This is a genomic window from Collimonas arenae, assembly GCF_000786695.1.
Lineage (GTDB): Bacteria > Pseudomonadota > Gammaproteobacteria > Burkholderiales > Burkholderiaceae_D > Collimonas > Collimonas arenae_A.
In genome coordinates this window covers 4,376,413-4,491,459 of record NZ_CP009962.1, presented here as the reverse complement: position 1 = coordinate 4,491,459, position 115,047 = coordinate 4,376,413, and the positions used below count along the sequence as shown (strand labels likewise).

Below are 115,047 nucleotides of genomic sequence, written 5' to 3'. Positions count from 1 at the left end.
AGAGACACTTCGCTCCATCGATCAAGCAAGGTACACAGCATGACTACCGCCAACAGCATCAAGCCCCGCCAGCTCCTCCTCGATATGTACCAGGCCGCGGTCGACGCCGTCAGCGCCTCAAAATGCCTGCCTGAATACCTGGCCAAGATCCCTGCGCCGTCCGGCAAAGGCCGCACGCTGGTGATTGGTGCAGGCAAAGGTGCGGCGGCCATGGCAAAGACCGTGGAAGATCACTGGCAAGGCGAGATCTCCGGGCTGGTGGTGACGCGTTACGGCCACGGCGCTGATTGCAAGCGCATCGAGGTGGTGGAAGCGTCGCATCCGGTGCCGGACGAAGCCGGCCGCCAGGCCGCTGCGCGCATGCTGGAAATGGTCAAGGGTTTGACTGCCGACGATCTCGTGCTGTGTCTGATTTCCGGTGGCGGCTCGGCTTTGCTGGCTTTGCCGGCAGCCGGCATTACACTGGAACAGAAGCAAGCGATCAACAAAGCGCTGCTCAGAAGCGGCGCCAATATTTTTGAAATGAATTGCGTGCGCAAGCACCTGTCGGCCATCAAAGGCGGCCGGCTGGCGTTGGCTTGCGCACCGGCGCGGGTCGTGACGCTGATGATTTCCGATATCCCGGGCGATGACCCGGGCATCATTGCCAGCGGCCCGACTTTGGCCGATCCGACCACCTGCGCTGACGCTTTGGCGGTTCTGCGTAAATACAATATCGAAACGCCTGAAGCCATCCTCAAGCATCTTGAATCCGGCAAGGATGAAACCGCCAAGCCGGGCGATCCGCGTCTGGAACGCAACCAGCATTATGTGATTGCGACTGCGCAAGATGCCCTGGATGCCGCAGCAGCGACAGTGGTTGCTGCCGGTCTGACGCCCTATATCCTGTCCGACGAGATGGAAGGAGAAGCGCGCGATATCGGCCTGGCGCATGCTGCGCTGGCGCGGCAGATTACCCGTCGCGGGCAACCGTTCAGCAAGCCGTGCGTGGTGATTTCGGGCGGCGAGACCACCGTCACCGTGCGTGGCAAGGGACGCGGCGGCCGCAATGCAGAATTCCTGTTGAGCCTGGCGACGGCGCTGGACGGCTTCCCGGATATCCACGCGATTGCTTGCGATACCGACGGCATCGACGGTTCCGAAGACAACGCCGGCGCTATTTATCAACCTGATTCCATGCGCAGGGCAGCGGAACTGGGACTGCGCGCCCGCGCCATGCTCGACAATAACGATGGCTACGGTTTCTTCAGTGCGCTTGGCGATCTGGTGGTCAGCGGGCCAACACGCACCAATGTCAATGATTTCCGCGCGATCCTGATTCTCTGACAACACGGCACTCAGTCAGCTTCCCTCAATATTAAAAAACCTGCGTCGACCATCATCCAAGGTCGGCGCGGCATGTCCCTTATCGCCTTGCAACTTGTCGATCATCTAAAGAAAGCACATCATGCGCCGCCAACGTAAAGCAAAAATTGTCGCCACGCTCGGTCCTGCCAGCGCCGACCAGAGCACTATCCAGGCCTTGTTTGAAGCAGGCGCCGACGTCTTCCGTTTTAACTTCAGCCACGGCAGCCATGCCGATCACCAGCAGCGCTACGACATCGTGCGCGCGGTGGAAAAAGCGGTGGGTCGGCCAATCGCCATCCTGGCCGATCTGCAAGGTCCGAAGCTGCGCATCGGCCAGTTTGCCGATGGCAAGATCGAACTGCAAGCTGGGCAGGAATTCACGCTCGACCGCGATGCCACGCCAGGTAATAACCAGCGTGTTTTCCTGCCGCATCCGGAACTGTTTGAAGTGATCGCCGGCGGCCAGGCTTTGCTGCTGGATGACGGCAAGGTCAGGCTGGAAGTACAGTCTTGCGATGGCCAGTCGATTCGCACGCGGGTGGTCAACAGCGGCACCTTGTCGGACCGCAAAGGCGTCAACGTTCCGGATGCGGTTTTGCCGATTCCGGCGCTGACTGAAAAAGATAAACGCGACCTGAAATTCGCCCTGGAACTGGGCGTCGACTGGATTGCGCTGTCTTTCGTGCAACGGCCGGAAGATGTGTTGGAAGCGCGCGCCCTGATCGGCGACCGCGCCAGTATTTTGTCGAAGCTGGAAAAGCCGGCTGCGCTGGAACAGCTGGACGCTATCGTACAGGTCTCCGACGCCATCATGGTGGCGCGCGGCGATCTTGGCGTCGAGTTGCCGCCGGAACGCGTGCCCGGTGTGCAAAAACGCATCCTGCGTGTCTGCCGCCAGCATGGCAAGCCGATCGTGATCGCTACCCAGATGCTGGAGTCGATGATCACTTCGCCGGTGCCGACCCGCGCCGAGGCATCCGATGTCGCCAGCGCCATCTATGACGGCGCCGATGCCGTGATGCTGTCCGCTGAATCTGCCAGCGGCGCTTACCCGATCCCGGCAGTGGCGATCATGGACCGTATCATCACCGAAGTTGAACGCGACCCGCTGTACCAGAACATGCTGGACGCGCAGCACGAAACGCCGCTGCCAAACCGTGGCGACGCCATCTGCTCGGCTTTGCGCGACGTTACTCGCATCATCGGCGCCAAGGTCACCGTGACGTACACCAGTTCCGGCCACACCAGTTTGCGCGCAGCGCGTGAGCGGCCGATGGCGCCGATTCTCAGCATCACGCCCAAGCTGGCGACCGCACGCCGCCTGGCGTTGGTATGGGGAGTGCATTCAACCATTAGCGAGCAAGTCCACAATGAAAGCGAAATGGTGACGGCCGCTTGCCAGACGGCGTTCAAGGAAGGTTTTGCCAAGGTCGGCGACCAGATCGCGATTACCGCCGGCATGCCGTTCGGCCAGCCAGGCAGCACCAATTTGCTGCGTTTGGCAGAAATCTGGGCGCAATAAACGCAGGCCGTAGCTTGCCTAAGGAAATTCCTGGCCAAGAAAAAATCCCCCATGCGCAAGCAAGCATCGGGGATTTTTTTGTGACGGGCTTAGCCTGGTTCTTGTATCGCCTGGTCGCTTACAAGCTGGAACGACGGCGCCAGTTCCGACAACTGCAATGCAAATTGCTCGTCCAGTTTTTTTGCCCGATTGAATAGGAGCGGCCGGAAAGCCGCAGCGTCATTTCCAGTAACAAAGAAAGCAATGCAGTTATGGCTGTCGCTGGTCTTGCACCACCAGATACGCCAGTCGGATGCCGCCAGCGCCTGGCCGATGGCGGAGGTCAGCGAGACAGGACGATCCCACAGATTGGAAACCAGTACGCCGCCGGGAGCAAGGTTGCGCAGGCAAGCTGCGTAGAATTCGCTGCTGCTGAGCTCCTCTGCCGGGCCATCGGCGGAGAAGCCGTCCAGCATGATAACGTCAGCAATATTTCCTTTTTGCGCCTGCATATAGACGGCGGCATCGGCATGAATCACTCGAAAGCGCTGGTCGTCGGCGGGAATCATGAAGGTATCGCGCAAGGCAATGACGGCAGCGTCTAGCTCCAGTACCGTGATGTGCGCGGATGGAAAATGACGATAGCAATATTTAGCGAGCGAACCGCCGCCTAATCCGATCAGCAGGATACGTTCGGGAGCAGCGTGGAACAGCAAGAAACCCATCATGGCCCGGGTGTAACTCAGCAGCAGCTTGTCCGGCGCCGAAATCAACATCGCGCTTTGCACGTACTTATGGTCGAAATGCAACGTACGCATATCGCCATGGTCGAACGCAAAAGGCTGGCCACCGCTTTGCTGGAGGATTAATTCGAAGGGGCTGGCCTTTGTCATGATGCGTATTGAGTGCTGTCTGCTGAAGTGCGGTTTCACACCAGCACGTGGCGCACTTGCGTGAAATACTGAAAAATCTGCTCTTCTACCTGTGGGTCGATCATGACTACAGGCCGTTTGCCGTTGGGGCATGCCAGCTTGGGCGTGGTGCCGAACAGGCGGCAGACCAGCGGCCGTTCTTCGTAGACCTGGCACCCGTCCGCGCCCAGATGCGGACAGCTTAGCGCCGCCAGCGCGGCCTCCTGCTCTGCTGCACTCTTGCGCGGCAACCGCGCCATTTCCGTCGTCGATGTCAGTACCGGACCGCAGCAGTCATGGCATCCAGGTACGCAGGCAAACGTTGGGATTTGCTTCCTGAAAAACTTGATGACCTGGGTATCTCTGTTCATGGTCTTGCCATTATCATCGACCGTATTGCCGGAGATGGCATCGATTCTTGCGCGAGGAATGATTCATCAGATGCTTCCTTCTTTCCCGGATCAGGCAGGCTGCATGTCATGCAATTTTTGGTTCAGTGGAGCGGGCCGGCATGGAGCCCAACAGGGTTCTCATTATACACATCGGAAAAACACCGGATCCGGGCCAGCTCGCGCGTATTCACAATGACTGGAACGGCTCTTTAATGAGGCTAAATATATAAAAAAAGCGGTTCAATCCTGAACCGCCTTCGGCACTCCAATACATCATATTTGCTGTTGTCAGGCAGAAAATCCACCGTCGATACTCAAGCTGGCGCCAGTGATATAACCCGCTTCCGGGCTCACCAGGTAAGCCACAAAGCCGGCGATTTCCTCATCCTTGCCATAGCGGCCGAGCGGCATTATGGCTTTCAACGATTCGGCGAAATCACCATTGGCCGGATTCATGTCAGTGTCGACCGGGCCAGGTTGCACATTGTTGATGGTGATGCCGCGCGGACCGAGATCGCGCGCCAGGCCCTTGGTCAAACCAACGAGCGCAGACTTACTCATGGCGTAAGGGCCACCACCGGCAAACGGCACGCGATCGGCATTGGTGCTGCCGATGTTGATGATGCGGCCGCCTTCTGTCATATAGCGTGCTGCTTCCTGGCTGGCGACGAAAACGCTGCGAACATTGATTGCCAGCGTGCGGTCGAAATCTTCCAGGCTGAAATCTGCCAGCGGCGCAATCGCCAGGACGCCCGCGTTATTGACCAGGATATCGAGTCGTCCGAAGGTAGCGACAGTTTTGTCGATGGCCGCCTTGATTGCTGCGGCATCGGCGCTGTCGGCCTTGATCGCCAGTGCATGGCCACCAGCCGCTTCGATGTCCTTGACCACTTGTGCGGCGCGTTCGTCCGAGCTCACATAACTGAAAGCGACGGCGGCGCCGTGCCTGGCCAGGCGTTTGGCAATGGCGGCGCCGATACCGCGTGAACCGCCTTGGATGAAAGCTACTTTGTTGTCCAGTACGATTGTTTGATTGTTTGTCATGATATTTCTCCGTGTTGTTAAGGCGCTGGCCGAAGTGGCAAGCGCCGGGTTGACAGCCACAGTATCGGACGATCATTATGGTGTTACTAGTCCATAATCTGCATATTCAGTTGATACTAAAGGTTTAATATGGAAACCATGATCGGCATGCAATGCTTTGTCCGCAGCGCTGAAGCCGGCAGTTTTTCCGAGGCGGCGCGGCGGCTTGGCATGACATCGGCGGCGGTCGGCAAGAACGTAGCGCGGCTGGAGGCAGGGCTGGGCGTGCGCCTGTTCCAGCGCAGCACGCGCAGCCTGACCTTGACCGAGGCCGGAGAAAGTTTTTTGCATGAGGTGCGGGATGGTCTTGTGTCTATCCAGGCCGCGGTCGATAATTTGTCCAGCGCCGGAGGCCAGCCGGCCGGCGTGCTCAAGGTCAGCATGGGTACCGGCTTTGGCCGTGCCTACATGGTGCCGCTGCTGGCGCCGTTCCTGGCGAAGTATCCGGCCATCTCGCCGGACTGGCATTTTGATAATCGCCAGGTCGATCTTATCGCACAAGGTTTCGATGCCGCCATCGGCGGCGGCTTCGAATTGCCGCCCGGCGTGGTGGCGCGCAACCTCGGTCCGGCGCACCGGATACTGGTCGCGGCGCCAGATTATTTCAACGACAAGAAGGCGCCGAAGTCGCCAGCCGACCTGGACGCCTTCGACGGCATCTTCATTCGTTCACCGCAGACTGGACGAGTGCGCCCGTGGCCCTTGCGCAACCGCGCCAATGAGCAGGCGCCGATAACCTTGCGCATGCGTATGACGATGAGCGATCCGGAAGCCGCTTGCGAAAGCGCGCAGATGGGGCTGGGAATTGCCTTGATCAGCGTGCCGAACGCCTTGCCGTTTCTGCACGATAAGCGACTGGTGCGGGTGCTGTCGGACTGGTATGTCGATGGAGGTACTTTGTCGATCTACTTTGCCGCGCAAAAACTTCTTCCTGCCAAAACCAGGGTGTTCGTCGACTATGTCGTGGAGCATTTCCGCGCACAGCATCTGGCGCAGCAGTTTTCAGCGATCTAAATTTTTATTTAATTACTGGAGCATTTTTTAAAGAAAATCTTCAATTAATGTGGATAATCGGGAAAATCTTACAACTCGTCAATCGACTGCATATAAGCCATGAGGAAAGCACTGCTCAAGCACTTTGCCGGCAAAGCAAAACTACCGGGCTCAAGTACGGCGCTCTGTCTTGCTTTATTCTTGCCGGTCGTGTCCTGTGCTGTACACGCAGAAAATCCAGCGACGCAATGCCGCTATATAAATTTCGCTACCTTTCCAGTTAAGTTCATAGATCGGCATGTCGCTATTGACGGTAGCCTGAACGGCAGCGCCACCACGATGATGATTGATAGCGGTTCGCAACGCACCCAAATCACGCGTCAGGAAGCAGAAAAGCTGGGGTTAACGCTCAGCCATTCAAATTCCTACAGCATCGGCACGGGCGGTGAGTCGGTGTTATACACAACGCGGCTTGATGATTTTTCATTTGGCAAGCTGGCTTGGCAACGGGTACATCTGGGCGTTCTCTGGGACTTGGATAAATCCTTGAATTATGGCGCACTGATCGGTGCGGACATTCTGTTCCACCAGGATGTCGAGCTGGCGATGGGGAACCGGCAAATCAAGTTTTTTGAGCCGAACGCCTGTGACCAGTCATTTCTGGCATATTGGGATGAGAATGCATTGAGCACGCCGATGCACGCGATGTCCTCGGACGATTTGCGCCAGGTGATTACGGTGGAAGTCAACGGCCAGAAAATGCGCGCGCTGATAGACACCGGGGCCTCCACGTCAGTCATTGATCTCGCAGCGGCGGCGCGCGCCGGGATCACCCCGCAGTCGCCTGAAGTCGTGGCATTGGGTAGCGGTGCCGGCATTGGAAAACACCGGTCGCAAATGTGGCAAGCCCGGTTTCAAAGCTTTTCCATAGGTGAGGAAAAAATCGATCATCCGACGATCAGCATCATGGATATTTACGGTGCGGCGCGGGCGGATTCAAATCATGTCGCAGCAACCGACACCATGCTCTATGATCAACCTGAGATGCTGCTTGGCGCGGACTTTTTACGCGCTCATCGCCTGCTGTTTGCCCTGAGCCAGAAGCGCCTTTATTTTTCCTATCTCGGTGGACAGGTATTCGGCACAAGCCATCAGTTGCAAGTTTCGGAGCAAACTGCTTCACACTGAGAGCGTGAGCTTCGGGATACCGTTACAGGACGGGAATAAGGTATTCCCATCCTGTCTTTCAGTGGCTTAGTGTGCAGCCTCAGCCAGCGACAACGCCAGCTTGTTGTGACGCTCCAGCACGTTACCCAGGTCCACCGTAGTGAACTGGCCGTTACGGACTACCACGCGGCCATTGATGATGCTGTAGGCAACGTCCGCAGGTGTGCAGAACACCAGCGCCGCCACCGGATCGTGCCAGCCGCCGGCGAAGCCGACTTTGTTCAGATCGAACAGCACCAGATCGGCCGACATACCTGGCTTCAAGGCGCCGATGTCGTCGCGGTTGAGCACCTTGGCGCCACCTAGCGTCGCCAGCTCCAGCGCTTGCCGTGCCGTCATCGCATCGGGACCGAAACCGACCCGTTGCAGCAGCATGGCTTGCCGTACTTCACCCAGCATGTGGGCGCCGTCGTTGGAAGCGGAACCGTCGACGCCGATGCCGACCGGCACGCCGGCATCGACCATCTTGCGGATCGGTGCAATACCCGAAGCCAGCCGCATGTTAGAGCAAGGGCAGTGGGCGATGCCGGTGCCGGTGCGGGCGAACATGTAGATGCCCTCGTCGTCGAGCTGGACGCAATGCGCGTGCCAGACATCGTGGCCAACCCAGCCGCAATCTTCCGCGTATTCAGCCGGCGTCATGTTGAACTTCTCGCGGCTGTAGGCAATGTCGTTGGCGTTTTCCGCCAGATGGGTGTGCAGCGAGACGCCGTGTTGGCGCGCCAGCACCGCCGATTCTCGCATCAGGTCGCGCGATACCGAGAACGGCGAGCAGGGTGCAACCACGATACGTTGCATCGAGTGGCGACTGCTGTCGTGATAGGTTTCGATCAGGCGTTGCGTATCCTGCAGGATCACCTTTTCATCTTCCACCACGCGGTCTGGCGGCAAACCGCCTTTTGACTGGCCGACGCTCATCGAGCCACGGGCAGCATGGAAGCGCATGCCGATCTGCTGCGCCGCTTCGATGCTGTCATCAAGCTTGCAGCCGTTCGGATAGATATACAGGTGATCGCTGCTGGTGGTGCAGCCGGACATGATCAGCTCCGCCATCGCGGTCAGGGTCGAGACCTGGATCATCTCCGGCGTCAGGTTGGCCCAGATCGGATACAGGTTGGTCAGCCAGTTGAACAGCTCGCCGTTTTGCGCCGCCGGTATCACCCGGGTCAGGCTTTGATACATGTGGTGATGGGTATTCACCAATCCCGGAATGACAACATGATTGCCGGCGTCGATGACTTCGTCGGCAGTCTGCGGCAGGTCGGCGCTGTTGCCGACCTGTTCGATCACGTTGTCGCGGATAAAGACCGCACCTCCGGCAATTTCGCGGCGGGCGTCATCCATGGTGACAACCACGCGCGCATTTTTTATCAATAGAGTTTTAGACATGGCAATTAACCAACAAAATAACTGATGCTACGCAGAGCCTGCCGCTTCTTTTCAATGCAGTACTGACGGTAGTTAATCAGGGTCAGAGTAATTTACGACGATACGGCTGTCGTAAAAAAACTCTGACCCCACTTAACTACGCCTGGTGTTGAATTGGCGAAAAACCTCGGCGTGTAATATCAGTAGGTAAATACGCTGGTTCAAGATTTTGGTTTGAAGCGGCGTAGGAAATCCAGCAAGATTTGCGCCGATACTTCGGCATCGTCAGCAGTCATTGTTTCCAATGGATTGTGACTGATGCCACCGTTGCCGCAACGCGTGAACAGCATTGCGACATCAGTTATTTTGGCGATGGTCATGGCATCATGACCCGCGCCGGAAGCGAGTTTGAACGGTTTTACGCCAGCCCGTTCGGTGGCGGCGGACAACTGGTCCATCAGCCAGGAAGCACAAGGCGCAGCCGGGGCCGACACCATTTTTTCGACATTGGCTTCGATGCAGCGGCGTTCGCAGACCGCTTCGATATGACGCAGCACGTCTTCCACTGCCGCATCGCGCACGACATCGTCCTCGGCGCGAATATCTAGCGAGAACACGCATGCACCCGGAATCACATTGGTTGAACCGTTCGGCACCTGCAGCTGGCCAACCGTGCCCACCAGCGATGCCTGCTGATCCTGCGCGCAGCGTTGTTCCACGTAGAGCACGATTTCGGCGGCTGCCGCGGCGGCGTCCTTGCGCATCGACATCGGCGTAGTTCCGGAATGGCTGGCGACGCCTTTCAGTTGCACCATGTAGCGGCAACTGCCGGCGATCGAGGTAACGATGCCGACCGGCAGGTCACGATGCAGCAGCACCGGCCCCTGTTCAATATGTACTTCAACATAGCCCAGCAAGTCAGCCGGATTACGAGCAATGGCAGGAATCGCTGCAGGATCGTGGCCGGCTTTCAGCAAGGCATCGCGCATGCTGATGCCGTCGCGGTCAAGCGTGTTCAGCAACTCCATATTGAACTGGCCGATGATTGCATTACTACCCAGGAAAGTACTCTTGAAGCGTACGCCTTCTTCTTCGGAGAAACCGACGATTTCAAAATGGAAGGGCAGCTTCTCGCCACGTTCATGCAAATGCTTGACGATGGCGATCGGCAGCAAGATGCCTTCGCGGCCATCGTATTTCCCGCCGTTGCGCACCGTGTCGTAGTGCGAGCCCGTCATCAGCGTTTTTGCCGATGGGTTGTCGGACAGATAGCGCCCCACCACGTTGCCGGCTGCATCGATCTCGGCTTGCATGCCGGCTTCGCGCATCCAGCCGGCTATTTGCGTGGCCGTGCGGCGGTGCGCGTCAGTCATGTAGGCGCAGGTCAGGCCGTTGTCGTCGTCGCTCCAGGCGCCGATCTGTTCAGCCCAATGCATGATGGTCTTGCCCAGCTCGGGCGAATAGCCGAGCAGGTCGTTGGTGCGCATCTCGGCGATACGGCCGATCTGGCGCAAGGCCTCTCCCAGTTCATCGTCGAACTGGTTCTTCAGGCGGCGGCTGAAGGTGGCGATGATGGCCTGGCGCGACAAGCCCTGGCCGTCGGCGCCCTTGACGGCGAGGATGAAAGGGAAACCGAATTTCTTGTTGTAGTCGGCATTGAGTTTTTGCAGCGTGGCGAATTCTTCAGCGCTGCAAAGATTGAGGCCAGCCTTAGCTTGCTCGCCGGTCGATTCAACCGTCAGCTCGCCCGCGATGGCTGCCTTGCCGGCCAACTCCGGGTGGGCACGGATCAGGCCAAGCTGTTCTTCTCGGGTAGCGCTGCTGACAGTCGCCTGCATCGCCAGCTTGAGTGCGGTGATGTTGGCGAATGGCCGCTGGGAGGCTGCGCGTTCAGGGATCCATGGCGAATGCTCGTAGATGCCGTGCAAGGTCGCGACGAAGGCTTGCGCATCGGCGCTGTTCAATTGTTCTAGTGTTGTCATTTATTTCATCCGCGGGTCTTGCCCGCTTCCTCGGTTACTTCAAAACAGTTTACTCGCAGCTTGGGTTGCCGGTATTGTCCTGGGTGAACCCAGGCTGCGTTTTCTTGCGTTTAGTGATCGGAGCTTTGCGCCGCCGCCATTGCATGCGCACGGCTGTCTTCGCTGGAACCTTTACCGTTGAAAAACAGGTTCAGCAAGACCGCCATGCTGGAAGCGAGCAGAATGCCGCTGTGCAAAATGGTCGACAGGAAAACCGGCATCTTGTCGAAGAAGCTTGGCGCCACGATCGGAATCATGCCTGCGCCGAAGCTGACGGCGACGATGAACAGGTTATTGCGGTTGCGCTGGAAGTCCACGCCCGACAAGATCTTGATGCCGGTGGCGGCCACCATACCGAACATCACGATGCCGGCGCCGCCCAGTACAAACTGCGGGATCGAGGCGGCGACGTGCGCCATTTTCGGAAACAGGCCGAACAGCATCAGGATCACGCCGGCGGCGGCGCAGACGAAGCGGCTACGTACGCCGGTGACGCCGACCAGGCCGATATTCTGTGAGAACGAGGTGTACGGGAAGGTATTGAAGATGCCGCCGATTACGCTGCCGAGACCATCGACGCGCAAGCCGCGCGCCAGGGTTTTGTCATCGACTTTCTTGCCGACGATTTCACCCAGGGCGATAAACATCCCAGTCGATTCGATCATGGTGACGATCATCACCAGGCACATGCTGATAATCGAGCCGATGTCGAATTTTGGCCAGCCGTAGTGGAAAGGCCGGATGAAGGCGAACCATTCGGCGTCGCCGAGGCCATAGAAGCTGATTTTTCCCATCGCCATGGCGATGACGAAGCCGATCACCATGCCGGTCAGCACCGAGATGTTGGCGATGAAGCCTTTCACATATTTGGTGATCAGCAGGATCGATACCAGCACGATCAGCGCAATGCCAAGGCTGGTGGGGGAGCCGTAATCCGGATTGGGCATCTTGACGAAGACGCCGTCGACCAGTTGGCCGATCACAGGCTGGCCGCCGGCCGCCCAGTTGATGCCAACGCCCATGAGGGAAATACCGATGACGCTGATCACCGTGCCGGTCACCACTGGCGGAAAGAAGCGCATCAGACGACTCATGTAGGGCGCTGCCAGGACGCAGAAGATGCCGGAGACAATCACAGCCCCGTAGATATGGACGATCGTCAGTTGCGGGTTGCCTGCCATCGCCACCATTGGCCCGACGGCGGCGAAGGTGACGCCCATCATGACTGGCATCTTGATACCGAATTTCCAGAAACCAAGGCATTGGATCAGCGTAACCAAACCGCAGCAAAACAGGTCGGCGCTGATCAGGAAGGCGATGTCGCTTTTTGCCAGGTTGAGGGCGCCGCCGATGATCAGGGGCACCGCGATCGCGCCGGCATACATCACCAGCACGTGCTGCAGGCCGAGCGCGGCCAGTTTACCTACGGGAAGTCTTTCATCTACCGGATCTGTACTGCTGTTCATCGTATGTCTCCTAGGCGCTATTTATGATTTTAGTGCTGGCAGCGGTATCCATACGGTCTTTTAACTTCCTGCCTGACCGGCTCGATCCGCTACAGCCTTCACAAGTCACCTGCGAGTTGAACAGGGCTCGTGCGCTTCGATACTACTTTGCCCGAGACTCCACGATATATAGCTTGCCTGATAGTTGATTTATGTATTTGGATATATGGCGAAAATGCGTTGCGATAGAGAATTTCGTTGTTTTTTTTACTTCTCCAGCAGCGCCTTGGCGGCAATCCCGATCTGTTCTCGCAGCCATTTATGCTCGGTGGCCTGGTGCACCCGCTCGTGCCACAGTTGGTAAAAACGCATCGGCGGAAACTTGATCGGCAGCGCAAAACTTTTCAATGACAGCGTCTTTTCATAGAAGCGCGCGAACTGGCGGCCGGTGGTCAGCACCAGGTCGGTTTGCGCCACCATATAGGGCAGCATGCCGAAATAGGCCGATTCCACCACCACATTACGGTTCAGGTTCTGACTGTCGAGAAAGGAATCGATGATGCCGTGATATCCAGGCAGCACCTGCCACGGCGCTACATGCGGCAGCGACAGATAGTCCTCCACCGTCATCTGGTCAGGCCCGGTGCGTTTGGCGTAGGCGCTGTCGGCGCGCATCAGGCAGACGATGGGGTCGTCGAACAGTTTCGACAGGTGCAGGTGGGGCGGCGGTTCATCCCAGTTGGCGATCACCAGGTCGAGATCGCCATCGGACAGCAGCCTGACGTAGTCGGTTTCCGGACCCAGCGCATGGATCACGATGCGGCTCTTGGGCGATTCGCGGCGCAGGCGGGCCACTACTTCCAGGAAGAACGGCGTATTCATGTAATCTGGCGCGGCGATATGAAAGGTACGCGCTTCGGCTTGCGGCACGAAAGGGGTCTTTTGCACGAACAGGCGTTCGGTTTCTTCGAGAATGCGTTTGGCAGGCTTGAGCAGGCTTTCGCCGTGCTGGGTCGGCACCATGCCGCGGGCGCCGCGCACCAGCAGGGGATCGCCGGTGAGCTCGCGCAGCTTGCGCAGCGAGGCCGAGATCGATGGTTGCGGCTGGTTCAGTTTAAGCGCTACGCGCGAGACGTTTTTCTCGCACAGCAGCAGATACAGGATGCGTATCAGGTGTATATCCAGGTGGTCGGGCAGCTTAGCCATGGTGTCTCCTACTATTGTTTTGTTGTTGATATTTATTGATTTAATATTTGAGGACCTACACAAAGTTCCTCCAGCGGCGTTATGCCTCCTTGCCGTGCAGCTGCACTGTCTGCGTCGGCATGCCTTGCTGGAGAAACTTTGTGCAAGTCCAATATCTATTGGCTTGAGCATTAGGCTTATATTATTTTGCTTATAGTGATTGGAGCCCTTGCAGTTCATTTTGGTATATGGATATGCGTATGTCAAATATATCTATAAATCCATGTTTTAAAATCACAATACGTTTATCTTGCGTGAATCTGCCACGCTTTTATCTCAGGGGTGGCAGGGAGAAAATGAATGTGGGTCGTAGCGGAGCTGGTGTAATAACAACGCTTATATAAAGTTCGCGGCCATATTGGAGTAATCACTCCGTCGTTTGCAGAGCCCGCGGTGGCAGACGAGCAATAGAATGTTGGGGAAGACATGGATGCAATGTTGGTAGCGTATGGGGTCGACTGGCTCAATCTGTTGGTGCGTTGGTTGCACTTGATTACGGGGATCGCCTGGATCGGCGCATCCTTCTATTTCGTCTGGCTCGATAATTCGATCCGTCCTCCGAAGCCGGGCTCCGATCTGGCCAAGAAAGGCGTGTCTGGAGAGCTGTGGGCAGTCCACGGCGGTGGTTTCTACAATCCGCAAAAATATCTGGTGGCGCCGGCAGAATTGCCGGACGACCTGCATTGGTTCAAATGGGAAGCCTATGCCACCTGGCTGTCCGGTTTCGCCATGCTGTTCATCGTTTACTACTTCAATGCTTCGGCAATGATGATCAACAAGGATGTGGCCGACCTCAGCAACTGGCAAGCCATCGGCGTCGGCCTCGGCACCCTGGTGATCGGATGGACCGTCTACGACTTGCTGTGCCGTTCGCCGCTGGGCAAACGCGACGGCCTGCTTGGCATCATCATGTACCTGTTCATCGTTGCCGCCGCTTTTGTGCTGACGCATCTGCTGAGTGGCCGCGCCGCCTACATCCATGTCGGCGCCATGATCGGCACCATGATGGTGGGTAACGTGTTGATGGTGATCATCCCGGGCCAGCGCAAGCTGGTGGAAGCGATGCGCGTCGGTAAATCGCCGGATCCAATCTACGGCAAAAAGGCCAAGCAACGCAGCGTGCACAACAACTATTTCACGCTGCCTGTGTTGTTCATCATGATCAGCAACCACTACGGCATGACCTACAGCCATCCGTACAACTGGCTGATCCTGGCGGCGATCATTGCTGCCGGCGCGTTGATTCGTCACTTCTTCAATTTGCGTCACGCCGGCCGCGTTTCAATCGGTTATCCGATTGCCGGCGTAGCCTTGCTGCTGGCGGTAGCCATTGCAATTGCACCGAGCCCGATCAAGCCAGTGGCGCCGGTTGCCAAGCTGGATTCTCCGGTTGCAGCAGGTACAACCGGTGCAGTTGCTGCGGCAACTGCGGCGCCGGCAGCCGACATGGCGCATATCCAGGAAATCATCGGCCAGCGTTGCGCTACCTGCCATTCGGCGCAACCGACACAGCCTGGCTTTGCCACTGCACCGGCTGGCATCATGCTGCAAACGCCTGACCTGATCCGTCAGCACGCCGACAAGATCTATCAGCAGGCAGTGCAGTTGAAGGCTATGCCACTGGCGAACATGACGCACATCACTGACGACGAACGCGCCTTGATCGGCGCCTGGTATACCGCCGGCGCCAAGTAAGCCGCCGCGCCCGATATCATCGTCCAGCCCCAACGCAGGAAGCCGGTTGAGCAATAGCCGCAACGCTCAATCGGCTTTTGCCTGCGGCGCTTATTCAGCACATTAAAAAATTTGGAGTTCCCATGCCTCAAACCATCACCATCGACGGTTTCAACCTGACTGCACAGCAAGTAGTCGAGGTCGCCCGCGCTCCGCACCTGCCGGTGACGCTAGCCGAGTCGTCGCGCGCCGCCCTGAAAGAAAGCCGCGACTATATTGAATCGACCTGGATGCACGACGAAGCGCCGATGATGTACAGCTTCAACACCGGCGTCGGCCTGTTGAAAGACACTCGCATCAAGGTCGAGCATATCGAATTGTTCCAGACGCAACTGATCAAGGCCCATTGCGCCGGTATCGGCGAGCCGTTCTCGGAAGAAGTCAGCCGCGCCACCATGCTGCTGCGCGCCAACGCCTTCGCCAGCAATTATTCGGCGCCGCGGGTGGAAGTGGTCGACCGTCTGCTGGCCTTCCTGAACGCCGGCATCCATCCGATCATGCCGCAAAAGGGGTCGGTTGGCGCCTCCGGCGACCTGGCGCCTTTGTCCTATCTGGCTGCCGCGATTGCCGGTTTCGATGAAGCCGAAGTCATGTACCAAGGCCAACGCATGAGCGCGCCTGAGGCGATCACCAAGGCCGGCGTCGGTCCGGTCAAGTTCGATCTCAAGGCCAAGGATGCATCGGCCCTGATCAATGGCTGTACCGCGTCGCTGGCGGTGGCTGTGCTGGTAGCGCACGATTCGCGCAACCTGCTGAGCGATGCCTGTTTGTCGCTGGGCCTGACGCTGGAAGCGATGCGCGCTGAAATGGCCGCCTTCGACCACCGTATCCAGCAAGCCCGTCCGCATGCCGGCCAGATCAAGACTGCCGCCATCATCCGCAAGCTGCTCTCCGGTTCGACCCGCACCACGCATGAAGCGCGCGCGGTGCAGTTTCCGGAAGAATCGCGCCGTACCGATATCCCGTACAGTTCGCGCATCCAGGACGTGTATTCGCTGCGCTGCTCGCCGCAAGTCTACGGCCCGGTGTTCGATGCGCTTGATTACATCGACAACATCGTCGACAAGGAAATCAACTCGGCGACCGACAATCCGCTGATCTTTGACAAAGAAGGCGGCGGCTTTGAAATCATCTCCGGCGGTAACTTCCACGGCCAGTACCTGGCGCAGGCGATGGATCTGCTGGCGATGGCGATCACCGACCTCGGCAGCATTTGCGAACGGCGCATCGCCCGCCTGATCGACCCGACCTTGTCATGGGGCTTGCCACGCAACCTGATGAGCGGCGTGCGCGGCGTCAACACCGGTTATCCGGTGGTGCAATGTTCGATGAGTTCGCTGGTGATGGAAAACCGCACCCTATGCATGCCGGGCAGCGTCGACAGCATTCCGGCCAAGGGCAACAGCGAAGACCACGTCTCCAACTCGACCTGGTGCGCACGCAAGGCGGCCACTGTGGTGGCCAACACGCAGTACATCATCGGCGTGGAAATGCTGCTGGCAGCGCAGGCGCTGACCATGACGGAAGATCTGCTGCCGGGCTTTGTACTGGGCGAAGGCACGCAGGCGGCCTATCAGGAAATCCGCAGCCAGATTCCGGCTTGCCTGGATGGCGACCGCTGGTTCCACAACGATATCGCGGTGGCGCAATCGTTCGTGGTCAGCGGTTCGGTGCGTGCAGCCGTGGTCAAGAAGATCGGCGAGTTTGCCTGATTTTGATTCAGCTTCATGCGAATAAAAAAGGAGCCACGCTATTGTGGCTCCTTTTTTTATGTGGCAAGGCGATGCAAACTCAGTCCGACCAGAGCTTGCCTGCGGTGGCCCAGTTCTCCCGTTTCACTTCCTCGATGATGATGTCCACTGATTCCGGCCCGCAATCCAGCGTCTGGCAGGTGACTTCTGTGACAGCCTTGACGAAGGCGCGCTTTTGCTCGACAGTGCGGCCTTCAAAAATTTGCACGTTAAATGTAGGCATGTAAGTCCTTTCGATAGGAGTTGATCAATGTTGATAGCTGGGATCGATGGCGTTCAGTTTGCGTAATAGTGCCGGCCATTCCAACAATCCTTCCGGGCTGCCGTCGCCAAGCAACTGGTCACGTGTCTTGCGGCAGATTTCCTGGGAGGGCATGGTCAGGCGGCCGCGGCCGGAATTCATCTTGAGTTGTATTTCACAGGCCTTGTCCAGCGTATCCATCAGCACATACGCTTCGGCGATGGTGCGGCCGCAGACCAGGCTACCGTGATTGCGCAACAGCATGGCAGGCAGTTGGCCGAGCCGCTCGATCATGCGGTGTTGCTCGGTAGGCGTGAGCGCCAGGCCTTCATAGTCGTGGTACGCAATTTGTTCATAAAAACGTAGTGCGTGCTGCGAGAGCGGTAGCAGGCCATCTGCCTGAATCCCGATCGCTACCGCATGCGTATTATGCAAATGCATGACGCACATCGCATCTGCGCGCGCCGCGTGGACCGCGCCATGGATTGCAAAACCGCTGACATTGACCTGGTAAGGCGAGTCGCCGACGATATTGCCGCGGGCATCGATCTTGACCAGGTTGGATGCGCAGACTTCATCGAAACGATAGCCAAACGGATTCAGCAGGAAATGTCCCGGTTCACCGGGAACCGAAGCTGAAATGTGGGTATAGATCAGGTCATCCCATTGCTTCAAGGCACACAGGCGATAGCAAGCCGCCAGATCTTTGCGCACTTGCCATTCTGGGCTGCTGATGGGGGAGGGGGTTGCGTTCATGGAAATCCAGATGGTAAAACGCGCGCCGATCAATTGAATGATCGGCGCGCATTGTGATGACGCGACTACAGTATCAGTTTTTCAGAAACTTAGAAACGGTGACGGATACCCAGCGCAACGCTGCTGCCGACGGTCTGGTCGGTGATTTTGTCGTACATGTATACCGCATACAGATCGGTGCGCTTCGACAGGTTGTAGTCGTAGCCCAGCGAAGCCGTATCGCGCTTCAGTGATTCGCCGACTGCTGCGCCGCTGCGCTTGGTATCGGCCCACGATGCCAGGATTGCGCCTTGGCCGAGCGGGATGCTGGTGCCGAGCTGGAAGGTCTTGTCCTTCAAGTCGATATCATGCGAGGTTTGATCGTAGGTAGCGAACAGTTTGGCGATAGTAAAGTCGTAAGTTGCGCCCAGGAACCAGCTCGACTGGCGTGCCGCAACCATGCCGCTTGGCAGCGGGATGTTGGTCGCTGGCTGGACGTTGCCCGGCGACAGTTCCAAAGGATTGTTGACCTGCACCCGTTGATAGTAGGCCGTCAATGCCAGCGGACCATGGAAATACAAGATGTTCGCGCCAATATTGTTTTTACCGGTATTGCCGGCGACTTCACCGAACTGGTAATGGAAATTGGCTTTCAGGCCGGAGAAATCCGGCGTCGTATAGATGATTTCATTGCTCCAGCCGGTATCGCCCGCCACCGAATTGGTCCAGCCGGAGGCGTTGAACCAAGGCACATCCATGTGCAGGATCAGCGGTGACAGCTTGAACGAATCGCCGAACGGGTTGAACAGGATCGACGGCAGGAAGTTCGGTGCCAGGTCGCGGCCCAGCGAAATCGCACCGAAGCTGCCGACCAAGCCGACGTTAGCGTCGCGCGAGAACATTGTTTCGTTGCCGTCGAAGCGGCCGGTGGCGCCGGTGTTGGAACGGAAGAACGAAGTCAGGTTGAATTTGGCAGAGAGTCCGCCGCCGAGATCTTCGGTGCCTTTGAAGCCGATCCATGAGGTAGTCATGCCGCCGCTGTCGACCACGCTGGTGCGTGCTGAGTCACCGCTGTACTTCAGCGAGCCGACATACGTGTCGACCAGGCCGGTTACCTGGACCGACGTCTGGGCCATCGCTGGCAGTGCAATCGTGGCGCCGAGGGCGGCAACGAGTTGCAGTTTTCTTAATTTGTTTTTAGCTGGGTACATCCCTGTCTCCTGATTTTTATAAACGGTCGATAAAATTTTGGATCTGTTCATTTGAAACAACACACGTCTGTGTTTTGGCTACGTTCCGTGGTACCGCCACGGCGGGTGGGAAAACGTTTGCTGCGGTTAAGCTGAAAACGGGTGAGTGGTGCGCCAATGGTTGGCGATATCGATGCGGCGCGTGACCCAGACTTGGCCGTGGGCCTGCACATAATCGAGAAAACGCGCCAGCGCCGCCGCGCGTCCGGGCCTGCCGACCAGGCGGCAGTGCAGGCCGATCGATAGCATTTTCGGCTGGTTCAAGCCATGTGGATCGCCTTCGCGATAGAGCACGTCGAAAGCGTCTTTCAGGTAATCGTAGAACTGGGTGCCGGAGTTGAAGCCTTGCATGGCGGCGAAGCGCATGTCGTTGGTATCCAGGGTATAGGGCACGATCAGTTGCGGCTTGGTTTCTGTTTTGCCGTTGTCATACCGGACGCTGACTTGTTCCCAGAACGGCAGGTCGTCGCCGTAATGATCGGCGTCGTAGCTGAAACCGCCGTGTTCCATCACCAGGCGGCGGGTATTCGGCGAATCGCGGCCGGTATACCAGCCGAGCGGGGCGCTGCCGGTCAATTCCTTGATGACGCTGACGGCTTCGGCGATATGGGCGCGTTCGGTGGCTTCGTCGACATTCTGGTAACTGATCCAGCGCAGGCCGTGGCAGGCGATTTCATGGCCAAGTTCTTGAAAAGCGGCGGTCGCTTCCGGGTTGCGCTGTAGCGCGCGTGCAACACCGAACACGGTCAGCGGCAGGCGGCGCTCTTCAAACATGCGCAATAAGCGCCAGACGCCGGCGCGCGAGCCGTATTCGTAGAGCGATTCCATGCTCATATGGCGTGCCGGAAAACTCTGGGCGCCAATGATTTCAGAGAGGAAGGTTTCCGAGCCGGCGTCGCCGTCCAGTACGCAGTTTTCGCTGCCTTCTTCATAGTTAAGAACGAACTGCAAAGCGACCCGGGCCTTGTTCGGCCATTGCGGATGGGGCGGAGTGCGGCCATAGCCGGTCATGTCGCGCGGATACTGTGGATCAGTGTTGGTAGTCATAGCTTGGCCTGGAGATATTGGATTTGTCTGAATTATGTGTGCTGCAGCCATGATTAATATATGCCGGATAATATATTGACCTGCACCCTGCGGTATATCATTTGATCGATACTCATTTTCAACTAATCGATATAGGGAACTGTCATGGGAAACGCCGTTGGGAAATTAAGCACGCACGTTTTGGATATTACCCAGGGCAAGCCGGGCGCAGGTGTCAAAATTGCATTGTATTCAGTCAGCGCCGCCGGTCGCAGTCTGTTGAAGAGCGCAGTGACCAACCAGGATGGCCGGGTTGACGCGCCTTTGCTGCAAGGTGAAGAGATGCAGGTCGGACAATATGAGCTGGTATTTTCGGCTGGCGATTATTTCGCTTCGCAAGGAATTGACCTGCCCACCCCGCGTTTTGTTGATCGCGTCACGCTGGCTTTTGGCATTGCCCATGCCGACCAGAACTATCATGTGCCGCTGGTGGTATCACCTTGGTCGTATTCCACCTATCGTGGCAGCTAAATGTTCGGCGATACTTGCCGGACGATTTCGTTGCGGTGGGTAGTGCAGGCATAGTTGCAGAGCGTAAACACGCAAAATGGGCGAAGGTCATTCATGACGTATTCCCCATTTGCTGGAACTCGCCTTGTATCGTCAAATAACCACATCTGTAAGATCAATCCGCCCTCCTCACAAGCTTTGTGCTAAACTCTGTCTCAACATTTTTTGATAAATGGCGAGACCGGTTGCCGTAAAGTTATAGCAGCGCGCCGCACCGCCGGGATCAAAATCTAAGGAACGAGCGGTGCACCAGAAATGCTGCCGTCTTATTCAAGTCTTATTGTCCCCGCCCTCATTAATCCTCCTCTAACGGGCGCTGGACAGCAGTATCAACAGCTTTTCTTTGACCAGGTATCAGGCACACTCATGACGCCTGCCGTTGAACATAAGCTCTGCGAAATTTTTAATAAAATTTAAATAAGCTACGTCGTACATGAATACTATTGAGGCCAAGAAAGTCCTCGAAACTGCATTGCTCTGTGCTCACGAGCCGCTGTCGCTTAACGACTTGAAAAAGTTGTATGTGCGCAATGGCGAAGACATCGGCGACGATGAGGGCGAAATCAATGCAGATACGATCAGGTCGATGCTCGAGGAATTGCGTACGGATTGGTCGGACAAGGGCATCGAAGTAGTCGCCCTGTCGACCGGATGGCGCTTTCAGAGCCGCCCGGAGATGAAGATCTATCTGGAGCGCCTGAATCCGGAAAAGCCGCAGAGATATTCACGTGCAACCATGGAAACCCTGGCGATTATTGCTTACCGTCAGCCGGTAACCCGTGGCGACATCGAGGAAATTCGTGGCGTCACGGTCAATTCGCAGACCGTGAAAATGCTGGAAGAACGTGGCTGGATTGAGGCCATCGGCCATCGCGATGTGCCGGGCCGGCCAGCATTGTTCGCCACCACGCGGCAGTTCCTGGACGATCTCGGGCTGACCTCGCTGGATCAGTTGCCGCCGCTGCAGCAAGTTGCCAGAAATGACATGCAAGAAGGCAATCTGCTGGAATTGCAGGCATTGGAAGCGGATCTGGAGGCCAGCATGGAAGCCCGGGCAGCACTGGAGGCGGCCGCGGCAAAGGAAGAAACTGACGTAGAACTGCAAACCGAACTGGCTGAGCCAGTGCATATGGCGGCTGAAAACGCTTCGGATGCAGAACAGATTGCAGAACCAATGACGGAAGATAGTGTCGATGCAGGCATCGGCGCACCTGAAGTCATGACGGAAAATGCAACGGAAACGGCTGAAGAAGCAGTTCAGCCGCAGGAAACAACCGTTGCATCGAATGAAACCCACACCAACGACCAAGCGTCCGAATCGGATGATGAAGCCACGCCAGGTCGGCATAACCAACACCTGAATAATGAACCCACCTAGTTCCAATGAAGCACCGGTCGTCGACGTGACAGCCGCCACCGAATCGAAGCCGGCGAAAAAGCCGAGAGCGCGCAAGGCCGCGACGGTCGCCGCTGACGCTGCTACGGCCCCGGCTGCGGAGACTTCGTCTGCTGATATTGCCGAGCCGGTCAAACGTGCTCCGCGCGCACCGCGCAAGAAAGCAGTCGTGGCGGTCGACGAGGGCAGTGCTGCATCGGAAGTTGCGCATGTTGCTGCGGTTGCACCGGAAGCTGTAGCTGCGGTCAAGCCGAAAGCCGCGCCACGCAAGAAGGCGCCTGCTGTTGTGGCCGAGCCGGTCGCCAGCGTTGAGGCAGTTGCGCAGGTAGCGCCAGTCGCTGATGCGGCGCCATTCGTGAATGTGATCAATGTAGAAACAACGCCGCGTGAGCGGCCAGCCAAACGTGGCGTTCGTGGTCCGCGCGCTTTGCGTAGCAACCGCGCCGCCCAGCGCGCCCAGGAGTCGTCTGTCGCCGCGGATGCTGTGGTCGAGACTGGCAATCTGGCTGCAGTTGAAGGTCAGCCGGTAGCGTCGCAAAATGCTGACAGTCCCGTCGGTGAAGTGCGTCAGCCACGTGGCGATCGTAACAATAACAATGGCCGTAACGGCGACCGCGGCACCGACCGCAATTCGCGCGACCGCCAGCAAAAGGGCAAGAAGCCGCAAGCGCAGAATGGCAAACCGGGCCAGCAAGGTCAACGTAATGGCAAACCAGGATCGCGTACCGGCGACGCCGATGAAGTGTTTTCGTTTGTTACCTCCGAGTCGTTCGATACGCTGGTCACGACTGAAGACGCAAACGATCGTCGCCATGCTGCACAAAAGAACGTCCGGCGCGACCTGACCGCCGAGGATGACGCACCCAAGCTGCATAAGGTGTTGGCAGAGGTCGGCCTGGGTTCGCGGCGCGATATGGAAGAATTGATTATCGCTGGCCGTGTTTCGGTCAACAGCGAGCCGGCCCATATCGGCCAGCGCATCTTGCCGACCGATCAGATTCGGATCAACGGTAAGTTGCTGCAGCGTAAAGTCAGCAAGCGTCCTCCGCGCGTACTGGTGTATCACAAGCCAGCCGGTGAAATCGTCAGCCACAACGACCCTGATGGCCGTCCATCGGTGTTTGACCGTTTACCTAATATGAAGGCGGCCAAGTGGCTGGCTGTCGGACGTCTGGACTTCAATACCGAAGGTTTGCTGTTGTTTACAACCTCGGGCGACCTGGCTAACCGTCTGATGCACCCGCGCTATGGCATCGACCGCGAATACGCGGTACGAACCCTGGGTGAGCTGGAGCAGGGCATGCGCCAGAAACTGTTGGCCGGCGTTGAGCTGGAAGACGGCGTTGCGCAGTTTACTAAGATTGCCGATGGCGGCGGTGAAGGTATCAACAAGTGGTATCGCGTGGTGATCGGGGAAGGTCGTAACCGTGAAGTGCGCCGCATGTTCGAAGCGATCGGTCTGACTGTATCGCGTCTGATCCGCACCCGTTACGGCGCCATGACCTTGCCACGGGGCCTCAAACGCGGTCGTTGGGAAGAGCTGGATGAGAATGCAGTGCGCGACATGATGGCAGCGCATGGTCTGGATAAGCCTGCCGGCCAGAGTGCAGGCGGCAGCAAGGGGCGTCCCGATTTCAACAGGGATCGTCAACCTAACGGCAATCGCGCAGATAGTGCGCCGCAAGGCCCTGCAGGTTATCGCGATCAAGGCGGATTTGGCCAATCGCGCGGCAACCAAGGGCGTGGCCAAGGTGGCGGCCAAGGTCGTCCGCAAGGCGGTGGCCAGCCGCGTAGCCGGCAGCCGGATCCGCTGCAAACTGCATTGGGCTTTCCGGATGCCGGGCAGCAACGGCGCAATGGTGGCGGCAGCGGTTTTGCCCGTCCGTCACGCCCTAACAAGGCGGCTGGCGGACCAACCGGCGGCGGACACTACGGCGCCCAAGGCGGACCACGTCGCCGTCCGCGCGGCTAATTGACGTTGCGGTCTGGAGCGGTGTTTGGCCGCTCCGGATGAGATGAAAAAAAGTAAGTGGAAGTGTTGCAATTATGGTCAATTAACCGCCCTTTGACGGGCGATTGTCAATAAATGCAAACTTCCCGCATTGCGGTACATAGCTCAATCGTTTATAATTTACAAGTTAACAGAAGTCATTAACGAGAAAAGGCGGAGAAAAAGCGAAGAAAATACGAGAGTTAATCTCGGATTAATTCGTAATCGCTCTCGTGAAACTGCTTGAAATGACAAACGATAAGAAGATGGGCAGATGCCCATTTTTTTTTTTGCTTTTCGTTTTTTGCGGTTTTTTGACGTTGTACTTACGATTTTGGCGTACCAGTGTTGCGTACATACATCAGGCCTATAGTTATATTTTATTAGGGAGTTGCTTTGCAGTTACTGAAGCTAATTGAAACGACCGTGGTTGGCATGGACTACGAGCTGGTCGAGTTGGAAATCGCCGCGCGTGGTCTGCTGCGCGTTTTCATCGACTTGACGTCGGAAAATGCCGGACCAGGAGGCCAGATCACGGTAGAAGATTGCGAAAAAGTAACGCATCAACTGTTGCACGTGCTGACTGTGGAAAACGTCGTGTACGAGCGACTGGAAGTTTCATCGCCAGGCCTGGATCGGCCGCTGAAGAAACTGGCTGACTATGTGCGTTTTGCAGGCAAGGAAGCAATTGTTAAGCTGCGCGTGGCGATGCCGGGCGCCGCGCATCGCAAGTCATTTCAAGGCGTCCTGGGTGAACCGGACGGCGAGAATTTGAAAATCGAATTTGAAACAAAAGATGGGTCGGCGGTGTTGGATTTCACGCTCGCTGACGTAGACAAGGCACACTTGGTGCCGCAAGTGGATTTTAGGAGTCGCAAAGCATGAGTCGCGAAATTTTATTGTTGGTCGATGCGCTCGCGCATGAAAAAAACGTCGATCGTGATGTGGTATTCGGTGCGCTCGAACACGCACTTGGACAGGCAACCAAGAAGCGCTACGAAGGTGACGTCGATATTCGCGTCACGATTGACCGCGAAACCGGTGAATTCGAATCCTTCCGTCGCTGGCACGTCGTGCCGGATGAAGCTGGCCTGCAACTGCCGGACCAGGAAATCCTGTTGTTCGAAGCCAAGGAACAGATTGACGACGTAGAAGTCGACGACCACATCGAAGAACCGATTGAATCGGTCGACTTCGGCCGCCGCTTCGCGCAAGACACCAAGCAAGTCGTGCTGCAACGGATCCGTGATGCTGAACGCGAACAGATCCTGGCCGACTTCCTGGAGCGCGGCGACTCATTGGTCACAGGCACCATCAAACGGATGGAACGCGGCGATGCGATCGTTGAATCGGGCAAGATCGAAGCACGCTTGCCGCGCGACCAGACGATTCCTAAGGAAAACCTGCGGATCGGCGACCGTGTCCGCGCCTTTATCCTGCGTATCGACCGCAATGCACGCGGCCCGCAAGTGATTCTGTCGCGCACCGCGCCGGAATTCATCATGAAGCTGTTCGAACTGGAAGTGCCGGAAATCGAACAAGGCTCGCTGGAAATCAAGTCGGCTGCACGTGACCCTGGCGTTCGCGCCAAGATTGCCGTGTTTACAGCAGACAAGCGCATCGATCCTATTGGTACCTGCGTCGGCATGCGTGGTTCGCGCGTGCAGGCCGTGACTGGCGAACTCGGTGGCGAACGTGTCGATATCGTGCTGTGGTCGGAAGATCCGGCGCAATTCGTCATCGGCGCATTGGCTCCTGCGAACGTTTCTTCGATCATGGTTGACGAAGAAAAGCACGCAATGGATGTCGTGGTGGACGAAGAAAACCTGGCTATTGCAATTGGTCGCGGCGGTCAGAACGTACGCCTGGCGGCAGAACTGACCGGCTGGCAGATCAACATCATGACGGCAGAAGAATCGGCCGATAAGTCGGCGGTGGAAACTGCGGCGATCCGTACCCTGTTCATGGAAAAGCTGGATGTTGACCAGGAAGTCGCCGACATCCTGGTAGAAGAAGGTTTCGCCAGCCTGGAAGAAATCGCCTACGTGCCGATTACTGAAATGCTGGAAATCGATTCGTTTGACGAAGATACCGTGAACGAACTGCGCAATCGCGCGCGGGACGCGTTGGTAACCGAAGCGATTGCCTCGGAAGAAGGACTGGAAGGCATGGAAGATGCCCTGGTCAACTTCGAGGGCATGGACCGGGTTACCGCCGGCAAGCTGGGTTTGGCGGGAGTCAAGACATTGACTGCGTTCGCTGCCCTGGCGTATGACGAATTTGGCGCGATCCTGGCTTTGCCAGCTGACCGTGCGCGTCATTTGATTGAAGAAGAGTTTAAAGATGTGACCGACGATGAGATGAAACTCATCGATGCCAAGTACGATGATCATGCCAAGGCCCTGCAAGCCAAGGCATGGAATACAGCGGAAGCCAAGTGATCGAGTGATCCGAGAGGTTCCGTATCGTCTGCCGCGCCACATAGAAAAAGAGGACTGAATGGCGAGTAACAATGTAGCCCAATTTGCCACCGAGCTGAAAATGCCAGCGGATTTACTGCTGACACAATTGCAATCGGCTGGCGTCCAGAAAAATTCGACTGACGACGCCTTGTCGAAAGAAGACAAGGATCGTTTGCTGGAACATCTGCGCCGTTCGCACGGCGCGGTGCCTGATAGCGAAAAGAAGAAAATCACGCTGACCCGCAAGGAAACCACCGAGATCAAGCAGGCTGACGCCACAGGCAAGTCGCGTACGATCCAGGTTGAAGTGCGCAAGAAGCGTACTTTCGTCAAACGTGACGAACCGGTTGCCGAAGTAGCGGCAGCACCGGCTGTGCCTGCCGCACCGGTGATCGACGAAGCTGAACAAGCTCGCCGGATCGAGGAAGCACGCCGTCAAGCTGAATTGATTGCTCGCCAGGAAGCAGAATTGATCGAGAAGCAAGAGCGTCTGGCCAAGTTGGAAGCGGAGAAAGAAGCGCAAGCCAAGGCTGCGCAAAAAGCTGAAAACGATGCCAAGAAAGCAGAACTCGAAGCCAAGAAGGCGGCTGCTGAAGCGCCTGCACCGGTTGCCGCAGCGCCTGGCGCCGCCGCTCCGGTCAAGCAGGAAGATCCTGCCGCAGAAGAAAAGAAACGTCTGGCCAGCGAAGAAGCCAAGCAGAAAGTTGCGCAAGCCGCCAAGGAAGCTGCTGAGAAATCGGCTGCTACCGAACGTGCTCGCAAGGCTGTGCAAGATGAAGTTGCGCAAATCAAGGCGATGATGAATGCGCCGCGCAGAGTCATCAAGGCGCCTGAGCCGGTTGCTCCTGCAGCAGCACCGGCCAAGACCGCCGAAGGTACATTGCACAAGCCAGCGGACAAAAAGCCGGGCGAGAAGAAAGACGACAAAAAAGTGGTGGTCGACAAGAAATCGATCAAATCCGCTAACGTATCTTCGACCTGGCAAGACGACGCCGCCAAAAAGCGTGGCCTCGGCATCAAGACCCGCGGCAATACCGGCGGTGGCCGTGACGGCTGGCGTGGTGGTCCTAAGGGCCGTCGCGGTTCGCATAACGACGATCACGAAAGTAATTTCCAGGCGCCGACAGAGGCAGTCGTCAAGGATGTTTATATCCCTGAAACCATTACTGTCGCCGAGCTGGCGCACAAGATGTCGGTCAAGGCTTCCGAGGTCATCAAGCATTTGATGAAACTGGGCCAGATGGTCACCATCAACCAGGTGCTGGACCAGGAAACTTCGATGATTCTGGTCGAAGAAATGGGCCACACCGCACATGCTGCCAAGCTGGACGATCCTGAAGCATTGCTGATCGATGGCGAAGAGCATGCCGACGCCGAAATGCTGCCGCGCGCACCGGTGGTCACCGTCATGGGTCACGTTGACCATGGTAAGACCTCGCTGCTGGATTACATCCGTCGCGCCAAGGTTGCTTCCGGCGAAGCCGGCGGCATTACCCAGCACATCGGTGCCTATCACGTAGAAACGCCGCGTGGCATGATCACCTTCCTCGACACCCCGGGCCATGAAGCGTTTACCGCGATGCGTGCCCGTGGCGCCAAGGCGACCGATATCGTGATTCTGGTGGTTGCTGCCGACGACGGTGTGATGCCGCAAACGAAGGAAGCGATCGCCCACGCGAAAGCAGCCGGCGTACCGCTGGTGGTAGCGATCAACAAGATCGACAAACCGGGTGGCAATCTGGACCGCGTCAAGCAAGAACTGATCGCAGAACAAGTTGTGCCTGAAGAATACGGTGGTGAATCGCCATTCGTGCCGGTATCGGCCAAGACTGGTGAAGGCATCGACAACTTGCTGGAGCAAGTTCTGCTGCAAGCCGAAGTATTGGAACTGAAGGCACCGGTTGCTGCACCAGCCCGTGGCTTGGTGGTAGAAGCGCGTCTGGACAAGGGCCGTGGTCCGGTTGCAACGATTCTGGTGCAATCCGGCACCTTGAAGCGCGGTGACGTGGTGCTGGCTGGTTCGGCTTATGGCCGTGTTCGTGCGATGCTGGATGAAAACGGCAAGGCGATTGCTGAAGCCGGCCCATCGATTCCGGTCGAAATCCAGGGCCTGACAGAAGTGCCGGTCGCCGGCGAAGAAGTCATGGTAATGGCAGACGAGCGTAAGGCGCGTGAAATCGGTCAATTCCGTCAAGGTAAGTACCGTGACGTCAAACTGGCCAAGCAGCAAGCCGCGAAGCTGGAAAACATGTTCGACCAGATGGCCGAAGGCGAGGTCAAGAACCTGCCGATGATCATCAAGACCGACGTGCAGGGTTCGCAAGAAGCGCTGGTCCAGTCGTTGCAGAAACTGTCGACCAGCGAAGTCCGGGTCCAGGTGGTGCACGCCGGCGTCGGCGGCATCAGCGAGTCGGACGTCAACCTGGCAGTCGCTTCGAAGGCCGTGATTATCGGCTTCAACGCCCGCGCCGATGCATCGGCACGCAAGCTGGCGGAAGCCAACGGCGTCGACATCCGTTACTACAACATCATTTACGATGCTGTGGATGAGATCAAGGCAGCGATGTCCGGTATGTTGTCGCCAGAGAAGCGCGAACAGAACCTGGGTCTGGTCGAGATTCGCCAGGTCCTGCTGGTTAGCAAGGTCGGTGCGATTGCCGGTTGCTATGTGCTCGAAGGTTTGGTCAAGCGTGGCGCGTCGGTCCGTCTGCTGCGCGACAACGTCGTGTTGTGGACAGGCGAGCTGGATTCGCTGAAACGCTTCAAGGATGACGTCAAGGAAGTCCGTTCCGGCTTTGAATGCGGTCTGACGCTGAAGAACTTCAACGATATCAAAGAAGGCGATCACCTCGAAATCTTTGAAGTAGAAGAAATCGCGCGTACTCTGTAACAGGCAAAGCAAGCGCACGCCGGTCAGGTGCGCAGGGCAGGAAAATCGGGCCTACAAGCCCGATTTTCATTTTGCGATGGCAGCTCTGTAAATTTACTGCGCGGCCCTGTGCCTGACCTGTGATGCTCACTGTACTTTCGTACAGCTGCGCTTCTCGGTCAGGCACAGAACCAAGTCAGCGTAGCTGAGGCTGCGGTTTCCAGAGCTGCTTGCAAGCCAGGTAAGTTTTTGTGGTTCTGTGGTTCTTTTGTGAAAGACAAGGCGTGTAGAAACGCCGAATAAACGTATGGCTAAACATAGTAAATCCATCCCCGGCCGCGGTCTGCGCGTTGCAGACCAGATCCAGAAGGACTTGTCCGAGATTATCGTTTTCGAATTGAAAGACCCGCGGGTCGGCATGATCACGATCACCGAAGTGCAGGTCACGCCGGATTACGCCCATGCCAAGGTGTTTTTCACGATGTTGAACGACGACCTGGAAGCGATTGCGAATACCGTCAAGGGCTTGACCCAGGCTGCCGGTTTCCTGCGCAACCAGCTGGGTCGCCGCCTGTCTATCCACACCTTGCCTGCCTTGCATTTCATTCATGACAATTCGACCGCCCGTGGCGTTGAAATGTCGCGCTTGATCGATCTGGCGAATGCCACGCGCTCCAAGGACGACGGCCAGGAATAAGCGAGAGTCTGTCCAGGTTTGATTGGCAGTCCTTGTTGTAAATTTGATGCGGCTTGCTGGTAACGGCAGGCCGTTTCTGCTTTTCTTCACCTTTTTTTGTATTCGCTACCATGGCATCACGTCCACCCAAAAGAATCCGTGTCCCGCTCAATGGCGTATTGCTGTTGGATAAGCCTGTCGGCTTTTCCAGTAACGACGCGCTGATCAAGGCCAAAGGCTTGCTGAATGCACAGAAGGCCGGTCACACCGGTACTCTTGATCCGTTCGCCACCGGCGTACTGCCGTTGTGCTTCGGCGAAGCCACCAAGTTCGCCCAGGATTTGCTGGATACCGACAAGACTTATGAAACCTTGATCCACCTGGGAGTGAGTACTACCACCGGGGATACCGAAGGCGAAGTTCAGGAGCGAAAGGACGTCAACGTCAGCCTCGAGCAGATTGATGCGGTGCTGGCGCAGTTCCGCGGCCCGATCAAGCAAGTGCCGCCGATGTACTCGGCGCTGAAACGCGACGGCAAGCCTTTGTATGAATATGCACGCGCTGGTATTGTCTTGGAGCGCGAAGCGCGTGATGTAACCATTCACTCACTTGAATTCCTGGCCTACGACGCGCCGTTCCTGCGTTTGCGGGTAAGTTGCAGCAAAGGTACCTACATCCGTGTCTTGGGCGAAGATATCGGCGCTGCGCTGGGCTGTGGCGCACATTTGCAAGAGTTGCGCCGTACCCAGGTCGGCCATCTGACGCTGGAGGGGTGCGTCACCCTGGAGCAGTTGAGCGGGACTGAAGCCGCCGAACGTTGTACCTTGCTGGCGCCAGTCGATAGCTTGCTGCTAACTTTTCCAGAGGTATTGCTATCGGAAGCACTGGCCAAGCGCTTTTTGCAAGGCCAGCGCCTGACGCTGTCGAAAGAGGGCGTAGCCTTACCGGAGCAGGGCGGCCGAGTACGGGTCTACCAGCAGCCAGCGGATGAAATGTCTTTTCGGCAATTACTGGGCACCGCGCAGCTGCATGAATATGGCGTCCTAGCGCCCGAGCGCCTGATTGCCACGGCGCAGCTCATATAAAATATCTTTTAGTCAATATTTATGCCAGGATTGAGACAGCAACTCTTTGAAATTACAAGGCTTTTCGTAAAGTAGTGCAGCGCGTCATGCTATAATGCGCGGCCTCCCAAATTCCGCTACATCTGCCGTACTTCTGTGCAGTGCCTTAGCGTGCATGTTTGGCCGCATATGTAGCAATGAAAATTCAGCAATAAATAATCAGAAATAAATCAGCAATAAATATTCTGCGCAATTATTACCGGCGCACTTACTAAGTTCTTCAATCTCCAAACTGACCATGTCAAACACACCTCGCGCCATTCGCAACATTGCCATCATTGCCCACGTTGACCACGGCAAGACCACTCTGGTTGACCAATTGCTGCGTCAATCCGGCACCTTCCGTGACAACCAGCACGTCGATGCACGCGTGATGGATTCGAACGAAATTGAAAAAGAACGTGGTATCACGATTCTGTCGAAGAACTGCGCAGTCGAATACAAGGGCACGCACATCAACATCGTTGATACCCCTGGCCACGCCGACTTCGGCGGCGAAGTCGAGCGCGTACTGTCGATGGTAGACAGCGTCTTGCTGCTGGTTGATGCACAAGAAGGCCCGATGCCGCAAACGCGTTTCGTGACGCGCAAGGCGCTGGCACTGGGCTTGAAGCCGATCGTCGTGGTCAACAAGATCGACCGCGAAAATGCCGATCCGCAAAAGGCCGTGAACGCCACTTTCGAACTGTTCGATAAACTCGGCGCAACCGATGAACAGCTGGATTTCCCGATCATTTACGCATCAGGCTTCAAAGGCTATGCAGGCCTGGAAGACACCGTCCGTGACGGCAACATGGAACCATTGTTCGACGCTATCCTGAAGCACGTTCCAGCGCGTGAAGATGACCCTAACGGCCCGTTGCAACTGCAAATCACTTCGCTCGAATACTCTTCCTACGTCGGCAAGATCGGCGTTGGCCGTATCCTGCGCGGTCGCGTCAAAGCCCTGCAAGACGTGGTCTGGATGAATGGCCCTGAAGACAAGCCGACCAAGGCGCGCATCAACCAGGTACTGACTTTCCGTGGCCTGGACCGCGTGCTGACAGACGAAGCACTGGCTGGCGACATCGTGCTGATTAACGGTATCGAAGAAATCAGCATCGGCTCCACCATCTGCGCTCCGGATCATCCGGAAGGCCTGCCGATGTTGAAGGTCGATGAGCCGACACTGACCATGAACTTCATGGTGAACAACTCGCCGTTGGCCGGTCGCGAAGGTAAATTCGTTACCACCCGTCAGATCAAGGACCGTCTGGACCGCGAACTGAAAGCCAACATGGCTTTGCGCGTGGTACAGGCTGAAAACGACGATTCGACCTACGAAGTGTCGGGCCGTGGTGAATTGCACCTGACTATCCTGATCGAAAACATGCGTCGCGAAGGCTACGAGCTGGCCGTGTCGCGTCCACGCGTGGTGTTCAAGATGGTCGACGGCGTGCGCCAGGAGCCATACGAAAACCTGACTGTCGACGTGGAAGAAGCCAACCAGGGCGGCGTCATGGAAGAACTCGGTCGTCGTCGCGGCGATCTGCAAAACATGGAACCGGACGGCAAAGGACGTGTGCGTCTCGAGTACCGCATTCCTGCGCGTGGCCTGATCGGCTTCCAGGGTGAATTCATGACCCTGACCCGCGGCACCGGCCTGATGAGCCACGTGTTTGACGAATACGCACCAGTCGACACCTCCAAGGGTGAACTGGGCGGCCGTCGCAACGGCGTGCTGATTTCGCAAGACGACGGCGCAGCGGTTGCCTACGCTATCTGGAAACTGCAAGATCGCGGCCGTATGTTCGTTAGCCACAATGACCCGGTCTACGAAGGCATGATCATCGGCATTCACTCGCGTGATAACGATCTGGTCGTTAACCCGATCAAGGGTAAGCAACTGACCAACGTCCGTTCTTCCGGTACCGACGAAGCGGTGCGCCTGGTACCGCCAATCGAAATGTCGCTGGAATACGCAGTTGAATTCATCGACGATGACGAACTGGTCGAAGTAACGCCAAAAAGCATTCGTCTGCGTAAGCGTTACCTGAAGGAACATGAGCGTAAAAAGGCTTCGCGCGACGCGTAAGCCAGTGCACCGGACCTTCTGTCCGGCCACTAAAAACCCGCCGATGTATGCCCTGATTCTGGGTATCCCTCGGCGGGTTTTTTATTGGATGTTGCCAAGTATTGATTATTGATCAGGCGACGGCGGAACTCGTCGCATGCTGCGCTTTGAGTACATCGCCAATTGCGGCAAACAGTTGGTCAATCTGCGCCTGTTCGATAATCAGCGGCGGCGACAGGGCGATGATGTCGCCCGTGGTGCGGATGAGCACTCCCTTTTCCCAGAAACATTTCAAGAATGCGTCGAAGGCGCGCGCACCCGGCTTACCGGCAATCGGCTCCAGTTCAATTCCGCATACCAGCCCGAGGTTGCGCACGTCTTTGACGTAGGGCAAGCCCTTCAGGCTATGCGCTGCCTGCTCGAAATAGGGCGCCGTCGCAGCAGCGCGGTCGAACAGGTTCTCGCTCCGGTAAACGTCAATCGTAGCGACCGCAGCTGCGGCCGCCAGAGGGTGGCCGGTATAGGTGTAGCCATGGAAGAATTCGATGGCGTTCTCGCTGGCGGCGCTCATGAAGGCATCGTGGATATCCTGGCGCACGATGACTGCGCCCATCGGCACGCTGGCGTTGGTCAGGCCCTTGGCGCAACAGATCATGTCCGGCACAACACCGAAATAATCGGCGGCGAACGGTGTGCCGAGACGGCCGAAGCCAGTGATCACTTCGTCGAAAATCAGCAGGATGCCGTACTTGTCGCAAATGGCGCGCAGCTTTTGCAGATAGCCTTTGGGTGGCAAGATGACCCCGGTTGAACCCTGGATCGGTTCGACGATCAAGGCCGCCACAGTTGCCGGATCATGCAGCGCCAGCAAGCGTTGTTCGAATTCATCTGCAATCTCGGCGCCATGTTCCGGTAAACCGTGCGAGAACGCATTCCGCGCAATATCGAGCGGATGTCGCAGGTGGTCGACGCCAGCCAGCGTCGGGCCGAAATGCTTGCGATTGCCGGCGATGCCACCGACTGCGATACCGCCGAAGCCGACGCCGTGATAGCCGCGCTCGCGGCCGATGAGACGGGTCCGCAAGCCATCGCCGCGCACCCGGTGATATGCCAGCGCGATTTTCAGCGCAGTATCGACCGATTCCGAACCGTCATTGCAAAAGAACACCCGGTTCAAACCTTCCGGTGCGATCGACACCAATGCACTGGCTGCTTCGAACGCCACCGGATGCCCCATCTGGAACACCGGCGCGAAGTCCATTGTGGCCGCCTGCTGCTGAATCGCAGCGACGATTTTCGGATGGCAATGGCCGGCATTGGTGCACCACAGGCCCGCCGTGCCATCGAGAATCTGGCGGCCGTCGTCGGTGGTGTAATACATGCCCGATGCGGAAACCAGCATCCGCGGCTGGCTCTTGAATTGGCGGTTGGCCGTGAACGGCATCCAGAAATGATCGGTATTCAGGGCGGTGGGCATGGCGTCTCCTTGGCTGTCGTAGGCGATGATCCGGCGGCGGCTCCTGACGACAGGCAGAACCGTTTTCAGACCCTTGCTGTTGATGTTAGTACGTTTCCCCGGGTTCTGATAGAGCCAGTAGCTTTAAACCATTTGCTGCGGAAATTCGCCGATACTCAAAAATCAACGGCCGGAAAGTTAACGGAATCGATGAATAAACTGAGAGATGGCGAGATTTCCTTGTTACGCCAGATGCACAGGGACTCGGATTGTATTTTGCTCTCGGTCAAGGGAATGTATGTCACTTGTTTCAGAGATGATTTTTGCATGGACGAGGGCACCAGTGCGATTCCCATGTTTTGCCCTACCAGGCCGACAATCGTGAGCCAGTGCCGTACTTCATGCCTGATGCGTGGACTGAATCCGGCATTGATGCATAGCGCAACGATGCGGTCGTGATAATGCGGCGATACCGAGCGAGGGAACAGGACAAAGGTTTCTTCGGCCAGGTCACGCAGGCTGATCCTGGTTTTTTTGCTGTAGCGATGACCAGCCGGCAAACAACATACAAAGGGTTCTTCCAGCAGTTTTTTGGACTGTATTTCGTCGGGCAGATGGCCTGAATGGATGAAACCGATATCGATTTGCTCGCGCTGGACCGCTTCGATCTGCTCTGTCGTATTCATCTCGCGCAAGACAATGTCGACGCGCGGGTTCTTTGCCTGGAATGCATTGATCGCTTCCGGGAGGCCGCGAAACAGCATGGCTCCGACAAATCCTACTTTCAGGCGTCCCTCCACCCCTAGGGCCACGCGGGTCGCCAGGTCTTCCATGTCGGCAGCATGCTTGAGCAGCGTACGCGCTTCGTTGTACAAAACTACCCCCGCGCTGGTCAGCGCCACCGTCTTGTTGCTGCGGATGAGTAGCATGATGCCCAGGCTTTTTTCAAGCTGCTGGATGCTCAGGCTCAAAGGCGGCTGGGATATATGCAGTTTTTCGGCCGCCCGGCCGAAGTGCAGCTCCTCGGCGACTGTCACAAAATAGCGCAGCTGGCGTAGGTCCATGGCTCGAATCTCACAGGTCAGGTAACGGTTTCATCATACATTTTCTGTATCGTACGATGCAAATTATGTATTTTATTTAAATCGCTCATCGTCCAATAATCATTCCATACCAAGAGGAGACAGCGATGCCAGACACGCCCCAGACCATGCCTGCGATTCCCGACAGCCACGGCAGCAACCTGTTCACGTCGGATTTCGGACTATCCGCTTTGCTACAGGTGTATTTACCCAAAGACGTATATCGACATCTCGAGCCGCATCTGGTCCGGCTCGGCGAACGGGCGGGTGGAGAGCTGGATGAACTGGCTTCGACGGCGGACAAGAATCCGCCGACCTTGCAGCACAGGACGCGTTCCGGACAGAATGTGCAGAAAATCAACAAGCATCCGGCCTACATAGCGCTGGAACGTGCCGCTTATTCCGAACTTGGCCTTGCCGCGATGACGCACAGGGGCGGGGTATTGGGCTGGCCGGCGCCTTTCCCGCCGTTGGCGAAATATGCGCTGACTTTCCTGTTTGTCCAGGCGGAATTCGGGCTTTGCTGTCCTGTCAGCATGACGGATTCCTTGACCAGCACTTTGCGCAAATTCGGTGATCCAGATCTGGTTGCCCGGTTTTTACCTAACCTCACCACTGTCGACTTCGACGAACTGTATCAAGGCGCCATGTTCATGACCGAGCAAGGCGCAGGTTCTGACGTTTCCCGGGTGGCGACGCGTGCCTATCGTGATGGCGACGACTGGAAGCTGGCTGGCGACAAGTGGTTCTGTTCCAATCCTGACGCCGGCCTGGCGATGGTGTTGGCCCGACCCGACGGCGCGCCAGCGGGAATCAAAGGACTGGGACTGTTCTTGCTGCCGAAATATCTTGCCGATGGCAGCCGCAATCATTACCGCATCATCCGCCTCAAGGACAAGATGGGCAGTCGCTCGATGGCCAGCGGCGAAATCCAGCTGGAGGGCGCCACCGCCTATCTGGTCGGCGAGTTGGGGCGTGGATTCAACCAGATGGCCGACATGATCAACATGTCCCGTTTGTCTAACGGCGTTCGCGCCGCCGGCCTCATGCGCCGCGCGGTGGGCGAGGCGTTGTTCATCGCACGCAACCGCAGCGCGTTCGGCAAACAACTGATCGATATGCCGTTGATGCAACGCCAGTTGATCAAGATGATGCTGCCGGCGGAGCAGGCCCGCTCGATGTTCATGCAAACCGCCAGCTGCATGGAGAGGGCGGACGGCGGCGACCAGGAGGCGCAGAAACTGGTGCGCATCCTGACGCCGATGATCAAGTTCCGCGCCTGCCGGGATGCCAGGAAAGTCACCGGCGACGCCATGGAAGTGCGGGGAGGGTGTGGCTATATCGAAGAGTGGTCCGATCCGCGGCTGGTGCGCGACGCCCATCTTGGCTCGATTTGGGAAGGCACCAGCAACATCGTTGCGCTGGATGTAGTGCGTTCGATAAAGCGCGACAATACCCTCGGCTATTTGCAGGACTATTTGCGAAAATTGTTGGGCGCGAAGCAGATTCCGGAAGCATCGCGCGCACTGTTGACGCGGACATTGGACAGCGTGGTGGCCTTCGTCGAATCCGTCGTCGATGCGCCTGACGATGTCGAGGTGCGACGGGCGGCAAGTGCGCTCTACCATATCGCCACGGCGATTTTCTTTGCCTGGGAGGCTGCGCAGGCAGCTACCGATTGGCGTCGCCTGGCATTCTCTCATCTGCTGCTCAAACACAAACTATTGCCGGCCAATCCATTAGAAGCATGTGTCGATCCGGCGCAGCAAGCGGTCTTGAAATCCTTGTTCGAAGAAGCGCCCGTGTCCCTGGCGGCGGCGATGTCGTTATTGCCAGCGTAAGGTCAGGGCGCTCACACATTCTTTATGAACGGATCGGTGAATATGCAACAGATAGCGAACGGCGCATTGGCGGGTTTGAAGGTGATCGACTTGAGTCGCGTCCTGGGTGGGCCGTTTTGCGCCCAGATCCTCGGCGACCACGGCGCGGATGTGATCAAGGTCGAGCCGCCGCAGGGCGATGAAACCAGAGGATGGGGGCCACCCTTCCAGGATGGCACGGCCTCCTACTACCTGGGGATCAACAGGAACAAGCGCGGCATCGTGATTGACCTTACCCTGCCTGCCGGGCGCGATTTGCTGCGTCGGTTGCTGGCCGACGCCGATGTGCTGGTCGAGAATTTCAAGACCGGCACGTTGGAGAAATGGGGCCTGGGCTACGAACAGACGCTATCCAAGCTTTTCCCGAAGTTGATCCATTGCCGTATTTCCGGCTTTGGCGCTGACGGCCCCTTGGGCGGTTTACCCGGCTACGATGCGGTCATCCAGGCGATGGCAGGGATCATGAGCGTCAACGGCGAAAGCGGTGGCGATCCTTTGCGGGTCGGCCTGCCTGTGGTGGACATGGTCACCGGATTGAACGCCGTGATCGGTATCCTGCTGGCTTTGCAGGAACGGCAACGCAGCGGCAAAGGCCAGTTCGTAGAAGCGGCTTTATACGACTCAGGCGTCTCGCTATTGCATCCCCATCTGGCAAACCATTTCCTGTCAGGGAAAGTATCGGCCCCCACCGGCAATGCGCACCCCAATATTGCGCCATACGATACCTATGCGACCAAGACCACGCCGATTTATCTTGCAGTCGGTAACGATGGTCAATTTGCGAAGCTGTGCGAGCAGCTGGGGCAGGCCGATCTGGCAGCCGACAGCCGCTTCGCCACCAACGGTGCGCGCTGCAATCATCGTGCGGAACTAAAGACGGCGCTGGAGGCCTTGCTGGCCGACCATGAATGCAAGCCTGTCGCCGAGAGGTTGATCCGTTGCGGCGTGCCGTGCGGCCCGGTACTCGGCATTGACGAAGTGGTGGCTCATCCGCATACCGCGCATCGGGAGATGCTGGTGAGCATTGGTGACTACAAGGGCGCGGGAGCGCCGATAAAGCTCAGCCGCACACCGGCCTCCTATCGTACGGCGCCACCGGGATTTGGTGCGCAAACGATGGAAGTGCTCACCGAGCTTGGCCTTGAAAAAAGCGAGTTGGACATATTGTTGCAAGAGGGTGTGGTCAAAGTAGTCTGAGAATGTAAATACGGCGGGCATTACAAAGACCTTCATAGAAAGGTCGAGCCGCCTACACAAAATTGGAGACAGTAATGAAAATGAAACTGACAGCGCTAGCCATTGCGCTTGCAGCTACAGCGATTGTTAATGCAGCGTACGCCGATGAATTCAAGGTCGGCTCAGTCATCTCGCTGACGGGCGCCAATGCGCGCGGCGGCACCGGAATGCATGAAGGCATGCTGACTGCGGTCGAGGTCTTTAACAAGCAACAGCCCAAGCACAAGATCAAGCTGGTGACGATAGACGACGAGTCTGCGCCTGCCAAGGCGATCGCAGGGGTGGAGCAGCTCGCATCGCAAAACGTTCTGGCCATCACGGGCGGTGCAACTTCAGATCTGGTCGGGCCGGCATCCACTGCCGCCAACAAGGCAGGACTGGTCTACATCACTTCCGGCGGCACCAGCGAGGAATTCGTGACGCAGGGATACAAGAAATTTTTCCGGATCAATAATACCAACGGCTACGTGCGTGCCATGACCGGCATGTTCGCCGACATGGGCATCAAGTCCTTGTCGATCATTTATTCCACCAAGAAGTCGACCAACGAACTTGCCGTTGACGTCAACAAGATCATGACAGCCAAGGGCGTGAAAGTAACGCTGCATCCCTTCGATCCTGCCATTGCCGATTTCAAGCCCATCATCAATAAAGTGAAATTGCAGGACCGTCCCGACGCCATCAATATGCTGGGCTATGAAAACGACTATGTCGGCATCCTGCGCGCAGCTAAGGTATTGAAACCGAACGTCAAGGCGCTGGTTGGTGTCTGGCAGATCGCCAACGCAAAAATGTCGAAGGATTTTCCCGATCTGGTACCTAATGTCTCTGGTACGGAGATACTGCCTTATCCGGCTGAATTCGACAGCGCCGAAGGCAAGCAGTTCGAAGCAACGTTCAAGGCCTTGTACCACAAGAGCCCCGATTATTTGAGCGAATACGGCTTCGTGCAAGCAATGGCGCTGTTCGAAGCGATCGGACGCGCGGCCGACAAAGGCAGCTTGATGAAGGACGGCCTAGCGGACGAAATGCGCAAAACCGACCGGACTACCTTGATCGGTCGCCTCCAGTTCGATGCGCGAGGCGATAACCCGAATTTCATCCAGCATATCGGCCAGCACCAGAACGGCAAGATAGTCATCGTCTGGCCGAAGGAATTCGCCACCGGCAAGATGAATTTCCCCGGTGTGCCCTGGTAATTTCCGCAGCCATCGTTGCAGCCTGTTCGCATCGCCGGACAGGCTGACAAATTGCGCTTTTCCGGTTCATGGATTAAACATCCAATAAGGCGAATCATATGTCTGACTTAATTTTGCAGTCCTTGTTTTCCGGTTTGCTGACCGGGGGATCGTACGCATTGATCGCGCTGGGATTGGCGGTGGTTTTCGGCACCATGAAAATCATCAATCTGGCTCACGGCGAACTGGTGCTGCTTGCCGCCTATATTGCCTACATGACCGAGTCAGGGCTGAAAATCAATCCGCTGCTGGCGATTCCGCTGGCGCTGGTAGTGGTGTGCATTGCTTCCGTCCTCGTCTATTTTTTTGTCAGCAAGATCAAGAAAGACCGCGAGCTGAATTCGCTGCTCCTGACCTACGGTATCGGCATTGTCTTGACGAACGCGATATTGCTGATCTGGAAATCAGACATCCATTCGACCAGCAATGCCTGGTTTCAGGAGGCGTTCGTGCTGGGATCCCTCTACAGCATGAACAGCGAATTGCTGTTTTTCATTGTGAGCCTGGTGCTGATGCTGGGCGGCTGGTGGTGGCTGGCCAAAAGCTGGCATGGGAGGGCGGTGCGCGCCGTCGCCAGTAACCGCGATGCCGCCAAGCTGATGGGCATCAATCCGCAATGGACCGAACTGATTTCATTTGTCCTCGCCGGGGTGCTTGCCACTTTCGCCGGAGTTGCGCTGTACAGCTCGGGTGTCATCCAGCCGGCGCTGGGCGAATCGCTCACTGTGAAAGCATTCATCATTACCGTGCTGGCTGGAGCGGGATCGATTCCGGGCGTCCTTGTGGGGGCAATATTGCTGGGAGTGGTCGAATCCCTGACGATCACCTTGTATAGCTCCGCACTGCAAGAGCTGACTGGCATGCTGCTGTTCCTGCTGGTCTTGTTCGTCTTACCGAACGGCTTGTTTGGCGCCAGCAGGAGGCGCGGATGAAACAGCGCACCTTGATATGCATGGTTGCAGCCCCGGTCCTGTATCTGCTAGTGCCGCTGCTGTTCGGCAGCAATCTCTACATGATGAGCCTGGTGGTGGCGTCGCTGACCATCGGCGGGATTGCGCTGGCGTGGGCGCTGCTCGGTAATCTGGGCGGCATGGTGAGCTTCGGGCAGGCAGCTTTTTTTGGCGTCGGCTCTTACGCATCGGCCTTGCTGACGCTCAAATTCGGCTTGCCGGTTTTTCCGGCGATGCTGTTGGGCGGCGTGGGGGCGGCGATAGCATCGCTGGCCATGCTGCCGGCCTTGCGCCTGAAGGGGCCGTACTTTGCGCTGGCGATCCTGGCGTACGCACAGATCTTCCGTATCCTGGCGACCCAGTTCCAGGATATCACCGGTGGTTCAGGCGGCTTGTCGAATATTCCCCAATTGCCGAACGTATTGGGCTTCGACCTGGGCAGCAAGGTGGGAGGTTACCTGGTGATTCTCACCATGGTCGTTGCTTTCGTCTGGGCGTATCACCTGATCCGCAAGAGTTACTATGGCCTTGCGCTCAGGGCAATGCACGAGTCGGAAGATGCGACCCGCGTGGTCGGGGTCAACAGTACCTTGTTGAAGGCATCCATGCTGGTTGTGTCGGCTTTCATGACTGGCATGATCGGTGCGTTCAATGCCCACTACATCAATTTCCTGGAACCTGATTATGCATTCGGATCCAGCTGGACAGTGATCCCGATCATTGCGGCGATCTTCGGCGGCTACCGGACGCTGCTTGGTCCGCTGGTGGGCGCGGTGGCGGTCTACATGATCGATCAATTGATCTTCAAGAACCTGATCCCCACCGGGCACCAGATGATTCTCGGCGTGCTGCTGGTGATGATGATCATTTTCAGCCCGGCCGGCCTGGTTCCCTTGCTCGCGCAAAAATTCAAGAGGAAAACCCATGTTAAGGCTTGAGGACGTCACGATCAGATTCGGCGGCCTGACAGCCGTCAACCGGGTCAGCATGGAGATCGCCAGCGACGAAGTGGTCGGTTTGGTCGGGCCGAACGGCGCCGGGAAAACCACCTTGTTCAATGCGATTTCCGGCCTGGTCAAGCCTAGCAGCGGACAGATCGTCTTCAATACGGCGAATGTATTGAAGACGCCGCTGCACGCCCGCGCACGTCTCGGCATCGGCCGCTCTTTCCAGATTCCGCAGCCCATGCATGAATTGACCGTACGGGAAAACCTGCAGGTGGCGCAGCGCTTCGGAACTGGCAAAGTCGACCAGAAAAAAATCGATGAAATTCTCGATTTCCTGGAACTGAGCGGCAAGGCGCAGTGCAATGCAGCTACAGAACTGGCGCTGACCGAACTCAAGGCGCTGGAAGTGGCGAAAGCGTTGGCAACCGAACCGAAGCTGCTGCTGCTCGATGAGGTGTTGGCAGGGCTGGAAACCAACGGCAAGCGCCGCTTCATGCAGACGTTGATGAGCCTGCATAAAAAATACGGCATCGGCATCCTGATCATAGAACACGACATCGAAACCATCAGCAAACTGTGCAGCCGCGTCTGCGTGCTGAATTTCGGTGAACTGATCGCGGACGGTACGCCGGATGAAGTGTTCAACGACCCGCAAGTGATTAAAAGCTATACAGGTGGCGGCCATGATTGAAATCTCCGATTTGCGTGCCGGTTACGGCGCAATCAACATACTGTGGAATATTTCGCTCGATATCGCGCCGGGAAAACTCACCACCATCATCGGTCCCAACGGCGCAGGCAAGACCACGCTGCTGCGCGCGATCATGGGCCTGGTGCCGGTTACGCAAGGCCGGATACTGTTCAATGGTCAACCGCTGGGAAGCGTCAAAACCTGGGAGATGGCGAACCACGGAATCAGTTTGATTCCCGAAGGACGCATGGTATTCCGCGACATGACGGTGGAAGAAAACCTGATGATGGGCGCATTCGCTAAACAGCATCGCGCGCGCTCAGGCGTGAATCTGGAACTTGCTTACGAGTTGTTTCCCAGGCTGAAGGAAAGACGGCGGCAATTGGCCGGTTCACTGTCTGGCGGCGAGGCGCAGATGCTGGCGATGGGGCGCGGCCTGATGTCCGAGCCGAAGGTGATCCTGATCGATGAGCCGTCGCTGGGACTTGCGCCCGTGGTTGTCGACGATCTGTTCCGCATCTTGCAACGCTTGAAAGACGAAGGGCGGACCATCGTCCTGGTGGAACAGAACACGCATCGCGCCGTCGGTGTAGCCGATCATGTCTACCTGATGCAGAGCGGCAAGGTCTTGTTGTCGAAAGCCGCTGCCGAGGTCGACCTGGATGCCTTGCACGACCTGTATTTCGCCCGAGATTAATGTTTCAAGGCCGTTCATATTTTTTTGCAGATGCCATTTTCCATCTGCCTGTTTTCAACATGTCGCAACATAGTTAAAGGACTTTCCATGAATCCGATCGACACTGCAAAGAAGGCGAAAGCCCAGTTCTGCTGGGATGACCCGCTGCTGCTCAACCAGCAGTTGACCGATGAAGAACGCATGGTGCGCGATGCCGCCGCCGCGTATTGCCAGGATAAATTGCAGCCGCGCGTGCTAGAGGCGTTCCGTCAAGAAAAAACCGACCCGGCGATTTTTCGCGAGATGGGCGAGCTGGGGCTATTGGGGCCGACCATTCCCGAACAATACGGTGGTCCCGGCCTGAATTACGTCAGCTACGGTCTGATCGCAAGGGAAGTGGAGCGCGTCGACTCCGGTTACCGTTCGATGATGAGCGTACAGTCATCGCTGGTCATGGTGCCGATCTATGAATTCGGCACCGAGGCGCAACGCCAGAAATATTTACCCAAGCTTGCCACCGGCGAGTGGATAGGGTGTTTCGGGTTGACCGAGCCGAACCACGGTTCCGATCCCGGATCGATGGTGACGCGGGCGAAAAAAGTAGCGGGAGGCTTTAGCATTTCCGGCAGCAAGATGTGGATATCGAATTCGCCGATCGCCGACGTGTTCGTCGTGTGGGCCAAGGACGACGAGGGCCAGATCCGCGGCTTTATCCTGGATAAAGGCATGAAGGGCTTGTCGGCGCCTGGCATCCACGGCAAGGTCGGTTTGCGGGCATCGATTACAGGTGAGATTGTGATGGATGAAGTGTTTTGTCCTGAAGAAAACGCCTTCCCTGATGTGCGCGGTTTGAAAGGTCCTTTCACCTGCCTGAATTCGGCGCGCTACGGCATCGCTTGGGGTGCCTTGGGTGCAGCCGAAGCATGCTGGCATATCGCCCGCCAATATGTGCTGGATCGCCGGCAGTTCGGTCGGCCGCTGGCTGCCAATCAATTGATCCAGAAAAAACTTGCCGATATGCAGACCGAGATCACTTTCGGCCTGCAAGGCTGCCTGCGACTGGGGCGGATGAAAGATGAAGGCACCGCCGCAGTTGAAATTACGTCGATGATGAAGCGTAATTCCTGCGGGAAATCGCTGGATATTGCACGGGTTGCCCGCGACATGCTGGGTGGTAACGGTATCTCGGACGAGTTCGGCGTGATACGTCATATGGTGAATCTGGAAGTGGTGAATACCTATGAAGGGACGCACGACATTCACGCGCTGATTCTCGGACGTGCGCAGACCGGGATTCAGGCGTTTCAATAATACTGCCCGGTACCTTCGAGCCGCTCGATGGATATCAAATGCGCTTACCACTCAAGCGCGCGCTTTCCCGATGGAGTCTCTACGTATGCTTGTCTCTGAACACGACGGCGCCGTTGCCGTAATCCGCCTGGATAATCCACCTGTCAACGGTCTCTCTCACCATGTGCGCGAAACCATCTTTGCCGGCATCGAAGCCGCGCTCGGCAATCCGGAAATCAAGGCCATCGTCCTCACCGGCGCCGGCAAGATCTTTTGCGGCGGCGCCGACCTGCGCCAATTCAATACACCGGCCGCAAGCGCAGAGCCGTCCTTGCAACTGCTTACTGAGCGCATGGAGGCGTCGGCCAAGCCGATCATCGCCGCCATCGACGGTGTTGCTTACGGCGGCGGCTTCGAGCTGGCGCTGGCTTGCCACTATCGGGTGGTGTCGCCGCGCGCGCAAGTTGCGCTGCCTGAGGTCAAGCTTGGCCTGATCCCGGGCTGCGGAGGTACGCAACGGCTGCCGCGTTTGATCGGTGTCGCACCGGCATTGCAGATGATTGTTGGAGGCGATCCGGTCGATGCCGCAAAAGCTGTGCAACTCGGCATTGCGGATGACTTGATCGAAGGTGATTTCCTGGCTGGTGCGCTGGCGTTTGCCGAACGGATGACTGCCGTAACGGCACCGCATCCGATTGACATCGAACGAACCGCGATGATTGCTGATTCGCAAGACTTCTTCTCTACTGCACGTGCGAAAGCGGCAAAGGAGAAGCGCGGGTTTCCTGCGCCTCTCGAATGTATAGCCTGCGTCGAAGCGGCGGTCAATTTGCCGCGCCAGGAGGGGCTGGCATTTGAACGGCAACGCTTCATCGCTTTGCTCAATGGAACGGAATCGAAGGCTTTGCGTCACTTGTTTTTCGCGGAACGCGAAGCCGCCAAGATTACGGGCCTGTCGTCACCTCAAGAAACCCGACCTATTACCCGCGTGGGCGTGCTCGGCGCTGGGACGATGGGGGCGGGAATTGCGATGTGCTTCGCCAATGCGGACATTCCCGTGACGTTGATGGAAGTGCAGCAGGAAGCGCTCGACAGAGGCCTGGCGCTCATTCGTAAGAACTATGCGACGACTGTCTCCAAAGGCAAGCTTTCCCAGGAAAAGATGGAGCACCGCCTTGGCTTGATCGAAGGCACTCTGAAGTACGAAGCGTTCAGTAGCGCAGATCTGGTGATCGAAGCTGTATTCGAGGATATGAAGGTCAAGAAAGAGGTTTTCGGCCGCTTGGATCAGGTATGTAAAGCCGGTGCGATCCTGGCCAGTAATACCTCCAGGCTGGACATCAACGAGATTGCCGGCAGTACGTCGCGGCCCGGCGATGTGATCGGCTTGCATTTTTTCAGCCCGGCCAACGTCATGCGCTTGCTTGAAGTGGTGCGCGGGGCCAAGACTGCCGACGATGTCGTCGCCACCGCGATGCAACTGGCGAAGAGCATCAACAAAATCGGCGTCCTCGTGGGCGTATGCGACGGCTTCGTCGGCAATCGCATGCTGACGCCTTATTCCAGAGAAGCGAATTTCCTGATCGAGGAGGGCGCCAGCGTGTTGCAGGTGGACCAGGCGCTATACGATTTCGGCATGGCAATGGGGCCTTTCGCCATGGCCGATATGGCCGGCCTGGATATCGGCCGTGCCGCGCGCCTGCGCCAAGCGGCAACCCGGCCTGCGCATCTGCGCTACTCCAGGGTCGCCGACCAGATTTGCGACATGGGACGTTTCGGACAGAAGACCAGCGCCGGCTTCTATCGCTACGAAACCAGCAGCCGCATACCGATTCCCGACCCCGAGATCGAGGCGTTGATCGAACGTTGTGCGCGGGAAGACAATATACAGCGCGGCCCGGTGTCGTCGGAAGAAATCGTCCAGCGCACCATCTATGCGCTCATCAACGAAGGCGCGCGCATCCTGGAAGAGGAGATTGCGCAACGTTCTTCCGATATTGACACCGTCTATGTCAATGGCTACGGCTTCCCGGCATATCGCGGCGGTCCGATGTTCTATGCCGACAGCATAGGACTGGACAAGGTCTACGCACGCATTTGTGAATTTCATCGGCGACACGGCGAGTACTGGGAACCAGCTCCTCTTCTTGAGAGACTGGCCAAGGAAGGCAAGCGATTCAGTAGCATTTGAGCAGAACCGAAGAGAAGTTGTTGATGTTCTTCATATCAAGGAATGAAAATGAATGAGGCTGTAATCGTATCTACCGCACGCACGCCGATCGGCAAGGCATATCGCGGAGCATTCAACATGACCCATGGCGCGACGTTGGGCGGGCATGTGGTCAAGCATGCGCTTGAGCGCGCCGGCATCGATCCTGCTGAGGTCGAAGACGTCATCATGGGCACCGGACGGCCGGAGGGCGCGACCGGCGGCAATATAGCGCGCCAGATTGCGCTCCGCGCGGGGCTTCCCGCCAGCGCCGCCGGCATGACAGTGAACCGCTTCTGCAGCTCAGGCATGCAAGCGATCGCGATGGCGGCGCACAGCGTCATCGTGGACGGATCGCCGGTGGTTGTCGCCGGCGGGCTGGATTCGCTGAGCCTGACCATCAATGAGCATGCCAACAAATTCATGACGCAGGAGGACTGGCTGCGCCTGCACAGGCCGGAAATCTATTACACCATGATCCAGACCGCAGAGATCGTGGCGCAGCGCTACGGCATCAGCCGCGAGCGGCAGGACGAATACGGCTTCCAGAGCCAGCAGCGCGTGGCCGCCGCCCATGCGGCCGGCCGTTTTGACCGCGAGATCGTGGCTCTGCCAACGACCAAAAAGGTCATATCCAAGGCAACGGGCGTAGCTGAGATGCAGGAGACCCTACTCACGCATGACGAGGGAATACGCGCCACCACGCTAGAGGGATTGGCCGCGTTGAAACCGGTGATGGAGGGCGGCAGCATTACGGCCGGTAACGCCAGCCAGCTTTCGGACGGCGCGTCTGCCTGCGTGGTGATGGACGCCAGGCTGGCGCAAAAGCGCAATATCGAGCCCATCGGCATTTTTCGCGGGTTTGCCGTCGCCGGTTGCGAGCCGAACGAAATGGGCATAGGACCGGTCTTCGCGGTGCCGCGCCTGCTGGAGCGTACCGGTATCAAGATGGATGATGTCGGCTTGTGGGAGTTGAATGAAGCGTTTGCGGTGCAAGCCCTCTATTGCCGGGACAGACTGGGAATCCCTAACGAGATTCTGAACGTGGATGGCGGCGCGATATCGGTCGGGCATCCGTTCGGCATGTCGGGCGCCCGTCTGGTAGGACACGCGCTGATCGAAGGCAAGCGCCGCGGCGTCAAATTCGTCGTTGTCACGATGTGTGTCGGCGGCGGAATGGGAGCGGCGGGTTTGTTTGAGGTGCTATAAAACTCATTTGATGAAATCATCTGTTGAATCACACAGGCGTTTCACTCAATGTACATGTATCTGAGGCAACTGTAGCGCTAAAGTCAAACGAAGAACGAACTGATAAGAAAGGAACGTTTTTGCTTCCATTTGACACTGACATTCAATGTTACCGAGTATGGCCCGGCAAAAATTCCGGCTTCCAATTAGACTGTGATTCCACGTCCAATCAGGAGTTGAAGCTATGCCAACAAGCAAACGCAAGCTGGGAAATTCATCGCTGCAAGTCGCGCCACTGATGTTTGGCGGGAATGTCTTCGGCTGGACCGCAGATGAGGCGACCTCATTTGCCTTGCTGGATAAATTTGTCGATGCCGGCTTGAATTTCATCGACACCGCCGATGTTTATTCGCGCTGGGTGCCGGGCAACCATGGTGGCGAATCGGAAACCATTATCGGCAAATGGCTCAAGCGCAGCGGCAAGCGTGCGCAGGTGGTGATCGCCACCAAGGTCGGCAAGCCGATGGGTGAGGGGAAAAGCGGCTTGAGCAGGGCTTATATTCGGCAAGCGGTGGAAGCTTCGCTGACGCGCCTGCAAACTGACTACATCGATCTCTATCAGTCGCATGACGACGACGCCAACACGCCGTTGGCGGAAACCCTGGGCGCTTACGCTGAGTTGATCAAGGAAGGCAAGATACGGGTCATCGGCGCCTCCAATTACACTGCAGAACGGCTGGCGGAAGCGCTCAAGGTCAGCCAGCAAAACGGCTTCCCCAGTTACCAGTCGCTACAGCCGCAATACAATCTCTACGACCGCGCCGAATATGAGCGCACGCTGGAACCGTTCGTGCTGGAACACGATATCGGGGTCATCAATTATTATTCCTTGGCCAGCGGCTTCCTGAGCGGTAAATACCGTAGCGAGAAAGACCTGGGTAAAAGTGCGCGCGGTCAGAAGGTCAAACAGTATCTGGATCCGCGTGGCTTGCGCATCCTGGAAGCGTTGGATCAAGTTGCTGCATCGCTAGGCGCCAGCCCGGCGCAGGTAGCGCTGGCATGGCTGATTGCGCGACCCAGCATTACTGCGCCGATCGCCAGCGCCACCAGCCTGGCACAGCTCGATGACATGATTGCCGCTACCCGTTTGCAGCTGGATGCGGCTGCGATTGCACAACTCGACGATGCCAGCGCCGCGGCTTCCTGAGGTCTCTTTGAGATCATAAATTCCTGTCAACGTTGACAGGACGCGATGCAGATTCCTCGTGCTAGCATAAATTTACCCGCAGAAAAAGCTGCGGGCCAATTTAACTCTTCAAGAGGAGTCATCTATGGTCAGTGTTCAGAAATGGCTGGCAGGCGTCACCTGCCTGGCGGCAATCGTCATTAGCGGTTCGGCCTTTGCGGCCCGGGCCGACATACAAGTCACTCTGCAGGAAGCGAATGCGAAAGGCGATGCCGGTGCCGGAAAGGTGCTCTACACGATCAGTAATACCAGTGCTGCGCCCTTGCATGTCCTGAAGTGGGAAACTCCTCTGAACGGCGTCAGCGGCGACATATTCAGTGTCGCCCTTGGTGGTCAACCGGTGCGTTATGTGGGACGGCTGGTGAAGCGCAAGCCCGCTACCGACAAGGATTACATCACGCTGAAACCGAATGAAAGCCGGGCGGTAGAAGTAGACCTGAGCGCCTATTACGAGATGTACCGAGGCGGTCAATACGTGGTCAAGTACAAGCAGACTGCCGATACGCTGGTGCGGGAAGCTGGTAGCACGGTAGCGGCTAAAACCTCCGGTGCCGGCGCTAGCGCCATTACGCTGGAAACCAATGCGATCCCGTTGACGGTCAACGGCGGTCCGCCGCCATCATCCAAGCAAACTTCCGGCGACCTGCTGGGAGCGATCACTGGTGCGGTTGCCGGCGGCTCGACCAGCTTCGCCAGCTGCAGCAACAGCCAGAAGACGGCGCTGACCACCGCACGCGGCGACGCCACTACAATCGCCACCAATGCCAAGAGCTACCTCAACGCCAACAATACAGGCAGCCGCTACACTTGGTGGTTTGGCGCCGTCACCAGCGGCCGCTACGCCACCGCCACCAGCCACTACGCCAACATCAGCAGCGCATTGGGCAACCAGTCGTACAAATTCGATTGCAGCTGCGCCGAGGCTGATACCTACGCCTACGTGTATCCCGATCAGCCGTACACGGTTTACCTGTGCGGCGCTTACTGGAACGCACCGGCCAACGGCACCGACTCCAAGGCTGGCACGCTGGTGCATGAAACCAGCCATTTCACCGTAGTCGCAGGCACTGGCGATCATGTGTATGGGCAAAGCGGCGCGCATAGCCTGGCGACCAGCGACCCAGCATCAGCATTGGATAACGCCGACAATCACGAGTATTTCGCTGAGAATACGCCGGCGCGGCAGTAAGCTGCATCGGCATCGATTCATTCTTGATGCCGGGGCAGGGTGGCAGATGAGCAGCGCTGGCGCCAGTCGCGCGCCAGCACTGCCAGCACGGCCGTGCTCCACCAGCGACCCTGGAAATATCTGTTCTCCAGGAATAAGGCTTCATGCCGCATCCCGAGGATTTTGCACAATCGGATCGCGGCAATATTTTCTGAAATCGTTTCCGCATAAATGCGATGTACGTCGTGCCGCTCGAAACCGAAGGCAAGCACAGCATTGCCGGCCTCAAGCGCGTAGCCCTTTTTTTGCCATTCGCGACCCAGTTCGCATCCGACAGACGCTTGCCGGTTCGCTTCAAGGCGGATGCCGCAGGAGCCAATCAAGTCGCCGCTTTTGGTGGCGACAGCAAATTGGTATTTGGTTCTGGGATGTTCGAGATGCTGAGCGATGAAGAGCTCAAGCAAAGCGTCCGATTTCTCAATCGAAATATCCTCGTCGCTATAGAAGCGCGCAAATTTCTGGTCGCTCCGCAAGGCTCGGTAAGCGTCTCTATCGTCCTTCGAAAAATCGCGTAGAAACAGATTTTCTGTTTCGATGATTAGCATTGCAGGTTTGTCCGTTTCTGGAAATATGTAGCCGTAATATTCATTTTATTATTATATGGACAATACTATTGGACCGTAAAAGTGAAGCGACGCGCGATAAATGAATTCATTGCACGTTATATCAGCAGAAAATTAATTACATCCAGTATAAATCGCGTTCATCTCTATCAGTCTCTCGGCTTCTATGCGTGGTTAGCTTGCCGATCATCTTTCAGGTTCGCCTATATCGCCGTTGACGGCTCGGATCAATCTGCTTGGGATAACCCTGCTTGCGATACCATTTCCAACCGTTCTTGTAGTTGATATCTGCCCCGCGATCTGGACAAATGCCGTCGAAGATATCCTGATAATACAGATCATAGGCGATGTGTAATCGGCCTCTACACCACGCCCAGTAAATATACTGACCAATGATGAATAGGAGCGCGGAACCGGCAAACCAACGCAGAGGCCGATTGCCAAATTCATCGGGGCCGAACCACCAGCACATCACGTTCAGCAACAAGACATTCAGCAACGTCACCCACTCCCACCAGCTCAAGCCCATCCACCGCTTACGTTTATCTGTCATATCACCACCTCTTCAGAATCATCATTGTGACAAAGAGCTATTTTCACTTTGATTAGTTAGGGTACTTTTCATCAAATTCCGATGTCGTCAATTTTGTGTCGAGGATGTCCACACCAATTCGAAGAGCTATCAACAGTGGCATGCCGATCAGTAAAATCATGAAAAGATTGTCACTATTCGGTTCCGGTGATACGCCGCGCAGCCCGACAATCAGAAAGCCCGCTATGCCGCATAACGCCACTATCAAGGGAATCAATGTCGACACATGATCGGGCAGTGGCGTTGTCATTGGCGGGGCCGGTTGCGCTCCAACGACGTTCAAGGCGACGCCGGTACGATGCGGGTTAGCGACCAGTTGCGCCCCCTGCCCATGCTGCACCATCTGCGCAGCGAAAACCTGAAGCAGCCAACGATTGATCGGGCCGGGCTTGCCCATGGCGCGGTCCACTTCGTGGGTGGCGACCGTCAGCCCGGCGTCTCTGACGGCGGATTCGGTGGCATGCCGCACAATCTTGTCGAGCCGACTAAACCAAAGATGTTTAATTTTTCCAACTGGCACTTGCTCGGCGCGCAGCAAGGTTGCCAACGCGTCGTCTGTGCTATCCGATTCGGCGGTAATGGGCCGGAACAGGCACGCTTGCGTTTTGAGCTTGGTAGCCGCCGCGATCTCGACTGTCGTTAGCAGCATGGCGACGGCGGCTTCCGAATAGGTTTGTTCGTCGCGCTCATCATGCAGCTGACAAGCGATCACCAAGCGGAATTTTGCGCCTGCCCCCTTGAACCATTGCTCAACCAGCGGTGAGTCGGCATCGGAGGAAAGCCAAACCACTTTCGGCGTTCCCGGCAGCTTGAACCGCTGCCATACCCTGAGCAATACCGGCGTGCTATCTTCGGCCCCGGTTTGCAACACGACTTCGCAAGGACCAACGGGAGCGCGGGCGAGTTGCTGGATAGGAGCCGCAAGCTGCGTCAACAGCCGCTCAAAAATCTGTTCCAGCCTTGAGCGATCAGGGCCTTCTGCTTGACTTGCCAAGCTGAGAGTTTTATCAGGGTTGGTGGGGGCTTGGCCTTCCAGCCCCAGCATACGCTCTGCCAGATCCTCTTCCGGCGTGAGCGCTACGCTGGCGAACAAAACCTCGCGGCACTGAGTCCAGTCGCGCCAATACTTGACGCGGCATTCCCGCAGAAAATTCCACCACCTCACCTTGTTTTGGTAGGCGGCATGATTCGTATAGATGATCCCCCACGCGGCGACCCATGCCAGCGCTGGCAGGACGATCATCGCCATCCAGAATGGGGCGGTCATCGTCGGCTGATTCTTCGGCCAATTAAAGATGGTCAGGGCGATGCCCAACAATTGGAAGATGACGTAGAGAAGTACGAAAAACCAGATTGGTGGAGGGGCGTCTTCAACTTCTTCCGGCGCATCGGATAAGGTCCAGCGCATGCTCATGCGATTGTCATTCCCGGGCTTTGGGAAATCACCACACAGCCACATTCCGAGTGGCAACCGTTCACGACCATCTTACGGCCGTTATCGGTATAGCCCTCTATCCCTTCGATGATCCGATTGATGCCGTGCGGCTTCGTGCGTGCTTCGTCATAAAACAGCGGGCAAGAGACAAGATCATCAACCAAGGCGGCTCTTCTGCCATCGAAGTAGAAAGTGGACGTGGCGGTGATAACTTTACCGCCGTGGCTGGTAGGGTCGTCGAGACAAACAGGTTCGTGCATGGCTTATTTCACCAAGTTAGGGATGTTGGTCGGGGGAGTCGTGGCGTCACAACTAGAAAAATTCTCCTGACCAGACGGCGTGCGTAAATTGGCGGGCATTTTTGCATCGAATTCTATGTGATTTTCGCCTGGCAATTTTTGACTAGAACCATATACAAAACCTGGAACCAAAGGATATCTGGCGACTACGATGCTGCCATTGGTCGCACTGATTTTTTTGGCGACATAAAACGCATCTTTGGTTACGGCAATCGTGTAGTCCTCCGATGCTTTGGGCGGGTTATGGCTATTCATATAGACCGTTCCATGGAATGTTTTACCGCCATCAGTCGAATACAATAAAGCTGCATTGCAATTTCGGTCACCACATGCACCTCCCGGAGCAGTCGGAATAACTACATTCATGCCAGTCGGGTCATCGATGATTAACCGTCCCGAATAATTCACAATTCCACCACGACCCAAGTCCGTCTTGATGTTCTGGCGTTTATCAATGTAATAGTTGTCTCCGAAACAGTATTGATTATAATTTTCCAGCGAGAGGTAGCGATTATCGTCAATGCGATAGAGCGTATGCGGTGGTACATCGTAGTGCGGCACGATGGTTGAATCAACATATGTTGGAAATGTCGGAGCTGTTGCACATCCCACAAGCAGCATCGTTGCAAGCATTATTATGTATTGCATCATGCCCCCTTATCCAATTTCATATCCGCAATTTGTTGTTCGCTAATCTTTTGCGAAACAGTTTCTTTATCGATCATCGCGGGCATATCCGGCACGCTTAACTGGCCCGTTGTAAAGTACGGATCGTGCCAGCTAGTCCAGTCTGCATCATTTCTCAATTCGCGCCAAAAACTGACAGACTGGTAGCTGTCGCAAAAGCCGATTGGTAGATCGTAGGCAGCAACACGCTGCAAAAACTCGACGTGTTGGGGCAATGTACTGTGGTTGGTCGGCATTGGCGTGTAATCCTTAATGCGTTCCTGAAGTTCTTCATCAGTTTCAAGTTCGCGGCGCTTACCACCAGGGGCATAAACATCGTCGCGCACCATATATGTCGAGCGGTCATAGATTGACGCATACTTCGGAAAACTTGGTTCTGCATATGTGCCATCTGACTTAGTCGCGCCCCACGTTACTGCCGTTTGTGGAGCTTCATCAAAATACTTTATCCCTGTCTCTGTTTTAATCGGCTTGGACATTTCTTCCGCAGTAATCGGATTCGGCACTTTTTCCGCGTTGATCCTCACCATCTGATCTCGGGGCGGTACTGCCCACAGCTTCATCTTAAAGGCCGTATTCTTGTTGCCGTTCCAGAAGTCGGTCGGAGCGACGTTCGGCGCAGGGTCGGGAATAGGTGGCAGCGTGCCGAATTTTTGCAGGCTTGGATAATCGCCGCACGACGTACCACGTGCCAGCATACGCTGTTTAACCGTATCGCCTATTTCATCCAGCACCTTAGTGCTAACGCCTTGCCAGCCGATGCTCTGCAATGGACTCGCCCCCATGACGCGATCATGCGGATTGAAGTAGACATACAGCCGTCCGTGGTTGTCGCGCTCAGGGCATCCGAAGTGATTTTTCAGATCGGGACGCCAGAAATTCATATCTTCTGTTGCACCACATTGCAACATCTGTATTTTTTCTTCGGTAAATATTTTCTTGTCAGCCTTGATGCGCTCTGCAATGTTCTTGAATGTCTTAATTCGCGCTGCCTCGGTAGGGCGTTGAGCGCCGCATGACAGCGCATCGGTGAACTTGTCTTCAAGAGCAAAAGGGGAATCCATGACGACGACCGAATCGGGTGCACGGGTTTTGCATAAGGCAGTAGCGGCCAATGCAATCATTGTTCCCTGACTATGCGAAAACAAGGTGACGGTGTCGCGTGGCGATTCTTTGCGGATTTTATCAACCAAGTCGGCAAGGCGCTGCGCCGCGTGAGCGTAATACGTGCGCGGTGGTGCATCTTCCAACTGGCGGTCAACTTCGGGATTCAAGTGTTGCAGGTCGAACCCGGCGATATGCCGCTTGATCCCCTCCTCAGACCACAACTGCTGCAAGTTGTTGGTGCCGTTCTGGAAAGGCCCACCGCCCCAATACCACGGCCCCGCCTCTTCAGCGCCCTTTTGCGCCCAAAAATTGGTGTCGTTATCGTTACGCATAACGACGCGGTATTTTTTTTCATCACCGTCCTTTGCGCGGTAGCCCCAGTAAAATCGGATGATGGGCGAGTAGCCTATTTTTATAAGTTGACGCGGCCCTTTTTTGTTAGTTTTTTCATCGACATCAGAATAGCTATTTGGGCTTAAATCTTCACGGTTCAAGCGTTGATTAAGGCCATCACAAAGAGCTTTTTCCGCAACGTCATACCATTCGCCCTCCGAATTCACACCATGCACAAAAATGATAATCCCCGGCAGGTGCGGAGGAATCTGCGCCTCAGCGCGCACCTCATAGCTGCTCGGCGTCATAAACGACTCCCAAAAGGGATTACCGTGTTTGTCGAACTGCATCGGTACGATGCGCGTTGCATCGTCGTGCTGGTAGCGCGGCGGCGGGTCTGCCTGAATTGGTGTATCACGCGGGTCAGTTTGATTCGTCTCGTCGCTCATTTCAGCTTTCCTTATTTTTTTGCAGCAGCAGTTTCATTCCCTGCGCGATGTCGTCCTTGGCAATCGATGTTTCGCCCTTGGCTGTCGTTTTCCCTTCCACGATCTGACCATTTGCCAACTGGATGCGGTAAGGCCGATTGGGTGTTGGTCGTCCGGTCAGTTGATCGCTGAGAATGAATTTTTCATTGTTGTGAACGTCAAGCTGCTCGAATTTCGGCAGCGGTAGTTTCATTTCACCTGGGCCGGACTTCTGAATGTCGATGATCTTGAGAATGAGATTGCCAGCGCCGCCGATTTCAACGTTATCGCCGGTGACTTTGACATAAGCGCTGCCGCCGCCGCTGATGACCGTACCGTTTGCGCCGTTAGCAATCAATGTGCCGTTGGCGCTGGTCAGGTGCATATCTCTTTCTGCAACCAGTTCCATCGCGTCCGATTGCGCCTGGATCAGCACCTTGCCACGCGCCGCAAACAGTTTAATGCCGAGCTTGTGCGCGAACAACGACAGCACATCGCTTGCAGCGATAACGACGTTGCGTAAAGCGCTGACATTGGCGTTAGCGGCAGTCGATACATGGACATCCTTGCCTGCCGCAATCGATACCCGTTCCGGTGTGGCGACTGCGACGCCTGCAGGAGCCGACAGCACCATGACCGCTTGCTTAAGTTCAGTCACGCTGTCTTTCAGCCATTGGTTCTCTGCCTTCAGATCCGCGATTTCCGCTTTCGCCACGCGGGCAGCGTCGGCCAAGCCGCTTGCGCCGGCAACGGCGAGTTGAAGCTGATTGAGCGCCGCTTTCATGTCGAGTTGCTGACCATTGGCCTTTGCCTGAGCATCTGCCGACAAGAACAAACCTTTGCCGGCACGGACGCTGCCCCAAAGGTCGGTACGAATTTCCAGCCCCTCGCCGCGCTTTTGTTTCTTGGCGTCGACCAGGTGGCCTAGGTTCAACTGGCTCTTGCCGTATTCGGTCGCCAGCTTGACATGCTCGAAACCCTCCCAGTCTTCCAGCCTGAGCTTGTTGTTGCTCTGCGTCCTGATTTCGTTGCGGCTCATCCAGCGGTTTTGATTGGTAATCAGGTCGCCGTTTTGACTGTCATGCAGTGCATGGGCGATGTAGGGCTTATCTGGATCGCCATCGTGGAAGGCCACCGCAACTTCCGTACCATCGAGTAAAGGAAAGTGAAAACCAGTCTGCACGCTACCTGCGAACGGCTTGGCTAACCGCATCCAACAGCTATTAAGCCCCTTCTGACGCGGATCGCGGTCGAAGTCAAACTGCACCATGTAGTCGCCTGCCTCATTCATGTAGGCATACGGATAGCGGTTCGGCGAAGCAATGCGGGCGCTGACCGTACCGCTGATCTTCGGCCAGTCGGCCTCATGCAGCGGCAAGCGGTAGATGCGGTCGGATGGAATGGCCGCGTAGGTATTGTGGTAGGCGGCATCGCGTGCGCCGTGGTGCGTGACACGGGTAATGAGCTGGCCGAACTCGGCATCAGGCAAGACCTTGTTGTTCAGACGGAACACCGCCCCCGGCACCAGGCCCAGCACATTACTTTTTCCTTGATAGACAATCTGTTCCGACAACGCTGCTTCATGGCGCAATTGTCCTTCCCACTTGGCCTGCGCCGGATCAAGGTGCAATGTGCCAAACGCATATGACTGACCGAAGGTAGTCTTGTCGTTACGGGCCAGATTGACTTCGGTTTCTATCGGCGCTGGTGCGGCCTGGCGGTTGTAGTCTCTGACGATGAACGATTGTTGAATGTTTTTGCAGTGCGTCTCAAACGCATGCACCGCTTCGGCTCCGACGCTTTCGAGTCCGGCATTTTCGGAGAACGGTGCGGTCAGAGCAGGCTGGCGTCGGTAATGAGTAAAGTCATCCCCAAAATGGGCCACCTCTCCCCATTCTCCGGCGTCGATTCGAAACCAGATTCCACTACGGCGGCATAGGCGTTGGATGAAGGCGAGATCGCTTTCGTGCCATTGCGTGACAATCGGGCGTTTTTCGTAGGTGCGCAGCAAAGTGAAACTGAAATGGCTGTTGTCGCCCGCAAAGCCATGTTCGCGCAAGATGCTTTCAATAATTTTAGGGAAAGACTGATCCAGGAACAGGCGGCATCGCTTGACGTTACGCAACTGCGCCAGGCGCGATTCCAGCACCATTTCATAGATGGTGGCATCTTTGCTGCTGGCGAGTGTGCTAAAGCCGGTGACGATGCCTTGCGTCTTGCGTCCGTCGCCTAACGCTGGCAGACCGGGCAGCGCTGGTGGGTTAATGGTGAAGGTGGCAGGCATGCCTAAAAAACTTGCACGCGGTAGATCAGGGGCGGGATGCGTCAGACGGATTACAAACCGGCTCGGTTCTCCCATTTCTTCGACGCCGTCGAAACTGACGACGCTAAGATCCTTAGCGTGGACACCAGCCCGGCGAATCTCAAGGTGATAGGCTTGCTGGCCGCCTGAATTGAGCGACGACATCCAATCGTTTGCATCATTCTTTCCCATGCGCTGCCTCTAATAATTGTTTATACCGAAAACCAATATCAAAAATTAGAGTACATGTATATTAAATATTTGTAAATTGACAATTTTTTGCGATTTTTAGCCATTTCGACCCGGTGCGGCCAGTCATCCCTCACCACTCTTGCCCGCTAAATGTCGTGGTTTCGACTCAAATTTTTAAAATAGACGCACATAGGGGAATCCTGTCGCCCAGGCGCAGGAATACGTTGCAAAAAATCGACGCAAAATGACGCACCTGCGAGGTGTTTTGTCACCTGTGTCTATAATTGGCTCTTATTACAATGTTAAAAATCAAGAAGGGAGAAAAATTAATGGCTGAACAACATTCGCCGAGGCTTGCAATTTCTCATGTACTAGAGGAGCTTCACCAAAGTTTTGGAAAAAACATATCTTCGATTAATTCGAAATTTATGCCAAAACTGGATGAAATTGATTTGAATTCAAGAATTATTAATGAAGCAAAACAGCAGCTCTTATCTGGCTATTGTGATAGCACTGTTCATCGAAAAATATGCGAGGAGTTGCTGGACGAGGTTTTTTCAGACTTCTCCCTAGCAATGTATTTTTGTACTGCGGGCCTTATTGTCCCTTCCAGAATGTCTACGCGAAGAGCATTTGAGTTGGGATTGGCGGTTGTTTACATGTGGGACTTACCGCATGAGTACTGGGGCTGGCGAAACAAAGATGAAGACTTGGGGTTTTCCGGAATGGTGGCTCACCTTAATTCGATCGGTTATCAGGAGTACTTAACGCAGCTCGGTGGTCCGGAGAATAATAGCTGTATTTGTAAGCAAGGTGAATTTCAGGCGATTTATCGTGAACTAAGTAATACGGTACACGGCAAGATTGCTGGCTTACCCCAGCTTTCACCCGAGCGATATTCATCGACCCATGTTTCCGGATTCATTGGCGGGCAATTAGATCTAATAGCTCGCGCCCAAAGAAGCATTATTGAACTTGTATATGGCAGATTCGCCAAATTGGCGCCGAAAGTTGAAGAAGCATTTCCGCAAATTAACAGGAAATAATATGAGCATATCTAACAATGGACAGCAAGCATCTGGGGAAGATCTGTTGCAAACGGCTCGATGCGAAGATTTATTATACGAAGAAATTCAGCGCGTCTCTGTCTTAGGAGATTTTGAGCGCCGCCTTATAGATGCGCTTAAGGGCAGCGGCGCAAATCTAGTGGAAGGGGCACGAGGTGTCGGTAAGTCAATGTTGCTTCGCATGGCCGAGATTGAGTTGGATCAGACATTTGATATAGATAGAAAACTTGGCGTCTATGTCAATTTCAAAACAAGCACTCTATTGGAAGGGGTGAAGGCAGATGAACGTGACGCCTTCCAGATTTGGGTAAATATTAAAATTCTAGAAGCATTGCACGAGAAGCTTCTAACTTTAAATTTGATCGCAAAATCTGGATTATCTGATCCGTACCAACGCGTCTTTGGTATTTCCTCAGTAGGTGAGACAAAAGCTCTGTTGGAAGAGAAGATCCACCTTCTGCAAAAGCTGGCATTTAACAAAGCAGGCCAAGCAGACATCATCACTCAGATTGGCGCGGATTTTCTCGCTAAGGCTCAGGACACCAGCTTCCTTGTCAATATCATCAAAGAGGTTGCTGAGTTATTCGCGATCAATAAAATTGTCTTCTTATTTGATGAGGCTGCGCACACCTTTATTCCAGATCAACAAACCATATTCTTTGAAATTTTCAAACTTCTGCATGGAGGGAAAGTTGCATGCAAAGCAGCCGTATATCCCACAGTTACAAATTACGGTCGAAATTTCGAGGTAGGGCAAGATGCTATTGTGTTGCCAGTTGTGAGATTTGATCCCGGCGAGGCTGGTCGCCGCGAAACCGCACACATTTTCGCAGCATTCTGGAGAAACGGATCTCAACTTCTGCATTAAAAAAGAAAATTTTCGCTAAGGGGGCGGAGCTAGATCTATGCATTGATCTTTCGAATGGCAATCCTCGTGCGTTGCTGCATATTTTGAACAACGCTCTTTCCGGAAATGCGAACCTGACAGAGCGCGCCGTGAATCTGGCAGTCCAAAATTATGTTGACCAAGCCCTATTGCCATACCATCAAAGTTTGAATAAGCGCCTTCCTAAATACGCATCCCATATTAGGACAGGAATGGATTTGCTAAGAGGTTATGTTATTCCGGAAATTAGAACCAAAAATCATCGGAAGACAAAAAGCGAATATCAGTCAGCTTTCTTTACGGTACAACGAGATATGTCGCCAAATTTGAAATTGGCGCTCGATGTTCTGAGTTATTCCGGAGTGGTTTCGCAGCTTGGTACGGTAAAAATTGCGAACGGAACCGGGCCGCGATATCTGGTGAACTTAGCATTGATGGCTGCCGAAAAGGCTTTTGACACTCAGAAGACCTCAGAAGCAATCGCCCGCTTAAGTCTGACGGACTATCGTGAATTTTCATCAACAGATCCACAAATACAGACGTATTTAAGTTCGCTCTTGGCACCAAACGAAGCGTGTCCGGATTGTTCTGCTCCGATACTCTCGAATGCGAAGTTCTGCAGCGAATGCGGTTATAAGGTCGTCGCTACTTCAATTGTCAGCACATTGTTGGAGGAAAGTGTCAATGCATTGTCACTAAGTGAGCGGTTGCAGGACCGTGTACGCCCTAAATTCCCAACAGTGGGCTCGATAGTCCAAGCTAAGAGAGATGAATTGATGACAATTCCATATATTAAGGGAGTTCGATCACGAATCATAAAGAATGCTGCGGACGAGTTCATTTCCGGATGATGGCCTCTATGGCCACATTCCACACCGTCAACTAGGAGATGGAACAGACTTTTTATCGATGTTAACTGGTGTGCCGTTAAGGCATTTCTGTGTCAAATTCGCTCTGCAAAAATAAAAAGGCCAGTGTAATTGCTGGTCTTTGGTATTGCTAGAGTTTACGTGGTCTGCGGCGGTCTGGTGTGGTTTGTAATTGTGGGGCGGCGGGAATCGAACCCGCGTCCGCGACGAGCAACGCGCGCCCTCGCTTTACCCTGTCCTTAAACGTTCGGCCACAGAGCTGCAATATAGGATAGCTCTGCATCAACCATAGGTTTTGAGCGCGCAATATTGGCGCCGAGAATGTGGAGCTTCGCATTTCGAACGTCCAATATTGCCACTATGTCGGACGATTGAGCAATGGGCCGTAGTGCAATTTCCATTAACACCGTCGCCGGATCAATCCTCACCTTAAGTAGGGGCTCATCCTTTAAGTAGAGCTTGATGATGTACCGTTGACCGTTAACGATAAGCCCAAGCTCCGGATTTACATTTACAACAACCCCTGCATGTTCGTAGCTGGCCTTTGGGGGGTCAAACCACTCTATATTTTTGTGACCCCACCATTTCCGATACCCATCGATTACCTGATGATAGCTTCCGATCTTCTTCGCATCGGTAATTTTTGCAAGAATTTTGTCCAGTGCTTTTCGATCATTGCCCTCTATGTGCAGAGCAATCAGAGCTGAGCGAAGAGGGCGGTAGAAGTCTAGTGACGGATGATATGGCGGGCGGTTCTTGATTTGCGCAACCTTAGTCATTTTGGGCGAACCTGCTCGACAAATAACATCCAAGGCGTCAGATAGTGTTACATCAGGCATATCAAGCCTCTTAGGTGAAATGGCTGGCCAAAAACTAAGTGTACAGCGTTATTTGTTGCTTTCCATAAATTTCTGACTAGAGCTAGCCTGTCCGACTGGTGAGCCATTCCTTTCTTGATTACCGTGAATCTATATTTGCTAAGACCATCATCATGGAACGGTTTCCAAGCAGCTGGTAATAGAAGTCGCGTTCATACCCAGCTATTCATGGCTCTTACCGGTGAAGATCTTTAGCTCGGATTTGGGTATATCTGGCCAACATTTTCCAGTCACGATGACCAGATACTAAGGCAACTTGTTCGATGCGATAACCTTGCTCAAAAAGGCGCGACACGCCTTCGTGCCTCAGATCATGAAATCGCAAGTCTGCGATTTTCAGCGCATTACAAGCACGCGGGAAAATGCTGCTAATAGTGCCATCGGTAACTGGGAAAATTCGCTCGTCGTCCGTTTGTGGTTGGCGTTTTACTATGTCGAATGCATCTCCAAGTAAGGGGACTTCCTGGTCATTCCCTTTTTTTTCTTGAGGGTGTTTTCGGTCTCTGATAATGATAGTGCGGTCCACTTCATTTAAGTCTGCCCATTTTAGATTGATGATTTCCCCGGCGCGCATTGCTGTAGCGGTGGCAAAGCGTATCAAGTCGGACATCGGGACCTTTTGGCGCTTCCCCTTAGCATCAAAAAATACGCACAGTCTTTCTATTTCCTCGTGAGTTGGTCGCCGGTCGCGTTCTTTTGACTTTGTTGACAGGCCCAAATAGTGCATATTTGCTCGCGCCTGGGAAATGAAGTCAGCATTTACAGGAAGTCGCCATAGCTGTTTGGCAACTTTAAGAACGCTACCTAAATAAGACAGCTCGACTGCAATGGTGACGCCGCCGGCAGCTTTTTTAGTTAGTGTTGCAGCGCTTCTGGACTTTATGTGATCAATAAGCCGATCAGCCGTGAGATTGGGAAGTGTCAGATCCCCTAAAGCTATTTTTAGTGATTTCAGGACTGCCGCTTTGTTTTTCCCGAATGGTTTGGTCTGGCCTATCTCGTCTGTATACCGGTCTATCAAGGTGGATAGCGTCATGTCAGATATAATTCGCTCATCCTGGTATTTGAGCGCTCGCATGTCAGCTTCAGTCTTTGTGGCCCATTCTTGGGCCTTGCCTTTGTCTCAGAACGTCTGAGTCGCATCCGAAAATCCCTTGCGACGAATTTGAGCTCGCCAGCGTTTACCTATTTTAGTTATCGAGGCCATGTTTTTTTGTAGCAATTTTGTAGCAATAAAACATGATGCATGATAATAAAACATGAATTACAGTGAATATTGCAATGCTACCTAATACCTTCGAACCCCTTGTAAGCACAGGGAATTCAAGCAATAACCATGGTCGAAGAATTTCTGTTGCGCCCATGATGGACTGGACCGACCGCCATTGCCGCGTTTTCCACCGCCAAATCACGCGCCACACTTGGCTGTATACCGAAATGGTAACTACCGGCGCCTTGCTGCACGGCGATGTCCCGCGCCATCTTGATTTCGACGAGATTGAGCATCCGGTTGCCTTGCAGTTGGGCGGCAGCGAGCCGGCCGACCTGGCCAAGAGCGCCAAGTTGGGCGAACAATGGGGCTATGACGAGATCAACTTGAATTGCGGCTGCCCGTCCGAGCGGGTGCAGAAGGGGGCTTTTGGCGCTTGCCTGATGGCGGAGTCGGCGCTGGTGGCCGATTGCGTCAAGGCGATGCGCGATGCGGTGGCGATTGATGTGACCGTCAAGCATCGGATCGGCATCGATAAGACCGAGTCTTACGAATTCGTCCGCGATTTTGTCGGTTCCGTGGCGGAAGCCGGTTGCCAGACGTTCATCGTGCACGCGCGCAATGCGATTCTCAAGGGGCTTAGTCCCAAGGAAAACCGTGAAATTCCGCCTTTGAAGTATGAATATGCGTACCGGCTTGCGCAGGATTTTCCTGAGCTGGAAATCATCATCAACGGCGCTATCAAGACAACTGCCGAGATTGATTTCCACTTGCAGTACGTTGACGGCGTGATGCTGGGACGCGAGGCTTATCATAATCCCTACCTGATGGCGGATTTTGACAGCCGTTACTATGGTGACGCGGCTGCGCAGCTGAAGACGCGCGCTGAGGTGCTGGATGCGATGCTGCCATATATTCGCCGCCAGCTGGCCTTGCATGGCCAGGATGGCAAAGGCTTGCGCTTGAATAGCATCACGCGCCATATGCTGGGTTTGATGGCGGGAGTGCCTGGCGCCAAATCGTTCCGTCAGGCGCTGTCCGACTCGAAAAAACTGGCCTTGGGTGATCCGATGCTGCTGATTGATGCATTGGCAAACATACAACCATTGGCCGCCTGATAAGGCTAGTCTGGCAGCGATATCGGGTTTTAGACACAAACTGCGGCAAAGTAGTGTCCGTAAAACATTTTCAGTCTGCTAAATCCTTTAAAATAGCCACCTCTGGCTTATGTTTGAATAGCCAAGGGTTGCAACGAGGCCTGATAGGGGCCGAGCTGCTGCAACCGGCTTGCCGCAATTCAATTTAACGCTTTAACTTAACTCACATTCATGGCACGCGGACTGGCTTACGAAGAGCTTTCGCAGTGGCTGTCTTCAAGGCGAAACATGTCAATTGCAACTACCGAGGAAATCATTGCTGAACTCCGTGCCGGCCGCATGGTGATACTGGTTGATGAAGAAGATCGTGAAAACGAGGGCGACCTGGTGCTTGCCGCCGATTTCGTTACGCCCGATGCGATCAATTTCATGGTCAGGCACGCGCGCGGCCTGGTCTGCCTGACCTTGACCGAAGAGCGTTGCGACCAGCTCAACCTGGGCATGATGACCAGCCGTAACGGCACCGCATACGGCACCAATTTCACGGTATCGATTGAGGCCGCCGAAGGCGTCACTACCGGTATTTCCGCCGCGGATCGTGCGCGGACTATCCAGGTGGCCGTAGCTGGCGACGCCAAGGCTGGCGATATCGTGCAGCCGGGTCATATTTTCCCGATCAAGGCGCGCAAGGGCGGCGTGCTGATGCGCGCCGGCCATACGGAAGCCGGTTGCGATCTGACCGAGATGGCGGGTTTGACGCCGGCAGCGGTGATTTGCGAGATCCTCAAGGAAGACGGCACTATGGCGCGTCTGCCTGATTTGCTGGAATTCTCGAAAGAACATGGTTTGAAGGTCGGCACCATCGCCGATCTGATTCACTATCGCGGCCAGCACGAAAGCATCGTCGAACGCCTGGCCGAACGCACTACCCATACGGCCCAAGGCACCTTCAAGACCATCGCCTATCGCGATACGCCTAGCGGCGGCGCTCATCTGGCGTTGTTACATGGTGAGCCGAAACCGGACGTCGAAACGCTGGTGCGTGTGCATCAGCCGGTATCGATCCTGGATTTGCTGGAAACCGAAGCCACCAACCATTCCTGGAACATGGCGTCGGCTCTGGCTGCGATCGCCGCTTCGCCTTGCGGCGTGGTGGTGTTGCTCAATTGCGAGGAATCGGCAGACCAGATATTCGCCAAGTTTGCAGCACTGGAAGCTGCCTGCAGCGGCGTCAAGCCGCCACCGCCGCGGGTCGATTTGCGGACCTACGGTATCGGTGCGCAGATCCTGAAAGATCTCGGCGTCGGCAAGATGAAACTGCTGGCCAGCCCGCGCAAGATGCCATCGATGACCGGCTATGATCTTGAAATTACCGGTTATCAAAACAAGCCGAATGCTTGAGATAGTTTTTTTAGTAGTGCCCTTGCAATAACAGTAGCTAACAGTAAAAAAGCGGCAATCTGTAGTAAGGCATTTTTTGTAGATTAATGAATAAAAAGCGCCTAGTGCGCATAAGAGGAAAGCCATGACAGTCGGAATTTACGAAACCAACCTGGATGGTGCCGATCTGCGTATCGGTATTGTGCAAGCCCGCTTCAACGAAGATGTCTGCCACGGCCTGATCTCAGCCTGCCTGGCGGAGTTGAAGCATCTTGGCGTGGCGGATGAGGACATCCTGCATGTCACCGTGCCAGGCGCCCTGGAAATCCCGCTGGCGCTGCAGAAGATGGCTGAAACCATGCAGTTCGATGCGCTGATCGCGATCGGCGCGGTGATCCGCGGCGAGACTTACCATTTCGAACTGGTATCCAACGAATCCGGCGCCGGCATCACCCGCGTCGGCCTGGATGCGGGAATTCCGATCGCCAACGCCGTACTGACCACCGAGAACGACGAGCAGGCCGAAGTACGCATGGAAGAGAAAGGCACCGACGCTGCGCGCGTTGCGGTGGAAATGGCCAATCTCTCGATCGCACTGGAAGAACTGGCCGAAGCCACCAGCGAAGAATAAAATGTCTTCGCGGGCCTGGCGGCGTGGATGCACCTTGCGCTGCCGGCTTGTGATGTGCGTTTCAAGCAAGCAGATAAGCAAGTAGATAAACAAGCAGTAAAACAAGCTGGAAAAACTATGACCACCACCAAAACTTTGCACGCCAATCCGAGCAAGAGCCGCACGCCGCGTCACCGCGCGCGCGAATTTGCGTTGCAGGGCCTGTATCAATGGCTGTTGAACAATGAAGACGTGACTGCCATCAGCGAGCATATCCGCCAGGCGCATGGCTTCGACAAGGCCGATGCTGAACATTTCAACTCGCTGCTGTATGGCGCGATCAAGGATGTAACTACTTTGCGCGCCGGCCTGGCGCCGTTGATCGATCGTCAGATCAGCGAATTGTCGCCGGTGGAACACGCGGCATTGCTGATCGGTGCTTTCGAACTGCAAAACCACGTGGAAATCCCGTATCGCGTCGTCATCAACGAAGCGGTGGAGCTGACCAAGTCGTTCGGCGGCATTGATGGCCACAAGTATGTGAATGGCGTGCTGGACAAGTTTGCCGCCAGAGTGCGCGCGGATGAAATCGGCGCCGGCAAGAAATCCTGAAGTCCATCTCTGTAGGTGGGGACTTGATATCGGCTCTGCACCATGCATAGCGCCTGAGATCGGTCTCCGATGTTTCAGGCGAGACCAGTTGTCGACGTAAGGGCGTGTCTCGCCATTCGGAAAATCTGTTCATGACATTCTCGCACCTGGCTTCACGTCTTGATAACATTGCACCGTTCCATGTAATGGAACTGGCAAAAATGGCGGCAGCGCTGGAACAGCAAGGCCGCCATATCATCCATATGGGTATCGGCGAACCGGATTTCACCGCCGCGCCGCTGGTGATCGAGGCGGCGGCCAAAGCCATGGCCGACGGCAAAATGCAATATACCTCGGCCACCGGATTACCGGCGCTGCGCGCAGCGATCTCCGGCCACTATAAACAGGTGTACGGGCTTGATATTGCACCTGGACGTATTGTCGTCACCGCCGGCGCCTCCGCCGCCTTGTTGCTGGCTTGCGCGGCGTTGGTGGAGAAGGGCAGCGAAGTGCTGATGCCGGATCCCTCCTATCCTTGCAATCGCCATTTCGTCGCCGCCTTCGACGGCCGCGCGAAAATGATTGCCAGCGGTCCTGCCGAGCGTTTCCAGTTGTCCGACCAGATGGTGCGTGAGCACTGGGGCGAAGACACGCGCGGCGTGTTGCTGGCTTCACCCTCCAATCCGACCGGCACATCGATTTTGCACGGCGAACTGGGCAAGATCATTGCTACCGTGCGCGCCAAAGGCGGCTTTTCCATTGTCGACGAAATCTATCAAGGCCTGAGCTACGACGAAGCGCCGTTTTCTGCGCTGTCGCTGGGCGACGATATCATCGTCATCAACAGCTTCTCCAAATATTTCAACATGACCGGCTGGCGTCTCGGCTGGCTGGTGCTGCCGGAGCAACTGGTGGCGCCGATTGAAAAGCTGGCGCAGAACCTGTTCATCTGCCCGTCGTCGATTGCCCAGCACGCGGCGCTGGCCTGTTTCGAGGCGGACTCGCTGGCCCTGTATGAAGAACGCAAGAACGAGTTCAAGCGTCGCCGCGATTATCTGGTGCCGGCGCTGGTCGAATTGGGCTTCAAGGTGCCGGTCATACCGGACGGCGCTTTCTATGTCTATGCGGATTGCAGCGCCTTGAGCGACGATGCCGATCGCCTGGTCAAGGATATCTTGAACCAGGTCGGCGTCAGTATGGTTTCCGGTCTGGATTTCGGACCGCACACCGCGCAGACCTATATCCGCCTGTCTTATGCAACGTCGATGGATAACTTGCAAGAAGCCGTGCGCCGGCTTGGGCAATTTTTTAACAAAAAATAAGAGGCTGTTGCGAACACAGATGGCTAGGCGCGCCGACGAAGACAGTACGAGCAGTACGGCTAGGAGCGGATGGCCGCCCCGACGTAACAACGCCAGGTTAATTTCGCAACAGCCTCTAAGTACCGGACAATGTTCGCTGCCGACACATCGGCAGTATTGAAAAAGGAGCTTCCATGCACTTCGTTTTTCCGCCAAAACCTGTAGCAGCGGTACCCGTAGCCGGTAGTGACCAATTATTTCCGGTCCACAGAATTTATTGCGTTGGTCGTAATTACGCTGAACACGCGAAGGAAATGGGCAGCAGCGGTCGAGAAGCGCCGTTCTTCTTCATGAAGCCGGCTGACGCCGTACTGCCGGTAGCCGAGGGTAGCATTGGCGAAATGCCCTATCCGTCGATGACACAAGATTTGCACCACGAAATCGAATTGGTAGTGGCGCTGTCAACCGGCGGCAAGAATATTCCTGCAGCTGAAGCAGTCAAGCACATCTGGGGCTATGCGGTCGGGCTCGACATGACGCGGCGCGATTTGCAAGGTGAAGCCAAGAAACTCGGACGACCCTGGTGCACAGGCAAGGGTTTTGACTATTCGGCACCGATTTCCGCAATCCAGCCTGCAGGGGTTAGCGGCCTGATCGAAAAAGGCGACATCCACCTTAACGTGAATGGCGTTTTGCGCCAGCAAGGCGATATCAGCCAGATGATCTGGAATATTGCTGAAACCATCGAACAGTTGTCGGCCTATTTCGAACTACAGGCAGGCGATCTGATTTTTACCGGCACGCCGGCGGGTGTGGCTGCGGTAACCAAGGGCGATTTGCTTGAAGGTTCGGTGGCCGGCATTGGCGAGTTGCGCGTGCGGCTAGTGTAGTGCTTGAGCAGAGATCCATGAAACTGTATAGCTATTTCCGTAGCTCCGCCTCCTATCGAGTGCGGATTGCCTTGAACCTGAAGGGCATGTCTTACGACATCGTGCCGGTGCATTTACTCAAACACGGCGGCGAGCAACTCAGCCAGATGTATCGCACGCTGAACAGCGATGGCCTGGTGCCGACCCTGATCGACAACGAGACCGCAGACGGCCAGGCCGTGCTGACGCAATCGCTGGCGATTCTAGAGTACTTGGAAGAGGTCAATCCGACGCCGGCGCTGTTGCCGGCGACTGCGCTGGACCGCGCGTTTGTGCGCGGTATCGCACTCTCGATTGCCTGTGACATTCACCCGCTCAACAATCTGCGGGTGCTGCGTTATCTGGTGCACGAACTGAAGGTCGATGAGAGCGCCAAGAATGCCTGGTACAGGCATTGGTGCGAGAGCGGGCTGGCGGCGCTGGAGATTACGTTGGCGCGTGACAGCCGGACCGGAAAATTCTGTTTCGGCGATACACCGACATTGGCCGATTGTTGCCTTGTGCCGCAGATTTTCAATGCGCAACGCTTGAAATGCAATTTAACTGAAATGCCGACTTTGATGCGGATTTACCAGAATTGCCAGGAGCTTGACGCTTTTATCCAGGCAGCGCCGCAAAACCAGCCTGATGCTGAAGCTTGAGGGAAAATAAAAAGCCGGGATTCGTAAGAACCCCGGCTTTTTTATTACTTGTCGCTTTTCAGCCTGCGTTTCAACTTTGTTATTGGAGCTGTCGTCAGGCCGCGGCCTGTATCGGTTCAGCCGGATGGAAACTCTCGGCGCGTGATATCGGCCAGTATTTTGCGAATACCGGATAGCGATAATTCTGGTTCAGCAAATCACCGGGCTGCAGATAAGACAGCAAGTCAGACATCAGCTTCACTTCATGGTCTGAGGTACGCCGCACAATGTGATGCGCGCGCAAAGCGGAAGCGTGCGGCAAGCCGGCGGCCTGCACCAGCTCCTGCAGCGCATGCAAGGTGCTCTCGTGGAAGCGATATACACGTTCGGCCTTGTCCGGCACCACCAGTGCCTTTTGTCGCCCTACATCTTGTGTTGCTACACCGGTCGGGCAACGGTCGGTATGGCAGCTTTGCGATTGGATGCAGCCCAGCGAAAACATGAAGCCGCGCGCCGAGTTGCACCAGTCGGCGCCGATCGCCAGTGTACGCGCCAGGTCGAAAGCGGTAATCACCTTGCCGCTGGCGCCGATCTTGATACGATCGCGCAAACCGGCGCCGACCAGTGCGTTATGCACCAACAGCAAGCCTTCTTGCAAGGGCATGCCGACGTGATCGACAAATTCCAGCGGCGCAGCGCCGGTGCCGCCTTCAGAGCCATCCACCACAATGAAATCTGGCAAGATGCCAGTTTGCAGCATGGCTTTGACGATGCCGAAAAATTCCCAGGGATGACCGACGCACAGCTTGAAGCCGACTGGCTTGTCGCCTGACAGCGTGCGCAATTTCTGGATGAATTCCAGCAGGCCGATCGGATTGGAGAACGACGAATGGGTAGCCGGCGAAATGCAATCGACACCCATCGGCACGCCGCGCGTTGCTGAAATTTCCGGAGTGATCTTGGCCGCCGGCAGCACGCCGCCATGACCGGGTTTGGCGCCTTGCGAAAGCTTGACGGTGATCATCTTCACTTGCGGAGAGGTAGCTTGCGCTACGAATTTTTCTTCATTGAAGCTACCGTCGCCATTGCGGCAGCCGAAGTAACCGGAAGCGATTTGCCACAGCAGGTCACCACCGAATTCGCGGTGATATGGCGAAATCGAACCTTCACCGGTGTCATGCGCAAAGCCCCCTTTTTTTGCACCGCGATTCAATGCGCGAATGGCGTTCGCGGACAAGGCGCCGAAGCTCATCGCGGAGACGTTGAACACCGACATTGAATACGGCTGCGCCCGCTCTGCGCCTACCGTGACGCGAAAATCGTGGCTAGCGATGATGGTCGGCGACAGCGAATGGCCAACCCATTCGTAGCCGCGCATCTTGACATCCAGTTCGGTGCCGAAAGGCCGGCTATCGACTTCGCCTTTGGCGCGTTGGTAAACCAGGCTGCGTTCCTTGCGGGTAAACGGTGCGCCGTCGTTGTCGCTTTCAAAAAAATACTGCCGCATTTCAGGGCGGATCATTTCAAACAGAAAACGGAAATGCCCCATCAACGGATAGTTGCGCAAGATAGCGTGGCTGCGCTGGTTCATGTCCCAGATGCCAAGAGCGCTCAGCAGGCTCGGCACAACCGCCCACCACCAGGCAATTTTTCCTGCTACGGCCCCGGCTGCTAGCGCCAGAGCCAGCAGCAGTACGATCCAGAAGCTTAGGTAACGGCTGATTTTCATGATTTCTTCCTTATAATCCCGGCAATTGCGGCAGCGATGCGGCTTTCCACGGAAAACGGCGTTTCGGCAGTGACAAGCTGATAATTTTACACATTGATAGCTCGCTCCGTATTGTTAACTTCCGTTTGTCCTACAAATCCATTCGCTGTCGTCCTATATGCCATCCTGTAGCGAATGGTTAGTATGGTTCACCAGTGCAAATTTTGATGCTTGCGTGTCCATCGGCGTTGCGGGTTTAGTTGCGCTTGACTGGCTTTGGCGGCAGGTTGGGGTGGCCGGAAAGCTTGTAAATTTGATTTATGCCGATTTGTTTACATTGATGACAGACGGTTGCACACTAGACGTCACATATCTGCTTCCGCTTTTTTCGGGCTTGCTACCTACGCGCCAGGCCATGAAACTATCGGATAATTTAACTGATTGTGACGGTACAACCGATGATAAAAATTTTAGTCGTTGATGATCATGCGGTGGTGCGTGCCGGTGTCCAGTTCTTCGTTGCTGACATTCCGGAAATGGCTATCGCGGGCGAAGCTGCAAATGCGCAGGAGGCAATACGGCTGATACGCGCCAATGAATACGACATCGTGCTGCTGGATATCGCGATGCCGGACAAGAGCGGAGTGGAAGTGCTGAAGCAGATCAAACGCGAGAAGCCAAAGCTGCCGGTGCTGATGCTGAGCATGCATCCTGAAAGCCGCTATGCGGTGCAGGTGTTGCGCAGCGGTGCTGATGGCTATGTACAAAAGGAGGCGCTGGCGACAGAACTGGTGAAGGCGATCAATACGATTTTGCAGGGACACAAATATATCAGCTATGGTGTCGCCGAATTGCTCACGGCCGATCCCGTAACCAATGAAAATACGCCGCTGCATGAAACATTGTCGTCGCGCGAGTACGAGATTTTCTACAAACTTAGCCAGGGCGAGGGCGTGACCAGGATCGCCGAGGAGTTATGTCTGAGCGTCAAGACGATCAGTACTTACCGTACACGCGTGTTGCAGAAGATGAGCATGACAAGCAATGCCGATATTATTTATTATGCGATCAAGAATAATTTGATCGACTAAAAGACTTTGTGTTTGATTTATTGACGGGGCGGTACGTTTCGTCGGAATTATCCGCAGGCCTGCCAGAAAAACTTGTCTCTGAGATCCCGGCCTTATGGCTGAAACAAAGCGAGGGATGTAGCAAATAAGTTGTCAACATATATGGACCATACAACCGCCTCCAAGACGAACAAATCGGGTAATGCGCCATTGCGTATCTTTCTGATAGAAGATTCCGTGGATGTCAGGGACCTGATGATTGAAACCCTGAGCGAAATTCCAGGCGTGGTATTTGCCGGATTTTCGGAAGAGGAGGAGGATGCTTTGCAAAAAATCGACGCCGATTCTTTCGACGTACTGATCCTGGATATCGAATTAAAACATGGTAACGGCATGAGTTTATTGCGCACCCTGTCTAAATCGGGCAAGCCGCTCAATTCCCTTAAAATCATTTTCAGCAATAATGTCAGCAACGCTTTCAGGCGCGCGGGCGAGCAATATGGCGTGCGCTTTTTCTTTGATAAAAGTTCGGAATTTACCAAGTTGCGCGATTTGCTGGCAGCCTTGGGAACCGGTTTGCCAGATCATTAAATTGTTCTTCCTCGTATTGCCGACTGCAGTTGTTACCTGCCCGCTTGTGCCGAGTGGGCTTTTTCACGATTATTCCTGGTTGTTCCTGTTTCGCAGAAGAAGCCGGATAAATCGGATGATCATGTCGGACGCCGAGCAGAGGCGGCCGCGGAGGCGATTTGAATAATATGGAGAACGTAGCAGGCGATCCGCATTACCAGGATGTCTTGAAGATGCGTGCATTAGATAGTCTGGCCTCGACCAAAACCTATGTATGGCGCACCACCGCAGCCGCGCTTGCGGTGACGGTGCTGATCATGCTGGTGTCGGCATTCGTGCTGGCCGCCGGCCTCAAGCAGATCAGTCTACCGTTTTTGACGTCGCAATTGTCGGTCGTAAGCATCAATACAGCAGCCGGATTTTTGCTGGCAACCGTCAGTCTTGCTTTGCAATGCACGGTGGTCGGGCCGCGCAGCGTCATCAAGTATGCCGGGAAGCTGCTCGCCGTGCTGCTGCTCGTGCTGGCCACAGCGGCTCTGACGCAAGATTTCATGGGTAGCGCCGGTTGGTTCGATATGGTGCTGTCTGAGCTGGCGCCGCACTCTGGTGCAAGTTTTCCGGGGGGCTTGCATCCCATGGCGGGCATCGGTTTTATCTTTTCAGGGACAGCGTTACTCTTGCTCGATTTCCGCTTTGAGAAAGAGCAGTACGTCGCTGAGTACCTGGCCATTTCCCTGTTGTTCCTAAGCGCCATTCCACTGCTTGGTTATCTGTACAGCGTGTCAGCCATGATCCATATGGTTTATGCGACCGGCATCCCGTTGCTATCGGCCGTTGCATTTCTGCTGTTCGGGTTGGCGCTGATGATGTCGCGCCCGCGCCATCGCCTGATGGCGATTATCACGCGCCATGCGCCGGGCGGGCAAATGTTGCGCCGTTCCTTGCCGCAGATGCTGGTTCTGCTGGTTGCCCTGCACTGGCTGGCGGACTGGGGGACGCGCCAGAATCTGTATGACAGAACCTCGTTGCCTCCTTTGCTGACGCTGGTTGACAGCGTGCTGGTGCTATTTATTTTCTGGCGCGCCGGCGGCAAGGTCGATCTTGAGTATGGTGCGCGCCTGCAAAGCGCCGCCGAGCTGGCTGAAGCCACGGCGCTGCTGATCGCCGTCAGCGACAACACCAACGACCTGATTTTCGTCAAAGACTATCAGGACCGTTTGATTTTCGCCAATCCGGCGTATTTGCGGCGGCTCGGCTTGAGCTGGGAGCTGGCAAAATATCGGCGCAGCCGTGAACTCTTTCCGCTCACCGAAGATGCGGACCGCATCGACCAGGATGACATCCGCATCATGAACGGCGGCGTATCAGAGACGCTCGCGCAAACCGTGCAGCTGCCGGAAGGAATCGTGACGTTCCAAATCACCAAGTCGCCATGGTTCGGGCAGCAGGGACAGGTCATGGGCGTGGTTGGCATCGCCACCGACATCAGCGAACGCAAGCACGCCGAAGATTCACTGAAACAGCGCGAGCTGGAACTGGAGCGCACCATCGCCCAGCGCACCGCGTTATTGCGCGAACTGGCCAATCATATGGAAACCATACGGGAAGAAGAGAAGCGAGCGATTGCGCGCGAGTTGCATGACAATATGGGCGCTTCGCTGACCGCCCTCAGCATGCATCTGGAAGGCGTCTACAAGATCCTGCCGGAGAACGCCCATTGGCAGAACCGCCAGGGGCAGATGAAGAGCTTGCTCAGTTCGCTTGTGGCGACCACGCGACGGATTCAAACCGAATTGCGGCCGAACATGCTGGAGTTGTTCGGTCTGAAAGCAGCGATCATCGAACAGCTGGAAGATTTCGGCCAGCGCACGGAAATTGTCTGCAAATCCAGTTTGCCGGATGAAGACATCACAATCGATCGCCGGATTGAAATTGCTGTGTATCGCATGTTGCAGGAAATTCTGAATAACGTTTCCAAGCATGCGCACGCTAGCCAAGTCGAGGTGATCCTGGATATCGACGAAGACAGGCTGGCGCTGACGGTGCGCGACAATGGCGTCGGCATGTCGCAGGAACGTTTTGAAAACACCAGTACCCATGGTTTGCGTGGCTTGAATGAAAGGGCCACCTACCTGGGAGGCAAGGTCCGCTTTGCCGCCGGCAAAGACAAGGGCACCGCAGTGGTGATTGAATTACCGATGGCGGTGCCGGTACAGAGCAGCGGCGAGCAAGCCAAAGCCTGACAATCCGGCTTATAGCTCTTTAGCCAGCCACGCTGGCGCGCAGCGAGGCTGCGAGTGTGGAATGCTATGCGCTAGGAGGGCAATCGGTAGCGACCAACACGCTGCACGGCACTTTTTCGACCAGCATGGTGTCAACCGAACCGCGCCACCAGCGCGTTGCCAGCGGCTTCTTGCGCGAATGGCCGACAATGACCAGGTCGATGCCCAGTTTGCTGACAAGATCGCTGATGACATTCACCGGCTCGCCGCTTTCAAAATGATCGATCGGCTTGAGGCCTGCATCGGTGAGGAGTTTGTGGCCTTTGATCAGCTCTTGTTCGAGTAAGGTCTTTTCCGCCCGGATTGCGGATTCGGCGACAAATTCGCCCGCCATAAGATACGTGGCAAGATTGATGACGCCTAGCAGATGGATTTCCACCTCAGGAGGGGGCGCCAGCTGGATACAGGAATATAAAGCAGAACGGCTTTCAGGCGTGCCATTGTAGGCCACGAGAATTTTCCGGTACATATGCCCTCCTGAAAATTAAGTTTGCAATGGTGTTTGTCTTCATCATAGCGCAGACTGCGGTTGCGAACCAGCGAGCATTGCGCGAATTGCGATGCTGTTCCTGGCCGGCGATTTCTGCAGTCGAAGCTCGGATTTCGCATCAGCTTCGGTGTCGTCTTTTATACCATGGCGTCGTCCCCCGAATACTGCAAATTGGCGTGGCGTGATCAATCGGCACCGAAAATACGGCACTATTGCGCATTGCGGCATTATAAAAGTAGACTTACTGCGTGCTTTGGCGCCCGGCGCGGATCGCGGAAGGTCGAAGCGCTCTTGATTAATGAAAAGGTGAAGGAAAGATGGATGTCGGATGAAATCGTGATTGTTGGCGGTGGCGCCGGTGGTTTGGAGTTGGCTTGCAAACTCGGCCGCAAATTGGGGAGCGGTCACGTTACCCTGGTAGACCGGGCGCTCTATCACATCTGGAAGCCGTCTTTGCACGAAGTTGCCGCAGGAACCCGTGATATTCATCAAGAAGGCCTGTCTTACCAGATGTTGGCGCATGACAATAAATTTCGCTTCGTGTATGGCAACATGACCGGTCTCGATAGCGCCAATAACGCGATCACGGTAGATGCGGTGACCGACGAATCGGCAACAGAACTGCTGCCGCCGCGCCAGATTGCGTTCAGCAAGCTGGTGATTGCGGTCGGTAGCGTCTCCAATTATTTCGGTATCCCCGGTGCCGAGCAAAATACCATTTCATTGAATTCGACCGAAGATGCAGAACAATTCCGGGTGCGGTTGCTGAAAATGCTGGCATTGGCAGATTTGAAGAAAGAAAAGAATCCGGATGCCGGCGTTGATATCGTGATTGTCGGCGGCGGCGCTACCGGGGTGGAGCTGGCGGCCGAATTGCGCGATGCCAGCAGCGTCTACACCGATTACGATTTCCCGCAGTTGAATGCGAACCGCGACGTCCGCATCACCATCCTGGAAGGCGCGCCGCGGCTGCTGGCGCCGCTTACCGAGCGGGTTTCGAAGGCGGCAAGCAAGTTGTTGCAGGAACGCGAAGTGCGCGTGGTGACTGATTGCCGCGTCGCCAGCATCGCGGAGAATTTTGTGACTGACGCCAACGGCAACAACTATGTCTCCGACCTGTGCGTCTGGTCGGCCGGGATCAAGGCGCCCGATTTTCTCAAGGGGCTGGGACTTCCTGTGATCAAATCCGGCCAGCTGGAAGTGGATGGTTTTCTCAAGGTGGCCGGCACCAACAACATCTATGCGCTGGGCGATTGCGCGGCCTGCATCGGCACCGATGGCAAAATGGTGCCGCCGCGTGCGCAGGCGGCGCATCAGCAAGCTGATTATCTGCTAGACATGTTCGTCCGTGCCAACAAAGGCCAGGCGGCGCCGGATGCGCCTTATGTCTATAAAGACCACGGTTCGCTGGTGTCGTTCGGGAGGAATACCTCCGTCGGGACCCTGATGGGCTCGCTGACCAAGCTTGGCTGGTTCGTCGACGGCTTTTTTGCGCGCATGATGTACACCAGCCTGCATCTGATGCATCTGAGCGCCCTGCTGGGGCCGGTGCGCACCGGCGTCACTGCCGCCGCCAGTGGATTGATGAAGCACGCCAAGCCGTCGGTGAAGCTGCATTGATTGTGCTGATTGGTTGGGCGAATCGGACGTTACGTCAGGTGTAACCATGTTGTGCAAATGTAAAAGTATGTATCGCTTCGAGGGATTTGACGATGGCTCGGCTATAGTTCAACTCAACAACCGTGTGTTCGTGAAATGAGCGTTGTAACGGTTTATTGATGGTGTTGATTAGGGCTGTATGACCCTTGAAGGATGCAATCATGCTGTACAAAAAATTGATCTGTATTGCACTGCTGGCTAGCTCGACTGCGGCAGTCTCGACTTCTGCACTGGCTTATGACGATGGCGCCAATACTGCGATTGGTGCGGTAGCAGGTGCAGTGATCGGCGGTGCGGTAGGTGGTCGCAACGGCGCGATTGTTGGTGGCGTGCTCGGTGCTGCTGTCGGCGCTACTTCCGGTGGCTATCGCCAGGATAACGGTGGCTACTACGATCGCGGCTATTACGATCGTCCGGCGGCCTACTATCCGCCAGCTCCGGTTTATTATCGCCCGGCGCCGGTTTATTATCGGCCCGCTCCGGTGTATTACCAGCCGGCCCCGGTTTATTACCGTCCTACGCCTGTCTATGTTGAAAACCGCGGCGATTATTATCGGCAGCCGTACCAGGGCGGTTACTACGATCGCTGATTCTTTATTCAGTCAGAAATAAATTTCACCGGTAATTTTTATTTTTCCGACGCCGGTCCAGATGAAAATCTGGACCGGCGTTTTTGCGTTTGCAATCAGGATGCTGCCAGGATTTTCAGCTATCAGCCCGGTCAGCCAAGCTATATAGTGGAGGATGACGACAAGCTCGTCGTCGCTCAAAAATGGAGTGCGCCATGTCCAAGACTAAATTACCTGTTACGCCTGCCAACCCTGCTAAAGACAAGAAAGTGCAAACGGTCAATCCGGCGGAGCGATGGACCGGTCACGCCCTGGATGGCAGCCAGCAAATGGATATTGTAGAAGAGCAGATGTATGCAAATGAACCCGGACCGACCATCGACCAGCCGCTGGTGCCGCAAAAGCCATCAAAATAGGATGCTGTATCCCGCGATATTCAGCAATATTCCGCATTATCCAATAATGATGGAATGGCAATGAATGTTGGTGCATGTTAATAAACTTGCTAGCTTATAATCTGACTTTGAATACTTCCCAAAAAGTGCAGCAGCATAAAAAATAGGAAAATCATGTCGATTCTTTTGCAGGGACCGGAGCGGGACGCAACATGCGCTGCGCGATGGTTGCGGTCCGGGTTTCTTGTCTCGATTGCCGTCGCTGCGTTCAGCGTCGCGGCCCATGCGGCTGAGGTCGACGCCACCGCCGTTCCAGATACGATCAAGCAGCGCCTGACTGCCTGTACCGCCTGCCATGGCGAACAGGGACGTGCCACCAACGACGGCTATTACCCGCGCATCGCCGGCAAGCCGGCCGGCTATCTGTATAACCAGCTGCACAATTTCCGTGAAGGACGGCGCCAGTATCCGATGATGACTTATCTCGTGGATCACCTGTCCGACGCCTACCTGCAGGAAATCGCCGCCTATTTCGCCGACCAGCATCCGCCTTATCCGGCGCCTCAGCCAGTGGATCCGTCAAGCGCTACACGTGAACGCGGGGAAGCGCTGGTCAACAAGGGCGATCCGGGCAAGAAAATCCCCGCCTGCATTGCCTGCCATGGCAGCGCCATGACCGGTGTGTTGCCGACTACGCCGGGTCTGCTCGGCCTGCCGCGCGATTATCTGGTGAGCCAGATCGGCGCCTGGAAAAACGGTGCGCGGCATGCCTTTGCTCCGGATTGCATGGCGCAGGTGGCGCAGCGCCTGAGCGCTGAAGATATCGGCGCAGTGGCGTCCTGGCTGGCAGCGCAGCCGGTACCGGCCGGCGCCACAGCGGTTGCTCCCGGCTCCGTGAAATTACCGCTGGCCTGTGGCAGTGTTCCCGGGAGCGCCGAATGAAACGCATACTCTTGTGGGCGTCGGGCCTGGTGTTGCTGCTGATTGTTGCAATAGTTGCCGTGCTGGCGGTGCTGAATGCCGACGATGCAAGCGGCGGATCGGCTGCGCCGGCGACGGCAACAACTGATCCGGCGGCGCAGATCGTCCGCGGCGCTTATCTGGTTCGCACCGGTGACTGTATCGCTTGCCATACCGCCCGCGGCGGTAAGGAACTGGTCGGCGGACGGGCGATACAGACTCCGTTCGGCGCCATCTATTCGCCGAACCTGACGCCAGACAAGGAGGCCGGTATCGGTAGCTGGAGCGCCGACGATTTCTGGCGTGCCCTGCACAACGGCAAATCGAAAGATGGTAGCTTGTTGTATCCGGCGTTTCCTTACACGAACTACACCAAGGTCACGCGCGAAGATGCGGACGCCATGTTTGCCTATCTGCGCAGCGTGACGCCTGTGCCGCAACAGAACCGGCAGCCCGATTTGCGTTTTCCTTATAACAACCGGTTCCTGTTGTACGGCTGGCGCGCATTGTATTTCCGTCCGGGCGTGTATCAGCCGGAGAAGGGTCAATCTGCAGAATGGAATCGCGGCGCCTATCTGGTGCAGGGCCTGGGCCACTGCAGCGCGTGCCATACCACGCGCAATGCGCTGGGCGGCAGTGACCTGAAGGCTGAACTGGGAGGCGGTTTCATCCCGGTTATCAACTGGTACGCGCCATCGCTCACTTCCGATGACGAAATCGGCCTGGGCGACTGGGACATACAACACATAACCGACTTGTTGAAAAACGGTGTCTCGCCGCGCGGCACAGTGCTCGGGCCGATGGCAGAAGTTGTCGGCGCCAGCCTGCAACACTTGAGCGATGCAGATGTCGGCGCCATGGCGCTATATCTGAAATCCTTGCCGCGCCAGAAAGAAGCGTCGCCGCCGAAAGAGCGCGCCAGTGCAGATGAAGTGGCGCGCGTGCTGGAGCAGGGGGCGAAAATCTACAAGAACCATTGTGCGGATTGTCACCAGGCTTCCGGCAAAGGCGCCTGGCCGGCCTATCCGCCGCTGGCAAGCAATCACGCCATTACCATGGCCTCGCCGGTGAATGCGATCCGTGTGGTGCTGAATGGCGGCTTCTCGCCGAGCACCGCAGCCAATCCGCGTCCCTACGGCATGCCGCCTTACGGTCCGGCGTTGAGCGATAGTGAAATCGCCGCGGTGGTGTCGTATATCCGCAATAGCTGGGGTAACAAGGCGCCGATTGTCAGTTCGGCCGAGGTCAATCGCTATCGCGCGATTCCTTTGGACTAGGTATGTCACAGACCCAAAAAAAGCAGCCGTGGCTGCTTTTTTTGTTTGCGCGATTCAAGTGGTCAGCATGATCTTGCCGATATGCGAGCTGCTTTCCATCAGGGTATGCGCTTGCGCCGCCTGTTCCAGAGGGAATGTCTTGAAGATGACCGGCTTGATTTTTTTCGCCGCCAGCAGCGGCCAGACGCGCTCTTGCAATTGCGCTGCAATCGCTGCCTTGAAGGCGATCGGCCGTGGCCGCAGGGTCGAACCGGTAATCGTCAGGCGTCGCATCAGCACCTGGCGGAAATCGATGCTGGCGCTGCTGCCGCCGAGGGTGGCGATGAAAACCAGGCGGCCATCATCAGCCAGGCAGCTGATTTCGCGCGGCACATAATCGCCGGCGACCATATCGAGGATCACGTTCACGCCTTTGCCGTCGGTCGCGGTCTTGATCACTGCTGCGAAGTCTTCGGTGCGGTAATTGATGCCGCGTTCAGCGCCCAGCGCTTCGCAGGCGCGGCATTTATCGTCCGAGCCGGCTGTCGCAAATACCCGGTGGCCGAGCGCCGTGGCGATCTGGATCGCAGCTGCGCCGATACCGGAACTGCCGCCCTGCACCAGCAGGGTCTCGCCGCCAACCAGTTTGGCGCGATCGAAGACATTGCTCCACACGGTGAAAAAAGTTTCCGGCAGCGATGCCGCTTCCACTGCGCTCCAGCCGGTCGGCAACGGCAAGCACTGCGCAGCCGGCGCGCTGCAGTATTCGGCGTAGCCGCCGCCTTGGACCAGGGCGCAGACCAGGTCGCCTTTCTTGAATGAAGTTGCGCTGAAATCGCCGTCGACGATTTCACCGGCGATTTCCAATCCTGGTAAATCGGATGCGCCGGGTGGCGGAGAATAATTGCCGGTGCGCTGGAAAACATCTGGCCGGTTGATGCCGGCAGCTTGCACCTTGATGAGCACTTCGCCTGCCTTGAATGACGGTACAGGGCGTTCGCAGATTTGCAGAACCTCGGGGCCGCCGGGTTGGGTAATTTCGATAGCGCGCATGGCAATGTCTCGTTGGAAGAAACGGTCATTGTATGACAACTGCGATTTTCTCTTTTGACAGCAGTTGTGATAGCTTTTTTGTATTAGCTGAGCCGACTCATTCCAGTTACTATTTTGATGCTTTTGGGCAAATTTTACCGTCAGGTAGGGCAATAGTCTCTGGGCATGGTTAAAACAGCCAATGATCGACCGCACAAAAATTGCAGCTAACAAAGCCACAGTCAAGTCGAGGTGGACTGACAGAAGCACGTCTCCTGCGACCCGCCAGGCAAGCCCGCGGCAGCGAAGGCGCGCGCTATGGGTATGTATCAGTATTGTTGTTGCGACATTATTGCTATTGCCGGTAGCTTCAGTCATGGGGCCGCTGGTCCCGGCTTTCCTGCCTTCATACCAGACCGCGACAGTGGTTGCCTACGTCATCATCACCTATCTGATATTTGGACACTATCGCGCCACCAAGGAAGTCGATCTGCTCTATATCGGCGCCGGCAGCTTCTATGCCGCAGTGATTCTGATTGTGCAATTCCTTGCCATGCCCGGCGCATTTGTGCCGCAAGTGGGGCTGTTGGGCGGTGCGCAGACCACTATCTGGCTGTGGTTTCTCTGGCATGCAGGCTTGGCGCTAAGCATATTGCTTTACGCGGTCAGCCGTTGGTGGAGTCCGTCATGGCTGGCCAGTCATCTCGAACGGGTGCCGAACTGGCTGATAGCGGTGGTGCTGGCGGCGTTGACCGCAAGCTTGCTAGCGGTGGTTGTATTTCATGAGCAATTACCCAAGCTGATCGATAACGGCAACTTTCATCTGGTGACTACCAGCGGCATCGGCCCCTTTCTGCAGATCCTCACTGCATCGGCCATGCTGATATTGTGGCGCGCCACGGGTTTCAGGGCGGTGTTGCACGTATGGTTGGCTGTGGCGCTGGTCGCCCTGCAATGCGACAACGTGATCACCATGGCAGGCGGTAGCCAGTTCTCCATCGGCTGGTATGTCGGCCGCTGCAACGCCTTGATTTCGGCCACCGTGCTGCTGCTGATCTATCTGCGGGAAATGAACCAGGTTTACCTGAAGACTGTGCAGGACGCTCGTCTGCTGGCGCTCAACAACGCCATGCTGGAAGTCAGGATGGACCAGGTGCGGATGGATGACCTGACCGGCCTGCCTAGTCGTTCGCTGTTTCTGGAACTGGCAGAAACCTTGCGCAACAGCGGCACGGTCAGCCGCCAAGCGGTGGCGTTATTGTTCATCGATCTGGATGGCTTCAAATGGATTAACGACAACCTGGGGCATGACCGCGGTGATGTTGTACTGGTCGAGGTAGCGGCAGCGCTGAGATCGGTATTGCGCGACAGCGATATCGCCGGGCGTGTCGGCGGCGATGAATTCGTGGTCTGTCTGGTGGCGCCTGCGCTGGCGATCAAGGCCACTGCGACTGCGGTCGCTAGTCGCATCGTCAGTCGTGTAGCGGCGATTGGGGACGGTATTGGCTGCAGTATCGGCATCGCCCTGTGCCAGGCTGAAAGCCTGGAATGGGATTCAGCCTTGCGCCAAGCAGATGAAGCCATGTACCAAGCCAAGCGCCAAGGCAAGAGCCGTTTCACCGTCTATGGACACTCGTTGATCGACGAAGTGGCCTGACATTTCAGCGCTGAGATAGCGATCATCGATAAATTCGATTGTTGACCTGTAAATTTTCCGTTTTTCATTTAAATCCCTCTCCACCATACTGCTTGGCATCAAAGCGATATCCGGTTGTTTGCCAATGAAGATGATGCTTGTTGGCACAATCTGATGCAGGAGGAAATTTTGTTCGATATTTTGAATGGACAGAAATATCCCCGGCTTGTCGCAGTTACAGCTACCCAGCCTGGCTTTATCACATCAGACAAGAATAGGAGAACACTATGCATGCAGATACGATCTTGTTGAACGGCCGTTTTCACACGATGGACCGAGGCCAGCCGCTGGCGACAGCGGTGGCGATTCGAGACGGTAAATTCATCGCCGTGGGCGATGCCGAGGACGCCATGCGGCATCGCGCAGAGAGTGCGCAAGTGATCGACCTGCAAGGGCGCACGGTGATTCCCGGCTTGAACGACTCCCACTTGCACCTGATACGCGGCGGCCTTAACTACAACCTGGAACTCCGCTGGGAAGGCGTGCCATCGCTGGCAGATGCCTTGCGCATGTTGCGCGAACAGGCGCTGCGTACGCCGCAACCGCAATGGGTACGCGTGATCGGAGGCTGGACCGAATTCCAGTTCGCCGAGAAGCGTATGCCCACCCTGGAAGAAATCAATGCGGCCGCACCCGATACGCCGGTATTCATCCTTCACCTGTACGATCGCGCCTTGCTTAACCGTGCTGCTTTACGCGCCGTCGGCTATACCAAAGACACGCCGAATCCGCCCGGTGGTGAGATCCAGCGCGACGCCAGCGGTAATCCGACCGGCATGTTGATCGCCAAACCGAATGCGATGATTCTGTATGCCACCCTAGCCAAGGGCCCGGCGCTGCCGCGCGAGCAACAAGTCAATTCGACGCGCCAGTTCATGCGCGAACTGAACCGCCTCGGCGTCACGAGCGCCATCGATGCCGGCGGCGGCTTCCAGAATTATCCGGAAGACTACGCCATCATCGATCAACTGGCGCGCGAGCAGCAACTGACGATTCGCATTGCCTACAATCTGTTCACCCAGCGCAAGGGGCAGGAACTGGAAGACTTCCAGAAATGGACCGACATGGTTGCACCGGGGCAGGGCGATGATTTCTACCGTCATAACGGCGCTGGTGAAATGCTGGTGTTTTCCGCAGCGGATTTTGAAGACTTCCTGGAGCCCCGGCCGGAACTGGCGGCCAACATGGAAGGTGAACTCGAAAAGGTAGTGCGCCACCTTGTGTCGCAGCGCTGGCCGTTCCGTTTACACGCCACCTACGACGAATCGATCAGCCGCATGCTGGATGTGTTTGAGCGCGTCAACCGCGATATTCCTTTCGATGGTTTGCACTGGATTTTCGACCACGCCGAGACCATCACGCCGCGCAATATCGAAAGAGTGCGGGCGCTTGGCGGCGGTATCGCGATCCAGCACCGCATGGCATTCCAGGGTGAATATTTTGTCGAGCGCTATGGTGCCGAGGCGGCCAAGCATACGCCGCCGGTGGCGCGCATGCTGGAGATGGGCGTGCCTGTGGGGGCGGGCACCGACGCCACGCGTGTGGCCAGTTACAACCCCTGGACTGCGCTTTACTGGCTGGTGTCCGGCCGCACTGTGGGCGGCATGCGTCTGTATGACGCCGCTAGCCAGTTATCCCGTGATACCGCGCTGGAACTGTGGACTGCCGGCAGCGCCTGGTTTTCCAGCGAGCAGGGTAAAAAAGGCCGCATCAAGGAAGGCCAGCTGGCCGATCTGGCAGTATTGTCGGCAGATTTTTTTACCGTTGCCGAAGATGATATCAAGGCGCTGGAGTCGGTGCTGACGGTGGTCGGCGGCAAGATCGTGTATGGCGCTGCAGAATTCGGCCCGCTGGCGCCGCCGCCGATCCCTGTGCTACCGGATTGGTCGCCGGTAAAGACGGTGCCGGGCCATTACCGCAGCCTGTCGCAACATCGGCCGCAGCAGCGTCAGGCGCTGCCGCATCAATGCGCGGGCGCTTGCGGCGTGCATGCGCATGCACATGATGTGGCGAGAAAATCGACAGTCCCTGTTGCCGACCATACGGGATTCTGGGGCACACTGGGTTGCAGCTGTTTTGCTTTTTGATTTTGCACATGCGGAGGAACATCATGCCCTATTCGAACATTCTGGCCTGTATTAAGTGGACTGTATTAAGCGGGGAGTGTCATGAGCGCAATTGATCGCAGGACGCAGCAAAGCATTGCACTGAGTTTTCTGGCCGGCTATGTCGATACCGTTGGCTTCATTGCGCTGTTCGGCCTGTTCACTGCACATGTCACCGGCAACTTTGTACTGATAGGCAGCGAGTTGGCAAATCCTTCGCATGGCGTGCTGATCAAACTGTTGGCCTTCCCTGCGTTTGTATTTGCCGTAGCCCTGACGCGCATGGCGGTGATCTGGCTGGAGCGCAGCGGCAAGCCGCCGATGTTTTATTTGCTGTTGCTGCAATTGATTTTTTTGCTGGGTTTCATGCTGATCGGTTATCAGGTAGAACCGGTATCCGATTCCCGCGCGCCGCTGGCTTTGCTGGCCGGCATGCTGGGCGCCGCCAGCATGGGCGTGCAAAATGCCAGCAGCCGTTTGATTTTGCAGCATCTGACGCCCACCACCGTCATGACCGGAAACGTCACGCAGGTGATCATCGATCTGGTCGATATCTTGCGCGGGGCGGCAGACGATGTATTGCGCCAGCGTTGCATCAAATTCTTCTGGCCCGTCGTAGCGTTTGGCGCTGGCGCCATCGGTGGCGCCTTTGCCTACAAATACCTGTTGTTTCTTGCGCTGCTGTTGCCAGCGGCAATTCTGCTCTGGCTGGGCATTGGGGAATATCTTTCAGAAAAGGGAGGAGCCGAAACGCCATCAACTTTATAATATCCATTGATGTTTATCGCATTATTGTGAAATTGCCAGTCTGGCAATCACCGACATGGATATGAGGCGGCGGAAGAGATGACCTATTTGTTTCATATAATTGAGCAATATGGGCTGGTCATCGTCTTCTTCAATGTGCTGGCCGAGCAGCTTGGCGCACCGCTGCCAGCTTATCCTACCCTGGTGATAACTGGCGCGCTGATGCACCGCGGCGAATATTCGGCCCCTGTATTGCTGCTGACAGCAGTTGTTGCTGCACTGATCGCCGATTTCATCTGGTACCAGGCTGGCCGGCGTTACGGCCGCAGGGTACTGGCGACACTGTGCCGCATTTCACTTTCCCCCGATTCTTGCGTACGTCAGACCGAGTCGATCTATTCGCGCTGGGGCGCTCGCTCGCTGCTGGTCGCCAAATTCATTCCCGGCTTCGCTTCCATCGCTAGTGCATTGGCGGGCACAGTCGGCACCAAGCGCGGCACATTCCTCGTGTTTGATGGCCTTGGCGCCGCCTTGTGGGCGGGGCTGGCGATTTATCTGGGTTCGCTGTTCAGCACCACTATCGACGATCTCTTGAATGTGCTGACCGAACTGGGGCAGTACGGGATGATGCTGGTGGCTGCGGGCTTTGCCATCTTCGTCGCTAACAAATGGTGGCAACGCTGGCGTTTCCGCCGTTCGTTGCGCATGGCGCGTATCTCGGTTGCCGAACTGGACCAGCTGTTCAAGCAGGGTTTGACGCCGGCGATTGTCGATATCCGTTCGCCGGCATCGCAGCAGACCGGCCGTATTCCGGGTGCGCTCACCATATCGCATCAGGAAATCAATACTTTCGTCTTCGATGCGCCGATTGACCAGGAGGTGATCGTCTACTGTGCTTGTCCGAACGAGGCTTCGGCGGCATTGGTTGCCAAGCAGCTGATGCAGAGGGGTTACAAAAAAGTGCGCCCGCTGTCGGGCGGGATCGATGCCTGGATCGCCGCCGGCTACGCTATCGATGCCTAGCGCTTGCTAGCATCTTATTCCCCGTTTCTTTTGTCAGGAGTTCCATGTTCAGAATCAGTCTGGATGCATTGTTGATTCTCGATGCTATCGACAGGCGGGGATCGTTCTCCGCCGCCGGTATCGAGTTGCATCGGGTGCCATCAACCATTTCCTACACGGTATCCAAGCTAGAGCAGGATCTGGATGTACAGGTGTTCGAGCGGCAGGGACCGAAGGTCGTGCTCACGCGCGCCGGCGCAGAATTGCTGAAGGAAGGGCGCTATTTACTGAAGGCAGCCGAAGACCTGGAGCACCGTGTGCGTCGGGTTGCGTCCGGCTGGGAAACTGAATTCACGATCTGTATCGATTCCCTGTTTTCCATCACAGCGCTGGAATCCGACATCCACGCATTCTGCGGCGTTGCCGATAAAACGCGCCTGCGCGTCGCCAGGGAGTCGCTGACGGGCACCTGGGAGGCTCTGCTGGAGCGCAGGGTAGATTTGCTGATCGGCGCGCCAGGGCAGGGGCCGGCGGGTGGCGGTTACATCGCCGAGGAAATGGGGACGATATCGTTTGTGTTCGTGGTGGCGCCGAACCATCCGTTGGCCAAAGTGAAGAAAGTATTGAGTAAGGCGGAACTGCATCCGTACCGTGCTATCAGCGTCGCCGATTCTGCACGCAAGATGGCATCGCGTACGGTGGGTTTGCTGTTCGGGCAGGATACGTTGACGGTGCCTGACATGCGCAGCAAATACGCGTTGCAACTGGCCGGCATCGGTTTTGGTTTTTTGCCGGAACCGTGCGCGCGCGCAGCGATTGCATCCGGTGAGCTGATCGTGAAGCAAGTAGAAGAGCCGAAACCGGATGAAACGTTTTCGATGGCGTGGCGTACCGGCGACGATGGCGCAGCCCTGATCTGGTGGAGGGAGCGGTTGCGCGATACCGATGCCATGGTACGCCTGATCCAGCACGTGCCTGGTGCTTCAGGCGAATCCTGAAAACGTGCCGGAAAATATGCGGTTTTCCGACACGTGTTGCAGGTTTTGCCGCCGCATCTGAAATTCAGTTTGCAATCCTGATTTCAAACTCAGTAGGGCAGGTCGAACAACAGCACTTCCGCATCTTTTGCGTCAGTCAGCGTGACCAGGTTTTCTGCCGTCACTTTCAATGCATCGCCACCTTCCAGTACTGTGCCGTTGACCGTTAGCTGTCCGCGGATCAGATGCACGTAGGCGGTACGATCGGTAGCCAGCGTGTGTTGCAACGTCTGGCCGTCGTTCGGGATGGCTGCATAGATCGATGCATCCTGATGTATCAGCACCGAATTTTCACGGCCATCAGACGACGCGATCAGGCGTAACTGTCCTTGTTTCTCCGCAGTGGTGAAATGCTTTTCTTCATAGCTGGGCGGAATGCCTTTGACATTCGGCTGGATCCAGATCTGCAGAAAATGTACGGGCTCCGTCTTCGAGTGATTGAACTCGCTATGACGTACGCCAGTGCCTGCGCTCATCCTTTGCACGTCGCCGTAATGCAGGACCGAACCGGTACCCATGCTGTCCTTATGTTCCAGCGCGCCGTCAAGCACATAGGAAATGATTTCCATGTCGCTGTGGCCGTGCGTGCCGAATCCCTGGGCTGCTTTCACCCGGTCTTCGTTGATCACCAGTAGCGGCCCGAAGCCGGTGTGCATCGGATCGTGATAGTGGCCGAACGAAAATGTGTGGTGCGAATTGAGCCAGCCGTGATCGGCAATTCCGCGTTCGGTACCTTTGCGAATTTGAAGCATGTTTTTCTCCGTTGGTTGCCGCATTTGCCGTCGCCGCCGGTGTGTCGTATGGCTGGAAGGATGCGGTGTTGAATGAACTGGAATGAAGTATGCGCGCTGCCAAATCAAAAGAAAAACGGAAAAAATGCCTGCGTTTCATCGAAATTATCGACAATGGCTGAAAAGCCTTTTATTGCTTGGATTAGCGGCGTTGAAAGATTGATTTTTTGTAGCGTTTTGGAAGATCGAAATTGATCTTGTAGCGTAAATTTCGAAAATAGGATGCGTGTGTAGAGTATTTACAACAAAGCGTGTTTGCAGGCGTATTGAGAATCCTGATGTAGTTGCCAAACAAGGGACGCGAGTGTGGCGAGGAAAGCTGTGCACCAAAACAAAAAAGCCGCTCACATTTCTGTAAGCGGCTGCTTTGATATGACTGCCATGATTACTCTTGGCTTATTGCTTGCATCGTACTGACTGCTTATTCGTGGTAGGCCGTGCGGGATTCGAACCTGCGACCAACGGATTAAAAGTCCGCTGCTCTACCAGCTGAGCTAACGACCCGAAAGACCGCTATTATAGACAAAGTGCATATGAGGTGTCAAACCCATATGCACTTTTATTTACGAAATCTGCAAAATAATATTTTTCGCTTATTTCATTGCATCCAGGCGTTCCTTTGCGGTCTGCGCTGCAGGCGTGTTCGGATACTGCGACAGCAATTGTTCCAACGCTCTCTTCGATTGCGGCTTGTTCTTCAGCTCGGTGTAGCTGCTGGAGATATTCAGCAATGCATCCGCGGCCTTGGGATTGTCGGCGTATTTGCTGACGACCACCTGTTGGGCCGCAATGGCATTCTTGTAGTCGCGCAAAGCGTAGTAGGCGTTGCCCAGCCAATATTGCGCGGATGGCGTCAAACCGGAGTCCGGGTTGCTGCGCACAAAATTGGAGAAGGCGGTGGCCGCTGTTTTGTAGTCGCCGGATTTGAAAGTCGCCAGCGCTGCGTCATAGGCTTTCTGATCGTTGGCGCCGACATTGACTTCCTGGCCATCGACGCTGATCTTTTGCGGTTCCAGCTTACGCAGGCGCGTATCCAGGTCGACGTAGAAATCTTTCTGGCGCTGTTGCGTGTTGGCCAGTTCATTGGTCAGCACTTCAATCTGTCCGCGCAGTTTGGCCAGTTCCTGATTCAGGCGGTCATTCTGGTCAGATAAACTCAGCGAAGTGGTTTTGTCCGCCTTGCCGTCTACCCGTGCATTGACCGCGTCAATCTTGGCGCGTATATCCAATATCGCCCGACGTGCTTCATCGTCGTCAAACAGCCCGGCGTGGGCGGTCGGAGCGGAAAAAACTGCGGCCAGCATGGCCGCAGTCATCGTCGCTTTGAAGAACGTCCGCATCATTATTGATAAACGATGTCTGAACGGCGGTTTTCAGCGTAGGACGCTTCGTCGCTGCCGGTAGCCTTAGGCTTTTCTTTGCCCAGCGAAACTGCTTCGACCTGAGTATCCGATACGCCTAACAGCACCAATGCCTTGCGCACTGCTTCTGCACGTTTTTGTCCCAGCGCCAGATTGTATTCACGGCCACCGCGGTCATCGGTATTGCCTTGGATGATGATCTTGCGATTCTTGTGGCTGTTCAGGTATTGGGCATGGGCTTCAACAAGTGCTTTGAATTCGTCCTTGACGATGTAGCTGTCGAAGTCAAAGTAGATGCTGCGCTTGGAGAGAATACCGCCTGGGTTGTTCAACGGATCGGTGGAGCCGGTGTCAACGGTGTTGACCGAGCGTGTATCTGCACCGTTTGCGCCACTGTCAACTACAGGTACGGCTTTGTCGTCGAGCTTGACAGGGGATGAGCAAGCGGCCAGCAAAATGGCGCTAGCAATAACGAGGGCAAAGTTTCTGATATTTAGCATTTTTAATTCTCCAGAGTGGGAAACGAACGTCGATTCAAAGTAAAACATGATTATTTCATGAAAGGACCCCAAGTAGGCTCCCGTATATCGCCTGCTTGCATAGTTAAACGCTGTTTTACGCGGCCGTCAACTGAGACGACTGCCAGCGAGCCGCGGCGGCCCGATTCCGTGGCGTACATGATGTACTTGCCATTGGGGGAAAAACTTGGGGATTCATCCTTGACGGTATCCGACAAACGTTGTTCCTGGTTGTTGCTCAGGTCCATCGCATACAGCTGGAAGCGGCCTCCGCGCTGCGAAATATACGCCAATGTCTTGCCGTCGGGCGCAATCCGCGGACTGATGTTGTAGCTGCCGCTGAATGTCACGCGCTGGGCTTCGCCGCCGTTGGCGTTCATCTTGTAGATTTGCGGGCCGCCGCTGCGGTCGCTGGTGAAGTAGATGCTTTGGCCGTCGGCCGAATATTGCGGTTCGGTGTCGATGCCATTGGTGTTGGTCAGGCGTCGCAGGTTGCCGCCGTCGCTATTGACCACGTACACCTGGGTCAGGCCGTCGCGCGCCAGCGCGATCGCCAGCTTGCTGCCGTCCGGCGACCAGGAAGGGGCCGAATTGCTGCCTTTGTAGTTGGCTACCACGATGCGTTGCTTGGTGATCAGGTTCTGTACGTAGACGACTGGTTTCTTTGCTTCAAACGAGACATACGCGACCTTGGTGCCGTCCGGCGACCAGGCTGGCGAGATGATCGGTTCGTTGGAGCGCAAGGCCACTTGCACGCCTTCGCCGTCGGAGTCGGCGACTTCCAGGCGATATTCCTTGCCCGACTTGATGATGTAGGCGATGCGGGTAGCGAATGAACCGCGTGCACCGATCAGCTTTTCATAGATGTCGTCAGCGATCTTGTGTGCGGTGACCCGCGTGTACTGCGGCGCTGCAGCCATCGCCAGAGCCGACAGCTGGGCTGACTTGACGGTATCCAGCAGGCGGTAGCGGACATCGAAGCGGCCGTCGGCCAGGCGTTGCACGCTGCCGATCACCAAGGCATCGGCGCCGCGTGCTTTCCAGTCGGGCAGGTTGACCTGGGTGGCTTCGGAGATGACGTCGCCGGTATCGATAATCTTGAACATGCCGCTGTGTTCGAGATCCGATTTGATGATGGCCGTCACTTGTTGCGGCGCCAGGTTTTCATTGCTGAAGCCGGCAATCGCGATTGGGATCTGGCTGGCGCCTACGCCGGAAGTTTCGATACGCAGTTGGGCATGCGCCGGGATGCTGAATGCCAGCGCGCTTATCGCAAGTCCGATGACCGCGAATAGTTGGTGCAATTTGTTTTTCATGGCTTACTGATCTTTCGGTTTATGGATTCCGATGAAGCTGGAAGGTACAGAACCCGATTTGTCTTTTGGATAAGGTGCCGATTTTTCAATGGCTCGCTTAACCGCTTCGTCAAAACCGGAAACTCCGGAGGATTTCTTCAGACGTACGCTCGCCACCGAGCCGTCCGGCAGCAATTCGACATCAAATTCAACCGCCGGGTTTCCTGCCAGCCCGTCTGGAACATTAAAGTTAATGTTCGACTTGATCTTGGCGCCCACCCGCTGGCCATAGCCAGGATCGCCACGCGGCCCTTGCGACTGGGCTGCAGTGCCGGTGCTGTTGGCAGCGCCGTTACCGACGGCCTGGCCCAGCATGCGCTTCATTTCATCGCTGCGGCGCTTGGTTTCAGCTGCAGCTTCGGCAGCCTGTTTCTTCTTGGCGGCGTCGGCTTCCAGTTTTTTGGCGGCTTCCTGCTTTTGTTTATCCTGCGCAGCGGCTTTGTCCTTGGCGGCTTTTTGTTCTGCTTCGGCTTTCAGCTTGTCCTTGCGTTCTTCTTCGGCTTGCTGTTTTTGCAATTGCTGTTGTTTTTCCAGCTCTTCCTGGCGCTGCTGATCCTTGCGTTCTTGTTCTTTGCGCTTCTTTTCCTTTTCCAGCGCAATTTCAGGATCGGGCACGGGCGGCAACACAACCTTCGGCGGCGGTGGAGCAGTTTCCTGCACCACCGGCTCTGGCTTTGGCACGGGCGTTGGTTGCGGCACCGGCGTCGGTTCCGGCGGCGTCGGTGCGGCTTCCTTGATGTCCGGGCTCCAGACTTCGGCTTCTACCGCGATTGGCTGCTGGCTTTGCCAGTGAATGCCAAACCACAGGAATGCAAACAAGGCGGCATGCACAGCCGCTGCAAGGATGATGGCGCGGATGCTGCCGGGTTCTTTTGGTACGGAATACGGGGAGTTGCCTGTCATAACCAATTCGTCACTTTGTCGCCAGTCCGACGCGGTTAATGCCAAGCATCTTGGCCTCAGAAATGACCTTGATCACTTCATCGTATTTAATATCCTTGTCGGCAGAAATCATCACCGGCATGTCGGGTTTATCGGCATGCAAAGTTTGCAGTTTCTGTTTCAAGCCATTCCTTGGAACGGTTTCAGCCGGGCTGGCGCCGCTCTTCTGGCCATTTACGCGAATGCTGGTCTGTTCGTTCGGCTTCAAGGTAATTTCAATATATTCAGTCGGCGGCGCTGCCGATTTCGCCGCATTCGGCAAATTAATGACGCTCGGATTGGTCAGCGGCGCCGAGACCATGAAAATCACCAGCAGCACCATCATCACGTCGATATACGGTACGACGTTGATTTCCGCCTTGAACTTGCGGGAGCGGCCACCGCGCATGGATGAGGTGCCGGACATTAGCGTGCCTGACGTTGCAAGATGTTGGAGAACTCTTCGATAAAGCTTTCGAAGCGGATCGCCAGACGGTCGACGTCATGCGAGAAGCGGTTATAGGCAACCACGGCTGGAATCGCGGCAAACAGGCCGATCGCGGTGGCGATCAAGGCCTCGGCGATACCAGGCGCTACCGCTGCCAGTGTCGCTTGCTGGACATTGGCCAGGCCGCGGAAAGCATTCATGATGCCCCACACAGTGCCGAACAGACCGACATACGGCGATACCGAACCGACCGAAGCGAGGAACGCCAGATGCGATTCCAGCGCATCCATTTCACGCTGGTAAGCCGCGCGCATCGCACGCCGGGCGCCATCCAGCAGGGCGGCAGAATCGTTACCGCCTCTGCTGCCGAGCGAAGCCTTGACCTTGTTGAATTCGTCCATGCCAGCTTCAAAGATGCGTTCAAGCGCCCCGGTTCCCGAACCTTTGCGGCGATTTGAGGTGGCGTCCTGATACAAAGTGCTCAGATTGCCGCCCGACCAGAATGCGCGTTCGAATTCTTCGGTCTGCAAACGGGCGCTGCGGATCGCGAACATCTTGCGGAAAATATAAGTCCAGCTCATCACGGAAACCGCCAGCAGCAGCGCCATGACCAGCTGTACTAATACAGAGGCGTTGGTAATAAGGGTGATAAACGAAAGATCTTGGGTGACAGTCATGGATAGCGGTCTTGAGGAATGGTCTTGGGTTTAAGTAAAAGACTTAAACAGTGAATTGTAAACGTAAAGTGCTTGCTGGATATCTGCGCTTGTATGGGCAAATATAGGAAATGTTTCCAAGCGCTATCGTTTTGCGCCAAGTTCGTTGCAACGATGCATCAGACCATTATTGCTTGCGGAAGGTTCATTGTGGCGTAAAAATTGCTTTATAGAACTGCTTCGGCAAGCGAATGAGGCCGGAGCGTATCTATCAGCCTTCCGTGGGGATCTTGACGCCGTGCTTGATGTTTTCCAGCACGTGCTTGGGAATCCCCCGCGGCCGGAACGTGTCAGTGCCGACGCAGACCACGGTAATGCGCCCGGTAGCCATCAAGGCCGGCTCGCCTTCGCCGACGCGCCACGCTTGCTGGATGAAATCGACAGCAACCCGTCCGATGCGCTCGACTGCGACTGTCAATTGCAATTCGTCATCCAGTTTTGCAGGCAAGTGATAGTCGATGCTGGTGCTTTTGACGATAAAGATCGCGCCGTCGGTTTGCTCCAGCGAACGCTGGCCGATGCCTGCTGCGCGCAGCCATTCGGTGCGGGCACGCTCAAAAAACTTCAGGTAATTGGCATAAAAAACCACGCCGCCGGCATCGGTATCTTCGTAGTACACACGAATACGCCAGCTGAAATCTGTGTGCGGGGCTGAAAGGGGCAGGGTCATCGGCATTGTTGCTTTTCGGGTATTAGGGTAAATTCAGAGATGATGCCGGCTAACGCCGGCATCGATGTTGCGGATGATTTGGTTGGCTTTTAGTTACGCTTGATGCTCATGCCCGCAAAACCCTGGCAGGTCGGCATCATTTCAATGCGGTTGATGTTGATATGTGGTGGCAAGGTGGCAACCCAGAATGCGGTATCGGCGATATCGCCCGGCGTCAGTGGCTGTGTGCCCTCGTAGACCTTGGCGGCGGCTTCGTCATTGCCGCGATAGCGCACATTGGAGAATTCGGTGCCGCCGCACAGGCCGGGTGCGATATCGGTGGCGCGGACGCCGGTGCCGACCAGGTCAGCGCGCAGGTTCAGCGTGAATTGCTTGACGAAGGCCTTGGTGGCGCCATACACATTGCCGCCGGGATAAGGATACTCGCCGGCGATCGAGCCAAGATTGATGACGGTGCCGCGTCCACGCGCCACCATGCCTGGCAACACCAGGCGCGTCATGGTCACCAGGCCTTTGCAGTTAGTCTCGATCATGGTTTCCCATTCTTCCAGCGACGCTTGCTGCGCCGATTCCACACCCAGCGCCAGGCCAGCATTGTTGATCAGGACATCGATCTCTTGCCATTGTGCCGGCAGCGCCGCCAGTGCGTTGCTGATCGAAGCCTTGTCGGTGACATCCATAACGATAGGCAAGACCGCAGCGCCTAGTTCTGCAGCCAACTTATCCAGCCGTTCCTTGCGGCGACCGGTAGCGATGACCTGATGGCCATTTTTAGTGAATTTACGCGCCATTTCGGCGCCAAAGCCAGCTGTTGCGCCAGTTATCAAAACAATCATGGTCAATGCTCCTGTCGTTGCAATACAAATACGCTAAGCGGGAAATTGTAGCCCAATTTACGGGGCGCGCCGCTGACAAACTCGGTATGGGGCGCAGCAGTTGCACGTGGATGCCATAGATTCAGGTCGAGCCTGACTGGGTGACATGTTTGCTTTGATGTAAGTTACACCAATGCATGGTAGAAATTTTGTCCACATTCTAGGTTTACTGCGCTGCTGCGCAACATTGGCATCAGCCTCCCCGACAAGGTATAGGCGGTTGTTTTAATAGTATGTTGAAGACTCCGCCGGGCCTACGTCCCGGCGGTGCACATTCTTGCTCAAATCAGGTGCTTCGCTTACAATAAGCGCACCATTTCGTCTCACGTGACTGGCGAAAAAACCATACCGCCGCAGATTCAAGAGATCGCGGCTGGCATTGGCAAAAGGTGGGCATCCACCGGGAAGCGTGAGATTTCATCCGCCGTACGCCTGGGCAGCCCGAATGGAAAGCACGACTGAGGCTGCCGCATTTCCCTAATATTTTGGCCCTCATTCGATTTAGGCAGACCCTTATCGATTGGAGTATTACATGTTCGAGAAAAACCACACTATCGCCAATGTCGATCCAGAATTGTGGAGCGCCATTCAGAAAGAAAACCACCGCCAGCAAGAACACATCGAGCTGATCGCGTCGGAAAACTACACTTCGCCAGCCGTCATGGAAGCGCAAGGCACCCAGCTGACCAACAAGTACGCTGAAGGCTATCCAGGCAAGCGTTACTACGGCGGTTGCGAATTCGTCGACATCGCCGAGCAACTGGCGATCGACCGCGTCAAGGAACTGTTCGGCGCCGAAGCCGCCAACGTGCAGCCTAATTCCGGTTCGCAAGCCAACCAGGGCGTGTTCTTCGCCATGCTGAAGCCGGGCGACACCATCATGGGCATGTCGCTGGCAGAGGGCGGCCACCTGACGCACGGCATGGCATTGAACATGTCGGGCAAGTGGTTCAACGTGGTTTCCTACGGCTTGAACGAAAAAGAAGAAATCGATTACGAAGCATTCGAACGCCTGGCGCATGAAAAGAAGCCGAAGATGATCATCGCCGGCGCTTCCGCTTATGCGCTGCGCATCGATTTCGAGCGTATGTCCAAGGTAGCCAAGGCGGTCGGTGCGTACTTCATGGTCGATATGGCGCACTATGCCGGCCTGATCGCTGCCGGTGAATACCCGAATCCTGTGCCTTACGCCGACTTCGTGACCTCGACCACCCACAAATCCCTGCGCGGTCCGCGCGGCGGCATCATCCTGATGAAGGTTGAGTTCGAAAAGGCGATCAATTCGGCGATTTTCCCAGGCATCCAGGGCGGCCCGCTGATGCACGTTATCGCTGGTAAAGCGGTCGCGTTCAAGGAAGCGCTGACGCCGGAATTCAAGGCTTACCAGCAGCAAGTGGTTAAGAACGCCGATGCATTGGCGAAAACGTTGATCGCCCGCGGTCTGCGCATCGTTTCCGGCCGTACCGAATCGCACGTGATGCTGGTTGACCTGCGCGCCAAGAAGATCACCGGCAGGGAAGCCGAAGCGATCCTGGGTTCTGCGCACATGACTTGCAACAAGAACGCCATTCCTAACGATCCGGAAAAGCCATTCGTCACTTCCGGCATCCGTGTCGGCAGCCCGGCGTTCACCACCCGCGGTTTCAAGGAAGCGGAAGCAGTCAAGGTCGGTAACCTGATCGCCGACGTGCTGGACAATCCGCATGACGCAGCAACCATCGAGAGAGTCAAGGCGGAAGTCAAGAAGCTGACCGACGCGTTTCCGGTGTACGCAGCTTAATACTGCAATTTGATACAGATTGCCGGTGGGCTGTAGTGCTCGCCGGTCATCTTGGAAAGCGTGGGCCCGTTGCAGCTTTAACTCTGCACGGGCCCAAGTACCAAGTAAAAGCAGACAAAAGAACAAGCAGCCCCGATGTAAAACCCGGTTCTCCGCGACCAGCGCATGGCCCCGAATAGGAATAATGTAGAGATGTCCACACAGCCTGCCGCAACCATCTTCGGATTACTGCCATCATGAAATGTCCATTCTGCCAGCATGAAGAAACCCAGGTGCTCGACACCCGCGTCTCGGAAGAGGGCGATTCGATTCGGCGCCGGCGTCGCTGCATGCATTGCGACAAGCGCTTCACGACGTTTGAACGGATCGAACTGGCGATGCCGGTGATCGTCAAGAAGAATGGCAGCCGCACCGATTTCGATCCGCTCAAGCTGCGCGCAAGTCTGATGCTGGCCTTGCGCAAGCGTCCGGTATCAGTCGAGGCGCTGGACGAGGCCTTGCAGCGCATTAAAGAGAAACTTCTGTCCAGCGGTGAGCGCGAAGTGCTGTCAGGCCATGTCGGCGAGCTGGTGATGCGCGAATTGAAGCGGCTGGACAAGATTGCCTATATCCGCTTTGCCTCGGTATATAAAAGTTTTGAAGACGTTGCCGAGTTCCAGAACATGATCGAAGAATTTTCCGGGCCGCCGAGCCGAAGGAAGTAATTTCTTAAATAAGCTAGCGCCGCTCCGTCCGGCGCTATTTTTTTGTCAAAATACTTATCTAAAATGAAATAAAACTACTGGATAACCAGGAGCATTTGATGTTTTTACCGAAATTGCCGCTACTCCGTGGGATAACGCTGGCAGAACTCATGGTGACGATAGCCATTGCCGGTATTTTGCTGGCCGTGGCGCTGCCGTCCATGCGCGCGTTTGTGATTCAGAACCGGCTGTCTGCCGAAACCCGTCAGTTTATCGCCGCGCTCACCCTGGCCCGCAGCGAAGCGGTCAAGCGCGGCCGGGCGGTGATTGTTTGCCGTAGTCCCACAGCAGATGCTATTGGCGCGCTTTGCAGCAATGCGGCCACGGCCAAGCATGGTGCCGGCGACTGGGGCGCTGGTTGGCTGGTGCTGGTGGCCGACAACCGCCAGATACTGTTGCGGCAAGGCGCGCTGGACAGCAATACCCAAGCGGTGTCCAGACACGTAACGATTACCTACAACGGCACTGGCAACGCCAGCAGCAGTTTCAGCAGTCTGTTATTCAGCAATAACGGTGAGTTTGCGCGCCGGGTGTGCATTGCCGCTACCGGCCGCATCCGCTTGAAAATGGGGGGCGAGGCATGCTGAAGCGCGGATTTTCGATGGTGGAGTTGCTGGTCGCCATGGCCATAGGCGCTGGCCTCATGTTGCTGACCAGTACTCTCTATCTCAGCAGCAAAGCCGGTTTCCGTCTGAATGACGAAAAGCTGCGGCTGCAACAGGACGGCAGTTACGCCATTGCGCTGATAGCGCACAATCTGCAGCAGGCCGGCTTTGGCAACCTGGCTTCTGCAGGCAATATGCCAATTACCGATTTTATTGATCCCGACGGCGCTCCGGCCCACGGTTTGCGCGGCTGCAAGCATGGCTTTGCCAGGCCGCTGGGGCCGGGCAAGGATTTTTCCTGTAGCCAATCGGCGGGGATGGCCAGCTTTGAAGTTGCCTATCGAAGCGATGATTTTATTGATTCAGGCAGTGGCGCAGGCGTCGATTGCAATGGGGCGAAGGTGGAGCCGTTTGCGGTGCCGTTGGCCCATCCCGCCTCTCGGCTGCGGCCATCCGTCAGCATCGTACGGAACCGTTTCTTTGTCGCTACCCGTTCCGGGGCCGTCGTCAACGCCTTGTATTGCGAGGGTAATGGCAACAACAGTGCGCAGCCGATTCTCACTAACGTCGAGCAACTGCAATTGATATATGGGGTTGCCGCAACCGGTGATTTCACACCAACCCGGTTCCTGGATGCAAGCCAGGTAGCTGCACTGTCCGATGACCAGCATGCAAACTGGAAAAGAGTGATCAGCGTCCAGCTATGTCTGCAGATTCATGGTGATCAGATGGTTGCTGCCGAGCCGCAGCATTATGTAGACTGCGACGGAACTGCCCGGCTGGCAAGCGACCGCAGCTTGCGCCAGGTATTCATCCGCACAGTAACCTTGCGCAACCATGCCGCCCCCACGCTTGCATTCCTGCCGTCGTCATAGATACTTATCCTCTATATCGGATTTTAATTAGCGGTGGCTGCGCCATATTTTGTACAATCAGCGCATATCTTCTTTCCGATCGTCCACTATGTTTCTTTTGCTTACCCTATGACCCAGGCTGAAATATTCATGTCGCAAGCCTTGCAGCTTGCTGAAAACGGCCTGCTGTCCAGTGCCCCCAATCCAGCGATTGGCTGCGTTATCGTCAAGGACGGCCAGGTAATCGGCAGTGGCTTCACCCAGCCGCCGGGCGGTAATCACGCGGAGATCCAGGCCTTGCAAGATGCCGCTGCCAAGGGCCATGATGTGCGTGGCGCCACGGCATATGTCACGCTAGAACCGTGTAGCCATTTCGGTCGTACGCCGCCTTGCGCCGATGCGCTGGTGCGGGCCGGCGTCGGCAAGGTGGTGGCCGCGCTGGAGGATCCGAATCCGCTGGTGGCAGGGCAGGGAATGGCGCGCCTGCAGGCGGCGGGGATAGCGGTCGAGTCGGGTGTGCTGGCAGCGCAGGCGCGGGAATTGAATATCGGTTTCTTTACGCGCATGCAGACCGGCAAGCCATGGGTTCGGCTGAAGGTTGCCGCCAGCCTGGATGGCAAGACCGCATTGCATAACGGTCAGAGCCAATGGATTACCTCGCCGGCGGCGCGCGACGACGGCCATATGTGGCGCGCCCGCGCTGGCGCCATCCTGACCGGCATCGGTACGATCAAGGAAGACAATCCGCAACTCACCGTGCGCACGGTCAAGCTGGCGCGGCAGCCGTTGCGGGTGATCGTTGACAGCAAGTTAAGCATCAGTCCAGAAGCAAAGATCCTGGTCGGCGGCGGTAACCTGATTTTCACGGCGACCGTCGATACCGCCAAGCAAGCCATGCTGGAACAGCAGGGCGCCGAAGTTGTGGTATTGCCAAATCCGAGCGGCAAGGTCGATTTGCCGCAGGTGATACTGGAACTCGGCAAGCGCCAGATTAATGAATTGCATGTGGAAGCCGGCTCCAAGCTAAACGCTTCCCTGATCCGCGAGCATTGTGTGGACGAGCTGCTGGTGTACCTGGCGCCGTCTATCCTGGGCGATGGCCGTGGCATGTTCGGCTTGCCTGCGCTGGAGAATCTCCAGGATAAAATTTCCCTGAAATTTCATCAGATCCAGCAAATCGGTGAGGATTTGCGTATCCTTGCACGATTCCATTAATTTTTTGATTGCTATCATGTTCACTGGTATCGTCGCCGCTGTCGGCAAAATTACTTCCGTTAAACCACTTGGCGCCAGCGTTGAAGATGGTGTCCGTCTGGCGGTTGACGCTGGCGGCCTGTCGCTGGCCGATGTCGCGCTGGGCGATTCGATTTCTCTCAACGGCGCTTGCATGACCGTAGTGGAAAAGACCGCCAATTCGTTTGAAGTCGACGTTTCGCGTGAAAGCTTGAACCGCACTGTCGGCCTTGACGCCAGCGGCGAGATCAACCTGGAAAAAGCATTGACGCTGGCGGATCGTCTGGGCGGTCATTTAGTGTCTGGCCACGTCGATGGCCTTGGCCGCGTGGAAAAATTCGAACCGGTAGGCGAATCCTGGGAACTGGTGATCAAGTCTGCGCGCGATCTGGCCAAGTACTTTGCCTACAAGGGGTCGGTGGTGGTCAATGGTGTATCGCTGACGGTCAACCGGGTAGACGATGTCACCGATGGCTGCCTGTTTTCGATAAACCTGATCCCGCACACGATTGAAGTGACTGCGTTGAAACATCTTCAGGTTGGCAAGCAGGTGAACCTGGAAGTCGATCTGATCGCTCGCTATGTGGAACGCATGATGAGCGTCGACCAAGGCATCGCCTGAGGCAAATGGATTGAGGATCTGTAGCTGTTCCTGATCCGATCCCTGACCTTTCAATACGCCGGAATCCGCATATGAAAAAAATCTCTCCCGTCGCCCCGCGCGTATTGCTCTGCCTGATTGCGCTGATTGCGTGGTTTGCCATCGCTGCGCAATTTTCGATTTCAATTCCCTTGCTGCTGGCCAAGGGCATGACCTATGGCGAGGCGGTCTGGCGCATGTTCGGCTACCTCACGATTCTGACTAATGTGCTGGTTGCGGTTGTCTGTACCGTGCTGCTACTCAAACCGGACTCCGCGCCCGGACAGTATTTCTCGCGTCCGGGGGTGCAGACCGCAGTCACGCTATATATCATCATCGTCGGCCTGGGTTACAACGTCCTGCTGCGTAATCATGCGCCGTTCACGGGTTTGCACCGCTTGTCTGACGAGAGCTTGCATACGGTTGTCCCGCTGATGTATTTGCTCTATTGGCTGTTGTATGTGCCAAAGAGCGGCTTGCAGGCGAAAGACAGTTTATTGTGGCTGATCTACCCGCTGGCATATTTTGCGGTGGCGATGCTGCGCGGCGGTTCTTCGGGTTTTTATCCTTATCCGTTCCTGAATGTCACCAACCTGGGCTACGCCCGGGTGATGGGGAATGCCGCCATGCTGCTGGTGGGGTTCTTCGTGCTGGCTCTGGCGCTAGTCGCCATCGCCAGATTGAAGCGTAATAGTCTCGCAACGGATTAGGTTCTGTGGCATGCAAAAAACAACATTTTTCATGCCACGATACATGTTGTTACAGGCCTTACGACTTGTGCGTGGTGAAGTGTCCGAAATTTAGGTTAAATATAGTTATGTTTAACTCAGATACATCGAGAACTGCCATGAAAAAAACCATGCGCGTCACCTTGCTTGGATTATTTGCCGCGGCTGGCATGATGTTCTCGGCTGCGCCTGCATTTGCGGGCGTCAACTGGTCGGTGAATGTCGGCGTACCTGCTTATTATCCGCCGCCACCGGTCTATGTCGCGCCGCCGCCGGTCTACTATGCGCCGCCTCCGCCAGTCTACGTACGGCCTCCAGTTGTCGTCTATGGTGCTCCCGGCTACTATCCTCCTACTTATTATGGTCGCCCAGGCTACTATTGGCGCGGACGCGGCTGGCATGACCACTACTGGCATGACCGCGGCGGCTGGCGTCGTTAATTACCCCGCATCAGGCAGCAAGACAGTGTGGCGGGAAATATGATAACTTGCTGTGGTATTACGAATGAATGCCCCATGCACTGGGGGCCGCAGGCGATAGCGGTCTTCAGTCAACTGCAGCGGCGTGACTAAAAACAGACACGCTGCATTTTGCTGTATGCATATACAGTACTTATGGTACAGTTCAATCTCCTTCAACGAGATTGGAAATGCTGCCATGACGAACTTGGATATTACCTCCGGCTCCCGCTTTGGTATGGAGTCTACCCCTTCCTCAATATTGATGCGTTTCGGCAAGCGTGAGCTGTTTATCTGCCGCGATTTCTATAAACGCCTGTATCGCAGCAATCCCGTAGTCGAATGTAATGCAGGCATCCAGGCCGGACATCTGGAAATCCTGCTGTTCCGCAAGTGGCTGGTTGTCATGTCAAAAGCACATTGAAACTGGCTTCAATCGTTTTGTGACATCTGATTTTGCGTAATTGAAACATTTTCTCTAGCTCACTGCATAGCGCGATTTTCCCGTAGCTGTTAAATTTGTTGCATCAGCTGGTTTATCCAGTTGCTACACAATATATATAACAGGACCGGGAGACGCATCGTGCAAGACGAGTTCGACTTTGTGGTGGTTGGCGGCGGTTCTGGCGGTTGCGTGATGGCCGGCCGCCTGACAGAGGATCCTGACATATCGGTATGTCTGCTGGAAGCAGGCGGCGGTGGCGACAGCTGGGCGGTGAAGCTGCCGGTCGGCGCCCTGAGCATGGTGCCCACCAGACTCAACAATTGGGCGTTCGAGACCGTGCCGCAAGCAGGGCTCGATGGCCGCCGCGGCTATCAGCCGCGCGGCAGGACACTTGGCGGTTCGTCGGCGATCAATGCGATGGTCTACGTTCGCGGCCATCGTTCGGATTATGATCACTGGGCACAGTTGGGCAATCCCGGCTGGTCCTTTGACGATGTGCTGCCATATTTCAAGAAATCGGAACATAACGAGCAATTCTCCAATAGTTGGCACGGACAAGACGGGCCTTTGTGGGTCAGCGATCTGCGTACCGACAATCCCATTCATCAGCACTATCTGGAAGCCGCGCGCCAGGCCGGCTATCCGCTCACCACGGATTTCAACGCCGAGCAGCAAGAAGGGCTGGGCGTTTATCAGGTTACGCAAAAAAACGGCGAACGCTGGAGCGCAGCACGCGCTTATCTGCTGCCGCATCTGGCGTCACGCAGCAACCTGCGGGTGGAAACCGGCGCCTATACCGAGCGCCTGATCATTGAGCAAGGACGGGCCGTTGGCGTAGAGGTCAGGCAGGACGGCAGGCTACGCATCTTGCGCGCCAGGCGCGAAGTGATCCTGTCGGCAGGCGCTTTCCAGTCTCCGCAGATATTGATGCTGTCAGGCATTGGCGACGGCACGGAACTGCGCAAGCTGGGTATCCAGGTGCAACATCACTTGCCCGGCGTCGGCAAGAATTTGCAAGACCATCCGGATTTTGTGTTTTGCCATAAGTCGGACAGCCTGGATACTTTCGGTATTTCAGCCAGTGGTTCGATGCGCATGCTGAAGGAATTGCAGCGGTTTCGCCATGAGCGGCGCGGTATGCTTACGAGTAATTTCGCCGAATGCGGCGGCTTTTTAAAGACGCGGCCGGATCTGGCTGCACCGAATCTGCAACTGCATTTTGTTATCGCCTGCGTCGAAAATCATGCACGAAAGCTACACCTGGGGCATGGCTTTTCCTGCCACGTTTGCCTGTTGCGTCCGAGGAGCAAAGGCGAGGTTACTCTCCGCAACACCAATCCTCAGGACGCCCCACTGATCGATCCCAAATTTTTCGATGATCCGCAAGACCTGGAAGACATGGTGGACTGTTTCAAAATGACACGCAAATTGCTGGAGGCGCCGGCGCTGGCCAGCTATAGCAAACGCGACATACGCACTGCCGGCGTGCAATCCGATGATGAGATCAGATCAGTACTCAAGAAGTATACAGATACGGTTTATCATCCTGTCGGCAGTTGCAAGATGGGGACTGACCAGACCGCTGTTGTTGATCCGACATTGAAGGTGCATGGCATACAGGGGTTGCGGGTGGTGGATGCGTCGATCATGCCGACGCTAATAGGCGGCAATACCAATGCGCCGACCATCATGATCGCGGAAAAGGCCGCAGATTTGATTCGGCAAGGGCGGTAATGCAGGATGATTGCCGGTGGAATCCTGCTGGATTACCTATGATAGGAAGCGATTTGAACCCAGCAGAAACAACGTTATTTACCGAACACCTGACCATAGAGCCGCTGCAATCCACGCATGCGGCGGCGCTTTTTCCACATTTTTGCGACACGACGCTATACACCTATATCCCGCAGCAAGCGCCGATATCGGTGACATCCCTGGCCGAACGTTACCAACGGCTGGCAAATCGCGCGTCTCCCGACGGCTCTCAAATCTGGCTGAACTGGGCGGTCCGGATCACGGATAAAGACGAATACATCGGCTATGCCCAAGCCACCGTCGAAGCAGATGGCCAGGCGATGCTGGCGTATTTTGTATTTACGCCATATCAACGCCGCGGTTATGCGGTCGAAATGTGCACAGAAATCAGGGATTGCCTGTTCAGCGCCTTCGCGGCTCGCTCCGTCTATGCGCTGATAGATACGCGTAACCAGGCATCTATTGCACTTGTGGAAAAATTGGGATTCCAGCGCGAAGCCCTGTTACCCAATGCAGATTATTTCAAAGATGCTAACAGCGATGAATATCGCTATCGCTACGCGAAAACCACCTGAGAATACAACATGTATCTATCTGTGTTGGTGCAAAACAACGCTATGTTGCGGCGCATGATGACTGCCCAAGTTTTTTAGCTCAGTATCAGTCCACGCAAAAAAAGAGTCCATCTCTCTAGAGGTGAGGAGACAGGGAAAGCCCGCATCGTTAAAGATAGCGGGCTTTTTATATGGGAGAACGGGTTTGTAGGTGCGGTGTTATTCACGAAGCTGATAGTAGGCATCAGAAATCAGAATTGGCAATATGTCTGCCATTTTTATATGCTGCAATGCATCAAGACTATTAATTCTTTCGGAGCCCTGCCATGAACTTCCTGCAAACTTTGCCCCTGCTCGCCGTTGTCGCCGCTTTCGCACTGCGCTTCTACCTCTCCAAGAAAACTGGCGGTTCGCAGGAATAAATTGTATCGAACGCCTTTGGATTGATCAGTATCCAAGGCTCAGCGGCAAACCGAAAATCTGTTCTATGCCGCCGCTTCAACTGCGGTTTTCAACCCGGTACAACATCGGTGCGCATTACCGGATACAGGTTAAACCGCTCATCCCAGGAAGAATGCCTGCGAGCGAAAAATTCCAGCCGCGCCGCCGGATCTTTCGCGAATGCCGGATCGTCTGCCAGTTTTTTCTTGAACTCGGCGGCCAATGCCGGATCAGCCGCCAACTGCTCGCGGGCGACATCCTCAGCGACATACGCCTCCATATATTCCTTCTTTTCGAAGGCATTATTGAAGCTTCCCCATGCCGCCAGCGAATCTGGCGCTTGCGGTTCCAGCAACGCCATCACCAGTCGCGCCTTGGCCTGGGCTATCGGCACAAATAACGCACCGGCCCCGAGGTCGCGGGTTTCCGTATGCCATGCGCCTTGCAATTCCAGGCGCTGGTGACTCTCCATTGATTTCGCATCAAAGCTGACTTTGTCGGCGCGGAAGGTCTCTAGCTGCGCCTTGCTCAAGGCTGCCGGCAACACGCGGAAAGCAATACCGTGTTGCTGCAGTTTTTGCGCGACCCAGGCGGCATGCGCGGCTGGCACCAGGTAGCCTGCCTGGGGCGCCTTGACGATCAGATCAGGTTGCAGGTCATCGCGCAGCGTCACATTCCAGATTTGCGGTTTGGTTTCGTCGTAGTGCGTCATCAGCGCGCCGGAAATATCCGAAGGCGCGCGTGTATATTCGTAGCCGTGGAAAGCGACGGGCCGCGTTTTTTCGCTGGCTTTATAGCGCAGCGCCACCGGCTGGCCGCCCAGTTGCGCCGCCCGCAGATCGGCTTGTTGCGCCGTTTGCAGCCACTCGTCACCATGTTCCGCGATCTGGTTCATGACAGAGACGATGGCGTTATGCGTGATGCGGACACGTGTCGGATAATCTTTCCAGGAATGGGTTTCCACCAGCATGCCGAAGCGGTTGCGCAGATGGAAATAGCCATGGGAAAAGCGCGGCGGCGAAACGTCGTCGGTAAAACCGGAGCTGGGATCATCGTCGACATTGAAGGACAGATAAAACGCCTGCGGCAACGATCCTTGCCTGGCCAGATCGCCGATGACTTTGTCGCGTAGCGCCTGGCCATCTTTGCGTAAAGCGAGGTCGCTGGCGTGCACCGGCTCGACCTGGATCGAGACATCATGTTCGAACTTGGCGCCGTCGGTGACATGCAGATCAATGTAGGCTAGCGGATCCCACTGGTTGACCAGTTTCAGCATGGCCTGCATTTCCGGTGTATCGGCTTTGGCGTAATCGCGATTCAGATTGAAGTTTTGTCCGGTGGTGCGCCAGCCCATCTCCTCCGGCCCACGCTGGTTAGGACGATTCCAACGGCCAAACCGTTCATGCCCGTCGATATTGAATACCGGCACGAATATCAGTACCTGCTTGCTTAGCGCGCTGTTGGCAGAGGTGTCTTGCAAAGCCTCTCGCAGCGCCAGGAAGCCCGCATCCTTGCCATCGATTTCGCCTGCGTGAATCCCGCCCTGAACCAGCAGCACCGGCAAGCCGCGCTTGTGCGCCTGTTCCGCGCTGAGCGCACCGCTGCGCGAGACAACCAGCGCCAGCATCGGCCGTCCTTCCGGCGTACGGCCGAACTCGGTGCAACGCACTTCCTTCGGATACGATTTCTGGAAAGCCGCGCACAGGGAGATGACCTCTTCGTAGCGTCCGGTTTTCTGGAAACCGGAACGCTCGGCTACCGTACTGAGTGGATCGGCCGCGTTGACGATGGGAGTGATGGCAAGGGTAAGCAGGGCGGACAGTACGGCAGAACGCAGCATGAATCGGGCTCCATTAATTTGAATTACGTGTAACAAAATGTGGCCGTGATTTTAGCGCGCATGCGAGAGTATTGCTGAGTGGAACGTATTTCGTCCTAAATCGCCATGGCCAACGTAATCGCTTTTTCCGGACAAGCTGTCACACACAAGCCGCAAGCCCGGCATGCATCGGCATTGGGCGTGTAAGCCACTTGCATGCCGTGCACCCGCAGTTTGAATTTTTGCAGCAGCCCCAGCGGTTGATAGTCGGCGTCGTCGATCCGGCGGATTGCAAAGACATTTTCAGGGCAGACCGTCACGCAATCCGCCTTGTCTTCGCAGCGTTTGAAATTCACTACCGGCACGATGACGCCCGGTTGCTGTTTGCAGCGCGATGCTGCGGTTTGTCCGTCCATGTTATTTCCACCTGCCGCGAAACATGCGCATGCCGTTTTTGAATTTTTCGCGCTCTTCTTCGCTCATCTGCTCCCAGCGCTGGCGATGATGTGCGCCATGCCAGCCGCCGCGGCCGCGGAAGCCGCCAAACAGGATGCGGCACAAAACCAGCAGGCCAACCGCGCGCAGGTAGTCGATCTGGTGTACGCCGACGAACAGCGCCGGCATCAACCAGTTCCACAGCGACATCACGACCCAGCCCAGGACTGCAACGCCAATCAAGACCAGCAATACAATCTTGATGAATTTACCTTTTCTGTCCATCTTCATTACTCCTTCAGTTATTCGTTACACATATCCGACATATATATTCATTACACATCGAATTCGTCATAGATTTCTTGCAGGCGCTGGCGCAAATGCAAGACGGCGTAACGCTTGCGCGCCAGCAGCGTGTTGATGCTTTCGCCGCTTTCCGCAGCCAGCTCCTTGAAGCTGCGCCGTTCTAGTTCGTGCGCAATGAAAACGTCGCGTTGTTTCGGCGGCAATTCGTCAAGCGCATCATGCAAAGCAGCCAGCAAAACGCCACGGGCATAGGCGGCCTCAGGTCCGGCATCGGCCAAGGGCAGGAGGTCGTCGAGTCCGCCATCGTCCTCGTCCTGTTCTTCTGCGAGCGGCAACTGCTGTTCTTTTTTCTTGCGGAAGCGATCGACGATGCGGTTACGCGCCACGTGGAACAGCCAAGCACCTACCTGTTCTATTGGTTCGGGTAACCTGCTGGCCTCAACCAATTCGTAGAACACTTCCTGCAAGACATCTTCCGCCTCGTTGGCATCGGGCATGCGCTTGCGAATGAAGCTGCGCAGCCGCGCCCGCTCGCGCAAGACGGTTTCAGTGATGTACTTGTCGGATTCGGCCATCGGGTCAGTGGGCAGCGTCGTTTCCATACTGTGAAGACGTATCACAGGCGGAAATATTGTATCTGCGGGAGATTTAAAAATGGGGGCGACAGAGTCAGGTAACTTGTATCGGGAAAAACGGCCAAATGAAAGAAATAACACTCAAATCAAAGCACAATATCTTGTGGCCCCACTTCACGTACGACCTCATTTACGAACCGTACCGCTAATCCGAGACTAGGCTCCCATGAGCAGTTAAACAGAAGACCTATTATTCGATCCGTACTAGTAAGAGACTCCTTAACCATCAAAGCCACTGGGGTCACGAGAGATTTTAGTTGTGTCTTGTTATCGATGAAGGGCATGTATTCATCAGCGTTGTCCCCAAACTGCCCTCTAAGATCCTTACATCGCGATTGGTAGTGTCTGAAAATGGCATCTTCAGCCTGCCTACATAGTTCAACACTATTGCCATCGAATAAAACAAAGGCGTCTTGCTGAGTCGAAGAAATATTTTCATTTTCTTCGCCCCCTAGATTTAGTTCTACCGCGACCTTTGATCTTAAGAATGGATAGACGTAGGATCCGATCCAACCTGTATCGTCGTCAAAATGAATATTTCCAAAAGTGCTGTCAAAAACTATGGTCACTATCAATCTCCAGGAGGTTTGGTCATGCCCTTATTAATCTCACCCGCGCCGCCCAAGTGACCGAATTTGCCGTTAGTCTTGCCAGAGATCAGCAGTATTGTTGTCAGATCGGGTTCTTCGTGCCAAGTATAAGCATTGTCCCCACGCCATGTTGCTACGTTTTTGCTGGACACTCCTCAGTTATCAGCGAGTGCCTGATTGGATTGCTTGAAATTGCTGGGGGCGCCTTCCAGTTCCGTGTACGCAAGCACCATGACAGCAGGATGCTGTCTTGCTGATCTCTCATTAATGGGGCAGGCACGATACAGAGTGCCGATGACGGTAACCGCAGCTTTTCCAGCGAAACGTCGCCGGATATATTGGTGACTCCGAGTTTTTTTGTAACGCGGGGGAGCTTGTACAATGCCCATGACGCTGCAAGAACGCCTGACGGAAAATGCTATTGGAACCGTGCGCGACAATGACACGGACAGCAGATATTCTCATCTCGCGTGAATAATTGGCATCGAGAGAATCGCTCGGATCATTGAAGTGCTGAAGAGGTGCGTCGGAAGTATCTGTTAATCGCGCCGATAAACTCGCTGCGTTACGGCCGGCAATTTGACGGACATCTTTCCAAACCCGAATAGCCCCCGATGCGCGATAACGCATCGGTGTAGGCAGGCGTTCAAATTCGGTATCGTCGGCGCGTACGGTACACACTAATGCATTGTCTATGGCAAGGTCGAGAGGCGTCCGATTACCGGACGAAGTTTTCAAACCACCAATTGGAATTGATGTTGTAAAAATCTTGTTACTCAAAGCTATAATCTCTACCTTCAAAATTAAACAATTAGCGGCACAGAACTCAATTCAAAAAAACATCGGCAACGCAATATTCAGTACAAACTAAACCAGAGTCGGTGTCAGCAAAAAGCCTATCAAAGCTTGATGTCTAATTCCAGATGTTGCTTCATATAGAGTAAAGCTTCAGCATTACCTTTCGCATCATCCACAGGATGATGGGTATGCTTAGTTTTTCTTAGATGCTTGAAATTGTCGCGAGTATTTTTTACAAGCCCCTTATAAAGCGAACCTAAATTAGTGGAGCTGTGGCCAAACGGATTATCACCCGCAAAGTGGTGGAAATACCAGTTTATGAATTGCCAGTCGAAGCCATTGTTATCGGAAATAAACATTGGTCGATCTTTGATCTCATCCTTCAGCCATTTTCCAAATCGTTCCATCACAACAGTCGGAGTTTCAAATGCAAAAGTCTCTTCACGGCAAAAACCGCTAACCTGAAGTGCATCTGGTATCCAAGCATCGGAAATCGGCTTGAGTTTCCCATAAAACGTACGTGCCAATCCGGGCTCTACGATGACGGCACCAAATGAAATCATTGAGTAGTCGCCGGGGATTGGCCCGTCAGATTCAACATCAACCATTACATATGTCATTGACACCTAATTTCTCTAAAGTCGAAATTTGAAATATTGCTCACGAGTCCATAATTCTCAGCCGCAACACGAGCGGCACTGCAATATTTCCCCATGTGACTTCCACATGTACTTATATTTTTACTGTACACGGGGGAAAGTATTTGTAACTCTTCACCAGCTACGCATCGAGCGTCACAATTTCTCCAATTAGTGGGAGCAGATCATGAAAGATTCGTTTGACTAGTTTTTCCTTTGTTCCAGAATCCAATTTTGCACTCCTAAATGAAATTGAAAATTCCATAGGTGTTTCACCGGTCCAGCACTGAATCTGAACACCATCGCTATTGGTCGCAACAACATAACCACCTTGTGCGTCACTTTCTCCGGTACGGCAACGAAAATCCTGCAGAACCCTAGAAAATATTTCTAGAACATCTGTTTTCTCGAGCTTGGATTTGATGTCCACCCGTACAAAATCTTTCATTCTGGTGTCCTTAATATATATTCGGTTGGATCGCGTAGCGGAGTTTCTGGGTACCCGACAAAGTTTACGTCTCTTCCAAGTTTTTGAGACCATTCCTGTTGAAATTTATCTAATGCAGGGAAGTTCTCGTTAATATCGCGAGTCTTGAACACACCATATTTTTCACTTGGCGAAATATTGGCATCCTGCAACTGCTCGACCATTTTCGGACTACTGATGTTGAGATCATAGTCGCCAGGGTTAAGCGGGTCTGCATCCCAATGGTGTCCCAATGGTTTCCCCGGGTTTTCGGAATAGAAAGTTGTAGACGTTCCTTTTAATCCAATTTCCGCATCTGGTAAACCAGCTTCGTTCAAAGCTCCATGAAGATCCGTTTTAAACTGGCCAAATTGCTCTGGGCTTTCAAAACCGAGAGGCGCCTCTTTTGCAAACATGGTTCCAATCTGCTCATCGGTTACCCCGACTTTATTCATATCAGCGGCAAATTGAGGACTGTCGCGCAAGAGCGCATTTGCCGAAACCCGTTGTGCGATCAAATCTGCGGTGCTCGCTGGTATTGGTACGGACTTTGCCGTTAACAATGCGCCACCTTTTCCGCCAACGATACCTCCTATCATGGCACCGACAAATGCGCTAGCTTTTTGCCCATCAGAACCTTCCCCGAACAGCTTACCTCCGAGCCAATTCCCTCCCGCACCACCTAATACGCCGCCAACTAATCCGGCAAAGGCTATGACTGGGCCGGCCAAGACCACTGCACTTGCCATGCCTACAGCAAAAACAGCTACGTGGAGCCAACCTGGCACTTCCGGTGAAATTTCGTCCGTCTGAACCGTCCCGCCGCCGATAAATACATTCTGTGATCCGCTGCTAATTTCGGCGTCACAACCCGTCTTATCTCCGACTCGGGCGGCAGGCATACTGTTGATGAAAACGTTGCTGCTGCCGGTTGCGATTGGCTTGGGCGGATTAGGATGCTTGCTGCACTCCACCACATCCACGTGCGCACGGGCAGCCTTAAGGCTATTGATGTTCGTGTTGCTTGATCCCGATTGCAAGATGGCGCCAGATACGGATTTCGCAAACGACATGCTTCCGACCATTTCACCTACACCAGCCCCCATGGCAGCGCCGGCGCCGACGATAGCCACGGCCGCAAGCCCACCTGTACCGACAATCGCTATTGCCGCCACCGCAATTGCTGCGCCGATTAGCAAGCCAGTCAGAAGACCAGACAGTGCGCTGGTGTGTTCTATCGGATCGGTAATTCGGGCAGCTGCTTGCATTGCTATTCCTCAGGCAGGCGGAGTTGAACGGTCGCCACAATTTGTTCAAATCTCAAAGCCCAATCTAACCCATGCTCACCTTGTGCCGAGCTGGTGCCGGCAACTTGAATCAGTTGCCGTTTCCCAGGGATTTCATGCAACAAGCAGACCTGCTTTTGTTGCATCTTCACGCCCTGCTGCATCCAGGAGTACTCCAAACGACAACCGTGCTGGCCAGCTACTTCTACCGCCACCGGCTCTTGAATAGTACGAAACTGTTGCAACGAGCGTCCTAACTCCAACACAAGCCGTTTTGAAATCGTTTCAAGGGTATCCTCTGGTGCAATTGGACTATGAGAAATGACCAAGGTGAACGGACTAGGGCCGCTGTCCGTAATCGTAAAAACGTGATGCGTCTTGTCTTTTAGACCTGGAGGCAGTGTAAAACTCAATTCATTGGTGCGATATCTATCTACGGCCGGCTGCTGTAATCCGGATTGATTATCTTCAGTTGATGACATTCTTTCTCCCTATTGGCTGCAGCAGCAGTGTCTATTTATCGAGTACCGGCGATGGAATCGGCGTTTCACCATGAGCACGCATCCGCTCACGTAAGACCTTAGGTGGCGTAGGCGGCCACGTTACGCCCAATGCAACCAAACGATCGCGGATAGTCAGCAAGCGCGGTCGACGCGGCCAATTCGGATCAACATGATTTAATGCGACCTGAACCGCCCAGGCAAAGGAGGTGCCAAGCCGGTCAACGTTTTTAGGATTCGCACCGTGAGCCAATAAATAATCTATTGCGTCGAACTGATAGCTTGCGAGAGCTTCGTCTATTGCAGTCCGTCCCAGCGAATCGCGCTTGTCAATATCTGCCCGCCGATCTACCAACAGTTTTAGTGATGGCATTAGATCGTCGCTGGCAACCGAAAAGATCAGCGGCTCTTCGCCATGCCTTAAGTGATTGGGATCCAGACCGCCGTCCAGCAAGGCACGAAAGGCAAAATTTGATTTTCTCAACAAAATAAAATCGAGCGCGCCAGGCTTGTCCGAGTCTGCCGAATCAGGATCAGGATTTGCGCCTGCTTTGACTAAAGCGCTCAGGATGGCAAAGCGTTTACTGCTGCCATCTTGTTCTACCGGAACGGTCTCTTGAAGTGCATAGAGTATTGGAGTTCCGCCATTGATACCTGGCTTATTCAGATCCGTGCCAGGAATCAAGCGCTCAACAGCAGCAAGATCTCCGTCATAGATTGCCTTGCCCAAAGCGATCTGTTTAGGGTCAGAGAAAAAATGCTCAGGTGGAAAACGTTTAAAACCAGTCATTTGTGATCCTTTGGCAAAAAGAGGCGTCCAGACAGGCGAAGTACTCGCTATAACAGCGGCGAGAGCCACTGTGCCCACAATTGCTACGGTTTTATTGGTAATTTTTCGTGTCATTAATTCATTCCAAGTAGGCCAGTCAGCTTGCTTTGATCTTGCTGCACAATTTGGCCAAT

At 55.5% G+C, this 115,047-nt stretch carries 109 protein-coding genes, 1 tRNA gene and 1 riboswitch (1 of these 111 only partly in view); of the genes, 62 read left to right on the top strand and 48 right to left on the bottom strand.

What is annotated here, in order from left to right; genetic code table 11:
• Window positions 1-39: 39 nt before the first annotated feature.
• Complete coding sequence (locus LT85_RS19755) at window positions 40-1,326, top strand: glycerate kinase type-2 family protein (RefSeq protein WP_038492333.1); 1,287 nt, start codon at window positions 40-42, stop codon at window positions 1,324-1,326.
• A gap of 121 nt (window positions 1,327-1,447) precedes the next feature.
• Entirely contained in the window at window positions 1,448-2,869 is a 1,422-nt protein-coding gene (gene pyk, locus LT85_RS19750; RefSeq protein ID WP_038492330.1) for a pyruvate kinase, read from the top strand.
• An 89-nt stretch (window positions 2,870-2,958) separates the two neighbouring features.
• Here pyk and LT85_RS19745 read toward each other — a convergent pair whose 3' ends face one another.
• From LT85_RS19745 to LT85_RS19735, 3 genes are all read right to left on the bottom strand, one after another.
• Window positions 2,959-3,741: a fused MFS/spermidine synthase gene (locus LT85_RS19745; protein WP_253273582.1), complete on the bottom strand. Its 783-nt coding sequence runs from the start codon at window positions 3,739-3,741 to the stop codon at window positions 2,959-2,961.
• Between the two features lie 35 nt (window positions 3,742-3,776).
• Window positions 3,777-4,130 (bottom strand): YkgJ family cysteine cluster protein, encoded by a 354-nt coding sequence (locus LT85_RS19740; protein WP_038492326.1) that lies wholly within the window; start codon window positions 4,128-4,130, stop codon window positions 3,777-3,779.
• 309 nt (window positions 4,131-4,439) lie between these two features.
• Entirely contained in the window at window positions 4,440-5,195 is a 756-nt protein-coding gene (locus LT85_RS19735) for a 3-oxoacyl-ACP reductase family protein (protein ID WP_038492323.1), read from the bottom strand.
• A 129-nt stretch (window positions 5,196-5,324) separates the two neighbouring features.
• On the opposite strand from LT85_RS19735, the gene LT85_RS19730 reads away from it, so the two are divergent.
• Entirely contained in the window at window positions 5,325-6,248 is a 924-nt protein-coding gene (locus LT85_RS19730) for a LysR family transcriptional regulator (protein ID WP_038492320.1), read from the top strand.
• Window positions 6,249-6,347: 99 nt separating this feature from the next.
• Complete coding sequence (locus tag LT85_RS19725; RefSeq protein WP_038492317.1) at window positions 6,348-7,415, top strand: retropepsin-like aspartic protease; 1,068 nt, start codon at window positions 6,348-6,350, stop codon at window positions 7,413-7,415.
• A gap of 66 nt (window positions 7,416-7,481) precedes the next feature.
• Here the strand turns inward: LT85_RS19725 and LT85_RS19720 are convergent, their stop codons facing one another.
• From LT85_RS19720 to LT85_RS19705, 4 genes are all read right to left on the bottom strand, one after another.
• Window positions 7,482-8,843, bottom strand: coding sequence for an 8-oxoguanine deaminase (locus LT85_RS19720; protein ID WP_038492314.1), 1,362 nt, complete (start codon window positions 8,841-8,843; stop codon window positions 7,482-7,484).
• 200 nt (window positions 8,844-9,043) lie between these two features.
• A complete protein-coding gene (locus LT85_RS19715) occupies window positions 9,044-10,804 on the bottom strand; it encodes an allantoate amidohydrolase (protein WP_038492311.1) in 1,761 nt (586 codons plus the stop codon).
• 110 nt (window positions 10,805-10,914) lie between these two features.
• Window positions 10,915-12,309 (bottom strand): nucleobase:cation symporter-2 family protein, encoded by a 1,395-nt coding sequence (locus tag LT85_RS19710; RefSeq protein WP_038492308.1) that lies wholly within the window; start codon window positions 12,307-12,309, stop codon window positions 10,915-10,917.
• A 246-nt stretch (window positions 12,310-12,555) separates the two neighbouring features.
• Window positions 12,556-13,494 carry a LysR substrate-binding domain-containing protein gene (locus LT85_RS19705; RefSeq protein WP_038492304.1) on the bottom strand — a complete coding sequence of 313 codons (939 nt, stop codon included), beginning with the start codon at window positions 13,492-13,494 and terminating at the stop codon, window positions 12,556-12,558.
• Window positions 13,495-13,959: 465 nt separating this feature from the next.
• Between LT85_RS19705 and LT85_RS19700 the strand changes: the two genes are divergently transcribed.
• Together LT85_RS19700 and LT85_RS19695 are read left to right on the top strand one after the other, a co-directional pair.
• Window positions 13,960-15,228, top strand: a complete 1,269-nt coding sequence (locus tag LT85_RS19700) for a urate hydroxylase PuuD (RefSeq protein ID WP_038492300.1) — start codon at window positions 13,960-13,962, stop codon at window positions 15,226-15,228.
• A 122-nt stretch (window positions 15,229-15,350) separates the two neighbouring features.
• Entirely contained in the window at window positions 15,351-16,979 is a 1,629-nt protein-coding gene (locus LT85_RS19695; RefSeq protein ID WP_038492297.1) for an HAL/PAL/TAL family ammonia-lyase, read from the top strand.
• 79 nt (window positions 16,980-17,058) lie between these two features.
• On the opposite strand, the gene LT85_RS19690 is transcribed toward LT85_RS19695, so the two are convergent.
• From LT85_RS19690 to puuE, 4 genes are all read right to left on the bottom strand, one after another.
• Window positions 17,059-17,241 (bottom strand): 4-oxalocrotonate tautomerase, encoded by a 183-nt coding sequence (locus LT85_RS19690; RefSeq protein ID WP_038492294.1) that lies wholly within the window; start codon window positions 17,239-17,241, stop codon window positions 17,059-17,061.
• Window positions 17,242-17,265: 24 nt separating this feature from the next.
• Window positions 17,266-18,015, bottom strand: a complete 750-nt coding sequence (locus LT85_RS19685; protein WP_038496893.1) for a class II aldolase/adducin family protein — start codon at window positions 18,013-18,015, stop codon at window positions 17,266-17,268.
• 89 nt (window positions 18,016-18,104) lie between these two features.
• The gene (locus tag LT85_RS19680; RefSeq protein WP_038492290.1) at window positions 18,105-19,205 is read right to left on the bottom strand and encodes a porin; all 1,101 of its coding nucleotides are present in this window, start codon (window positions 19,203-19,205) and stop codon (window positions 18,105-18,107) included.
• Between the two features lie 126 nt (window positions 19,206-19,331).
• Complete coding sequence (gene puuE / locus LT85_RS19675; protein WP_038492287.1) at window positions 19,332-20,291, bottom strand: allantoinase PuuE; 960 nt, start codon at window positions 20,289-20,291, stop codon at window positions 19,332-19,334.
• Window positions 20,292-20,435: 144 nt separating this feature from the next.
• On the opposite strand from puuE, the gene uraH reads away from it, so the two are divergent.
• The 9 genes from uraH to typA all read left to right on the top strand — a co-directional run bounded on the left by uraH (window position 20,436) and on the right by typA (window position 33,431).
• Window positions 20,436-20,801 carry a hydroxyisourate hydrolase gene (gene uraH, locus LT85_RS19670; RefSeq protein ID WP_038492284.1) on the top strand — a complete coding sequence of 122 codons (366 nt, stop codon included), beginning with the start codon at window positions 20,436-20,438 and terminating at the stop codon, window positions 20,799-20,801.
• A gap of 472 nt (window positions 20,802-21,273) precedes the next feature.
• On the top strand, window positions 21,274-22,218 hold the full coding sequence (scpB, locus tag LT85_RS19665) for an SMC-Scp complex subunit ScpB (protein WP_038492281.1): 945 nt from the start codon (window positions 21,274-21,276) through the stop codon (window positions 22,216-22,218).
• Window positions 22,205-24,208 carry a 23S rRNA pseudouridine(2605) synthase RluB gene (gene rluB / locus LT85_RS19660; RefSeq protein ID WP_038492278.1) on the top strand — a complete coding sequence of 668 codons (2,004 nt, stop codon included), beginning with the start codon at window positions 22,205-22,207 and terminating at the stop codon, window positions 24,206-24,208. Before scpB ends, rluB begins: the two co-directional genes overlap by 14 nt.
• Before the next feature lie 414 nt (window positions 24,209-24,622).
• Window positions 24,623-25,111, top strand: a complete 489-nt coding sequence (gene rimP / locus LT85_RS19655; protein ID WP_038492276.1) for a ribosome maturation factor RimP — start codon at window positions 24,623-24,625, stop codon at window positions 25,109-25,111.
• Window positions 25,108-26,667, top strand: a complete 1,560-nt coding sequence (gene nusA, locus LT85_RS19650; protein WP_038492274.1) for a transcription termination factor NusA — start codon at window positions 25,108-25,110, stop codon at window positions 26,665-26,667. The genes rimP and nusA overlap by 4 nt, the downstream gene beginning before the upstream one ends.
• Window positions 26,668-26,725: 58 nt before the next feature.
• Window positions 26,726-29,578 (top strand): translation initiation factor IF-2, encoded by a 2,853-nt coding sequence (gene infB / locus LT85_RS19645; RefSeq protein WP_038492271.1) that lies wholly within the window; start codon window positions 26,726-26,728, stop codon window positions 29,576-29,578.
• Between the two features lie 286 nt (window positions 29,579-29,864).
• A complete protein-coding gene (rbfA, locus tag LT85_RS19640; RefSeq protein ID WP_038492268.1) occupies window positions 29,865-30,254 on the top strand; it encodes a 30S ribosome-binding factor RbfA in 390 nt (129 codons plus the stop codon).
• Window positions 30,255-30,364: 110 nt separating this feature from the next.
• Window positions 30,365-31,318, top strand: a complete 954-nt coding sequence (gene truB / locus LT85_RS19635) for a tRNA pseudouridine(55) synthase TruB (protein ID WP_038496891.1) — start codon at window positions 30,365-30,367, stop codon at window positions 31,316-31,318.
• 277 nt (window positions 31,319-31,595) lie between these two features.
• Window positions 31,596-33,431, top strand: coding sequence for a translational GTPase TypA (gene typA / locus LT85_RS19630; RefSeq protein WP_038492265.1), 1,836 nt, complete (start codon window positions 31,596-31,598; stop codon window positions 33,429-33,431).
• Between the two features lie 112 nt (window positions 33,432-33,543).
• Here the strand turns inward: typA and LT85_RS19625 are convergent, their stop codons facing one another.
• A complete protein-coding gene (locus tag LT85_RS19625; protein ID WP_038492263.1) occupies window positions 33,544-34,887 on the bottom strand; it encodes an aspartate aminotransferase family protein in 1,344 nt (447 codons plus the stop codon).
• A 155-nt stretch (window positions 34,888-35,042) separates the two neighbouring features.
• Window positions 35,043-35,930 carry a LysR substrate-binding domain-containing protein gene (locus LT85_RS19620; protein WP_038492260.1) on the bottom strand — a complete coding sequence of 296 codons (888 nt, stop codon included), beginning with the start codon at window positions 35,928-35,930 and terminating at the stop codon, window positions 35,043-35,045.
• A 125-nt stretch (window positions 35,931-36,055) separates the two neighbouring features.
• On the opposite strand from LT85_RS19620, the gene LT85_RS19615 reads away from it, so the two are divergent.
• From LT85_RS19615 to LT85_RS19560, 12 genes are all read left to right on the top strand, one after another.
• Window positions 36,056-37,789, top strand: coding sequence for an acyl-CoA dehydrogenase family protein (locus LT85_RS19615; RefSeq protein WP_038492257.1), 1,734 nt, complete (start codon window positions 36,056-36,058; stop codon window positions 37,787-37,789).
• Between the two features lie 42 nt (window positions 37,790-37,831).
• Window positions 37,832-39,025 (top strand): CaiB/BaiF CoA transferase family protein, encoded by a 1,194-nt coding sequence (locus LT85_RS19610; RefSeq protein ID WP_038496889.1) that lies wholly within the window; start codon window positions 37,832-37,834, stop codon window positions 39,023-39,025.
• 74 nt (window positions 39,026-39,099) lie between these two features.
• A complete protein-coding gene (locus LT85_RS19605; RefSeq protein ID WP_038492254.1) occupies window positions 39,100-40,263 on the top strand; it encodes an ABC transporter substrate-binding protein in 1,164 nt (387 codons plus the stop codon).
• A 98-nt stretch (window positions 40,264-40,361) separates the two neighbouring features.
• Window positions 40,362-41,234, top strand: a complete 873-nt coding sequence (locus LT85_RS19600; protein ID WP_038492253.1) for a branched-chain amino acid ABC transporter permease — start codon at window positions 40,362-40,364, stop codon at window positions 41,232-41,234.
• A complete protein-coding gene (locus LT85_RS19595) occupies window positions 41,231-42,190 on the top strand; it encodes a branched-chain amino acid ABC transporter permease (protein ID WP_038492250.1) in 960 nt (319 codons plus the stop codon). Before LT85_RS19600 ends, LT85_RS19595 begins: the two co-directional genes overlap by 4 nt.
• Entirely contained in the window at window positions 42,177-42,890 is a 714-nt protein-coding gene (locus LT85_RS19590) for an ABC transporter ATP-binding protein (RefSeq protein ID WP_038492247.1), read from the top strand. Before LT85_RS19595 ends, LT85_RS19590 begins: the two co-directional genes overlap by 14 nt.
• Window positions 42,883-43,587 (top strand): ABC transporter ATP-binding protein, encoded by a 705-nt coding sequence (locus LT85_RS19585; RefSeq protein WP_038492245.1) that lies wholly within the window; start codon window positions 42,883-42,885, stop codon window positions 43,585-43,587. The genes LT85_RS19590 and LT85_RS19585 overlap by 8 nt, the downstream gene beginning before the upstream one ends.
• Window positions 43,588-43,674: 87 nt before the next feature.
• The gene (locus LT85_RS19580) at window positions 43,675-44,877 is read left to right on the top strand and encodes an acyl-CoA dehydrogenase (protein WP_038492242.1); all 1,203 of its coding nucleotides are present in this window, start codon (window positions 43,675-43,677) and stop codon (window positions 44,875-44,877) included.
• A gap of 85 nt (window positions 44,878-44,962) precedes the next feature.
• A complete protein-coding gene (locus LT85_RS19575; protein ID WP_038492239.1) occupies window positions 44,963-47,047 on the top strand; it encodes a 3-hydroxyacyl-CoA dehydrogenase NAD-binding domain-containing protein in 2,085 nt (694 codons plus the stop codon).
• Between the two features lie 48 nt (window positions 47,048-47,095).
• The gene (locus LT85_RS19570; RefSeq protein ID WP_038492236.1) at window positions 47,096-48,274 is read left to right on the top strand and encodes an acetyl-CoA C-acyltransferase; all 1,179 of its coding nucleotides are present in this window, start codon (window positions 47,096-47,098) and stop codon (window positions 48,272-48,274) included.
• A gap of 223 nt (window positions 48,275-48,497) precedes the next feature.
• Window positions 48,498-49,460, top strand: a complete 963-nt coding sequence (locus LT85_RS19565) for an aldo/keto reductase (RefSeq protein WP_038492233.1) — start codon at window positions 48,498-48,500, stop codon at window positions 49,458-49,460.
• A gap of 124 nt (window positions 49,461-49,584) precedes the next feature.
• A complete protein-coding gene (locus LT85_RS19560; protein WP_038492230.1) occupies window positions 49,585-50,688 on the top strand; it encodes a M35 family metallo-endopeptidase in 1,104 nt (367 codons plus the stop codon).
• 17 nt (window positions 50,689-50,705) lie between these two features.
• On the opposite strand, the gene LT85_RS19555 is transcribed toward LT85_RS19560, so the two are convergent.
• The 7 genes from LT85_RS19555 to LT85_RS19525 all read right to left on the bottom strand — a co-directional run bounded on the left by LT85_RS19555 (window position 50,706) and on the right by LT85_RS19525 (window position 58,704).
• Entirely contained in the window at window positions 50,706-51,272 is a 567-nt protein-coding gene (locus LT85_RS19555) for a GNAT family N-acetyltransferase (RefSeq protein WP_038492228.1), read from the bottom strand.
• A 211-nt stretch (window positions 51,273-51,483) separates the two neighbouring features.
• Window positions 51,484-51,843 (bottom strand): hypothetical protein, encoded by a 360-nt coding sequence (locus LT85_RS19550; protein ID WP_038492225.1) that lies wholly within the window; start codon window positions 51,841-51,843, stop codon window positions 51,484-51,486.
• Between the two features lie 52 nt (window positions 51,844-51,895).
• Window positions 51,896-53,296: a hypothetical protein gene (locus tag LT85_RS19545; protein ID WP_052135335.1), complete on the bottom strand. Its 1,401-nt coding sequence runs from the start codon at window positions 53,294-53,296 to the stop codon at window positions 51,896-51,898.
• Window positions 53,293-53,577 carry a PAAR domain-containing protein gene (locus tag LT85_RS19540; protein WP_038492222.1) on the bottom strand — a complete coding sequence of 95 codons (285 nt, stop codon included), beginning with the start codon at window positions 53,575-53,577 and terminating at the stop codon, window positions 53,293-53,295. The genes LT85_RS19545 and LT85_RS19540 overlap by 4 nt, the downstream gene beginning before the upstream one ends.
• 3 nt (window positions 53,578-53,580) lie before the next feature.
• On the bottom strand, window positions 53,581-54,267 hold the full coding sequence (locus LT85_RS19535) for a T6SS immunity protein Tli3 family protein (protein WP_038492219.1): 687 nt from the start codon (window positions 54,265-54,267) through the stop codon (window positions 53,581-53,583).
• Entirely contained in the window at window positions 54,264-56,192 is a 1,929-nt protein-coding gene (locus LT85_RS19530) for a T6SS effector phospholipase Tle3 domain-containing protein (protein ID WP_052135334.1), read from the bottom strand. Before LT85_RS19530 ends, LT85_RS19535 begins: the two co-directional genes overlap by 4 nt.
• 1 nt (window position 56,193) lies before the next feature.
• On the bottom strand, window positions 56,194-58,704 hold the full coding sequence (locus LT85_RS19525) for a type VI secretion system Vgr family protein (protein WP_038492216.1): 2,511 nt from the start codon (window positions 58,702-58,704) through the stop codon (window positions 56,194-56,196).
• Between the two features lie 299 nt (window positions 58,705-59,003).
• Between LT85_RS19525 and LT85_RS19520 the strand changes: the two genes are divergently transcribed.
• The 3 genes from LT85_RS19520 to LT85_RS26985 all read left to right on the top strand — a co-directional run bounded on the left by LT85_RS19520 (window position 59,004) and on the right by LT85_RS26985 (window position 61,508).
• On the top strand, window positions 59,004-59,750 hold the full coding sequence (locus LT85_RS19520; protein ID WP_216595029.1) for a hypothetical protein: 747 nt from the start codon (window positions 59,004-59,006) through the stop codon (window positions 59,748-59,750).
• 1 nt (window position 59,751) lies between these two features.
• On the top strand, window positions 59,752-60,639 hold the full coding sequence (locus LT85_RS26990) for a hypothetical protein (protein WP_216595028.1): 888 nt from the start codon (window positions 59,752-59,754) through the stop codon (window positions 60,637-60,639).
• A gap of 83 nt (window positions 60,640-60,722) precedes the next feature.
• The gene (locus tag LT85_RS26985; protein WP_216595027.1) at window positions 60,723-61,508 is read left to right on the top strand and encodes a zinc ribbon domain-containing protein; all 786 of its coding nucleotides are present in this window, start codon (window positions 60,723-60,725) and stop codon (window positions 61,506-61,508) included.
• A gap of 257 nt (window positions 61,509-61,765) precedes the next feature.
• Here LT85_RS26985 and LT85_RS19510 read toward each other — a convergent pair whose 3' ends face one another.
• Together LT85_RS19510 and LT85_RS19505 are read right to left on the bottom strand one after the other, a co-directional pair.
• Window positions 61,766-62,365, bottom strand: a complete 600-nt coding sequence (locus tag LT85_RS19510) for a hypothetical protein (protein ID WP_038492213.1) — start codon at window positions 62,363-62,365, stop codon at window positions 61,766-61,768.
• A gap of 214 nt (window positions 62,366-62,579) precedes the next feature.
• Window positions 62,580-63,482, bottom strand: coding sequence for a site-specific integrase (locus LT85_RS19505; RefSeq protein ID WP_253273581.1), 903 nt, complete (start codon window positions 63,480-63,482; stop codon window positions 62,580-62,582).
• Window positions 63,483-63,685: 203 nt separating this feature from the next.
• Between LT85_RS19505 and dusA the strand changes: the two genes are divergently transcribed.
• From dusA to maiA, 7 genes are all read left to right on the top strand, one after another.
• Window positions 63,686-64,732, top strand: a complete 1,047-nt coding sequence (gene dusA, locus LT85_RS19500) for a tRNA dihydrouridine(20/20a) synthase DusA (protein WP_038492210.1) — start codon at window positions 63,686-63,688, stop codon at window positions 64,730-64,732.
• 267 nt (window positions 64,733-64,999) lie between these two features.
• Window positions 65,000-66,112 (top strand): bifunctional 3,4-dihydroxy-2-butanone-4-phosphate synthase/GTP cyclohydrolase II, encoded by a 1,113-nt coding sequence (ribBA, locus tag LT85_RS19495; RefSeq protein ID WP_038492206.1) that lies wholly within the window; start codon window positions 65,000-65,002, stop codon window positions 66,110-66,112.
• 124 nt (window positions 66,113-66,236) lie between these two features.
• Window positions 66,237-66,722, top strand: coding sequence for a 6,7-dimethyl-8-ribityllumazine synthase (gene ribH, locus LT85_RS19490; protein ID WP_038492203.1), 486 nt, complete (start codon window positions 66,237-66,239; stop codon window positions 66,720-66,722).
• Between the two features lie 117 nt (window positions 66,723-66,839).
• Window positions 66,840-67,313 (top strand): transcription antitermination factor NusB, encoded by a 474-nt coding sequence (nusB, locus tag LT85_RS19485; protein ID WP_038496877.1) that lies wholly within the window; start codon window positions 66,840-66,842, stop codon window positions 67,311-67,313.
• A gap of 131 nt (window positions 67,314-67,444) precedes the next feature.
• Window positions 67,445-68,614, top strand: coding sequence for a pyridoxal phosphate-dependent aminotransferase (locus LT85_RS19480; protein ID WP_038492200.1), 1,170 nt, complete (start codon window positions 67,445-67,447; stop codon window positions 68,612-68,614).
• A gap of 173 nt (window positions 68,615-68,787) precedes the next feature.
• Window positions 68,788-69,483, top strand: coding sequence for a fumarylacetoacetate hydrolase family protein (locus LT85_RS19475; protein ID WP_038492197.1), 696 nt, complete (start codon window positions 68,788-68,790; stop codon window positions 69,481-69,483).
• Between the two features lie 17 nt (window positions 69,484-69,500).
• On the top strand, window positions 69,501-70,163 hold the full coding sequence (maiA, locus tag LT85_RS19470; protein ID WP_038492194.1) for a maleylacetoacetate isomerase: 663 nt from the start codon (window positions 69,501-69,503) through the stop codon (window positions 70,161-70,163).
• Window positions 70,164-70,257: 94 nt separating this feature from the next.
• On the opposite strand, the gene LT85_RS19465 is transcribed toward maiA, so the two are convergent.
• Window positions 70,258-71,871, bottom strand: coding sequence for an FMN-binding glutamate synthase family protein (locus tag LT85_RS19465; RefSeq protein ID WP_038492192.1), 1,614 nt, complete (start codon window positions 71,869-71,871; stop codon window positions 70,258-70,260).
• A 437-nt stretch (window positions 71,872-72,308) separates the two neighbouring features.
• Between LT85_RS19465 and LT85_RS19460 the strand changes: the two genes are divergently transcribed.
• The 3 genes from LT85_RS19460 to LT85_RS19450 all read left to right on the top strand — a co-directional run bounded on the left by LT85_RS19460 (window position 72,309) and on the right by LT85_RS19450 (window position 75,733).
• A complete protein-coding gene (locus tag LT85_RS19460; RefSeq protein WP_038492189.1) occupies window positions 72,309-72,941 on the top strand; it encodes a response regulator in 633 nt (210 codons plus the stop codon).
• Between the two features lie 141 nt (window positions 72,942-73,082).
• Window positions 73,083-73,511 carry a response regulator gene (locus tag LT85_RS19455; RefSeq protein WP_038492186.1) on the top strand — a complete coding sequence of 143 codons (429 nt, stop codon included), beginning with the start codon at window positions 73,083-73,085 and terminating at the stop codon, window positions 73,509-73,511.
• A 167-nt stretch (window positions 73,512-73,678) separates the two neighbouring features.
• Window positions 73,679-75,733: a PAS domain-containing sensor histidine kinase gene (locus LT85_RS19450; protein WP_081992565.1), complete on the top strand. Its 2,055-nt coding sequence runs from the start codon at window positions 73,679-73,681 to the stop codon at window positions 75,731-75,733.
• A gap of 64 nt (window positions 75,734-75,797) precedes the next feature.
• Here LT85_RS19450 and LT85_RS19445 read toward each other — a convergent pair whose 3' ends face one another.
• Window positions 75,798-76,241 (bottom strand): universal stress protein, encoded by a 444-nt coding sequence (locus LT85_RS19445; RefSeq protein WP_038492184.1) that lies wholly within the window; start codon window positions 76,239-76,241, stop codon window positions 75,798-75,800.
• A 342-nt stretch (window positions 76,242-76,583) separates the two neighbouring features.
• On the opposite strand from LT85_RS19445, the gene LT85_RS19440 reads away from it, so the two are divergent.
• Both LT85_RS19440 and LT85_RS19435 read left to right on the top strand, forming a co-directional pair.
• A complete protein-coding gene (locus tag LT85_RS19440) occupies window positions 76,584-77,882 on the top strand; it encodes an NAD(P)/FAD-dependent oxidoreductase (protein ID WP_038492181.1) in 1,299 nt (432 codons plus the stop codon).
• Between the two features lie 200 nt (window positions 77,883-78,082).
• Window positions 78,083-78,511, top strand: a complete 429-nt coding sequence (locus LT85_RS19435) for a glycine zipper 2TM domain-containing protein (protein WP_038492178.1) — start codon at window positions 78,083-78,085, stop codon at window positions 78,509-78,511.
• Between the two features lie 12 nt (window positions 78,512-78,523).
• Here LT85_RS19435 and LT85_RS26735 read toward each other — a convergent pair whose 3' ends face one another.
• Window positions 78,524-78,691 carry a hypothetical protein gene (locus tag LT85_RS26735; protein ID WP_156117589.1) on the bottom strand — a complete coding sequence of 56 codons (168 nt, stop codon included), beginning with the start codon at window positions 78,689-78,691 and terminating at the stop codon, window positions 78,524-78,526.
• Window positions 78,692-78,705: 14 nt separating this feature from the next.
• Between LT85_RS26735 and LT85_RS19430 the strand changes: the two genes are divergently transcribed.
• From LT85_RS19430 to LT85_RS19420, 3 genes are all read left to right on the top strand, one after another.
• Window positions 78,706-78,906: a hypothetical protein gene (locus LT85_RS19430; RefSeq protein WP_038492175.1), complete on the top strand. Its 201-nt coding sequence runs from the start codon at window positions 78,706-78,708 to the stop codon at window positions 78,904-78,906.
• Between the two features lie 153 nt (window positions 78,907-79,059).
• Complete coding sequence (locus LT85_RS19425; protein WP_081992561.1) at window positions 79,060-79,827, top strand: c-type cytochrome; 768 nt, start codon at window positions 79,060-79,062, stop codon at window positions 79,825-79,827.
• Complete coding sequence (locus LT85_RS19420; RefSeq protein WP_038492172.1) at window positions 79,824-81,122, top strand: c-type cytochrome; 1,299 nt, start codon at window positions 79,824-79,826, stop codon at window positions 81,120-81,122. The genes LT85_RS19425 and LT85_RS19420 overlap by 4 nt, the downstream gene beginning before the upstream one ends.
• Before the next feature lie 54 nt (window positions 81,123-81,176).
• Here LT85_RS19420 and LT85_RS19415 read toward each other — a convergent pair whose 3' ends face one another.
• Window positions 81,177-82,154, bottom strand: a complete 978-nt coding sequence (locus LT85_RS19415) for an NAD(P)H-quinone oxidoreductase (RefSeq protein WP_038492170.1) — start codon at window positions 82,152-82,154, stop codon at window positions 81,177-81,179.
• A 355-nt stretch (window positions 82,155-82,509) separates the two neighbouring features.
• On the opposite strand from LT85_RS19415, the gene LT85_RS19410 reads away from it, so the two are divergent.
• From LT85_RS19410 to LT85_RS19390, 5 genes are all read left to right on the top strand, one after another.
• The gene (locus LT85_RS19410) at window positions 82,510-83,790 is read left to right on the top strand and encodes a GGDEF domain-containing protein (protein ID WP_038492168.1); all 1,281 of its coding nucleotides are present in this window, start codon (window positions 82,510-82,512) and stop codon (window positions 83,788-83,790) included.
• Between the two features lie 266 nt (window positions 83,791-84,056).
• Window positions 84,057-85,916 carry an amidohydrolase gene (locus LT85_RS19405; protein ID WP_038492166.1) on the top strand — a complete coding sequence of 620 codons (1,860 nt, stop codon included), beginning with the start codon at window positions 84,057-84,059 and terminating at the stop codon, window positions 85,914-85,916.
• Between the two features lie 81 nt (window positions 85,917-85,997).
• The gene (locus LT85_RS19400) at window positions 85,998-86,702 is read left to right on the top strand and encodes a YoaK family protein (protein ID WP_052135333.1); all 705 of its coding nucleotides are present in this window, start codon (window positions 85,998-86,000) and stop codon (window positions 86,700-86,702) included.
• A 78-nt stretch (window positions 86,703-86,780) separates the two neighbouring features.
• Window positions 86,781-87,704, top strand: coding sequence for a DedA family protein/thiosulfate sulfurtransferase GlpE (locus LT85_RS19395; protein WP_038492163.1), 924 nt, complete (start codon window positions 86,781-86,783; stop codon window positions 87,702-87,704).
• 44 nt (window positions 87,705-87,748) lie between these two features.
• Window positions 87,749-88,681: a LysR substrate-binding domain-containing protein gene (locus tag LT85_RS19390; protein WP_038492161.1), complete on the top strand. Its 933-nt coding sequence runs from the start codon at window positions 87,749-87,751 to the stop codon at window positions 88,679-88,681.
• Between the two features lie 89 nt (window positions 88,682-88,770).
• On the opposite strand, the gene LT85_RS19385 is transcribed toward LT85_RS19390, so the two are convergent.
• Complete coding sequence (locus LT85_RS19385; protein ID WP_038492158.1) at window positions 88,771-89,472, bottom strand: pirin family protein; 702 nt, start codon at window positions 89,470-89,472, stop codon at window positions 88,771-88,773.
• A gap of 72 nt (window positions 89,473-89,544) precedes the next feature.
• Between LT85_RS19385 and LT85_RS26730 the strand changes: the two genes are divergently transcribed.
• Window positions 89,545-89,706: a hypothetical protein gene (locus LT85_RS26730; RefSeq protein ID WP_156117588.1), complete on the top strand. Its 162-nt coding sequence runs from the start codon at window positions 89,545-89,547 to the stop codon at window positions 89,704-89,706.
• A gap of 233 nt (window positions 89,707-89,939) precedes the next feature.
• Here LT85_RS26730 and LT85_RS19380 read toward each other — a convergent pair.
• From LT85_RS19380 to LT85_RS19340, 9 genes are all read right to left on the bottom strand, one after another.
• A tRNA-Lys gene (locus tag LT85_RS19380) sits at window positions 89,940-90,015 on the bottom strand.
• Window positions 90,016-90,104: 89 nt separating this feature from the next.
• Window positions 90,105-90,851 (bottom strand): tol-pal system protein YbgF, encoded by a 747-nt coding sequence (ybgF, locus tag LT85_RS19375; RefSeq protein ID WP_038496865.1) that lies wholly within the window; start codon window positions 90,849-90,851, stop codon window positions 90,105-90,107.
• A 2-nt stretch (window positions 90,852-90,853) separates the two neighbouring features.
• On the bottom strand, window positions 90,854-91,372 hold the full coding sequence (gene pal, locus LT85_RS19370) for a peptidoglycan-associated lipoprotein Pal (RefSeq protein ID WP_038492154.1): 519 nt from the start codon (window positions 91,370-91,372) through the stop codon (window positions 90,854-90,856).
• A gap of 50 nt (window positions 91,373-91,422) precedes the next feature.
• Window positions 91,423-92,706 carry a Tol-Pal system beta propeller repeat protein TolB gene (gene tolB, locus LT85_RS19365; protein WP_038492151.1) on the bottom strand — a complete coding sequence of 428 codons (1,284 nt, stop codon included), beginning with the start codon at window positions 92,704-92,706 and terminating at the stop codon, window positions 91,423-91,425.
• Window positions 92,707-92,709: 3 nt separating this feature from the next.
• On the bottom strand, window positions 92,710-93,648 hold the full coding sequence (gene tolA / locus LT85_RS19360) for a cell envelope integrity protein TolA (protein WP_038492148.1): 939 nt from the start codon (window positions 93,646-93,648) through the stop codon (window positions 92,710-92,712).
• 10 nt (window positions 93,649-93,658) lie between these two features.
• Window positions 93,659-94,093 (bottom strand): ExbD/TolR family protein, encoded by a 435-nt coding sequence (locus tag LT85_RS19355; protein WP_038492146.1) that lies wholly within the window; start codon window positions 94,091-94,093, stop codon window positions 93,659-93,661.
• Window positions 94,093-94,791, bottom strand: coding sequence for a protein TolQ (tolQ, locus tag LT85_RS19350; RefSeq protein WP_038492142.1), 699 nt, complete (start codon window positions 94,789-94,791; stop codon window positions 94,093-94,095). Before tolQ ends, LT85_RS19355 begins: the two co-directional genes overlap by 1 nt.
• Window positions 94,792-95,041: 250 nt before the next feature.
• Window positions 95,042-95,500, bottom strand: a complete 459-nt coding sequence (gene ybgC, locus LT85_RS19345) for a tol-pal system-associated acyl-CoA thioesterase (protein WP_038492139.1) — start codon at window positions 95,498-95,500, stop codon at window positions 95,042-95,044.
• 89 nt (window positions 95,501-95,589) lie between these two features.
• Window positions 95,590-96,336 (bottom strand): SDR family NAD(P)-dependent oxidoreductase, encoded by a 747-nt coding sequence (locus LT85_RS19340; RefSeq protein ID WP_038492136.1) that lies wholly within the window; start codon window positions 96,334-96,336, stop codon window positions 95,590-95,592.
• A gap of 356 nt (window positions 96,337-96,692) precedes the next feature.
• Window positions 96,693-96,820, top strand: a riboswitch (ZMP/ZTP riboswitch).
• Window positions 96,821-96,907: 87 nt separating this feature from the next.
• Here LT85_RS19340 and glyA point away from each other — a divergent pair.
• The 11 genes from glyA (at window position 96,908) to LT85_RS25600 (ending at window position 106,191) form a co-directional block, all read left to right on the top strand.
• Entirely contained in the window at window positions 96,908-98,155 is a 1,248-nt protein-coding gene (glyA, locus tag LT85_RS19335; RefSeq protein ID WP_038492132.1) for a serine hydroxymethyltransferase, read from the top strand.
• Window positions 98,156-98,391: 236 nt separating this feature from the next.
• A complete protein-coding gene (gene nrdR, locus LT85_RS19330) occupies window positions 98,392-98,859 on the top strand; it encodes a transcriptional regulator NrdR (protein ID WP_038492129.1) in 468 nt (155 codons plus the stop codon).
• Between the two features lie 98 nt (window positions 98,860-98,957).
• Window positions 98,958-99,485, top strand: coding sequence for a GspH/FimT family pseudopilin (locus LT85_RS25605; protein ID WP_052135331.1), 528 nt, complete (start codon window positions 98,958-98,960; stop codon window positions 99,483-99,485).
• On the top strand, window positions 99,479-100,378 hold the full coding sequence (locus tag LT85_RS19320) for a PilW family protein (RefSeq protein WP_038492127.1): 900 nt from the start codon (window positions 99,479-99,481) through the stop codon (window positions 100,376-100,378). The genes LT85_RS25605 and LT85_RS19320 overlap by 7 nt, the downstream gene beginning before the upstream one ends.
• Before the next feature lie 108 nt (window positions 100,379-100,486).
• Entirely contained in the window at window positions 100,487-101,572 is a 1,086-nt protein-coding gene (ribD, locus tag LT85_RS19315) for a bifunctional diaminohydroxyphosphoribosylaminopyrimidine deaminase/5-amino-6-(5-phosphoribosylamino)uracil reductase RibD (protein WP_038492126.1), read from the top strand.
• 16 nt (window positions 101,573-101,588) lie between these two features.
• The gene (locus LT85_RS19310; protein WP_038496860.1) at window positions 101,589-102,212 is read left to right on the top strand and encodes a riboflavin synthase; all 624 of its coding nucleotides are present in this window, start codon (window positions 101,589-101,591) and stop codon (window positions 102,210-102,212) included.
• A gap of 71 nt (window positions 102,213-102,283) precedes the next feature.
• On the top strand, window positions 102,284-102,940 hold the full coding sequence (locus LT85_RS19305) for a Pr6Pr family membrane protein (protein WP_052135329.1): 657 nt from the start codon (window positions 102,284-102,286) through the stop codon (window positions 102,938-102,940).
• Window positions 102,941-103,077: 137 nt separating this feature from the next.
• A complete protein-coding gene (locus tag LT85_RS19300) occupies window positions 103,078-103,398 on the top strand; it encodes a hypothetical protein (RefSeq protein WP_052135328.1) in 321 nt (106 codons plus the stop codon).
• A 217-nt stretch (window positions 103,399-103,615) separates the two neighbouring features.
• Entirely contained in the window at window positions 103,616-103,840 is a 225-nt protein-coding gene (locus tag LT85_RS19295; RefSeq protein ID WP_038492120.1) for a hypothetical protein, read from the top strand.
• A 159-nt stretch (window positions 103,841-103,999) separates the two neighbouring features.
• Window positions 104,000-105,595, top strand: a complete 1,596-nt coding sequence (locus LT85_RS19290; RefSeq protein ID WP_038492117.1) for a GMC family oxidoreductase — start codon at window positions 104,000-104,002, stop codon at window positions 105,593-105,595.
• The gene (locus LT85_RS25600) at window positions 105,595-106,191 is read left to right on the top strand and encodes a GNAT family N-acetyltransferase (protein WP_081992557.1); all 597 of its coding nucleotides are present in this window, start codon (window positions 105,595-105,597) and stop codon (window positions 106,189-106,191) included. Before LT85_RS19290 ends, LT85_RS25600 begins: the two co-directional genes overlap by 1 nt.
• A 490-nt stretch (window positions 106,192-106,681) precedes the next feature.
• On the opposite strand, the gene LT85_RS19280 is transcribed toward LT85_RS25600, so the two are convergent.
• The 12 genes from LT85_RS19280 to tssI form a co-directional block, all read right to left on the bottom strand.
• Complete coding sequence (locus LT85_RS19280) at window positions 106,682-108,451, bottom strand: M14 family metallopeptidase (protein ID WP_038492114.1); 1,770 nt, start codon at window positions 108,449-108,451, stop codon at window positions 106,682-106,684.
• Window positions 108,452-108,546: 95 nt separating this feature from the next.
• Window positions 108,547-108,846, bottom strand: a complete 300-nt coding sequence (locus tag LT85_RS19275) for a 4Fe-4S binding protein (RefSeq protein ID WP_038492111.1) — start codon at window positions 108,844-108,846, stop codon at window positions 108,547-108,549.
• A gap of 1 nt (window position 108,847) precedes the next feature.
• Window positions 108,848-109,150, bottom strand: coding sequence for a hypothetical protein (locus tag LT85_RS19270; RefSeq protein WP_052135565.1), 303 nt, complete (start codon window positions 109,148-109,150; stop codon window positions 108,848-108,850).
• Between the two features lie 50 nt (window positions 109,151-109,200).
• On the bottom strand, window positions 109,201-109,773 hold the full coding sequence (locus LT85_RS19265) for an RNA polymerase sigma factor (protein ID WP_038492105.1): 573 nt from the start codon (window positions 109,771-109,773) through the stop codon (window positions 109,201-109,203).
• A 119-nt stretch (window positions 109,774-109,892) separates the two neighbouring features.
• Complete coding sequence (locus tag LT85_RS19260; protein WP_052135326.1) at window positions 109,893-110,375, bottom strand: DUF6985 domain-containing protein; 483 nt, start codon at window positions 110,373-110,375, stop codon at window positions 109,893-109,895.
• Between the two features lie 2 nt (window positions 110,376-110,377).
• On the bottom strand, window positions 110,378-110,548 hold the full coding sequence (locus tag LT85_RS27595; protein ID WP_156117586.1) for an HNH endonuclease: 171 nt from the start codon (window positions 110,546-110,548) through the stop codon (window positions 110,378-110,380).
• Between the two features lie 747 nt (window positions 110,549-111,295).
• A complete protein-coding gene (locus LT85_RS19255) occupies window positions 111,296-111,802 on the bottom strand; it encodes a 3'-5' exoribonuclease (RefSeq protein WP_216595026.1) in 507 nt (168 codons plus the stop codon).
• A gap of 172 nt (window positions 111,803-111,974) precedes the next feature.
• Complete coding sequence (locus tag LT85_RS19250) at window positions 111,975-112,280, bottom strand: hypothetical protein (protein ID WP_038492097.1); 306 nt, start codon at window positions 112,278-112,280, stop codon at window positions 111,975-111,977.
• Window positions 112,277-113,566, bottom strand: coding sequence for a PAAR domain-containing protein (locus LT85_RS26170; RefSeq protein WP_081992554.1), 1,290 nt, complete (start codon window positions 113,564-113,566; stop codon window positions 112,277-112,279). Before LT85_RS26170 ends, LT85_RS19250 begins: the two co-directional genes overlap by 4 nt.
• Before the next feature lie 2 nt (window positions 113,567-113,568).
• Window positions 113,569-114,066, bottom strand: a complete 498-nt coding sequence (locus LT85_RS19240; protein WP_052135325.1) for a DcrB-related protein — start codon at window positions 114,064-114,066, stop codon at window positions 113,569-113,571.
• A gap of 31 nt (window positions 114,067-114,097) precedes the next feature.
• Window positions 114,098-114,988 (bottom strand): ankyrin repeat domain-containing protein, encoded by an 891-nt coding sequence (locus LT85_RS19235; protein ID WP_156117585.1) that lies wholly within the window; start codon window positions 114,986-114,988, stop codon window positions 114,098-114,100.
• Window positions 114,988-115,047 carry the end of a type VI secretion system tip protein TssI/VgrG gene (gene tssI, locus LT85_RS19230; RefSeq protein ID WP_038492094.1) on the bottom strand. The gene runs 2,910 nt beyond the window's last position, so the window shows 60 of its 2,970 coding nt (coding positions 2,911-2,970); the start codon falls outside the window, past its right edge; the stop codon is at window positions 114,988-114,990. Before tssI ends, LT85_RS19235 begins: the two co-directional genes overlap by 1 nt.

Excerpts from the sequence above, each read along its gene's own strand:
- pyk (WP_038492330.1), top strand. The coding sequence starts at position 1,448 with ATGCGCCGCCAACGTAAAGCAAAAATTGTCGCCACGCTCGGTCCTGCC.
- LT85_RS19445 (WP_038492184.1), bottom strand. The coding sequence starts at position 76,241 with ATGTACCGGAAAATTCTCGTGGCCTACAATGGCACGCCTGAAAGCCGT.
- LT85_RS19595 (WP_038492250.1), top strand. The coding sequence starts at position 41,231 with ATGAAACAGCGCACCTTGATATGCATGGTTGCAGCCCCGGTCCTGTAT.
- LT85_RS19545 (WP_052135335.1), bottom strand. The coding sequence starts at position 53,296 with ATGAGCATGCGCTGGACCTTATCCGATGCGCCGGAAGAAGTTGAAGAC.
- infB (WP_038492271.1), top strand. The coding sequence starts at position 26,726 with ATGGCGAGTAACAATGTAGCCCAATTTGCCACCGAGCTGAAAATGCCA.
- LT85_RS19320 (WP_038492127.1), top strand. The coding sequence starts at position 99,479 with ATGCTGAAGCGCGGATTTTCGATGGTGGAGTTGCTGGTCGCCATGGCC.
- LT85_RS19355 (WP_038492146.1), bottom strand. The coding sequence starts at position 94,093 with ATGTCCGGCACCTCATCCATGCGCGGTGGCCGCTCCCGCAAGTTCAAG.
- LT85_RS19270 (WP_052135565.1), bottom strand. The coding sequence starts at position 109,150 with ATGGACAGAAAAGGTAAATTCATCAAGATTGTATTGCTGGTCTTGATT.
- LT85_RS19450 (WP_081992565.1), top strand. The coding sequence starts at position 73,679 with ATGGAGAACGTAGCAGGCGATCCGCATTACCAGGATGTCTTGAAGATG.
- LT85_RS19310 (WP_038496860.1), top strand. The coding sequence starts at position 101,589 with ATGTTCACTGGTATCGTCGCCGCTGTCGGCAAAATTACTTCCGTTAAA.
- LT85_RS19280 (WP_038492114.1), bottom strand. The coding sequence starts at position 108,451 with ATGCTGCGTTCTGCCGTACTGTCCGCCCTGCTTACCCTTGCCATCACT.
- LT85_RS19265 (WP_038492105.1), bottom strand. The coding sequence starts at position 109,773 with ATGGAAACGACGCTGCCCACTGACCCGATGGCCGAATCCGACAAGTAC.
- LT85_RS19560 (WP_038492230.1), top strand. The coding sequence starts at position 49,585 with ATGGTCAGTGTTCAGAAATGGCTGGCAGGCGTCACCTGCCTGGCGGCA.
- nusB (WP_038496877.1), top strand. The coding sequence starts at position 66,840 with ATGACCACCACCAAAACTTTGCACGCCAATCCGAGCAAGAGCCGCACG.
- LT85_RS19235 (WP_156117585.1), bottom strand. The coding sequence starts at position 114,988 with ATGACACGAAAAATTACCAATAAAACCGTAGCAATTGTGGGCACAGTG.
- tolA (WP_038492148.1), bottom strand. The coding sequence starts at position 93,648 with ATGACAGGCAACTCCCCGTATTCCGTACCAAAAGAACCCGGCAGCATC.
- LT85_RS19705 (WP_038492304.1), bottom strand. The coding sequence starts at position 13,494 with ATGGCTAAGCTGCCCGACCACCTGGATATACACCTGATACGCATCCTG.
- LT85_RS19455 (WP_038492186.1), top strand. The coding sequence starts at position 73,083 with ATGGACCATACAACCGCCTCCAAGACGAACAAATCGGGTAATGCGCCA.
- LT85_RS19440 (WP_038492181.1), top strand. The coding sequence starts at position 76,584 with ATGTCGGATGAAATCGTGATTGTTGGCGGTGGCGCCGGTGGTTTGGAG.
- LT85_RS26170 (WP_081992554.1), bottom strand. The coding sequence starts at position 113,566 with ATGCAAGCAGCTGCCCGAATTACCGATCCGATAGAACACACCAGCGCA.
- LT85_RS26990 (WP_216595028.1), top strand. The coding sequence starts at position 59,752 with ATGAGCATATCTAACAATGGACAGCAAGCATCTGGGGAAGATCTGTTG.
- ybgC (WP_038492139.1), bottom strand. The coding sequence starts at position 95,500 with ATGACCCTGCCCCTTTCAGCCCCGCACACAGATTTCAGCTGGCGTATT.
- LT85_RS19615 (WP_038492257.1), top strand. The coding sequence starts at position 36,056 with ATGCCAGACACGCCCCAGACCATGCCTGCGATTCCCGACAGCCACGGC.
- LT85_RS19600 (WP_038492253.1), top strand. The coding sequence starts at position 40,362 with ATGTCTGACTTAATTTTGCAGTCCTTGTTTTCCGGTTTGCTGACCGGG.
- LT85_RS26730 (WP_156117588.1), top strand. The coding sequence starts at position 89,545 with ATGAACTGGAATGAAGTATGCGCGCTGCCAAATCAAAAGAAAAACGGA.
- LT85_RS19435 (WP_038492178.1), top strand. The coding sequence starts at position 78,083 with ATGCTGTACAAAAAATTGATCTGTATTGCACTGCTGGCTAGCTCGACT.
- LT85_RS19745 (WP_253273582.1), bottom strand. The coding sequence starts at position 3,741 with ATGACAAAGGCCAGCCCCTTCGAATTAATCCTCCAGCAAAGCGGTGGC.
- LT85_RS25605 (WP_052135331.1), top strand. The coding sequence starts at position 98,958 with ATGTTTTTACCGAAATTGCCGCTACTCCGTGGGATAACGCTGGCAGAA.
- LT85_RS19680 (WP_038492290.1), bottom strand. The coding sequence starts at position 19,205 with ATGTACCCAGCTAAAAACAAATTAAGAAAACTGCAACTCGTTGCCGCC.
- maiA (WP_038492194.1), top strand. The coding sequence starts at position 69,501 with ATGAAACTGTATAGCTATTTCCGTAGCTCCGCCTCCTATCGAGTGCGG.
- ribD (WP_038492126.1), top strand. The coding sequence starts at position 100,487 with ATGACCCAGGCTGAAATATTCATGTCGCAAGCCTTGCAGCTTGCTGAA.
- LT85_RS19575 (WP_038492239.1), top strand. The coding sequence starts at position 44,963 with ATGCTTGTCTCTGAACACGACGGCGCCGTTGCCGTAATCCGCCTGGAT.
- LT85_RS19555 (WP_038492228.1), bottom strand. The coding sequence starts at position 51,272 with ATGCTAATCATCGAAACAGAAAATCTGTTTCTACGCGATTTTTCGAAG.
- LT85_RS19385 (WP_038492158.1), bottom strand. The coding sequence starts at position 89,472 with ATGCTTCAAATTCGCAAAGGTACCGAACGCGGAATTGCCGATCACGGC.
- puuE (WP_038492287.1), bottom strand. The coding sequence starts at position 20,291 with ATGACTACCAACACTGATCCACAGTATCCGCGCGACATGACCGGCTAT.
- ybgF (WP_038496865.1), bottom strand. The coding sequence starts at position 90,851 with ATGCGGACGTTCTTCAAAGCGACGATGACTGCGGCCATGCTGGCCGCA.
- truB (WP_038496891.1), top strand. The coding sequence starts at position 30,365 with ATGGCATCACGTCCACCCAAAAGAATCCGTGTCCCGCTCAATGGCGTA.
- LT85_RS19610 (WP_038496889.1), top strand. The coding sequence starts at position 37,832 with ATGCAACAGATAGCGAACGGCGCATTGGCGGGTTTGAAGGTGATCGAC.
- LT85_RS19535 (WP_038492219.1), bottom strand. The coding sequence starts at position 54,267 with ATGATGCAATACATAATAATGCTTGCAACGATGCTGCTTGTGGGATGT.
- LT85_RS25600 (WP_081992557.1), top strand. The coding sequence starts at position 105,595 with ATGCAGGATGATTGCCGGTGGAATCCTGCTGGATTACCTATGATAGGA.
- LT85_RS19505 (WP_253273581.1), bottom strand. The coding sequence starts at position 63,482 with ATGCGAGCGCTCAAATACCAGGATGAGCGAATTATATCTGACATGACG.
- nrdR (WP_038492129.1), top strand. The coding sequence starts at position 98,392 with ATGAAATGTCCATTCTGCCAGCATGAAGAAACCCAGGTGCTCGACACC.
- tolQ (WP_038492142.1), bottom strand. The coding sequence starts at position 94,791 with ATGACTGTCACCCAAGATCTTTCGTTTATCACCCTTATTACCAACGCC.
- LT85_RS19530 (WP_052135334.1), bottom strand. The coding sequence starts at position 56,192 with ATGAGCGACGAGACGAATCAAACTGACCCGCGTGATACACCAATTCAG.
- LT85_RS19570 (WP_038492236.1), top strand. The coding sequence starts at position 47,096 with ATGAATGAGGCTGTAATCGTATCTACCGCACGCACGCCGATCGGCAAG.
- LT85_RS19590 (WP_038492247.1), top strand. The coding sequence starts at position 42,177 with ATGTTAAGGCTTGAGGACGTCACGATCAGATTCGGCGGCCTGACAGCC.
- LT85_RS19735 (WP_038492323.1), bottom strand. The coding sequence starts at position 5,195 with ATGACAAACAATCAAACAATCGTACTGGACAACAAAGTAGCTTTCATC.
- LT85_RS19390 (WP_038492161.1), top strand. The coding sequence starts at position 87,749 with ATGTTCAGAATCAGTCTGGATGCATTGTTGATTCTCGATGCTATCGAC.
- LT85_RS19685 (WP_038496893.1), bottom strand. The coding sequence starts at position 18,015 with ATGAACGCAACCCCCTCCCCCATCAGCAGCCCAGAATGGCAAGTGCGC.
- LT85_RS19295 (WP_038492120.1), top strand. The coding sequence starts at position 103,616 with ATGACGAACTTGGATATTACCTCCGGCTCCCGCTTTGGTATGGAGTCT.
- LT85_RS19625 (WP_038492263.1), bottom strand. The coding sequence starts at position 34,887 with ATGCCCACCGCCCTGAATACCGATCATTTCTGGATGCCGTTCACGGCC.
- LT85_RS19405 (WP_038492166.1), top strand. The coding sequence starts at position 84,057 with ATGCATGCAGATACGATCTTGTTGAACGGCCGTTTTCACACGATGGAC.
- rluB (WP_038492278.1), top strand. The coding sequence starts at position 22,205 with ATGAACCCACCTAGTTCCAATGAAGCACCGGTCGTCGACGTGACAGCC.
- LT85_RS19605 (WP_038492254.1), top strand. The coding sequence starts at position 39,100 with ATGAAAATGAAACTGACAGCGCTAGCCATTGCGCTTGCAGCTACAGCG.
- LT85_RS19475 (WP_038492197.1), top strand. The coding sequence starts at position 68,788 with ATGCACTTCGTTTTTCCGCCAAAACCTGTAGCAGCGGTACCCGTAGCC.
- LT85_RS19730 (WP_038492320.1), top strand. The coding sequence starts at position 5,325 with ATGGAAACCATGATCGGCATGCAATGCTTTGTCCGCAGCGCTGAAGCC.
- uraH (WP_038492284.1), top strand. The coding sequence starts at position 20,436 with ATGGGAAACGCCGTTGGGAAATTAAGCACGCACGTTTTGGATATTACC.
- nusA (WP_038492274.1), top strand. The coding sequence starts at position 25,108 with ATGAGTCGCGAAATTTTATTGTTGGTCGATGCGCTCGCGCATGAAAAA.
- LT85_RS19720 (WP_038492314.1), bottom strand. The coding sequence starts at position 8,843 with ATGTCTAAAACTCTATTGATAAAAAATGCGCGCGTGGTTGTCACCATG.
- LT85_RS19565 (WP_038492233.1), top strand. The coding sequence starts at position 48,498 with ATGCCAACAAGCAAACGCAAGCTGGGAAATTCATCGCTGCAAGTCGCG.
- LT85_RS19695 (WP_038492297.1), top strand. The coding sequence starts at position 15,351 with ATGCCTCAAACCATCACCATCGACGGTTTCAACCTGACTGCACAGCAA.
- glyA (WP_038492132.1), top strand. The coding sequence starts at position 96,908 with ATGTTCGAGAAAAACCACACTATCGCCAATGTCGATCCAGAATTGTGG.
- LT85_RS19300 (WP_052135328.1), top strand. The coding sequence starts at position 103,078 with ATGAAAAAAACCATGCGCGTCACCTTGCTTGGATTATTTGCCGCGGCT.
- LT85_RS19620 (WP_038492260.1), bottom strand. The coding sequence starts at position 35,930 with ATGGACCTACGCCAGCTGCGCTATTTTGTGACAGTCGCCGAGGAGCTG.
- LT85_RS19540 (WP_038492222.1), bottom strand. The coding sequence starts at position 53,577 with ATGCACGAACCTGTTTGTCTCGACGACCCTACCAGCCACGGCGGTAAA.
- LT85_RS19755 (WP_038492333.1), top strand. The coding sequence starts at position 40 with ATGACTACCGCCAACAGCATCAAGCCCCGCCAGCTCCTCCTCGATATG.
- LT85_RS19255 (WP_216595026.1), bottom strand. The coding sequence starts at position 111,802 with ATGGTTGATGTTGAATCTGACGGGCCAATCCCCGGCGACTACTCAATG.
- LT85_RS19550 (WP_038492225.1), bottom strand. The coding sequence starts at position 51,843 with ATGACAGATAAACGTAAGCGGTGGATGGGCTTGAGCTGGTGGGAGTGG.
- ribH (WP_038492203.1), top strand. The coding sequence starts at position 66,237 with ATGACAGTCGGAATTTACGAAACCAACCTGGATGGTGCCGATCTGCGT.
- LT85_RS19460 (WP_038492189.1), top strand. The coding sequence starts at position 72,309 with ATGATAAAAATTTTAGTCGTTGATGATCATGCGGTGGTGCGTGCCGGT.
- LT85_RS19465 (WP_038492192.1), bottom strand. The coding sequence starts at position 71,871 with ATGAAAATCAGCCGTTACCTAAGCTTCTGGATCGTACTGCTGCTGGCT.
- LT85_RS19715 (WP_038492311.1), bottom strand. The coding sequence starts at position 10,804 with ATGACAACACTAGAACAATTGAACAGCGCCGATGCGCAAGCCTTCGTC.
- LT85_RS19400 (WP_052135333.1), top strand. The coding sequence starts at position 85,998 with ATGAGCGCAATTGATCGCAGGACGCAGCAAAGCATTGCACTGAGTTTT.
- typA (WP_038492265.1), top strand. The coding sequence starts at position 31,596 with ATGTCAAACACACCTCGCGCCATTCGCAACATTGCCATCATTGCCCAC.
- tolB (WP_038492151.1), bottom strand. The coding sequence starts at position 92,706 with ATGAAAAACAAATTGCACCAACTATTCGCGGTCATCGGACTTGCGATA.
- LT85_RS19710 (WP_038492308.1), bottom strand. The coding sequence starts at position 12,309 with ATGAACAGCAGTACAGATCCGGTAGATGAAAGACTTCCCGTAGGTAAA.
- LT85_RS19740 (WP_038492326.1), bottom strand. The coding sequence starts at position 4,130 with ATGAACAGAGATACCCAGGTCATCAAGTTTTTCAGGAAGCAAATCCCA.
- scpB (WP_038492281.1), top strand. The coding sequence starts at position 21,274 with ATGAATACTATTGAGGCCAAGAAAGTCCTCGAAACTGCATTGCTCTGT.
- dusA (WP_038492210.1), top strand. The coding sequence starts at position 63,686 with ATGCTACCTAATACCTTCGAACCCCTTGTAAGCACAGGGAATTCAAGC.
- LT85_RS19480 (WP_038492200.1), top strand. The coding sequence starts at position 67,445 with ATGACATTCTCGCACCTGGCTTCACGTCTTGATAACATTGCACCGTTC.
- LT85_RS19275 (WP_038492111.1), bottom strand. The coding sequence starts at position 108,846 with ATGGACGGACAAACCGCAGCATCGCGCTGCAAACAGCAACCGGGCGTC.
- LT85_RS19340 (WP_038492136.1), bottom strand. The coding sequence starts at position 96,336 with ATGATTGTTTTGATAACTGGCGCAACAGCTGGCTTTGGCGCCGAAATG.
- rbfA (WP_038492268.1), top strand. The coding sequence starts at position 29,865 with ATGGCTAAACATAGTAAATCCATCCCCGGCCGCGGTCTGCGCGTTGCA.
- LT85_RS19420 (WP_038492172.1), top strand. The coding sequence starts at position 79,824 with ATGAAACGCATACTCTTGTGGGCGTCGGGCCTGGTGTTGCTGCTGATT.
- LT85_RS19425 (WP_081992561.1), top strand. The coding sequence starts at position 79,060 with ATGTCGATTCTTTTGCAGGGACCGGAGCGGGACGCAACATGCGCTGCG.
- LT85_RS19700 (WP_038492300.1), top strand. The coding sequence starts at position 13,960 with ATGGATGCAATGTTGGTAGCGTATGGGGTCGACTGGCTCAATCTGTTG.
- LT85_RS19395 (WP_038492163.1), top strand. The coding sequence starts at position 86,781 with ATGACCTATTTGTTTCATATAATTGAGCAATATGGGCTGGTCATCGTC.
- LT85_RS19690 (WP_038492294.1), bottom strand. The coding sequence starts at position 17,241 with ATGCCTACATTTAACGTGCAAATTTTTGAAGGCCGCACTGTCGAGCAA.
- LT85_RS19415 (WP_038492170.1), bottom strand. The coding sequence starts at position 82,154 with ATGCGCGCTATCGAAATTACCCAACCCGGCGGCCCCGAGGTTCTGCAA.
- LT85_RS19520 (WP_216595029.1), top strand. The coding sequence starts at position 59,004 with ATGTTAAAAATCAAGAAGGGAGAAAAATTAATGGCTGAACAACATTCG.
- pal (WP_038492154.1), bottom strand. The coding sequence starts at position 91,372 with ATGCTAAATATCAGAAACTTTGCCCTCGTTATTGCTAGCGCCATTTTG.
- ribBA (WP_038492206.1), top strand. The coding sequence starts at position 65,000 with ATGTCAATTGCAACTACCGAGGAAATCATTGCTGAACTCCGTGCCGGC.
- LT85_RS19305 (WP_052135329.1), top strand. The coding sequence starts at position 102,284 with ATGAAAAAAATCTCTCCCGTCGCCCCGCGCGTATTGCTCTGCCTGATT.
- LT85_RS19510 (WP_038492213.1), bottom strand. The coding sequence starts at position 62,365 with ATGCCTGATGTAACACTATCTGACGCCTTGGATGTTATTTGTCGAGCA.
- LT85_RS19525 (WP_038492216.1), bottom strand. The coding sequence starts at position 58,704 with ATGGGAAAGAATGATGCAAACGATTGGATGTCGTCGCTCAATTCAGGC.
- LT85_RS19725 (WP_038492317.1), top strand. The coding sequence starts at position 6,348 with ATGAGGAAAGCACTGCTCAAGCACTTTGCCGGCAAAGCAAAACTACCG.
- LT85_RS19250 (WP_038492097.1), bottom strand. The coding sequence starts at position 112,280 with ATGAAAGATTTTGTACGGGTGGACATCAAATCCAAGCTCGAGAAAACA.
- LT85_RS19430 (WP_038492175.1), top strand. The coding sequence starts at position 78,706 with ATGTCCAAGACTAAATTACCTGTTACGCCTGCCAACCCTGCTAAAGAC.
- LT85_RS19410 (WP_038492168.1), top strand. The coding sequence starts at position 82,510 with ATGGGGCCGCTGGTCCCGGCTTTCCTGCCTTCATACCAGACCGCGACA.
- LT85_RS19585 (WP_038492245.1), top strand. The coding sequence starts at position 42,883 with ATGATTGAAATCTCCGATTTGCGTGCCGGTTACGGCGCAATCAACATA.
- LT85_RS19240 (WP_052135325.1), bottom strand. The coding sequence starts at position 114,066 with ATGTCATCAACTGAAGATAATCAATCCGGATTACAGCAGCCGGCCGTA.
- LT85_RS19580 (WP_038492242.1), top strand. The coding sequence starts at position 43,675 with ATGAATCCGATCGACACTGCAAAGAAGGCGAAAGCCCAGTTCTGCTGG.